Origin of the sequence: Halomonas pelophila (assembly GCF_040196315.1) — a bacterium.
In the GTDB taxonomy this organism is placed as follows: domain Bacteria; phylum Pseudomonadota; class Gammaproteobacteria; order Pseudomonadales; family Halomonadaceae; genus Halomonas; species Halomonas pelophila.
This window is the reverse complement of record NZ_JBEGCI010000003.1, coordinates 1-113,180: the sequence shown is the minus strand read 5'-3', so window position 1 is coordinate 113,180 and position 113,180 is coordinate 1. Positions and strand designations below refer to the sequence as shown.

At 65.3% G+C, this 113,180-nt stretch carries 104 protein-coding genes, 2 tRNA genes and 2 riboswitches (1 of these 108 running past the window's edge); of the genes, 42 read left to right on the top strand and 64 right to left on the bottom strand.

Annotation, left to right across the window (positions count from 1 at the left end):
* The 4 genes in view from ABE957_RS04005 to sdhC are tightly spaced (at most 12 nt apart) and all read right to left on the bottom strand, a layout consistent with a single transcriptional unit that may run on beyond the window.
* Positions 1–238 carry the start of a succinate dehydrogenase iron-sulfur subunit gene (locus ABE957_RS04005; protein ID WP_349757395.1) on the bottom strand. Its footprint begins 473 nt before the window's first position, so only the first 238 of its 711 coding nucleotides appear in the window; its start codon is at positions 236–238; its stop codon lies beyond the left edge, outside the window.
* Between the two features lie 12 nt (positions 239–250).
* On the bottom strand, positions 251–2,023 hold the full coding sequence (sdhA, locus tag ABE957_RS04000) for a succinate dehydrogenase flavoprotein subunit (protein ID WP_349757394.1): 1,773 nt from the start codon (positions 2,021–2,023) through the stop codon (positions 251–253).
* A 3-nt stretch (positions 2,024–2,026) separates the two neighbouring features.
* Positions 2,027–2,374 (bottom strand): succinate dehydrogenase, hydrophobic membrane anchor protein, encoded by a 348-nt coding sequence (gene sdhD / locus ABE957_RS03995; RefSeq protein WP_349757393.1) that lies wholly within the window; start codon positions 2,372–2,374, stop codon positions 2,027–2,029.
* Positions 2,368–2,745: a succinate dehydrogenase, cytochrome b556 subunit gene (gene sdhC, locus ABE957_RS03990; protein ID WP_211310892.1), complete on the bottom strand. Its 378-nt coding sequence runs from the start codon at positions 2,743–2,745 to the stop codon at positions 2,368–2,370. The genes sdhD and sdhC overlap by 7 nt, the downstream gene beginning before the upstream one ends.
* A 442-nt stretch (positions 2,746–3,187) precedes the next feature.
* Here sdhC and gltA point away from each other — a divergent pair, with 442 nt between their 5' ends.
* Positions 3,188–4,474: a citrate synthase gene (gltA, locus tag ABE957_RS03985; protein ID WP_349757392.1), complete on the top strand. Its 1,287-nt coding sequence runs from the start codon at positions 3,188–3,190 to the stop codon at positions 4,472–4,474.
* A gap of 778 nt (positions 4,475–5,252) precedes the next feature.
* On the opposite strand, the gene ABE957_RS03980 is transcribed toward gltA, so the two are convergent.
* The 3 genes from ABE957_RS03980 to gltX form a co-directional block, all read right to left on the bottom strand.
* Positions 5,253–5,328: transfer RNA gene (locus tag ABE957_RS03980), tRNA-Glu, on the bottom strand.
* A 38-nt stretch (positions 5,329–5,366) separates the two neighbouring features.
* Positions 5,367–5,442: transfer RNA gene (locus ABE957_RS03975), tRNA-Ala, on the bottom strand.
* Between the two features lie 57 nt (positions 5,443–5,499).
* Positions 5,500–6,981, bottom strand: a complete 1,482-nt coding sequence (gene gltX, locus ABE957_RS03970) for a glutamate--tRNA ligase (protein WP_349757391.1) — start codon at positions 6,979–6,981, stop codon at positions 5,500–5,502.
* A 158-nt stretch (positions 6,982–7,139) separates the two neighbouring features.
* Between gltX and ABE957_RS03965 the strand changes: the two genes are divergently transcribed.
* The gene (locus ABE957_RS03965; protein WP_349757390.1) at positions 7,140–7,880 is read left to right on the top strand and encodes an SDR family NAD(P)-dependent oxidoreductase; all 741 of its coding nucleotides are present in this window, start codon (positions 7,140–7,142) and stop codon (positions 7,878–7,880) included.
* Between the two features lie 103 nt (positions 7,881–7,983).
* Positions 7,984–8,571: a helix-turn-helix domain-containing protein gene (locus tag ABE957_RS03960; protein WP_349757389.1), complete on the top strand. Its 588-nt coding sequence runs from the start codon at positions 7,984–7,986 to the stop codon at positions 8,569–8,571.
* Between the two features lie 19 nt (positions 8,572–8,590).
* Here the strand turns inward: ABE957_RS03960 and ABE957_RS03955 are convergent, their stop codons facing one another.
* From ABE957_RS03955 to ABE957_RS03945, 3 genes are all read right to left on the bottom strand, one after another.
* A complete protein-coding gene (locus tag ABE957_RS03955; RefSeq protein WP_349757388.1) occupies positions 8,591–9,184 on the bottom strand; it encodes a hypothetical protein in 594 nt (197 codons plus the stop codon).
* Positions 9,185–9,245: 61 nt separating this feature from the next.
* Positions 9,246–9,569 carry a TraR/DksA family transcriptional regulator gene (locus tag ABE957_RS03950; protein ID WP_349757387.1) on the bottom strand — a complete coding sequence of 108 codons (324 nt, stop codon included), beginning with the start codon at positions 9,567–9,569 and terminating at the stop codon, positions 9,246–9,248.
* Between the two features lie 239 nt (positions 9,570–9,808).
* On the bottom strand, positions 9,809–10,048 hold the full coding sequence (locus ABE957_RS03945) for a hypothetical protein (protein WP_349757386.1): 240 nt from the start codon (positions 10,046–10,048) through the stop codon (positions 9,809–9,811).
* A gap of 298 nt (positions 10,049–10,346) precedes the next feature.
* Here ABE957_RS03945 and ABE957_RS03940 point away from each other — a divergent pair, with 298 nt between their 5' ends.
* Positions 10,347–10,550: a cold-shock protein gene (locus ABE957_RS03940; protein WP_089847775.1), complete on the top strand. Its 204-nt coding sequence runs from the start codon at positions 10,347–10,349 to the stop codon at positions 10,548–10,550.
* A gap of 435 nt (positions 10,551–10,985) precedes the next feature.
* Entirely contained in the window at positions 10,986–11,174 is a 189-nt protein-coding gene (locus ABE957_RS03935) for a hypothetical protein (RefSeq protein WP_349757385.1), read from the top strand.
* On the opposite strand, the gene ABE957_RS03930 is transcribed toward ABE957_RS03935, so the two are convergent.
* Positions 11,171–11,833, bottom strand: coding sequence for an SOS response-associated peptidase (locus tag ABE957_RS03930; protein ID WP_349757384.1), 663 nt, complete (start codon positions 11,831–11,833; stop codon positions 11,171–11,173). The genes ABE957_RS03935 and ABE957_RS03930 overlap by 4 nt on opposite strands.
* 186 nt (positions 11,834–12,019) lie before the next feature.
* Here ABE957_RS03930 and dusA point away from each other — a divergent pair, with 186 nt between their 5' ends.
* Complete coding sequence (gene dusA, locus ABE957_RS03925; RefSeq protein ID WP_349757572.1) at positions 12,020–13,015, top strand: tRNA dihydrouridine(20/20a) synthase DusA; 996 nt, start codon at positions 12,020–12,022, stop codon at positions 13,013–13,015.
* Between the two features lie 90 nt (positions 13,016–13,105).
* On the opposite strand, the gene ABE957_RS03920 is transcribed toward dusA, so the two are convergent.
* Positions 13,106–14,137, bottom strand: coding sequence for a succinylglutamate desuccinylase/aspartoacylase family protein (locus ABE957_RS03920; RefSeq protein WP_349757383.1), 1,032 nt, complete (start codon positions 14,135–14,137; stop codon positions 13,106–13,108).
* Positions 14,138–14,313: 176 nt separating this feature from the next.
* On the opposite strand from ABE957_RS03920, the gene ABE957_RS03915 reads away from it, so the two are divergent.
* Positions 14,314–14,931 carry a TetR family transcriptional regulator gene (locus tag ABE957_RS03915; RefSeq protein WP_349757382.1) on the top strand — a complete coding sequence of 206 codons (618 nt, stop codon included), beginning with the start codon at positions 14,314–14,316 and terminating at the stop codon, positions 14,929–14,931.
* 35 nt (positions 14,932–14,966) lie between these two features.
* Here ABE957_RS03915 and ABE957_RS03910 read toward each other — a convergent pair whose 3' ends face one another.
* From ABE957_RS03910 to ABE957_RS03895, 4 genes are all read right to left on the bottom strand, one after another.
* Positions 14,967–15,662: a hypothetical protein gene (locus ABE957_RS03910; RefSeq protein WP_349757381.1), complete on the bottom strand. Its 696-nt coding sequence runs from the start codon at positions 15,660–15,662 to the stop codon at positions 14,967–14,969.
* A 209-nt stretch (positions 15,663–15,871) separates the two neighbouring features.
* On the bottom strand, positions 15,872–19,063 hold the full coding sequence (locus tag ABE957_RS03905; RefSeq protein ID WP_349757380.1) for an efflux RND transporter permease subunit: 3,192 nt from the start codon (positions 19,061–19,063) through the stop codon (positions 15,872–15,874).
* A complete protein-coding gene (locus tag ABE957_RS03900; protein ID WP_349757379.1) occupies positions 19,060–20,328 on the bottom strand; it encodes an efflux RND transporter periplasmic adaptor subunit in 1,269 nt (422 codons plus the stop codon). The genes ABE957_RS03905 and ABE957_RS03900 overlap by 4 nt, the downstream gene beginning before the upstream one ends.
* Before the next feature lie 83 nt (positions 20,329–20,411).
* Positions 20,412–21,854, bottom strand: a complete 1,443-nt coding sequence (locus tag ABE957_RS03895) for a TolC family outer membrane protein (RefSeq protein ID WP_349757378.1) — start codon at positions 21,852–21,854, stop codon at positions 20,412–20,414.
* Between the two features lie 171 nt (positions 21,855–22,025).
* On the opposite strand from ABE957_RS03895, the gene ABE957_RS03890 reads away from it, so the two are divergent.
* The gene (locus tag ABE957_RS03890; protein WP_349757377.1) at positions 22,026–22,952 is read left to right on the top strand and encodes an alpha/beta fold hydrolase; all 927 of its coding nucleotides are present in this window, start codon (positions 22,026–22,028) and stop codon (positions 22,950–22,952) included.
* Positions 22,953–22,966: 14 nt separating this feature from the next.
* Here ABE957_RS03890 and ABE957_RS03885 read toward each other — a convergent pair whose 3' ends face one another.
* The gene (locus ABE957_RS03885) at positions 22,967–24,520 is read right to left on the bottom strand and encodes a phospholipase D family protein (RefSeq protein WP_349757376.1); all 1,554 of its coding nucleotides are present in this window, start codon (positions 24,518–24,520) and stop codon (positions 22,967–22,969) included.
* Positions 24,521–24,793: 273 nt separating this feature from the next.
* On the opposite strand from ABE957_RS03885, the gene ABE957_RS03880 reads away from it, so the two are divergent.
* The 4 genes from ABE957_RS03880 to ABE957_RS03865 all read left to right on the top strand — a co-directional run bounded on the left by ABE957_RS03880 (position 24,794) and on the right by ABE957_RS03865 (position 28,420).
* The gene (locus ABE957_RS03880) at positions 24,794–25,942 is read left to right on the top strand and encodes an ABC transporter permease (RefSeq protein WP_349757375.1); all 1,149 of its coding nucleotides are present in this window, start codon (positions 24,794–24,796) and stop codon (positions 25,940–25,942) included.
* A 104-nt stretch (positions 25,943–26,046) separates the two neighbouring features.
* Positions 26,047–26,808 carry an ABC transporter ATP-binding protein gene (locus ABE957_RS03875; RefSeq protein ID WP_432765393.1) on the top strand — a complete coding sequence of 254 codons (762 nt, stop codon included), beginning with the start codon at positions 26,047–26,049 and terminating at the stop codon, positions 26,806–26,808.
* 2 nt (positions 26,809–26,810) lie between these two features.
* Positions 26,811–27,749, top strand: coding sequence for an MlaD family protein (locus tag ABE957_RS03870; RefSeq protein ID WP_349757374.1), 939 nt, complete (start codon positions 26,811–26,813; stop codon positions 27,747–27,749).
* Positions 27,746–28,420, top strand: a complete 675-nt coding sequence (locus ABE957_RS03865) for an ABC-type transport auxiliary lipoprotein family protein (protein WP_349757373.1) — start codon at positions 27,746–27,748, stop codon at positions 28,418–28,420. The genes ABE957_RS03870 and ABE957_RS03865 overlap by 4 nt, the downstream gene beginning before the upstream one ends.
* A 273-nt stretch (positions 28,421–28,693) precedes the next feature.
* On the opposite strand, the gene ABE957_RS03860 is transcribed toward ABE957_RS03865, so the two are convergent.
* From ABE957_RS03860 to ABE957_RS03850, 3 genes are all read right to left on the bottom strand, one after another.
* Entirely contained in the window at positions 28,694–29,125 is a 432-nt protein-coding gene (locus tag ABE957_RS03860) for a hypothetical protein (RefSeq protein WP_349757372.1), read from the bottom strand.
* A gap of 69 nt (positions 29,126–29,194) precedes the next feature.
* Positions 29,195–30,037 carry a fructosamine kinase family protein gene (locus tag ABE957_RS03855; RefSeq protein WP_349757371.1) on the bottom strand — a complete coding sequence of 281 codons (843 nt, stop codon included), beginning with the start codon at positions 30,035–30,037 and terminating at the stop codon, positions 29,195–29,197.
* 191 nt (positions 30,038–30,228) lie between these two features.
* Positions 30,229–30,759, bottom strand: coding sequence for a fasciclin domain-containing protein (locus ABE957_RS03850; RefSeq protein ID WP_349757370.1), 531 nt, complete (start codon positions 30,757–30,759; stop codon positions 30,229–30,231).
* Between the two features lie 242 nt (positions 30,760–31,001).
* Here ABE957_RS03850 and ABE957_RS03845 point away from each other — a divergent pair, with 242 nt between their 5' ends.
* Both ABE957_RS03845 and ABE957_RS03840 read left to right on the top strand, forming a co-directional pair.
* Positions 31,002–31,313: a YqfO family protein gene (locus ABE957_RS03845; RefSeq protein WP_349757369.1), complete on the top strand. Its 312-nt coding sequence runs from the start codon at positions 31,002–31,004 to the stop codon at positions 31,311–31,313.
* Between the two features lie 103 nt (positions 31,314–31,416).
* On the top strand, positions 31,417–32,172 hold the full coding sequence (locus tag ABE957_RS03840) for an SDR family NAD(P)-dependent oxidoreductase (protein ID WP_349757368.1): 756 nt from the start codon (positions 31,417–31,419) through the stop codon (positions 32,170–32,172).
* Positions 32,173–32,276: 104 nt separating this feature from the next.
* Here ABE957_RS03840 and ABE957_RS03835 read toward each other — a convergent pair whose 3' ends face one another.
* On the bottom strand, positions 32,277–32,834 hold the full coding sequence (locus tag ABE957_RS03835) for an NUDIX hydrolase (protein ID WP_349757367.1): 558 nt from the start codon (positions 32,832–32,834) through the stop codon (positions 32,277–32,279).
* A gap of 103 nt (positions 32,835–32,937) precedes the next feature.
* On the opposite strand from ABE957_RS03835, the gene ABE957_RS03830 reads away from it, so the two are divergent.
* The 5 genes from ABE957_RS03830 (at position 32,938) to ABE957_RS03810 (ending at position 37,550) form a co-directional block, all read left to right on the top strand.
* Positions 32,938–33,558 (top strand): CoA pyrophosphatase, encoded by a 621-nt coding sequence (locus tag ABE957_RS03830; protein ID WP_349757366.1) that lies wholly within the window; start codon positions 32,938–32,940, stop codon positions 33,556–33,558.
* On the top strand, positions 33,555–34,223 hold the full coding sequence (locus tag ABE957_RS03825; protein ID WP_349757365.1) for a 2OG-Fe(II) oxygenase: 669 nt from the start codon (positions 33,555–33,557) through the stop codon (positions 34,221–34,223). The genes ABE957_RS03830 and ABE957_RS03825 overlap by 4 nt, the downstream gene beginning before the upstream one ends.
* Positions 34,223–35,854: a PAS domain-containing sensor histidine kinase gene (locus tag ABE957_RS03820; protein ID WP_349757364.1), complete on the top strand. Its 1,632-nt coding sequence runs from the start codon at positions 34,223–34,225 to the stop codon at positions 35,852–35,854. The genes ABE957_RS03825 and ABE957_RS03820 overlap by 1 nt, the downstream gene beginning before the upstream one ends.
* 51 nt (positions 35,855–35,905) lie before the next feature.
* A complete protein-coding gene (locus tag ABE957_RS03815; RefSeq protein ID WP_349757363.1) occupies positions 35,906–36,544 on the top strand; it encodes a response regulator transcription factor in 639 nt (212 codons plus the stop codon).
* A gap of 190 nt (positions 36,545–36,734) precedes the next feature.
* Entirely contained in the window at positions 36,735–37,550 is an 816-nt protein-coding gene (locus ABE957_RS03810) for a hypothetical protein (protein ID WP_349757362.1), read from the top strand.
* A 13-nt stretch (positions 37,551–37,563) separates the two neighbouring features.
* Here the strand turns inward: ABE957_RS03810 and ABE957_RS03805 are convergent, their stop codons facing one another.
* The 3 genes from ABE957_RS03805 to ABE957_RS03795 form a co-directional block, all read right to left on the bottom strand.
* Positions 37,564–38,538, bottom strand: a complete 975-nt coding sequence (locus tag ABE957_RS03805) for an alpha/beta hydrolase (protein WP_349757361.1) — start codon at positions 38,536–38,538, stop codon at positions 37,564–37,566.
* A 115-nt stretch (positions 38,539–38,653) separates the two neighbouring features.
* Positions 38,654–39,007: a DUF488 domain-containing protein gene (locus ABE957_RS03800; RefSeq protein WP_349757360.1), complete on the bottom strand. Its 354-nt coding sequence runs from the start codon at positions 39,005–39,007 to the stop codon at positions 38,654–38,656.
* Positions 39,008–39,055: 48 nt separating this feature from the next.
* Complete coding sequence (locus ABE957_RS03795) at positions 39,056–39,496, bottom strand: YtoQ family protein (protein ID WP_349757359.1); 441 nt, start codon at positions 39,494–39,496, stop codon at positions 39,056–39,058.
* 163 nt (positions 39,497–39,659) lie between these two features.
* On the opposite strand from ABE957_RS03795, the gene ABE957_RS03790 reads away from it, so the two are divergent.
* Both ABE957_RS03790 and ABE957_RS03785 read left to right on the top strand, forming a co-directional pair.
* The gene (locus ABE957_RS03790; protein WP_349757358.1) at positions 39,660–40,109 is read left to right on the top strand and encodes a YHS domain-containing (seleno)protein; all 450 of its coding nucleotides are present in this window, start codon (positions 39,660–39,662) and stop codon (positions 40,107–40,109) included.
* 120 nt (positions 40,110–40,229) lie between these two features.
* The gene (locus ABE957_RS03785; protein WP_349757357.1) at positions 40,230–40,568 is read left to right on the top strand and encodes a hypothetical protein; all 339 of its coding nucleotides are present in this window, start codon (positions 40,230–40,232) and stop codon (positions 40,566–40,568) included.
* 195 nt (positions 40,569–40,763) lie between these two features.
* Here ABE957_RS03785 and ABE957_RS03780 read toward each other — a convergent pair whose 3' ends face one another.
* The 8 genes from ABE957_RS03780 to ABE957_RS03745 form a co-directional block, all read right to left on the bottom strand.
* Positions 40,764–41,483, bottom strand: a complete 720-nt coding sequence (locus tag ABE957_RS03780) for an NYN domain-containing protein (protein ID WP_349757356.1) — start codon at positions 41,481–41,483, stop codon at positions 40,764–40,766.
* A 240-nt stretch (positions 41,484–41,723) separates the two neighbouring features.
* The gene (locus ABE957_RS03775; protein ID WP_349757355.1) at positions 41,724–42,716 is read right to left on the bottom strand and encodes a DUF2971 domain-containing protein; all 993 of its coding nucleotides are present in this window, start codon (positions 42,714–42,716) and stop codon (positions 41,724–41,726) included.
* A 245-nt stretch (positions 42,717–42,961) separates the two neighbouring features.
* Positions 42,962–43,576, bottom strand: coding sequence for a DUF8453 domain-containing protein (locus tag ABE957_RS03770; protein WP_490424188.1), 615 nt, complete (start codon positions 43,574–43,576; stop codon positions 42,962–42,964).
* A 264-nt stretch (positions 43,577–43,840) separates the two neighbouring features.
* Positions 43,841–44,200 (bottom strand): dehydroquinate synthase/iron-containing alcohol dehydrogenase family protein, encoded by a 360-nt coding sequence (locus tag ABE957_RS03765; RefSeq protein ID WP_349757353.1) that lies wholly within the window; start codon positions 44,198–44,200, stop codon positions 43,841–43,843.
* A gap of 452 nt (positions 44,201–44,652) precedes the next feature.
* A complete protein-coding gene (locus tag ABE957_RS03760; RefSeq protein ID WP_349757352.1) occupies positions 44,653–45,456 on the bottom strand; it encodes a methyltransferase domain-containing protein in 804 nt (267 codons plus the stop codon).
* Between the two features lie 159 nt (positions 45,457–45,615).
* The gene (locus ABE957_RS03755) at positions 45,616–46,461 is read right to left on the bottom strand and encodes an MOSC domain-containing protein (protein ID WP_349757351.1); all 846 of its coding nucleotides are present in this window, start codon (positions 46,459–46,461) and stop codon (positions 45,616–45,618) included.
* Between the two features lie 125 nt (positions 46,462–46,586).
* Positions 46,587–46,805: a GDCCVxC domain-containing (seleno)protein gene (locus tag ABE957_RS03750; protein ID WP_349757350.1), complete on the bottom strand. Its 219-nt coding sequence runs from the start codon at positions 46,803–46,805 to the stop codon at positions 46,587–46,589.
* A 105-nt stretch (positions 46,806–46,910) separates the two neighbouring features.
* Positions 46,911–47,249, bottom strand: coding sequence for a hypothetical protein (locus tag ABE957_RS03745; RefSeq protein WP_349757349.1), 339 nt, complete (start codon positions 47,247–47,249; stop codon positions 46,911–46,913).
* 234 nt (positions 47,250–47,483) lie between these two features.
* Between ABE957_RS03745 and ABE957_RS03740 the strand changes: the two genes are divergently transcribed.
* Both ABE957_RS03740 and ABE957_RS03735 read left to right on the top strand, forming a co-directional pair.
* Entirely contained in the window at positions 47,484–48,365 is an 882-nt protein-coding gene (locus tag ABE957_RS03740) for a DMT family transporter (protein ID WP_349757348.1), read from the top strand.
* A gap of 35 nt (positions 48,366–48,400) precedes the next feature.
* Positions 48,401–49,156 carry a Mut7-C RNAse domain-containing protein gene (locus ABE957_RS03735; RefSeq protein ID WP_349757347.1) on the top strand — a complete coding sequence of 252 codons (756 nt, stop codon included), beginning with the start codon at positions 48,401–48,403 and terminating at the stop codon, positions 49,154–49,156.
* Here ABE957_RS03735 and ABE957_RS03730 read toward each other — a convergent pair.
* From ABE957_RS03730 to ABE957_RS03670, 13 genes are all read right to left on the bottom strand, one after another.
* Complete coding sequence (locus ABE957_RS03730) at positions 49,137–50,180, bottom strand: LacI family DNA-binding transcriptional regulator (RefSeq protein WP_349757346.1); 1,044 nt, start codon at positions 50,178–50,180, stop codon at positions 49,137–49,139. The genes ABE957_RS03735 and ABE957_RS03730 overlap by 20 nt on opposite strands.
* Before the next feature lie 33 nt (positions 50,181–50,213).
* Positions 50,214–51,101, bottom strand: coding sequence for a ribose ABC transporter substrate-binding protein RbsB (gene rbsB, locus ABE957_RS03725; RefSeq protein ID WP_349757345.1), 888 nt, complete (start codon positions 51,099–51,101; stop codon positions 50,214–50,216).
* Positions 51,102–51,152: 51 nt separating this feature from the next.
* Positions 51,153–52,118, bottom strand: a complete 966-nt coding sequence (gene rbsC / locus ABE957_RS03720) for a ribose ABC transporter permease (protein ID WP_349757344.1) — start codon at positions 52,116–52,118, stop codon at positions 51,153–51,155.
* A gap of 6 nt (positions 52,119–52,124) precedes the next feature.
* On the bottom strand, positions 52,125–53,657 hold the full coding sequence (locus ABE957_RS03715; protein WP_349757343.1) for a sugar ABC transporter ATP-binding protein: 1,533 nt from the start codon (positions 53,655–53,657) through the stop codon (positions 52,125–52,127).
* The gene (gene rbsD / locus ABE957_RS03710) at positions 53,654–54,073 is read right to left on the bottom strand and encodes a D-ribose pyranase (protein ID WP_349757342.1); all 420 of its coding nucleotides are present in this window, start codon (positions 54,071–54,073) and stop codon (positions 53,654–53,656) included. The genes ABE957_RS03715 and rbsD overlap by 4 nt, the downstream gene beginning before the upstream one ends.
* A 513-nt stretch (positions 54,074–54,586) precedes the next feature.
* Positions 54,587–55,000 (bottom strand): helical membrane plugin domain-containing protein, encoded by a 414-nt coding sequence (locus ABE957_RS03705; RefSeq protein ID WP_349757341.1) that lies wholly within the window; start codon positions 54,998–55,000, stop codon positions 54,587–54,589.
* 17 nt (positions 55,001–55,017) lie between these two features.
* Positions 55,018–56,217, bottom strand: coding sequence for an NAD(P)/FAD-dependent oxidoreductase (locus tag ABE957_RS03700; RefSeq protein WP_349757340.1), 1,200 nt, complete (start codon positions 56,215–56,217; stop codon positions 55,018–55,020).
* Between the two features lie 542 nt (positions 56,218–56,759).
* The gene (locus tag ABE957_RS03695) at positions 56,760–57,533 is read right to left on the bottom strand and encodes an enoyl-CoA hydratase-related protein (protein WP_349757339.1); all 774 of its coding nucleotides are present in this window, start codon (positions 57,531–57,533) and stop codon (positions 56,760–56,762) included.
* Between the two features lie 321 nt (positions 57,534–57,854).
* A complete protein-coding gene (locus ABE957_RS03690) occupies positions 57,855–58,703 on the bottom strand; it encodes a 3-hydroxybutyryl-CoA dehydrogenase (RefSeq protein ID WP_349757338.1) in 849 nt (282 codons plus the stop codon).
* A 42-nt stretch (positions 58,704–58,745) separates the two neighbouring features.
* On the bottom strand, positions 58,746–60,377 hold the full coding sequence (locus ABE957_RS03685) for an acyl-CoA synthetase (protein ID WP_349757337.1): 1,632 nt from the start codon (positions 60,375–60,377) through the stop codon (positions 58,746–58,748).
* A gap of 66 nt (positions 60,378–60,443) precedes the next feature.
* Positions 60,444–62,255: an acyl-CoA dehydrogenase gene (locus ABE957_RS03680; protein WP_349757336.1), complete on the bottom strand. Its 1,812-nt coding sequence runs from the start codon at positions 62,253–62,255 to the stop codon at positions 60,444–60,446.
* Positions 62,256–62,424: 169 nt separating this feature from the next.
* Positions 62,425–63,834 carry an MFS transporter gene (locus ABE957_RS03675; RefSeq protein ID WP_349757335.1) on the bottom strand — a complete coding sequence of 470 codons (1,410 nt, stop codon included), beginning with the start codon at positions 63,832–63,834 and terminating at the stop codon, positions 62,425–62,427.
* A gap of 169 nt (positions 63,835–64,003) precedes the next feature.
* A complete protein-coding gene (locus ABE957_RS03670) occupies positions 64,004–64,642 on the bottom strand; it encodes a class I SAM-dependent methyltransferase (RefSeq protein WP_349757334.1) in 639 nt (212 codons plus the stop codon).
* 39 nt (positions 64,643–64,681) lie between these two features.
* On the opposite strand from ABE957_RS03670, the gene ABE957_RS03665 reads away from it, so the two are divergent.
* From ABE957_RS03665 to thiC, 6 genes are all read left to right on the top strand, one after another.
* Positions 64,682–65,083 carry a VOC family protein gene (locus ABE957_RS03665; protein ID WP_349757333.1) on the top strand — a complete coding sequence of 134 codons (402 nt, stop codon included), beginning with the start codon at positions 64,682–64,684 and terminating at the stop codon, positions 65,081–65,083.
* An 86-nt stretch (positions 65,084–65,169) separates the two neighbouring features.
* On the top strand, positions 65,170–65,553 hold the full coding sequence (locus tag ABE957_RS03660) for a DUF4870 family protein (RefSeq protein WP_349757332.1): 384 nt from the start codon (positions 65,170–65,172) through the stop codon (positions 65,551–65,553).
* Between the two features lie 3 nt (positions 65,554–65,556).
* Positions 65,557–66,486, top strand: a complete 930-nt coding sequence (locus ABE957_RS03655; protein WP_349757331.1) for a lysophospholipid acyltransferase family protein — start codon at positions 65,557–65,559, stop codon at positions 66,484–66,486.
* A gap of 61 nt (positions 66,487–66,547) precedes the next feature.
* On the top strand, positions 66,548–69,922 hold the full coding sequence (locus ABE957_RS03650; RefSeq protein WP_349757330.1) for a hypothetical protein: 3,375 nt from the start codon (positions 66,548–66,550) through the stop codon (positions 69,920–69,922).
* A gap of 160 nt (positions 69,923–70,082) precedes the next feature.
* A riboswitch (TPP riboswitch) is annotated at positions 70,083–70,204 on the top strand.
* Between the two features lie 68 nt (positions 70,205–70,272).
* Positions 70,273–70,941, top strand: a complete 669-nt coding sequence (tenA, locus tag ABE957_RS03645) for a thiaminase II (RefSeq protein WP_349757329.1) — start codon at positions 70,273–70,275, stop codon at positions 70,939–70,941.
* Positions 70,942–71,027: 86 nt separating this feature from the next.
* A riboswitch (TPP riboswitch) is annotated at positions 71,028–71,139 on the top strand.
* A gap of 80 nt (positions 71,140–71,219) precedes the next feature.
* Positions 71,220–73,109 carry a phosphomethylpyrimidine synthase ThiC gene (thiC, locus tag ABE957_RS03640; protein ID WP_349757328.1) on the top strand — a complete coding sequence of 630 codons (1,890 nt, stop codon included), beginning with the start codon at positions 71,220–71,222 and terminating at the stop codon, positions 73,107–73,109.
* Positions 73,110–73,229: 120 nt separating this feature from the next.
* Here the strand turns inward: thiC and ABE957_RS03635 are convergent, their stop codons facing one another.
* A complete protein-coding gene (locus ABE957_RS03635) occupies positions 73,230–73,733 on the bottom strand; it encodes a porin family protein (RefSeq protein WP_349757327.1) in 504 nt (167 codons plus the stop codon).
* Between the two features lie 243 nt (positions 73,734–73,976).
* On the opposite strand from ABE957_RS03635, the gene ABE957_RS03630 reads away from it, so the two are divergent.
* The gene (locus tag ABE957_RS03630; protein WP_349757326.1) at positions 73,977–75,182 is read left to right on the top strand and encodes an acetate/propionate family kinase; all 1,206 of its coding nucleotides are present in this window, start codon (positions 73,977–73,979) and stop codon (positions 75,180–75,182) included.
* Entirely contained in the window at positions 75,169–77,373 is a 2,205-nt protein-coding gene (gene pta / locus ABE957_RS03625; RefSeq protein ID WP_349757325.1) for a phosphate acetyltransferase, read from the top strand. The genes ABE957_RS03630 and pta overlap by 14 nt, the downstream gene beginning before the upstream one ends.
* Positions 77,374–77,631: 258 nt before the next feature.
* Here pta and ABE957_RS03620 read toward each other — a convergent pair whose 3' ends face one another.
* The 6 genes from ABE957_RS03620 to ABE957_RS03595 all read right to left on the bottom strand — a co-directional run bounded on the left by ABE957_RS03620 (position 77,632) and on the right by ABE957_RS03595 (position 84,096).
* Positions 77,632–78,360, bottom strand: coding sequence for an amino acid ABC transporter ATP-binding protein (locus ABE957_RS03620; RefSeq protein WP_349757324.1), 729 nt, complete (start codon positions 78,358–78,360; stop codon positions 77,632–77,634).
* The gene (locus tag ABE957_RS03615; RefSeq protein WP_349757323.1) at positions 78,357–79,013 is read right to left on the bottom strand and encodes an ABC transporter permease subunit; all 657 of its coding nucleotides are present in this window, start codon (positions 79,011–79,013) and stop codon (positions 78,357–78,359) included. The genes ABE957_RS03620 and ABE957_RS03615 overlap by 4 nt, the downstream gene beginning before the upstream one ends.
* A complete protein-coding gene (locus ABE957_RS03610; RefSeq protein WP_349757322.1) occupies positions 79,014–79,730 on the bottom strand; it encodes an amino acid ABC transporter permease in 717 nt (238 codons plus the stop codon).
* Positions 79,731–79,872: 142 nt separating this feature from the next.
* Complete coding sequence (locus ABE957_RS03605) at positions 79,873–80,757, bottom strand: amino acid ABC transporter substrate-binding protein (protein WP_349757321.1); 885 nt, start codon at positions 80,755–80,757, stop codon at positions 79,873–79,875.
* A gap of 397 nt (positions 80,758–81,154) precedes the next feature.
* The gene (locus ABE957_RS03600) at positions 81,155–82,225 is read right to left on the bottom strand and encodes a YeiH family protein (RefSeq protein ID WP_349757320.1); all 1,071 of its coding nucleotides are present in this window, start codon (positions 82,223–82,225) and stop codon (positions 81,155–81,157) included.
* 230 nt (positions 82,226–82,455) lie between these two features.
* On the bottom strand, positions 82,456–84,096 hold the full coding sequence (locus ABE957_RS03595; RefSeq protein ID WP_349757319.1) for a GMC family oxidoreductase: 1,641 nt from the start codon (positions 84,094–84,096) through the stop codon (positions 82,456–82,458).
* A 225-nt stretch (positions 84,097–84,321) separates the two neighbouring features.
* Between ABE957_RS03595 and ABE957_RS03590 the strand changes: the two genes are divergently transcribed.
* The 4 genes from ABE957_RS03590 to ABE957_RS03575 all read left to right on the top strand — a co-directional run bounded on the left by ABE957_RS03590 (position 84,322) and on the right by ABE957_RS03575 (position 88,258).
* On the top strand, positions 84,322–85,548 hold the full coding sequence (locus tag ABE957_RS03590; RefSeq protein WP_349757318.1) for a TRAP transporter substrate-binding protein: 1,227 nt from the start codon (positions 84,322–84,324) through the stop codon (positions 85,546–85,548).
* Between the two features lie 14 nt (positions 85,549–85,562).
* Entirely contained in the window at positions 85,563–86,123 is a 561-nt protein-coding gene (locus ABE957_RS03585) for a TRAP transporter small permease (protein ID WP_349757317.1), read from the top strand.
* An 11-nt stretch (positions 86,124–86,134) separates the two neighbouring features.
* Entirely contained in the window at positions 86,135–87,412 is a 1,278-nt protein-coding gene (locus ABE957_RS03580) for a TRAP transporter large permease (protein ID WP_349757316.1), read from the top strand.
* Between the two features lie 87 nt (positions 87,413–87,499).
* Positions 87,500–88,258, top strand: coding sequence for an IclR family transcriptional regulator (locus ABE957_RS03575; RefSeq protein ID WP_349757315.1), 759 nt, complete (start codon positions 87,500–87,502; stop codon positions 88,256–88,258).
* A gap of 205 nt (positions 88,259–88,463) precedes the next feature.
* On the opposite strand, the gene ABE957_RS03570 is transcribed toward ABE957_RS03575, so the two are convergent.
* From ABE957_RS03570 to ABE957_RS03550, 5 genes are all read right to left on the bottom strand, one after another.
* Complete coding sequence (locus ABE957_RS03570; RefSeq protein ID WP_349757314.1) at positions 88,464–89,906, bottom strand: APC family permease; 1,443 nt, start codon at positions 89,904–89,906, stop codon at positions 88,464–88,466.
* Positions 89,907–90,359: 453 nt separating this feature from the next.
* On the bottom strand, positions 90,360–90,848 hold the full coding sequence (locus ABE957_RS03565; protein WP_349757313.1) for a universal stress protein: 489 nt from the start codon (positions 90,846–90,848) through the stop codon (positions 90,360–90,362).
* A gap of 62 nt (positions 90,849–90,910) precedes the next feature.
* Positions 90,911–92,251, bottom strand: a complete 1,341-nt coding sequence (locus tag ABE957_RS03560; protein ID WP_349757312.1) for a TRAP transporter large permease — start codon at positions 92,249–92,251, stop codon at positions 90,911–90,913.
* A 2-nt stretch (positions 92,252–92,253) separates the two neighbouring features.
* Complete coding sequence (locus ABE957_RS03555) at positions 92,254–92,817, bottom strand: TRAP transporter small permease (protein WP_349757311.1); 564 nt, start codon at positions 92,815–92,817, stop codon at positions 92,254–92,256.
* A gap of 96 nt (positions 92,818–92,913) precedes the next feature.
* On the bottom strand, positions 92,914–93,900 hold the full coding sequence (locus ABE957_RS03550) for a TRAP transporter substrate-binding protein (protein WP_349757310.1): 987 nt from the start codon (positions 93,898–93,900) through the stop codon (positions 92,914–92,916).
* Positions 93,901–94,927: 1,027 nt separating this feature from the next.
* Between ABE957_RS03550 and ABE957_RS03545 the strand changes: the two genes are divergently transcribed.
* The 6 genes from ABE957_RS03545 (at position 94,928) to pdxR (ending at position 103,610) form a co-directional block, all read left to right on the top strand.
* A complete protein-coding gene (locus tag ABE957_RS03545; RefSeq protein ID WP_349757309.1) occupies positions 94,928–95,434 on the top strand; it encodes a TRAP transporter small permease subunit in 507 nt (168 codons plus the stop codon).
* Positions 95,435–95,501: 67 nt separating this feature from the next.
* On the top strand, positions 95,502–96,557 hold the full coding sequence (locus tag ABE957_RS03540; RefSeq protein ID WP_349757308.1) for a TRAP transporter substrate-binding protein: 1,056 nt from the start codon (positions 95,502–95,504) through the stop codon (positions 96,555–96,557).
* A gap of 263 nt (positions 96,558–96,820) precedes the next feature.
* Entirely contained in the window at positions 96,821–98,128 is a 1,308-nt protein-coding gene (locus tag ABE957_RS03535; RefSeq protein WP_349757307.1) for a TRAP transporter large permease, read from the top strand.
* 334 nt (positions 98,129–98,462) lie between these two features.
* Positions 98,463–99,083 carry a hypothetical protein gene (locus ABE957_RS03530; RefSeq protein WP_349757306.1) on the top strand — a complete coding sequence of 207 codons (621 nt, stop codon included), beginning with the start codon at positions 98,463–98,465 and terminating at the stop codon, positions 99,081–99,083.
* Positions 99,084–99,193: 110 nt separating this feature from the next.
* On the top strand, positions 99,194–102,001 hold the full coding sequence (locus ABE957_RS03525; RefSeq protein ID WP_349757305.1) for a molybdopterin-dependent oxidoreductase: 2,808 nt from the start codon (positions 99,194–99,196) through the stop codon (positions 101,999–102,001).
* 139 nt (positions 102,002–102,140) lie between these two features.
* Positions 102,141–103,610: a MocR-like pyridoxine biosynthesis transcription factor PdxR gene (gene pdxR / locus ABE957_RS03520; RefSeq protein WP_349757304.1), complete on the top strand. Its 1,470-nt coding sequence runs from the start codon at positions 102,141–102,143 to the stop codon at positions 103,608–103,610.
* 46 nt (positions 103,611–103,656) lie between these two features.
* Here the strand turns inward: pdxR and ABE957_RS03515 are convergent, their stop codons facing one another.
* From ABE957_RS03515 to ABE957_RS03500, 4 genes are read right to left on the bottom strand one after another with little or no spacing between them, the layout of a single operon-like run.
* Complete coding sequence (locus ABE957_RS03515) at positions 103,657–104,598, bottom strand: CobW family GTP-binding protein (protein ID WP_349757303.1); 942 nt, start codon at positions 104,596–104,598, stop codon at positions 103,657–103,659.
* Complete coding sequence (locus tag ABE957_RS03510) at positions 104,585–106,210, bottom strand: amidohydrolase (RefSeq protein WP_349757302.1); 1,626 nt, start codon at positions 106,208–106,210, stop codon at positions 104,585–104,587. Before ABE957_RS03510 ends, ABE957_RS03515 begins: the two co-directional genes overlap by 14 nt.
* Entirely contained in the window at positions 106,207–107,682 is a 1,476-nt protein-coding gene (locus ABE957_RS03505) for a sodium:solute symporter family protein (RefSeq protein WP_349757301.1), read from the bottom strand. The genes ABE957_RS03510 and ABE957_RS03505 overlap by 4 nt, the downstream gene beginning before the upstream one ends.
* A 54-nt stretch (positions 107,683–107,736) precedes the next feature.
* The gene (locus tag ABE957_RS03500) at positions 107,737–108,981 is read right to left on the bottom strand and encodes a Zn-dependent hydrolase (protein WP_349757300.1); all 1,245 of its coding nucleotides are present in this window, start codon (positions 108,979–108,981) and stop codon (positions 107,737–107,739) included.
* Between the two features lie 147 nt (positions 108,982–109,128).
* Here ABE957_RS03500 and ABE957_RS03495 point away from each other — a divergent pair, with 147 nt between their 5' ends.
* Entirely contained in the window at positions 109,129–110,040 is a 912-nt protein-coding gene (locus tag ABE957_RS03495) for a LysR family transcriptional regulator (RefSeq protein ID WP_349757299.1), read from the top strand.
* A gap of 24 nt (positions 110,041–110,064) precedes the next feature.
* Here the strand turns inward: ABE957_RS03495 and ABE957_RS03490 are convergent, their stop codons facing one another.
* The 3 genes from ABE957_RS03490 to ABE957_RS03480 form a co-directional block, all read right to left on the bottom strand.
* Entirely contained in the window at positions 110,065–111,507 is a 1,443-nt protein-coding gene (locus ABE957_RS03490; RefSeq protein ID WP_349757298.1) for an NAD(P)/FAD-dependent oxidoreductase, read from the bottom strand.
* 46 nt (positions 111,508–111,553) lie between these two features.
* On the bottom strand, positions 111,554–111,937 hold the full coding sequence (locus tag ABE957_RS03485; protein WP_349757297.1) for a nuclear transport factor 2 family protein: 384 nt from the start codon (positions 111,935–111,937) through the stop codon (positions 111,554–111,556).
* Between the two features lie 351 nt (positions 111,938–112,288).
* Positions 112,289–113,180, bottom strand: an 892-nt coding sequence (locus ABE957_RS03480) for a thiamine pyrophosphate-dependent enzyme (RefSeq protein WP_349757296.1), incomplete at its 5' end; no start/stop codon positions are given.

Genomic DNA, 113,180 nt, shown 5'->3' with positions numbered 1-113,180 from the left:
AGAGCGGGGTGATGCAGGCCAGGCCGTTCTTGCCGTTCATGTTCATGCCGTCGGACCCGCACACGCCCTCGCGGCAGCTGCGGCGAAAGGCCAGGCCGTTGTCCTGCTCCTTGGCCAGGTGCAGGACGTCGAGCACCATCAGATCGCGACCCTGGGTGTCGACCTGGAACTCCTGCATGAAGGGCGCGGAGTCGGTTTCCGGATTGTAGCGGTACAGGGATACCTGAAGCTTGGACATCGTGACTCCCCCTTAGTAGGTGCGGACTTTCGGCTCGAACATATCGACGGTCTTGGGCGCGAAGTTCACGTCGCGCTGACCCAGACGCTTGTCGGCCGGGAAATAGAGCGAGTGCTTCAGCCAGTTGACGTCGTCGCGGTCCGGGTAGTCGTAGCGGGAATGGGCGCCACGGCTCTCCTTGCGCTCCAGGGCCGCGATGGCGGTGGCTTCGGCCACTTCCATCAGGTTATCCAGCTCCAGCGCCTCGACGCGCGCGGTGTTGAAGGTGCTGGACTTGTCCGGCAGGTAGGCATTGTCGATGCGGCCGCGCAGCTCTTCCAGACGCTTGACGCCCTCCACCATGTTCTTCTCCTCGCGGAACACGCCGAAGGAGGTCTGCATGATGTCCTGCAGCTCGCGCTTGAGTTCGGGCACGGTCTCGCCGTCCTCGGACTCGTTCCAGCGAGTGATGCGCTTCATCGCCGACGCGACGTCGGACTCGGAGGCGTCGAGGTACTCGATACCCTCGTTGAGCGCCCCCTCGATGAACATGCCGGCCGCGCGGCCGAAGACCACCAGGTCGAGCAGCGAGTTGCCGCCCAGGCGATTGGCGCCGTGGACCGACACGCAGGCCGCCTCGCCGCAAGCGAACAGGCCGTTGACGATCTGGTCCTTGCCGTCGGCGTCCTGCATGATCGCCTGACCGTGCACGTTGGTCGGGATCCCGCCCATCATGTAGTGACAGGTCGGCACCACCGGTATCGGCTCCTTGGCCGGATCCACGTGGGCGAAGGTCTTGGACAGCTCGACGATGCCGGGCAGGCGCTTGCCGAGGACTTCCTCGCCCAGGTGATCCAGCTTGAGGAAGACGTGGTCGCCCTTCTCGCCGCAGCCGCGGCCCTCGAGGATCTCCATGACCATGGAGCGCGCGACCACGTCGCGGCCGGCCAGGTCCTTGGCGTTGGGCGCGTAGCGCTCCATGAAACGCTCGCCGTCCTTGTTGACCAGGTAGCCACCCTCACCGCGGCAGCCCTCGGTCACCAGGGTACCCGCGCCGTAGATGCCGGTCGGGTGGAACTGCCACATCTCCATGTCCTGCATCGGGAAGCCGGCACGCAGCGCCATGCCGATGCCGTCACCGGTGTTGATCAGGGCGTTGGTGGTGGAGGCGAAGATGCGCCCCGCCCCGCCGGTGGCCATGACGGTGGCCTTGGACTTCACGTGCACCACTTCGCCGGTCTCGATGTCCATGGCGATGCAGCCCACCACGTCGCCGTTGGCATTCTTGACCAGATCGACGGCGTACCACTCGTTGAGGAAGGTGGTGTTGTTCTTCAGGTTGTTCTGATAAAGCGTGTGCAGCAGGGCGTGGCCGGTACGGTCGGCCGCGGCGCAGGTGCGAGCCGCCTGGCCGCCCTTGCCGAAGTCCTTGGACTGGCCACCGAACGGACGCTGGTAGATGCGGCCGTTATCGAAGCGGGAAAACGGCAGGCCCATGTGCTCGAGCTCGAACACCGCCTTGGGGCCCTCGGAGCACATGTACTCGGAGGCGTCCTGGTCGGCGATGTAGTCGCCGCCCTTGACGGTGTCGTACATGTGCCAGCGCCAGTCGTCGTTCGGGTCGGCGGAGGCGATGGCGCAGGTGATACCGCCCTGGGCGGAGACGGTGTGCGAGCGGGTCGGGAAGACCTTGGACAGCACGGCGGTCTTCTTGCCGGACTTGGCCAGCTCCAGGGCGGCCCTCAGACCGGCACCGCCGCCACCGATGATGATGGCGTCGAAAGACAGGCTACGCATGTTGGACATGAATCAGGCTCCCCACAGAACGGTGATGCCCCAGACCAGGAACACGAAGATGGCCAGGATGATGATGAGCTGCGTACCGATGCGAATACCGGTCGGCTTGAGATAGTCGGTGGTCACGGTCCACAGCCCGACCCAGGCGTGGGCGGCCAGCGAAATAAAGGCCAGCAGCGAGAAGATGCGCATCCAGGTCTGGGCGAAGAGGCCGCTCCAGGCCGCGTAATCGAGGCCCGAGCTGAACAGCAGGAAACCGACGATGAAGAGAGAGTAGAGCGCCAGGATGACGGCAGAGACGCGCTGCAGCAGCCAGTCGGAGAGGCCGCTGCGCCCGAAGTTCGTGATGTTGGTTACCATACCCAGACTCCAGCCAGAATGATCAGGACCGCACTCACCACCACGGTGATCTGTGCCTTCTTGACGCCACCCTCGAGGGTCACGCCGATATCCATGTCCATCAGCAGGTGCTTGATGCCGGCCACGAAGTGAAAGGCCAGCGCGGAGAGCAAGCCCCAGGCGACCAGCTTGGCCAGGAAGTTATGGGCCAGGGCATCGCTCACGGCGGCGAAGCCGGCCGGCGAGGACAGTGACGCGTCCAGCGCCCAGAAGGCGAAGATCAGGCCGATGAAGAGGATGACGCCGGTGATGCGGTGAGCGATCGACGTCAGGGCGGGGAGGGGGAACTGTATCGTGGACAGATCCAGATTTACGGGTCGTTTGCTATTCACGGCTCTACACACTCTCTTGGCCCGCTCTTCTTCGTCCGACAAGGCCCGAGCGGGCGGTGGTTACGGGAAGGGACACGATCGTGGCCGAGTTGGACACGACCACCGACTCCTGCCAGTCGCGCGCTGAGATTATAGGGTCATCACCCCTTCATGACAAATGAACACGGGGCCCAGTCGACCATGGTGGAAGGCCGAGTTATCGGCCTTGGCGCGGTCTTGGACGGGACCCGGGGCGTTGACGAACCCCCTCGCGCCGCAAAATGGTGCACGGCACCATTTATTATACAAAACTACTCCACACTTGCTGTAAATGTACAGGCGCGCGCGCACAATAGTGGAATTGACAATCTCGAGGACGCTTCTATAGTGGGCGAACCTTTTCGCCGGCAATTTCAGCGAAAACCCCCGATATCGCCCCCATGAACTCGAGAGGAGGCCAGTTATGGCTGACAGGAAAGCGACACTGACGGTAGACGGCCTGGACGACCCGATTGACCTGCCGATCTACTCCGGCTCCCTGGGCCCCGACGTCATCGACGTCCGCGGCCTCGGCGCCCAAGGCCTCTTCACCTATGACCCCGGCTTCATGGCTACCTCTTCCTGCCAGTCGGCGATCACCTACATCGACGGCGGCAATGGCGTGCTGCTGCACCGCGGCTACCCGATCGACCAGCTGGCGAAGCACTCCGACTTCGTCGAGACCTGCTATCTATTGCTGTTCGGCGAACTGCCCGACGACGCGCAATACGAAGATTTCAAGTCGCGCGTGACCAACCACACCATGGTCCACGACCAGATCATTAACTTCTTCAAGGGCTTCCGCCGCGACGCCCACCCGATGTCGATCCTGTGCGGCGTGGTCGGTGGCCTGGCCGCCTTCTATCACGACCACCTGGACACCGCCAAGCAGGAAGATCGCGAGATCAGCGCCATCCGCCTGATCGCCAAGATGCCGACCATTGCGGCGATGTCCTACAAGTACAACATCGGCCAGCCGTTCAACTATCCCCGCAACGACCTGAGCTATGCAGAGAACTTCCTCTACATGATGTTCAGCAACCCGTGCGAGGAGTACCGGATCAACCCGGTCTACGCCAAGGCCATGGACCGCATCTTCATGCTCCATGCCGACCACGAGCAGAACGCCTCCACCTCCACGGTGCGCCTGGCCGGCTCCACCGGGGCGAACCCCTTCGCCTGCATCAGCGCCGGCATCGCCGCGCTCTGGGGCCCGGCCCACGGCGGCGCCAACGAGGCCGTGCTGAACATGCTCGACGAGATCGGCGACGACTCCGAAGAGAACATCCAGCGCTTCATCGACAAGGCCAAGGACAAGGATGACCCCTTCAAGCTGATGGGCTTTGGTCACCGGGTCTATCGCAACTTCGATCCGCGCGCCAAGGTCATGAAGGAGACCTGCGACGAGGTGCTGGCTGAGCTGGGCCTCGCCGACGACCCGCAGCTGAAGATCGCCAAGCGCCTGGAGCAGATCGCCCTGGAAGACGAGTACTTCATCGAGCGCAAGCTCTACCCGAACGTCGATTTCTACTCCGGCATCATCCTCAAGGCCATGGGCATCCCGAAGAACATGTTCACCGTGATCTTCGCCGTCTCCCGCACCATCGGCTGGATCTCCCACTGGAACGAGATGCTCAGCGACAGCTACAAGATCGGTCGCCCGCGCCAGCTCTACACGGGCCACGACAAGCGCGACTATCCGGCAAGCTGAGCCCGAGCGCCCTTCTCGCCGCCAGCATCCACAAAGGCCGCCCTCGGGCGGCCTTTTTCGTTGGCGGACCCTTTCACGCCCTGCCCTACCCCGCCCCCTCCTGGCGCGCTACCGGCCTGCCCGGCCCTCTCGATGGCTGGCGCCTCAGCCGGCCCAGCGGTCGCCTAACCCGCGATGCGCGCCCACACTTGCCGGCACCCATCGCGACGAGGGCACCATCGAGACCCCCTTACCTCGAGAGAACCGCTCAGGCGGTCCTCGCGACGCCAGGAGGCCACTGCTGGCCCCGCCGGGCAGTGGCGGCCCTCGCATCGCACGACGCGCCTCGAAGGCCGCGGCAGGACAGGGTATCGCCTTGATACCAGAGAACTAGAATTCTCATCACTTCAGGTTGACTTCCCCACCGACATGCGCCTCCGCGAGGGTGTCGCCCGTTTTCCACACATTCTGTGGATAACCCTGTTCACAACCTCTCGAAAAGGTCGCCGGAACGCCATGAACAGCGGCACCGCCTTAGATTGATCAATTTTTGACCTACTGTAAGTCGTTGAAATAAAAGACTTATATAAGAAAGCCAGCAACCAAGCGGGTTAGCGCCGCGCCTATGCACAGCCCCGACGCCCTAGGCGGGCCAAGTGGACAAGTCAAGGAAATTTCGCGTCGAAATCGGCACGATTCGCCGTCCGGAAGGAACCGGAAAGGCAGACACGACAAAAGGGGCCAGGCAGGCGTAAGGGCCGGCTGGTCATGAGAAAGTATTAGGGGGAATGAATCGAGGTGGCGTCCCATAGGGGGTTCGAACCCCTGTTACCGCCGTGAAAGGGCGGTGTCCTGGACCACTAGACGAATGGGACGCAATGTCTTGCTTAGAGATGGCTGCCATCTAAGAAGATGGTGGAGCCTAGCGGGATCGAACCGCTGACCTCGACACTGCCAGTGTCGCGCTCTCCCAGCTGAGCTAAGGCCCCGATCTCTCGAAGACGGGGCGTATGTTACTGATAAGCCCCGCCTTCGTCAACAGGAAATCACGCGAGGTCGCGAAATTCCTTCTCGAAGCGCTTGGCCTGCTTCTTGGAGACGCCGCCCAGCACCTCGATGGCGTGGCGCAGGCGCGCCCGGGTCACGTCGGACCCGAGAATCGCCATGGCATCCATCACCGAGGTGCTCGACGAGGAGCCGGTAACGGCGATGAACACCGGTGCCAGGAAGGCCTTCATCTTCAGCTCGAAGTGCTCCGCCAGCGCCTTGATCTCCGCGAGCAGCGCCTCCTTGTGCCAGGCCGGCACCAGCTCGAAGCGCCACACCAGGAACTGCAGCAGCTTCAGCAGCTCCTCGCGAGAGAGCTTCACCGCATCGAAATCGCCCTCCTCGATGGCCGGCAGGCCCGAGAAGAAGTGCCCGGCCAACGGCGCCACCTGGGCGAGCGTCTCCACCCGCGGACGCACCTGGGGCAGGATCTGGCCGACGTACTCCTCGTTGAAGGCCCACTCCATCAGCGCCTTGAGCAGCGCCGCATCGTCGAGATCCTCGCGGATGTAGACGCCGTTGAGCCAGGTCAGCTTGTCGAGGTCAAACACCGGCCCGCCCAGCGAGACCCGCTGAACGTCGAAGTGCGCCATCATCTCGTCGAGGCTGAACTTCTCTCGCTCATCGGGCATCGACCAGCCCATGCGCCCCAGGTAGTTGGTCACCGCCTGGGGCAGGAAGCCCATGCGCCGGTAGTAGTTGATGGAGGTCGGGTTCTTGCGCTTGGAGAGCTTCGACTTGTCCGGGTTGCGCAGCAACGGCATGTGGCAGAGCACCGGCATCTGCCAGCCGAAGTACTCATACAGCAGCTGATGCTTGGGCGCCGAGTTGATCCACTCCTCGCCCCGCAGCACGTGGGTGATGCCCATCAGGTGATCGTCGACCACGTTGGCCAGGTGATAGGTGGGCATGCCGTCCGACTTGAGCAGGATCTGGGCATCGACCTGGGCCCACTCGACCTCGATGACGCCGCGCAGCATGTCCTCGACCACGCAGGTGCCGGTGGCCGGCACGATCATGCGCACGACGAAGGGCCAGCCTTCCTGCTCGCGACGTGCCTGCTCCTCGGCGGGCAGCGCCAGGTCGGCGGGCTTCAAGGCCAGGTGCATGCCGGCCGCCTTGCGCGCCTCGCGCAGCTCGTCGAGCTCCTCGCTGGTGCGGTAGCACTTGAAGGCGTGGCCGGACTCGATCAGCTGACGAGCGTACTCGCCGTAGATATCGCCGCGCTCGCTCTGGCGGTAGGGGCCGTGGGGGCCGCCGACGTCGGGGCCTTCGTCCCACTCGAGCCCCAGCCAGCTGAGGGAGTCGAGGATCATCTGCTCGGACTCGGGCGTCGAGCGCGCCCGGTCGGTGTCCTCGATGCGCAGGATGAACTGGCCGCCGTGCTGACGAGCGAAGCAGAGGTTGAACAGGGCGATATAGGCGGTGCCCACGTGGGGATCGCCGGTGGGTGACGGCGCGATGCGAGTGCGTACGGTCATGTCGTCCTTGGTCCTGTCGATGGAGGAAGGCCGCCCTGACATGGCGGGCGAATGGCCGCATTATACGCACCTGGCCAGCGCCGGGCAGCCGTGGCCGGGAATCATTCCCCCGCGGCGCGGTCCACGCTGAACCCGAACTCCGGCGAACAAGGAATGCCATGCTCACGCGACTCCCCGACGACTTCACCGCCGTGGTCACCGGCGCCTCCGGCGGCATCGGCAGCGCCGTGGTGGAAGCCCTGCTCGCGAGCGACCGCCCCGGCCGGGTGATCGCCGTCAGCCGCGGCGGTCATCCGCACCCGGACCCTCGCGTCGAAACCCTCGCCTTGGACCTGGGCACCGAGGAAGGCGGCGAGGCCCTCGCCCAGGCACTGGACGACGCCCCCGTGCACCTGGTGTTCAACGCCATCGGCATGCTGCACGACGAGGATCTGGGCATCGGGCCGGAGAAGAAGCTCGACGAGCTGGACGCCGAGGCCATGGCCCGGCTCTACCACGTCAACGCCATCACCCCGGCGCTGCTGCTCAAGGCGCTGCAGCCGAGCCTCAAGGGGCGCCATCCGGCGCTGTTCGCCAGCCTCTCGGCGCGCGTAGGCTCCATCGGCGACAACCGAATGGGCGGCTGGTACGCCTACCGGGCCAGCAAGGCCGCCCATAACATGCTGATGAAGACCGCCGCCGTGGAGCTTCGCCGCCTCAACCCCCAGGCGGCGATCGCCTGCCTGCACCCCGGCACCACGGACACGCCGCTCTCGGCGCCCTTCCAGGCCCGGGTGCCCGAGGGCAAGCTGTTCACCCCGGCCTTCGTGGCCGAACGACTGCTGGATGTACTGGAGACCTGCACGCCCGACCAGAGCGGCATCTTCCTGGACTGGGCCGGCGAGCGGGTGGCATGGTGACGCGCCGGCGATTAGGGCAGAATTACCGTTGATACCCACCGTTGCCTGGTCAATACCGAGCCAGGAAGATTCATATGACGCTTTTTGACCATAGGATGACGTAATGGAAACACTCGGCCCTCGCATCAAGAAACTTCGGCTGGAGGCCAAGCTCAACAAGGCGGCCCTGGCACGCAGGGTCGGGGTGTCAGACGTCACGATCTCCTACTGGGAATCGGGTGCCATCAAGCAGATCGGCCATGAACGCCTCGTCGCCCTGGCCCAGGCGCTCAACTGTCCACTGTCGCGGCTGCTCGAAGACGAAGGGTCCCACGCCTCACCGCTCTACCTGCGCCGCCGGCTTCCGCTACCCTGGCAGGATGGCAAGCAGCGCGTCATCGAGCTGCCGATCGAGATGGTGCCCGGGCAGCGCTGGGATGGCGACTGCCACCTGGTGACGCCGGCGCCGGGCGAGCAGTTCGACTTCCTCATGGAAGGCGACCTGGTGGCTATCGCGACCAGCGACATCTTCCGCCAGCCGGGCCTCTACCTCATCGAGGACGACGACGAGCTGGCCATCCGGCGGGTCTCGCAGGGCCCCACCGGAGAGCTGATCTTCCAGCGCCAGGACAGCGACGAGCTCATCCCCTACGCGCCCAGCTGTCGGCTGATCGGCAAGCTGGTGGCTCACTGGCGCGCCCAACCCCTCTAAGGCACTACCCGAAGAGGCGCTACTCGATCTCTATCACCTCGACATGATCTTGGGTGCGGCGCGTCTCGTCGCCGACCAGGAAGCGCTTGGTGTAACGGGCCACCTGACCCAGGCCATGACGCGACTGCGCGACCAGCGGCCCCTGCAGGTGCTCGTTGTCCTTGCCCAGCCGGTCGCGCACCGCGGCCGGCTGGACACTACCCTCCTGCACCTCGACTATCACGAGATAGTCGCCGTCGGGCAGCCCGCTACCAGGGCCGAAAGGCCCGGCCACGAAGCCGCCGTCGGCCACCGACACCCGCTCCCGCCAGCGCACCCCGCTGAGCTCGCGCTCCACCAGCACCTGCAGGCGGGTGTCGGCGGGCAGATTGGTCTCGCCCTCGACCGTCAGGCGCCGATCGCTGCCCAGGCGCGACGAGACATCGATCGTGACCGGCTCCTCGAAGGGCTCCACCTCGGGGGTCGCTGGCGCGGGATCGGGCGTCTCCTCCGCCATCTCGGCCACCGGGGTCGGGTCGTCAGGCGCGTTGGCCGCCTCCTCCTCGCTGCCGCCGCAGCCCGCCAGCCACATCAGCATCACGCCTGCCCCGATCGCTCGAAACCACGCTTGCATGCACGCCTCCCGCCTTGTCGATGAGTGACCAGACTATCATTCCCGGTCTTAGCGGGTATGTTCATTGGCGCTCCGCACAGTCGAGGCAGCGCGTCGTGTAGGGCAACGCCTGCAGGCGACCGTCACCGATAGGCCCGCCGCAGCGCTCGCAGGCATCGCCCTCCCCCGCCTCGATGCGCTTCAGCGCATGCAACACCTGGCGGAGTTCGTCTTCCGCTTCCTGCTGCAGGGCCTCGATGACCTCGTCATTCGCAAGCTCGGTCGACTGGTCCTCCGTGTCCTTGTCCAAGGGACCGCCCTTCTGCTCCTTATGGGCCTGGTAGCGATCGAACCGCTCGATCAGCTCCTCGCGCAGCCCTTCCAGTTCCTGCTTGCGATCCGCCATAGCCGCTCTCCTTATCATCGCACCCTGGGCGCCCCGACCTTCTCGCTCGGCACCGCCCGGCTTCCGTCCTCGAGGTCCACCCTCGGCGCCCGGCGCCGCGGTAGTTCATCTTTGTCCGCCTTATTGATCATCCTTCTGGGCAGTCGTTCTCGATTGTCCTTCTTTATAGCAGACCCTTTCCGCCCAGCACGCTGACGAAGATCACGCCCCGGCGCGCCGCGCCTCGACCGGGTGATCCGCTAGGTCATGCCCAGGGCGCCGTAGCCCGCCTCGGTCAGCGAAAGCCGCTCGGGCGCCTCGTGTCCCCGGCTGCGCTCGACCGTGATCAGCCCTTCGGCCTCCAGGGCGTCGATGTCCTCCAGCAGCGCCGCCTCCAGGCTGTCGCCGCCGGGATGGCCGAAGGGCGCGGCTAGCACGCCGCCGTGCTGCAGCACGCGGGCCAGCAGCTCTCTCTGGTATTCGGTGAGATCGATGCTCATCAGCCTCTCCTTCTTTTCACCGGTCGGGTGCTCATATCGCCAGTATGGACTAGGGGCGCGTCGCGGGGCGGACACGCCCCTGGCGGCCGGTCCGATGCGCTGCGATTCACCACAGGAGTTGACGCCGGCCGCCAAGCATGACACCGTGTGTCCAGTTGGTTAGCAAGATGCATATTGTCAGTAGTAGTCGAATCCTTTCGGTTGTCTGGTTATATCCCCTTGTTTTACCCACTAGCATTCGGGGCTACACCCGGTAATTTCGTATCCGGCGCACTGCGCCAAAGAAAGGAGTCATGACATGGCTACTGGCACTGTTAAGTGGTTCAACGACGCAAAAGGCTTTGGCTTCATCACCCCGACCGACGGCGGCGATGATCTCTTTGCCCACTTCTCCGAAATCAAGGCTGAAGGCTTCAAGTCCCTCCAGGACGGCCAGCAGGTCTCTTTCGACGTAGTGCAGGGCAAGAAAGGCCTGCAGGCTTCTAACATCGAAGCCATCTGATCGCCGATCAGACAGACCTATCGAGCCGTAAGGCTACGAGTACCAAGGCCCGCTGATGCGGGCCTTGGTGTTTCTGCGTGTCCGGTTTCCTGACGCGTGACACGGGACCCAGCGCCCGACGTGCCGCTGCTCTCTGGTGCCTGCCGCCTGCACCCGCCTTCACCGGCACCTAACCGACTATCCGGCTCGCCCGATAGATAGCAGCCCCTGGTTCGCCCCTCCCCCTGCGTCGCCCCGCTTGCACAAGCACCTGGCTCGAGGGCCTGTTTCAAGAACCTCGCCGGCCCCCATCGAGCTTACCCGACGACACCTGACTGCCAGACCGCCTCCCTCGCCGAAGAGATCGTCGTTACAGCACAGCTCCCATCGTCAATCGCCTACATCCGCGGCCCTTTACTGAGCGTACCGTGGAGGGACAACAGGGAGAGCGAGACCATGTCGGAGATCACCATGATGCCGGCTCCGATGCGACGCTGGGTGATGATGTGCCCATGCGGGGCGGCCGAGATCCGCGCCGAGGAGGGCCCGCACTGGAGCATGTTCACGCTGGAGAAGCTCGAGGAGAGACGCTACCGCATACGCTGCCATGCCTGCGGCAACACCAATGAGCACCGGGTCGGTTAGGCGTCGACGGACTCGATCAGGCCCTCATCATCGTGAGTCGGCTTGTTCACCCGCGTGCTCACCGGCCAATGGGTAAACCGCCCCGCCGCCAGGTGATGCACCACAACGCGAATCGTCTCGCGGTCGGTCAGGTGCGGGTCGAGCCAGGGTTCCAGGCTCTTATCGTCCAGCACCAGCGGCATGCGATCATGGATCTCGCTCGCCACCCCACGGGCTGGCTCGGTGAGGATCGCGCAGCCGGGCTTGCCGTCCGGCCGCTCGCTCCAGATGCCCGCCAGCCAGAGCGGCTCGCGATCCTCGCGGCACAGGAAGTGCGGCTGCTTCCTGCCCTCCACCGGCAGCCACTCGTACCAGCCGTCCGCCGGTACCAGGCAGCGATGGTGGGCGAAGGCTCCGCGGAAGTAGTTCGAGGTGGCCACCTTCTCGACGGTGGCGTTGATCGGCTCGGGCGCCTTCTCCCTGGCCCAGTGCGGCCGATAGCCCCACCACGCCTCGTTCATCACCAGCGGCGCATCATCATTCGGATGACGCACCACCGTGATCCAGGTGCCCGGCGCCACGTTGTAGCGCGGCGTCAGTTCCCCGGCCTCCTCCAGTGGCAAGCGCAGGGCCTCGGAAAGCCTGGGGTAAGGGCTATAGAGCGCAAATCGTCCGCACATAAATCACCGGAAGCGAGTATTAACCATCACTGTAGACCCGGAGGCATCCACGAAAAACGGAGCATGCCATCGCTGCCCCCTTGACGCTAAAGGGAGCGCTTGCCTGTCGCCGCTTTCGGGGTTGGGCAGAAAGTGACCAGGGCTGGTAGACTATGCGGCCTCCCGACCGACACCCCTGTGATGCCGATGCAACCGCTCGACCGCACCTTTTCCGTGGCCCCCATGATGGACTGGACGACCCGCGACTACCGCGCGTTCGCCCGGACCCTGAGCCGCCGCGCCCTGCTCTACACCGAGATGGTGACCACCGGCGCCATCCTGCACGGCAGCCCGCGCTCGCGCTTTCTCGGCTTCGATGAGGTCGAGCACCCCCTCGCCCTGCAACTCGGCGGCAGCGATGCTGGGGAGCTCGCCGAGTGCGCGGCGATCGCCGAGGCGTGGGGCTATGACGAGGTGAACCTCAACGTCGGCTGCCCGAGCGACCGAGTGCAGAACAACCTGATCGGCGCCTGCCTGATGGGCCACCCGGAGAAGGTCGCCGCCGCCGTGCGCGCCATGCAGGCGGCGGTGTCGATCCCGGTCACGGTGAAGTGCCGCATCGGCATCGACGACCAGGACGAGGACGAGGACCTGTCGCGCTTCATCGCCACGGTGGCCGACGCCGGCTGCGATACCTTTATCGTGCACGCCCGCAAGGCGTGGCTCGAGGGGCTCTCCCCCAAGGAGAACCGCGACGTGCCGCCGCTCAACTACCCGCGGGTGCATCGCCTCAAGGCGAGCCGCCCCGAGCTTCACATCGGCATCAACGGCGGCATCAAGACCCTGGACGAGTGCCGCGAGCAGCTCGCCCACGTCGATAGCGTGATGATCGGCCGCGAGGCCTACCAGAACCCCTGGCTGCTGGCAGGCGTAGACGCCGCGCTCTACGGCGAGCCGGGCCCGGCCGAGAGCCGCCACGCGGCCGCCCGCGCGCTGCGCCCCTACATCGCCCGTCGCCTCGACGAGGGGGCGAAGCTCAACCACATCACCCGCCACCTGCTGGGCCTCTTCCAGGGTCAGCCGGGCGGGCGCAAGTTCCGCCGCCACCTCTCCGAGAATGCCCATCAAGAGGGCGCGAGCCTGCAGGTCTTCGACGACGCCCTGGGCCTGGTCGCGGAGCGCGAGACGGCCGAGGTGGCGTAGCTTCCACGCCGCCTGCGAGACCCTTGATACGCGAAACGGCGCCGAGTGATCGGCGCCGTTGTCGTGTTGGCTGCGTGTCGGGCGAGTGGATCAGTAGAGCGCATCGGGCGGCGGCTCGAGGCTGGAGTGGAAGTCCTCGATGGCGCTCTCGGCCTCCTCGATGGCGTCGAAGCGGGCGATGTGGAAGAGCGCCTCGCCCTCGTTGGCCAGCGGCAGCCGGCTCATGCCGATGACGATGCCGTCGGCCACCGCGCGCACCTCCCCCTCGGCGTTGCCGAAGGGGTCCGCTACCCGTCCCAGCAGCTCACCCTTGGCCACCCGGGCGCCGAGCCGCACCTTGGGCCTGAGGATGCCGTCGATGGGCGCCCGCGCCCAGCTCGAGCCGTTGGCGATCTCCGCCGACGGCACCGGTCGACGGCGATGCTCACCGGTCAGCATGCCGAGCCGGCGCATCACCCGCAGCACGCCGCGCACGCCCGGGGTGATCGCCCACTGGTCGAAGCGCAGCGCCTCCCCCGCTTCATAGGTGAGCACCGGGATACCGCGGTTCTGCGCGTAGTGGCGCAGGCTGCCCTCGCGCAGGTCGGCGTTGAGGATCACAGGCGCGCCGAAGGCGTTGGCCATGCGCTCGGTCTCGCCGCCGGGAGTGAGCTGGGCGCGAATCTGCGGCAGGTTGGTGCGGTGGATCGCCCCGGTGTGCAGGTCGATGATGTGGCTGGCCTGATCGACGATCTGCTCGCGGAACAGCGCCGCCACGCGGCCGCCCAGCGAGCCCGACTCGCTGCCCGGGAAGCAGCGGTTGAGGTCGCGCCGGTCCGGCAGGTAGCGGCTGTGCTGTACGAAGCCGAAGACGTTGACGATGGGCACACCGATCAGCGTGCCGCGCAGCCCCTGCAGCTGCTTGGAGCGCAGCAGGCGGCGCACGATCTCCACGCCGTTGATCTCATCGCCGTGGATGCCGCCGCAGACCAGCAGCACCGGGCCCGACTGTCGGCCGTGGACCACTTCCAGGGGAATGTAGAGCGGCGCATGGGTATAGAGGCGCGCCACGGGCACGTCGATCTGGGTGCGCGACCCCGGCGCCACGCGGGTGCCGGCGATCTCGAAGGGGGAACGGGCCATGCTGCGCTCCTTGCATCACGAAACGGTGTTTTCAGGCGTTTCTTATACGCTTCTGGCCCGTGGAAGACGAGCCCGATGGCCCTCGCCCGGCGCTTACATATCCATACATACATGAATGTAAAAAGCGGGCCACTCGGGTAGAATATGGAGAACTGTGACACTTTGAGAGCCCCGCCATGGCAAGACGCACCAAGGCCGAAGCCGAAGCCACCCGCGAGGCACTGCTCGACGCCGCCGAGGAGGTGTTCTTCGATAATGGCGTCGCTCGCACCTCGCTTGAGCAGATCGCCCGCCACGCCGGCCTGACCCGTGGGGCGGTCTACTGGCATTTCCACAACAAGGCCGACCTCTTTCGCGCCATGCTCGACCGGGTGCGCATGCCCTTCGAGGCCCTGGTGGCGGAGACCGGCGCAACGGATGCCTCGCCGCTGGAGACCGTTCGACTGGGCTACCAGCAGAGCTTCCTGCGCATGGAGCAGCCCCGCCACCGGCGCGTCCTGGCCATCCTGATCCACCGCTGCGAGTTCTTCGGCGACATCGACCCCTGCGCCATCCAGGCGGAGATGGCCGGCGAATGCCTGGATGCGCTGGGCAGCTACTTCGCCGACGCCCACCGTCTGGGGCTGCTCAAGGAAGGGGTTGCCCCCGAGGTCGCCACCCGCCTGATGCAGGCAATCCTCAGCGGCATCTTCCACGACTGGCTGCGCGATCCCGACGCCTACTCCATCCACGAGCGCGGCATGGTGCTGGTGGAGGCTCAGCTGGCCCTGCTGAGCCGCCACGAGGCGGCTTAGCCGCGAGAAGGCGCCAATCGCGAAAGACCCGGCCCTCAGGCCGACGAGCCGTTGTGCTCGCTCGGGCGGTGCAGCAGGTGCAGCCGCCGCAGCCGCGTGCGGGCATCCAGGTAGTCGCTTTCGAGCACGGCGCGATAGCGGCCGTCTCCCGGCAGGTACTTCACCAGCACCCGATGTTCCCCGGCCTCTGTCGCGTCACCCGACTTGGTGGCCAGCGCCACCTCATGGCTCGGGTCGCTCTCCAGCACCGCCGTGACCCTCCCCTCCTCGTCGGCCGTCGCGGCCGTGATGCGCACCCGCTCCCCGAGCAGGCAGCGCGGCAGGCGCTCCGGCGCTCCGGGCAAGCGCTGGTGGAGCCGCCGATGCAGCCGATGACAGAGCCAGGCCGCCAGCGGCGAGGCCAGCGCGAAGGCGCCCCAGATCACCAGGATCCCCAGCGGGATGCGGAAGAAGCCCAGCGGCAGCCAGCGCAGCACGGCGACCTCGACGGCCAGCGTCAGCCCCCCCGCCAGGGCGATCAGCAGGGTCAGCGACAGCGATACCGGCACGCCGATGAACCCCAGCGAGACCAGCGCACTGGCCAGGGTGTCGTTGCGCAGGCTGTCGTGCTCGAAGAGCTCGACCGGCGCCAGGCGCAGCGCCACCAGCAGCCAGTAGCAGGCGACCAGCGCCAGCAGCGCGCTGAAGATCACCACGGGGAAGCTCAGGGCGATCTCGATGATGGTATCCATGCGGCGTACCTCCCGATAACACTTAGCCAACGAATGAGTCTTTTTTTTCATCCTAGACCATCGGGTCGGCCCGGTCCTGATCCGAATCAAGGATGTATTCACACATCCTTATGAAACACCTGTCGCCATCGACATGAAAAAGGGGCGCCCGCATGCGGGCGCCCCTTGGCGTTCAGCAGGACCTCAGGTCCCGCCGGGTCAAGCCGGCATCAGCCGTTGCCGTGCGGCTCGGCGTCGGCCGTCTCGCCGGGCGACTCATCGCCATTTTGCGACTTGCGCTGCAGCCGGGCGGAGACCGCGGCGATCATGGCGTAGAAGGTCGGCACGAAGAGGCTGCCGAGTATCGCCACCGAGGCCATGCCGATCGCCACCGTGGTGCCGATATGGTGGCTGCTGGTATCGCTCGCGCCGGTGGCGAGCATCAGCGGCAGGGTGCCGAAGATGAACGCCAGGGAGGTCATGACGATCGGCCGGAAGCGCAGCTCCGCCGCCGTGATCGCCGCCTCGCGGATCGACTTGCCCATCTCGCGGCGCTGCAGCTCGGCAAACTCGACGATCAGGATGGCGTTCTTGGCCGCCAGGCCCACCACCACCAGGATGCCGATCTGCACGTAGACGCTGGTGTCCAGGCCGCGCAGGAAGATGCCGCCGATCCCGCCCAGCAGGGCGAAGGGCGTGGCGGTCAGCACCGCCAGCGGCAGCGACCAGCTCTCGTACTGGGCGGCGAGGATCAGGAACACCATCAGCAGGCCGAAGACGATGGCCAGCGTCGCGGCGCTGCCCGCCTGGCTCTCCTGATAGGCGGTACCGGTCCAGCCCATGCCCCAGCCGTCGCCGAGCTGCTCCGCGACGATCTCTTCCATGGCGGTGATCGCCTGCCCCGAGCTGTAGCCCGGCGCCGGACCGCCCTGGAACTGGGCGCCGGTATAGACGCCGAAGCGGGTGACCACCGCGGGCGCCGTCTGGCGCTCGAGGGTCACGAACTCGGAGAGCGGGATGCGCTCGCCGTTGCCGCCGCGAACGAAGACATTGGCGACGTCCGAGGGCGTCTTGCGAAACTCCTCCTGGTTCTGCAGGTAGACCTGGAAGTTGCGGTTCTGATAGCTGAAGAAGTTGACGAAGCCGTTGCCGAAGGTATTCGACAGCGTGGCGTTCAGGTCCGTCAGGCTGACCCCGTAGCTCAGCGCCTTCTGCTGATCGATCTCGGCACGGAAGGACGGCACGTTGACGTTGAAGGTGGTAAACACCTGCTTCAGCGCCGGATGCTCGCCGGCCGCCTGCATGACCTTCAGCGACGCCTGGAAGAGCTCCTGAGGCGAGGCGCCCTCGAAGGACTGCAGGTAGCCGGTGAAGCCGCCGGTGGTCGAGAGCCCCATGATCGGCGGCATGTTGAAGGCCATCGCCGAGCCGCCCTCGATCTGGGCGCCAAGCTGCATGATGCGCCCGATCAGCCCGCTGGCGGTCAGCTCGCGCTCGGCCCAGGGGTCCATGGTCACGAACATGATGCCGCGGGCCGTGTTCACCGAGCTCGACAGGATGTCATAGCCGGCCACCGCCGAGGAGAAGCGCACGCCCGGAATCTCCTCGATGGCCGCGCTGAGCTTGCCCATGTACTCCCGAGTCCGCGACAGCGAGGCGGAGTCCGGCAGCTGCACGGCGGTGAGGACGATGCCCTGATCGGTCTCCGGCACCAGGGTCGAGGGGGTCGCCTGGTAGAGCCACCAGGAGCCCCCCACCGTCAGGCCGGTGAGCAGCAGCGCCAGCCCCCAGAAGCGCACCAGCTTCTTGACGATCCACATGTAGACCGCGGTGATGCCCGCGAACAGGCGATCGAACAGGCGCAGCGGCGTGCGCAGCGCACGGCTGAGGGCCGTTTCCTTGCGGTGCAGGTCGTGCTTGATGAAGATCGCCGAGAGCGCCGGGGTGAAGGTCAGCGCCATCAGCGCCGAGAAGCCTACCGAGATGGCGATGGTCAGCGCGAACTGCTGGTAGATCTGTCCGGTGAAGCCGCCCAGGAAGGCCACCGGCACGAACACCGCCGCCATGATCAGCGAGGTGGCGATGACCGGCCCGCCGACCTCCTTCATGGCCTGGATCGTCGCCTGGCGGACGGTGATCTCCTCGTCCTCGCCGAGCACCCGCTCAACGTTCTCCACCACCAGGATGGCATCGTCCACAACGATGCCGATGGAGAGCACCAGGGCGAACAGCGTCAGCAGGTTGATGGTGAAGCCGAAGGCGAAGAAGCCGGCGAAGGTCGCCAGCACCGAGACCGGCACCACCGACATGGCGATCACCGTGAAGCGCCAGTTCTGCAGGAAGATGAACAGGATGACGCCGACGATCAGGAAGGCCTCGATGAAGGTGTGGAAGACCGTCTCCACGGAGGCATCGATGAACTGGGTGGTGTCATAGGGCACCACGTACTCGAGCCCCGGCGGGAAACGTCCCCCCAGCTCCTCCATGACGTCCTCGACCGCCTTGGCGGTCTCCAGGGCGTTGGCACCGGGCTGCTGATTGATGATGATCGGCGCCATGGTGCCGCCGTTGAGCCGCGCCTCGACGCCGTAGAAGGAGGCCCCCAGCTCGATGCGCGCCACGTCGGCCAGGCGCAGGGCCGAGCCATCCGGGTTGGTGCGCAGGAAGATCTCGCGGAAGTCGTCGGTGCTGGAGAGCCGGCCACCGGCGGTGATGGTGTAGGTGAAGGCCCGCGGGTCCGACTGGGGCGTGGCGGCCAGGTTACCCGCCGGCACCTCGGTGTTCTGCGCACGGATGGCCGCGGCGACCTCGCTGGGCGTCAGGTCGTATTGCGCCAGCCGGTCCGGGTCCATCCACACGCGCATGGCGAACTCGCCGCCGCCGAGCACCTCGGCATCGCCGACCCCCGGCACCTGGCGCAGCTCGTCCAGGACGTTGAGCGTGGCATAGTTCTGCAGGTAGATGCGGTCATAGTCCTCCTCGGGGGAGGTCAGCGCCACCAGCATCAGGATCGAGCTGGAACTCAGCTCCACGGTCACGCCCTGGGCCTGCACGGCCTCGGGCAGCTGCGACAGCGCGCCCTGCACGCGGTTATTGACGTTGATGGTGTTGATGTCGCCATCGGTGCCGATATTGAACGCCACCTGCAGCTGCATCGAGCCGTTGTCGGCGCTGGTCGAGGTCATGTAGAGCATGTCCTCGACGCCGTTGATGGCTTCGGCCAGGGGCGCGGCTACCGTCTGGGCCATGGTCTCGGCGTCGGCCCCCGGGAAGGTGGCGTTGACCGAGACCGTGGGCGGCACCACGCTCGGGTACTGTTCGATGGGCAGCACCCGCATGCTCATCAGCCCGATCAGCGTCAGGATGATCGCCAGCACCGTCGCGAAGATCGGCCGCTTGATGAAGAAGTTGGAGAAGTTCATGGCCCGGCGTCTCCCTCGGCCTCGGCCGTGGGTTCGCCGCTCGCTTCAGCGCCCTGCTTCTCTCCCTGGGCAGCGCCTTGCTGACCGGCATTCTCGGCGCCCTCTCCGGCGCCCTGCTCAATACCCGCGAAGGGCTGGGGCTCGATGGCCGTGCCGGGCTGCAGGCCGGCGGGATCCCCCACCACCACCCGCTCGCCGGGCTCGACGCCGCTGCGCAGGATCTGCCAGGGACCGGCAATCTCGCCGAGCTGCACGGTGCGCGCCCGCGCCTTGTCGTCCTCGTCGAGCACGAAGACCTGCGGGCCCATGAGGCCCTGGGTCATGGCGATCTCGGGCACCGCCAGCACGTCGAAACGCTTCATGCCCTCGAGATGCACGCGCACGAACTGGCCGGGCAGCACCTGGGCATCGGGATTGGCGAAGGTCGCGGTGGCCTGCACGGTGCTGGTGGCCTCGTCGACCCGCGAGCCGAGGAAGTCCAGGTGGCCTTCGAGGCGCTCGCCCGCACCCTCGACGCCAGCCGGCAGGTCGAGCCAGGCGGTGATCGCCTCGATGGGCTGGTCGCTCAGCTGGCGGCGCAGCGCGAAGGCATCCTCCTGGGGCAGCTGGAAGCGCACTTCCAGCGGGTCCAGCGGCGTGATGGTGGTCAGCGTGGTGCCCGGCTGCACCAGGTTACCCAGGTTGACCTCGCTGAGGCCGATCATGCCGGCCACCGGCGCGGTGACATCGGCGTAGCCGAGGTCGATGCGCGCATTGGCCAGCGCCGCCTCGGCCTGGGAGACCGAGGCGCGGGCCACGTTCAGCTCGGCCTGAGCCTGATCGACCTGTTGTCGGCTCACCGAGTTCTGGCTGAGCAGCTGCTGGAAGCGGTTGGCATCGCGCTGGGCGCGAGAAAGTTCGGCGCGGGCGCTCTCGAGGTCGGCTTCGCGCTGGGCCACCACGGACTGGTAGAGGTCCGGCTCGATGGAGTAGAGGCTCTCACCCTGTTCCACCATCTCGCCCGGCTCGAAGTGACGTTCCTCGAGAAAGCCGGTGACGCGGGCCACCATGGTGACCTCGTCGTCGCTGCGCAGCTTGGAGGGATAGGACTTGGCGAGCGGCAGATCCTGGCGGGCCATCTCCATGACCTGCTTGGGCGTCGGGGGCGCATCACCCTGGCCGGACGCCTGCTGCTCGGGAGTCTCTTGCTGACCGCAGGCGGCGAGCACGAGACCCAGGGCCAGCGGCACCAGGCCGCCCCGGCCTCGTTTGATGAAGGTTGTCATGGGTGCTTTCCATTAGGCGCGTCGGAGGAGGAACGAATTTTACATTCATTCATGAATGTTTGTAAATTTCCGGGTGCCGATCGCTACTCCTCGAGACGCGGGGGCGCCCCGATATCCATGACCGCATCGTTCGACTCAGCATTCTCGGGCAGCGTGAAGGAGACGCTGCCGCCATCCAGCCAGGCGTTCACCTCCTCGACCGCCGGGACGTCCAGGGTCCCCGACTGCTGGCGCAGGGTCAGCAGATTGATCACGTAGTCGTAGCGGGCGCTGGCGAACTCGGCAACGGCGTTGTAGAGGTTCTGCTCGGCGTTGAGCACGTCGACGATGTTGCGGGTGCCCACCTCGTAGCCGGCACGGGTGGCGTCCAGCGCGCTCTGGTTGGAGACGATCGCCTGGGCGCGCGCCTCCACGGTGGAGACGTCGTTGCTGACCTGGGTATAGAAGGAACGCACCTGCTGGACGGTGTCGCGCCGCTGGGACTCGAAGTCGTACTGGCTGGCCTCCAGCAGGTAGGTATTCTGGCGGATGCTGGCCGAGGTGCGCCCGCCGGTATAGAGCGGCATGCTGGCGCGCACGCCGACCCGACTACCCGAGTTGCTGCCCTCGACCGAGTCCCGATCATCATCGGCGTAGTTGTAGTCGGCGAAGGCGTTGAGCGTGGGCAGGCGATCCGCCCGGGCGATATCGACGCCGCTGCGCGAGACCTCGACCCCGGCCTGGCTGGCCAGCACCTGCGGATTGTTCTCCATGGCAAGCGCCACCCACTGGTCGCGATCGCTCGGCGTGGGCGGCACGATGGGAATCTCCTCGCCCAGCGAATCGATGCTGGAATAGCGCTGCCCGGTCAGGCGCTCCAGGGCCTCGAAATTGACCTGCAGGTTGCTCTGCGCCGTGATGCGCTCCGCCCGCGCCTGGTCGAAGGCCGCCTGCGCCTCCTCGACCTCGGTGATGGCGATCAGCCCCACCTCGAACTGCTCGCGGGCCTGCTCCAGCTGACGACCGATGGCACGCTCCTGGGCGCGCCGCGCCTCGAGCACCTCATAGGCGCGCAGGATCTCGAAATAGGCCGAGGAGACATCGATCAGCACCTGCTGCTCGGTGGCGGCCAGCCGATAGAGCTGCTGGTCGATCTCGCGCTCGGACTGCTCAACCTCCCGCGCATTGCGGGCATCGAAAAGCGCCTGGGTGGCCTCCAGGGTCAGGCTGGCGCCGTTGTAGCTGTCGTCCCCGCCGGTCTGGAACGCGCTCGTCTGGCTCTCGTACTGACGGTTATGGGTCACGTTGCCCGAGACGTCGACCTGGGGCAGCAGATCGCCCTGCTGGACGTCCCGCCCCGCCTCGACGCTGCGGGTCTGCGAGCGGGCCGCGGAGAGTTCGGCATTGCTCTGCATGGCATCGCGGGCGATGGTCAGGAGATCCGCCGCCTGCACCGGCGCAGCGACGGCCGCCGCGACCAGGGCCGGCAGCAACGCGCGGCGGGCGAACCGCGTGCCGGTGCAGCGAAGGGAACGGGAACGCATCATCGGTAGATCCTCGGTATCTTGACGGGTAACTTTACATACATTGTCGCATGTTTATCGTTCGAGTCCACTGCCGGCCGCCTACGACCAAGGAAGCTGGCGATGATCCGACCGCGTCCGCTATGCTGCCTTGCAGCATGCGCCATCGACGTCGCCCACTCAGGAAGAATGCTCATGGATGCCTTGGAACTCGTCAGGGTAAAGGAACTGGAGGTCGCAATACGGATCTGGCATCCCGAGGCGCCGCGTACGCTCATCGCCTGGCACGGGCTGGCCCGCCATGGTGGCGACTTCGAAGACTTCGCCCGGGAGCTTGGTCCCGAGTGGCGGATCCTGGCGCCCGACACCCCGGGCCGGGGCCTGTCCGGGTGGTCGCTGTCGCCATCCTGCCACTACATATATTCACATTACATGACCATAGCAGCTGCAGTGATGGATCACTTCGGCCTGGAACGCGTGCCCTGGGTAGGCACCTCCATGGGCGGCCTGCTGGGCATGCTGATGGCCGCCGAGCCGGCGAGCGCGGCACGCATCGAGCGGCTGGTGCTCAACGACGTGGGCCCGGAACTCGCTCCCGAGGGCCTGGCGGAACTGGCCGCCTACTTCGGGGCGCCCCATCGTTTCCTGCATTTCAGCGAGCTCGAGGCCGAGCTCCGGCGCCACTACGCCGGCTTCGGCATCGAGGGGGACGACGCCTGGCGTCGCCTGGCGCTGGGCAGCGCCCGCCGCCTGCCCGACGGCAGCTGGACCTACCACTTCGATCCGCGCATCGTCGAGCAATTCGTCCACGACACGCCCCGCGACACCTGGGCGGACTGGGCCGCGATCCGCTGCCCGCTGATGGTCGTCCGCGGCCGGCAGTCGCCGCTGCTCAAGGCCGAGAGCGTGACGCGCATGGCCGAGGCCCAGCCCGAGCTCGTCAGTCACGAGGTGCCGGGCTGCGGACACGCGCCCATGCTCGACCGCCACGACCAGGTCGCCCCGATCGCCGCCTTCCTGGCGAAATCGTCCGCCGGGAAGCCGGCGCCACGGTCCGGGGACACGCGATCGCCGTGGTGGCAGCGCCTACTCAAGCGCCTGGGGTACGCCGGACGCGGCTAGCGGCTGCCCGGGCATCACAGCAGCCAATCGACCGGAAGCACCGCGATGACCGAGACGACCATTCGCCGAAACAGGCCCGAATTGGGTTCGACATCATGGCGGATGACCTGGCCGTCACGACGCTCCAGCCAGTAGAGATCGCCCTCGGGATCCAGGCGTACCTCATAGGCCTTCAGCGGCACGGCCTCGTCGAAGGCGGTATCGATCCGCTGGGCCAGCGACGCATCCTCGATGATGAAACCGAGCTCGGTATTCAGGTTGGCCGAGCGGGGATCGAAGTTGAACGACCCCACGAAGACCCGCTCACCATCCACGGCGAAGGTCTTGGCATGCAGGCTGGCGCCGGAGCTGCCGAACGGCCCCGCACTCGGGTTGCGCCCCTGCTGGTTGGCGCCGCGTCGCAGCTCATAGAGCTCGACCCCCGCCTCTAGCAGGGCCTTGCGCCGCTTGGCATAGCCGGCATGCACGGCGGCCACGTCGGTGGCCTCCAGGGCATTGGTCAGCACCTGGACCTCGACCCCGTCTCGCTCCAGGCGCCGGAAGTACTCGGTGCCCGCCTTGGCCGGCACGAAATAGGGCGAGACCAGTGCCACCTCGCGCTCGGCATCGGCGAAGATCAGCTCCAGGTCGTGACTCATCAGCGCCTGTCCGCGGGCCTCGCCGAGCCCCTTGGACGGATCGTCGCTGAGCATCCGCACCGGCGCCCAGACCAGGCCGAGGTCGTTGGCCAGCAGTTTCTGCACGATCTCCGTCTCGCTCACGGCTTTCAGGTAGGTGCCCGCCTCGGGATCTCGCGCGACCTCGGCGAACGCCTGCTCGAGCCGCACCAGCCCCTCGGGCCCGACGTCCGGCAGAATCAGCGGCACTGGATAGGAAGAGCCGCTGCTCCAGTAGCGGTCGAAGTCGGTCGAGACGTCGTCGACCACCTCGCCGACACCCAGCACGTCCAGATCCGAGAAGGTCACGTCGCCCGTGGCACCGAAGTACTCGTCGCCGATGTTGCGCCCGCCGATGACCGAGACCTGATTGTCCGCGGTGAAGGACTTGTTGTGCATCCGCCGGTTGGCTCGGGAGAAGTCGGTCAAGAAGCCGACCCACTTGGGGGAGCGCACGACGAAGGGATTGAACAGCCGCACCTGGATATTGGGATGACTGGCGAGCGCGGCGAGCTCCGCATCGATGCCCCCGGTCCCGCTGTCATCGAGCAGCACGCGCACCCGTACCCCGCGTTCGGCGGCCTCGTAGAGGGCCTCGAACAGCAGCATGCCGGTGATATCCGGATGCCAGATGTAGTACTGAACGTCCAGGGTGCGCTCGGCGGCATGCGCCATCACTATCCGGGCGGCGAAGGCATCGGTGGGCTTGCCCAGCGGGTAGATGCCGCTGAGGCCGGGGTGAGCGTCAACCGCGGGCGCCAGGGCCTCGCCGAGCGAGGTGTCACGACTCTGCGCCTCGTCCAGCGCCGACGATTCGAGCCGCCCCTCGAGAGACGGCAGGGAACAGCCGCCGAGCAGCGCCAGCAGGGCCAGCCACAGGAGGACTCGGGCCAAGGAGAGAGGTGTAGTCATCGTGTCCATCCTGTCAGCCAGTGGAAATCATGAGAGAGACCATAATGGTAGTTGATCGACGCCTCATGGACCCGGCCCCTTCGCCGCCATCATCGGGAAAGTCGCCGGCTCCTCGTGCGCCCCGCGCGGACCGGCCCTTTCGTGACCGGCGTCGTGACCGGCGTCGTGACGGGCGTCGTGACGGGCGGCCAGGCGAAACGCAGGATACGCTAATATAACGACCCACGGACTGATACCATCGGACACCATGACTCGCCCGAACGATCCGATCCCATGCCCGAGCCCATGACCGCATCCACGCCAGAGCCCGGCCATATCGACCCCCAAGGCGAGCGCCTGGCCATCCGCGGTGACTGGACGCTTGAGCACCACGCGAGCCTGAAGCGCGAGGTCGAACGCCTGGCCAAGGGCCGCGAGCCCTCTGCCCAGAGGATCGACCTGACGCCGCTGGCCGCCCTGGACACCGCCGGCGCCGTGCTGCTGATGGAGCTGACCGGCGCCGAGCGGCTCGCCGCGATCGACGACTGGGCGCCGGAGCTGCCGGCGACGCGCCGCGCCCTGCTGCGCACCCTGGGCGAGGCCATGGTCGACCGCCCGGCCCCGGCCGCGCGATCCCGCCGGCCGCTGAGGGATGGCCTGGCGCAAACCGGCCAGCTCGTCGAGGGGCTCTGGCACCAGCAGGTTCAGCTGCTCGGCTTCATCGGCCAGGTGCTCGCCACCCTGGCCGGCACCGCCTGGCGGCCGAGCCGCTGGCGCCTCACTTCGGTGGTGGCCCAGCTGCATCAGACCGGCCTCAACGCCCTGCCCATCGTCGCCCTGCTGACCTTCCTGGTGGGCGCCGTGGTGGCCTTCCTCGGCGCCACGGTGCTGCGCGACTTCGGCGCCACCATCTATACGGTCAACCTGGTCGCCTTCGCCTTCCTGCGCGAGTTCGGCGTGCTGCTGGCCGCCATCCTGCTTGCCGGTCGCACCGCCAGCGCCTTCACGGCGCAGCTCGGCGCCATGAAGGCCAACGAGGAGCTCGACGCCGTGCGCACCCTCGGCCTCGATCCGATCGAGCTGCTGGTGCTGCCGCGGGTGCTGGCGATGATGCTGACGCTGCCGATCCTCACCTTCGTCGGCATGCTCAGCGGCATCCTCGGCGGGGCCCTGATCTGCGGACTGGCGCTGGATATCTCGCTCATCCAGTTCGTCTCCATCCTGCAGCGCGACATCCCCCTCAACCACTTCCTGGTGGGCCTGGCCAAGGCGCCGATATTTGCCTTCCTGGTCGCGGTGATCGGCTGCCTGGAGGGCTTCAAGGTCAGCGGCAGCGCCCAGTCGGTGGGCGAGCACACCACCTCCAGCGTGGTGCAGTCGATCTTCATGGTCATCCTGCTCGACGCGGTGGCGGCGCTGTTCTTCATGGAGATGGGCTGGTGAGCGAACCGATGCGGACATCACAGCGCCAGGAACCCCGGAGCCAGGCGCCTCAGAGCCAGGAGCCCCAGAGTCAGGAACCACCGAGCCGGGAGCCGCTGATTCGGGTGCGCGGACTGTCCAACCGCTTCGGTCGCCACGTCGTCCACGAGGCTCTCGACCTCGACCTCTACTCCGGGGAGATCCTCGGCGTGGTGGGCGGCTCGGGCACCGGCAAGTCGGTGCTGCTGCGCAGCATCGTCGGCCTACTGAGGCCCAGCGAAGGGCGCATCGAGGTGTTCGGCGAAGACCTGCAGCGGCTTTCCTCATCGGCCCGTTCGCGGCTGGAGCGCCGCTTCGGGGTGCTCTTCCAGCGCGGTGCACTGTTCACCTCGCTGACCCTCGAGGAGAACGTCGCCCTGCCGCTGATCGAGCATGCTGGCCTCCGTCGCGCCGATGCCGAGGCCCTGGCACGGGTCAAGCTGGCCCTCGCCGGGCTGCCCGCGGAGGCTGCGATCCAGTATCCCGCCTCGCTCTCGGGTGGCATGATCAAGCGGGCCGCGCTGGCCCGGGCCCTGGCGCTGGACCCGGAGGTATTGTTCCTCGACGAGCCGACGGCGGGCCTCGATCCGATCGGCGCGGCGGCCTTCGATCGCCTGATCCTGACGCTGCGTGACGCCCTGGGCCTGAGCGTCTTCCTGGTCACCCACGACCTGGACACCCTCTATACCGCCTGCGACCGGGTGGCCGTACTGGCAGAGAAGCGGGTCCGCGTCGCCGATCGCCTCTCGGTGGTCGAGGCCACCGACGACGCCTGGATCCACGACTATTTCCACGGCCCGCGTGGCCGCGCCGCCCGACGGGCGGCTCACCCGGCAGAGGACGCCTGACCATGGAACCCCGCGCCCACCATGTATTGATCGGGCTGTTCACGGTGATCACCCTGGGCAGCGCCCTGCTGTTCGCCCTGTGGCTCGGCAAGTCGAGCGTCGATCGCGACTATGCCTGGTACGAGATCGGCTTCAATCGCGCCGTCAGCGGGCTCTCCGAGGGCAGTGCGGTGCTCTACAGCGGCATCGAGGTCGGCGACGTGGTGCGGCTGCGCCTGGACCCCGCGGATCCGCGCCGGGTAAGGGCGCTGATTCGCGTCGACAGCGAGGTGCCGATCAGGCAGGACACCCGCGCCAGCCTGGCGCTGGCCAACATCACCGGCACCAAGAATCTCCAGCTCTCCGGCGGCAGCCCGCAGAGCCCCCGCCTAGAGGGAAGCCGCAACGATCCCCCGCTGATCCAGGCCGAGCCCTCACCGCTGAGCTCGCTGCTCTCCGGCAGCGAGGCGCTGTTCGCCAAGGTGGACCGGCTGCTGACCAACGCCAATCGGCTGCTCTCCGAACAGAACGCCGCGAGCCTGACGCGTACCCTGGGCCACCTGGAGACGCTGTCGGGCAGCCTGGTCGATCAGCGCGACGCCATCGGCGAGGCCATGACCGGGATCGGGCGCGCCAGCGAGCAGCTGACGACGACCCTGCAGCGCTTCGAGGGCCTGGGCGAGCGAGCCAACCGGCTGCTCGACGACCAGGGAACCGCCGCGCTGCAGGATGCCCAAGGCGCGATGCAGTCGCTTTCCGCCACCGCCGCGCGGCTGGATCGCCTGACCGCACGCCACGAGGGTTCGCTGGATCGCGGCCTGCGGGGCGTCGGCGAACTCGAGCCGGCGATGCGCGAGCTGCACGCCACGCTGCGTACCCTGAACCGGTTGGTACAGCGCCTCGAGGAGAACCCCGCCGAGACCCTGCTGGGCCGCGATGAGATCCAGGAGTTTCGCCCATGAGCCTGTTCCGCCCTATATCTGGCGCCGCCCCCCGCCGTTTACCCGGCGCCGCCCCCCGCCGTTCACGCGGCGTCCGGCTGCTGGCTCTGATGCTGGCCGGGCTGCTCGCCGGCTGCAGCGTCATCCCGAAGAGCGAGCCGGTGCGACTCTTCACGCTGCCCGCGCCGACGCTGCCGGCCTCCACCGAGGCTACCCGCGACCTGACCCTGCGGGTCGACACGCCCGGTGCCAGCGCGCCGCTGGATGGTCGACGCCTGCTGGTCATGCCCTCCCCCGGGGAGTTCCAGGCCTACGGCGGGGCGCGCTGGCGCGACGACGCCCCGCGGCTGCTGCGCGACCACCTGATCGAGGCCCTGCGCCGCGACGGCCGCCTGGCCGCTGTGATCGACGAGACCAGCCGGGCACAGAGCGACGCGGCGCTGACCAGCCACCTGGGGGCCTTTCACGTCCGCTATCGCGAGGGCAGCGCCGAGGTGGTGGTGCGTCTCGATGTCCAGCTGCTCGACGAAGTCAGCCGCGAGATACGGGCGAGCCGACGCGTCGAGACGGTGGTAGCGAGCGAGGACGACGGCCTCGAAGCCGTGGTCGCGGCCTTCGGGCGAGCCTCCGACCGGCTTGCCGTCGAGGTGGTCGACTGGACGCTCGCGCAGCTGGCCAGCCCCTCCTCCTGAACGGCCCTCGACGGGGGCATCGCGTCTCGTGTGCAGCGCGCGCAGGCCGAAGGCGATGCACCCGCATGTCGCACTGCCCCCTGAAAATGCGTCTATGTCGCGCATTTTTCTGGAAATATCGGCGCTTTTGAGCAAAAACGAGCGAACGACCGAGTATCTCAATCCGCTGTTCTCTTATCGCTTATTGAGCAAGGCAAGGGGAATGGCACGCCGCTCGCAGGATCTCCCAGGCAAGGCGCCGATCCGTTCGGTAGAGGCCGACGGCCGGCAGTGTCACCCACCACACAAGGGGTACACGCGATGGGACACCACGTCCGCAAGCGCATCGAGCACGTCATCCATCCGGCACCGGCGGTGCCGGGCATCGAACCTCCGAACAGGCCGGACGCAGAGCGACGACGATTCGGCAAGCTGGCCGCCGGCCTGGCCCTGATGGCCGCCCTGCCGGCATGGCTGCCCGTGCGTCGTGTCGGTGCCGAGGCCTTGCCTTCTCTTGACGATCTCCGGGGCGATCTCAAGAGCAATCTCCAGGGCGATAGCCGCGTCGAGGCAAGAGACAGGCCCTTTGCGGGTCGGGCGCGACGGTACGACCGCCGGGGTGGCGGTCTCAATGGAAACGCGTGGGGCGATTCGCCCTTCATCGAACCGGCCAATCCGCAGCGCGTTGGTGGCCGACGAGCGCGTTCCCCCAGAACCGTCGCCCATTCCGGCATCTCGGTTGCCACGCCCGACAGTCTTCGCCGAGGCCTCGACAGGAGTCATTAGCCCTCCGCCTCAGGCGGCCTCCAGCCTCGTCACCGCCCGCTCGACCCCGGAGCGATAGCCACCGCCGAACAGCAGCAGGTGGTTGAGCAGCGGATAGAGCTGGAACAGCGCCTCGCGCCTCGGCCAATCGGCCGGGGCGCGGCCGTTCCAGTAGGCCTCGAAGAAGGCCTCCCCCGGCGCGCCGAACAGCGTGAGCATGGCCAGGTCCACCTCCGGATAGTGGCGATAGACCGCCGGGTCGATGATCGCCGGCCCCTTTGGTGTGAAGAGCACATTGCCCGACCAGAGATCGCCATGCACCAGGCTCGCCGGGGCGTCCGGCAGCCAGGCCTCGAGCCCATGGGCGACGGCCTCCAGGCGACGGCGCAGCCTGGCGTCCATGAGGCCGCGCTGATGGCAGGCCTCGGCGAGCGGCAGCAGCCGCCGCTCGCGCTGGAAGGCACGACCGTCGGCGAGTGGCGCATTGGGCTGGGGCGTGCGGCCACAGGCGTTGTCGTGGGGCCAGCCATGGGCGTCGCCGACATCGGCGTGCAGCGCCCGCAGGCCCTCTCCCAGGCGCGACGCGTCGCGGCCGGAGCGGCCGCCACCGCTCTCCAGCGCCTCCATCACCAGCCAGCCGTCACCCTCGGCCAGCACCTCGGGCACGATCAGTGGCGTGCCGGCCTGGCGCAGGGCGCGCAGGCCATCGGCCTCACCGGCCAGCCGCGCGGGATCATCGCGCTTGATCACCACCGCCCCCTGATCGGTCGCGAGGCGCCGGACCTCGGCGATATCGCCACCGCCGAGGGAAACGGGCTCGCCGCGGGGCACCAGGGCCACCGAGGCCAGCAGCCGCTCCAGTGTTCGCTCCATGGGGATCGTGCCTCCCTTGCCGTGTCGATTGCTCCGAGGGTCGCCAGCCCAGCCGACGTTGTCAAAGCACCCGGCGCTGTCAAAGCGATGGATCTGCCGGACGAGACAAGGCGATGAACAAAAAAGACCGCCCCGTGGGGCGGCCAAATAACGCGATCGCTGCGTTAAAGCATCAGATGATCGGTGAAGCGTCACTCCGGCATCAGCACGCCGTCGATGACGTGGATGACCCCGTTGCTCGCCTCGACATCCGCCTGGATGACGGTGGCATCATCGATCATCACACTGCCGTCCATGGTGGTGATGGTGATGTCCTGGCCCTGCACGGTGGTGGCGCTATCGGCGGCCATGGCGTCCTCGGCCATGATCTTGCCGGGCACCACGTGATAGGTGAGCACGGCCTGCAGGGTCTCCTGATTCTCGGGCTTGAGCAGATCCTCGACGGTACCCTCCGGCAGCGCGGCGAAAGCCTCATCGGTGGGGGCGAAGACGGTGAAGGGCCCTTCGCCCTTGAGGGTGTCGACCAGCTCGGCCGCCTTGACCGCGGCGACCAGCGTCTCGAACTGACCCGCGCCCACGGCGGTGTCGACGATATCCTTCTTCATCCCGTGGCTATCGGCCTGGACACCGCTGGCGAGCATCAGGCCCAGCATGCCGGCTCCGATGGCGCGGGTCAGGGGGGTGGTGAAGGGGGCAGCGATGGAAGTGGTCAGGGTCTTCATGGGTCACTTACCTCTTGTCATCTAGAACCGTGTCATTGGGAGCCGTGGACGTCTCTCGTTCGGAGGCGCTGACGGTGGGTGGAGGGTGCTTCGCCTCAACCTGTACAGAACTTAGACCCTGTATAGCTATTGGACAAGTATTATTTTCTCGCCGCCTCTTTTTCTCCGCCACATCATGGCTGACGCCGCCATCGCGATATGGCACAACGAGGGGGACATTTCCGCAGAGAGGAGACACGACCATGTACAAGCTGGCCTTCTTCGTGCCGATGGCGGATGCCGAGGCGGTCAAGGAAGCCGTCTTCGCCACCGGCGCGGGGCGCATCGGCGACTACGAGGCGTGCTGCTTCCAGACGCCTGGCACCGGGCAGTTTCGCCCGCTGCCGGGCGCCGACCCGCACATCGGCCAGGTCGGCGATCTGGAACGCGTCGAGGAGTTGAAGGTGGAGCTGGTCTGCGAGGACGCGCGGATTCGTGAGGCGGTAGCCGCCCTCAGGGCGGCCCACCCCTATGAGGAGCCGGCCTTCGATGTCTGGCGGCTGGAGACCTGGTGAGCGTTGCGGGCCCGCGAGGATGCGGACGGCCGCTGGAGACGGGCCGCGGCTCGGCCTATGATGCGAGGCCGCATGACCCGTTCACGATCAGGAGGATTCCCCCATGCCCATCGCCATGATCACCGGCGCCACGTCCGGCTTCGGCCGCGCCGCCGCCCGGCGCTTCGCCGACGCCGGCTGGTCGCTGATTCTCACCGGTCGCCGCCAGGAGCGGCTGGACGCCCTGAAGCAGGAGCTCGCCGAGCGCGTCGAGGTGCTGACCCTGACGCTGGACGTGCGCGATGCCGAGGCGGTGAAGCAGGCCGTCGAGACGCTGCCCGAGGCGTTTCGCGGGGTCACCTGCCTGGTCAACAACGCCGGCCTGGCGCTGGCGCCCCAGCCGTCGCAGCGGGTTGACCTGGCCGACTGGCACACCATGATTGATACCAACGTCACCGGCCTGGTCAACGTCACCCACGCCATGCTGCCGCTGCTGATCGCCACCGGCGCGGGGGCGAGCATCATCAACATCGGCTCGGCGGCGGCCAAGTGGCCCTACGCCGGCGGCCACGTCTACGGCGCCACCAAGGCGTTCGTCGAGCAGTTCAGCTACAACCTGCGCTGCGACCTCACGGGCACCGGCGTGAGGGTCACCGACATCGCGCCGGGCCTGGCCGAGACCGAGTTCACCCTGGTGCGCACCAAGGGCGACGAGGCCGCCTCCGAGGCGCTCTACCAAGACACCACGCCGCTGCAGGCCGAGGACGTCGCCGAGCAGATCGTCCACGTGGCGACGCTGCCCGCGCACATCAACATCAACTTCCTGGAGATCATGCCGACTCGGCAGAGCTGGTCGCCGACCCACGTCGAGCGCGACTGAGGCCGTCGAGCAGTACGATAGAATCGAGCAGCGCCCCGGGGCGGGGGCTACCGAACCTAGGCGCTGTCGAATCCAGGCGCTTGCGAGCCTGGATGCTTCCGAACCTAGGCGCTGCCGAAATAGCGTTCGCGATCCTCGGCGGTAATATCGCTGACGTGCAGGGGAAAGGCGGCCTCCCGCCGGTCGGCGTAGAAGTGGCGCAGGGTGCGCTCGATGGTCGGGAAAGCGAGCTCGTCCCAGGGAATCTCGTGCTCCTCGAACAGCGCCACCTCCAGGCTCTCGGGGCCGGCGTCGAAGCTGCCGGCGAGATCGGCCCGGAAGATCATGTAGACCTGATCGATGTGCGGCAGGTTGATCAGCGTGTAGAGGCCGTGGATCTCGACCTCGGCACAGGCCTCCTCCCGCGTCTCGCGGGCCGCCGCCTCGACGGTGGTCTCGGCGTTCTCCATGTAGCCCGCCGGCAGGGTCCAGAAGCCCTTGCGCGGGGAGATGGCGCGGCGACACAGCAGCACCCGGCTGCCGCTCACCGGCAGGGTGCCGGCGACGATGCGCGGATTCTGGTAGTGGATGGTGCCGCACTCGTCGCAGCAGTGGCGAGGACGATCGTCCCCGTCCGGAATCGCGAAGCGCACGGTATGGCCACAGTGACTGCAGAAGTTCATGGCGCTCCCTGGCAGGCCGGAGGGCGGCATGACGGCCGCCCGGTCAGGGCTTGACGCCGCTCATGGCGGCCGAGTAGAAGGAATCAAACCCGATGGAAGCCCCATGTTAGAGAACCTTCGTGAACGCCTGCAAGCACACCGCCCGCGCCGGATCAGGCTGCGCCTGCCCGAGGCGGCGGTGCTGCTGCCCATTGTCGACCGCCCCGAGCCGACCCTGCTGTTCACTCGACGCGCCGGCCACCTCGCCACCCACAGTGGCCAGGTGGCCTTTCCCGGCGGCAAGCGCGAGCCGGGCGACGCCGACCTGCTGGCCACGGCGCTGCGCGAATCGCGGGAGGAGATCGCCCTGCCAGCGGAGCGCGTGGAGCTGCTCGGGCGGCTATCGGATGTGCTCTCGCTGCACGGCCTGCGCGTCACGCCCTGGGTGGGGCTGATCCCGCCCGACCTGCCGCTGATCGCCGATCCCGGCGAGCTCGATGCCATCTTCGAGGTGCCGCTGACGCACTTCCTCGAGGACCAGCGCACCCACACCGACGTGATCCGCGTGGACGGTCGGGACTACTACGTGCCCAGCTACACCAACGACGGTCACGTGATCTGGGGGCTCTCGGCGATGATGCTGGTGGAGCTGCTCGCCGAGGGCTTCGCCATGCCGATCAGCCTCTTCGAGCGCCCGCCGGGCGAATTGATCCACCTTCCCGAACGCCGAGTCTCCCGCCCATGATGCCGACACGCGACGCCTTCGCCACCGCCCTGCCCCGCGCCCGCCTGGCCGAGCTGGTCGATGCCCTGGTGGCACAGGGCTGGTACGTCGGCGAGGACTTCATTCCCGCCGAGCTGTGCGCGGCGCTGCACCACGAGCTCGGCGCCATGGCCGACCACGAGGCGCTGGAGGCCGCCGGCATCGGCCGCGGCCAGGAGCACGCCCTGCGCCGGGACATCCGCGGCGACGCCATTCGCTGGCTGGACCGCGAGAGCCAGGCCCGGCGCCGCTACCTCGACGCCATGGCCGAGCTGCAGCAGGAGCTCAACCGGGCGCTGTTCCTGGGGCTCTTCGAGTACGAGGCGCACTTCGCCCACTACCCGCCCGGCGCCTTCTATCGCCGCCACCTCGACAGCTTCCGCGGCCGCGCCAATCGCGTGGTCTCCACCGTGGGCTACCTGAACCCCGACTGGCCCGAGGACGGCGGCGGCGAGATGGTGATCTTCGCCGCCGACGACCCCGAGCGCGAGGTGGCCCGGGTACGCCCCGAGGCCGGCACCTTCGCCTGCTTCCTCTCCGACAGCGTGCCCCACGAGGTGCTGCCGACCCGCCTGCCGCGCTCGAGCATCGCCGGCTGGTTCCGGCGCAACGCCTCGCTGGGCGGCCTGGTGGACCCGGCGCGCTGATGGCAAGCGAGGCCGACCAAGGGGAGCACGAGCGGCTCAGGGCGCGTTGCTTGGCGCTGGAAGCGGAAAAAGCCGAGCTGGAAGCGGACAACGCAGCGCTGGAGTCAAAGAGCGCGGCACTGGAGGAGGAGAAGCGCCACTACCGCTGGCTGGCCGACAGCACCACCGACCTGATCTCCCGCCACGCCCGGGACGGCACCTTCCTCTACGCCTCGGCGGCGGCCCGGGAACTGCTCGGCTACGCGCCCGATGAGCTGGTCGGCGTCTCGGCCTACGACCTCTTCCATCCCGCGGACCTCGCCGACCTGATCAACAAGTCGCCGCGCATCTACTACCACGACGGCTTCTACCAGCAGACCTATCGCTTCCGGGCCAAGGACGGCCACTACGTCTGGTTCGAGACCACCAGCCGCACCCGCCGCGACCCCGCCACCGGGGAGCTCCTCGACGTGCTCTGCGTCTCCCGGGACGTCAGCCGGCGCCTGCAGGCCGAGGCGCACCGCGAGCGCCTCGCCCGGGTGGTGGAGTCGACCACCGACTACGTGCTGTTCCTCGACGGCGACGAGCGCATCTTCACCGCCAACGAGGCCGCTCGCCGCCTGCTGGCCCGCCCGGGGCGCGATCGCCCGGGCCGAGACCGCCGGGAGGGTGACGCCCTGCACCTCGAGCAGGCCTATACATCCGAATCGCTTTGCGTGCTGCGCGAAGTCGTGCTGCCCGCCGTGGCCCGCTACGGCTCCTGGAGCGGCGAGCTCGCGATGCGTGGCCCGCGCGGCCCCGTGCCGGTGCTCAGCGTGGTGATGGCCCACCACGGCCCCGCCGCCGAGCCCGACCATCTTTCGCTGATCAACCGCGACATCGGCCTGCACAAGGCCGCCGAGGCCCAGGAGCGCCGCCACCAGGAGCAGATCGCCCACGCCAACCGCCTGGCCACCACCGGCGAGCTCGCCTCCAACATCGCTCACGAGCTCAATCAGCCGCTGGGCGCCATCGCCAACTACGCGAGCGGCGCCCTGCTGCGCCTTAAGGCCGACCCGACGAGCCCGGCCGGCGAGCTGGCCGTGCCGCTCGAGCGGATCAGCGAACAGGTCCAGCGCCTCGCCGAACGGCTGCGCCACATCCGCACCTTCGTGCGCAAGGGCCAGACCCGACCGCGGCCTGTGGCGCTGGGCGAGGTCGTCGAGGCCGCCTGCCGACTCTGCGAATGGCAGTTCCAGCAGGCCGGCATCGCGCTGGATCACGCGCTTCCCGAGGCCCTGCCGCGGGTGCAGGCCGATCCGGTGGCGCTTGAACAGGTGCTGGTCAACCTGCTGCTCAACGCCCTGGAGGCGAGTCGCCCCCACCCCGGCGCCGACCGGGTGACGCTCACCGCCCGGCAGAGCGGCCCGCGGGAGGTGCGCTTCACGGTCGCCGATCGCGGCCCCGGCGTGCCCGAGGCCGAGCGCGAGCGGATCTTCGCCCCCTTCCACTCGGGGCGCCCCGAGGGCCTCGGCATGGGGCTTGCCATCAGCCATTCGCTGATGGAGGCCATGGGCGGCCGGCTCGCCCTGGCGCCGGCCGGCGGTTCCGGCGGCGCCACCTTTGCCGGTACACTGCTCGCCGAACCCGGGCCGCTGCCGCCGGCCCGCTGAGCGCCTTCGTTCACCCCACTTCCTGTTCGCTCACCCCACCTGGAGGGGCACGTGCCCGACAAGCCCTGTATCGCCGTGGTCGACGACGACCAGGCCCTGCGCGACTCCCTCACCTGGCTGCTCGACTCGGTGGGTCTTTCGACCCTGGCCTACGGCGATGGCGAGGCGCTGCTCGACGCCGAACCCGAGCGCCACGACGTCATCCTGCTCGACGTGCGCATGCCCGGCCTCTCCGGCCTGCAGGTGCAGCAGCGGCTGGGCGAGCGCGGCGACGACACCCCAGTGATCTTCATGACCGGCCACGGCGACGTGCCCATGGCCGTGCAGGCGCTCAAGGCGGGCGCCTGCGACTTCATCGAGAAGCCCTTCAACCATCAGCAGCTGATCGATACCGTGCAGCAGGCCCTCGCCCAGCACCGCCGCCACCGCCGGGCCCAGGCGCGCCTCGAGGCGCTGCGCGAGCGCTACGCCGGCCTGCGGCCCAAGGAGCGCCAGATCCTGGTGCACGTGGCCGAGGGGCTGACCAGCCGCGAGATCGCCGCCGAGCTAGGCATCAGCGCGAAGACGGTGGAGGTCTACCGCCTGCGCGCCATGAAGGCGCTGGGTGCCGCCAACCTGGCCGAGCTGGTGCGCCTGTGCGTGGCGCTGGAGCTGGTCGCGCCGCTGCCGGAGGCGCGCTCTCCCTCCTGACCCCTTCGCCCTCCTGACCCCCCCCCTTTTCTGCTGAGCCCCTTTCCTGCTGAGCCCCTTTCCTGCTGAGCCCCGCGCGGCGCCCTCTCCACCGGTGGCCTGGCGGCACCCTCCCGAGCCTCTAGACTGCAAGAAACGCCGCCGCCCGGGTGGCGGCAGCCGACGATGCTTGCGTCGGGGGGAGGTCGAGATGAACAGGACAGACGTCAGGACCCTTCAGCGGTTTCTCGCCACGAGCGGCAGCTACCGGGGCAAGATCGACGGCCTGCGTGGCCCGAAGACCCTCGCCGCGATGAAGGACGCCTTCCACGCCCATGCCGACCTGGTGCCGGCCGGAGCCGAGGCCTGGAGCGATAGGCGGCGCGCCGTCACCTGCCTGCAGATCGCCTGTCGCCTGAAGAAGATCGAGGTCGGCCCGATCGACGGCCTGTGGGGCCCGCAGACCGAGCATGCGGCCGAGGTGCTGGCCACGATCCAGGAGACCGGCCAACCGCCCGCTCCCTGGCGGGATCAAGAGCCGCTGGAGGCCAATCCCAACGGCTGGCACCGCGAGGCGGAGCTCAAGACGGCGCTGGGCTCACCGACCCGCAAGCCGCCGATGGTGGTGGTGCCTTGCCCCTGGCAGCTCTGCCTCGCCTGGGACCTGGGCACCCACCCGAGTGGGATCGGCTGTCACGAGATGGTGGCGGAGAGCCTGACGCGTATCCTTTCGCGAGTGAACGATCACTACGGCCCCGAGCGGCTCAGGGAGCTGGGGCTGCACCGCTACGGCGGCTGCTACAACAAGCGGCGCAAGCGCGGCGGCACCGCCTGGTCGACCCACGCCTGGGGCATCGCCATCGACTGGGATCCCGCCCACAACAAGCTCAAGTGGGGGCGCGACCGCGCCCGCCTGGCGCGGCCGGAATATGACACCTGGTGGCGGCTGTGGGAGGAAGAGGGCTGGGTCAGCCTCGGCCGCACGCGCAACTTCGACTGGATGCACGTGCAGGCGGCCAAGCTCTGAGCCGAGGTGCGGTTCAGTCGCGCAGGATGGTCATGCGGCGGGTCTCGTCCTCGGGGAACACGCGCCCGGTCTTGATGGCGGCAAACAGGTGCAGGAACACCACGCCGGGCTCGCCGAAGACATCCCCCGAGCGGAAGTAGGAGTGTCCCTTGGGGTAGTCATAGCGGGTGTTGACCTCGTCGCAGTCCACGGCGAAGACGTTGCGCCCCACCTTGTCCATGTCCTCCGGGCCGGAGTGGCCGAGGCGCCGCGAGGCGATGCGGTTGCGCAGGTTCGAGGCCTTGCTGGCGCGCAGCGCCAGATCGTCGGAGGCGAAGTAGACGGTGACGTTGCGCGAGGCGTGGGGGATCGCCTCGCCGGCGCGTCCCTCCTCCAGGGATTCGTTGACGATATCGGCGGCGACCAGGAAGGTGTTGCGAAACAGCAGCGGCACGCCACCCGGCAGGTAGTACTTGCGCCACAGCCGCAGGGTCTCTCGCAGCACCCGGTTGCCCATGGAGTGAGCCAGCACGCTGATGCGCTTGAGGCAGGGGGTGGGGTCCAACTCGAACTGGTCGACCTCGCGCCAGTCGAGGAAACGCTGCAATACCCGGGCGAAGGAGAAGGCGCTCATGTCGGCCGACTCCTGATCGTCCCAGTAGTCCTTGACGATGCCCAGGTCATTGTCGCAGGGCCAGATCAGCGGCACCACCAGCACCTCGCCGGGGTCGCTGGCATCGCAGAGGTCCTGGAACTCGCGGACCGCGGCGAAGACGTCCTCTGGCAGGTTGGAGAAGCCGTGGAGATAGATCAGCACCTGCCGCGCGTTGGACTCCTTCAAGCGGCGCAGGAACGCCTTGCTGCCGACTTCCTGGTACTGCCCCGCGCCGAACTCCTCGCAATAGAAGACGGAGTTGCTGGCCGCGTTGTTGTTGAGGTCGAAACTGAAGTTGCGGTTGACCCGGGTACGGATGCTCTGGGTGGGAAAGCGATTGGTGATGAAGAGCATGAAGGACCACCTCGCGGTGAGCGGCAGGTGGCCCTGCCCGATTCCTTCAAGCTAGCACAGCGTCCGACCCCGGCCAGCTCACGGCCGCTTCAGCGCCCGGGTGGCGCTCGAGTGGCTATTTCCGCAACATCTCCAGGTATTGGCGCAGCACCACGGCATTGTTGTGGCGAACATCCTTGGCCGCGAACACCAGGGTGACGGTCTCGCGGCGGGCGCACTCGGCCAGCGGCCGCAGCCTCTCGCGATGCGTCTTGAGCTCGGCCAGGTAGCGGCGGCGAAAGGCCCCCCAGCCGAGCTCACCGGCGTGATACGCCTTGCGCAGCGCGTCGCTGGGGGCCGTCTCCCTGGGCCAGTCGTCGATGCGTGCGTCGGCCTTGGCCACGCCGCGCGGCCAGAGGCGGTCGACCAGTACGCGATGGCCGTCGTCACGCTCCGGCGCCTCGAAGACGCGCTTCAGCCGAATGCCCATGGGCGAGCTCCTGCTAAGGATTCGCCCCCAGTGTAGCCAAGTGCGGCCTCAGGCCTTGAGCACGTAGCGCAGGATCTCGACCACCTGCTCGGTGGTGGTGGCCCAGGCCATGGCCGAGGCGTCGACCTCCTTCAGCGGGTGGATGATCGACTCGCCGTGGAGGGTGACGTAGGGCTTGCCCAGCGCCGCGCAGTAGCCGGCATCGAAGGCCGCGTTCCACTGCTTGTACTGGTCGCCGAAGCGCACCACCACCAGGTCGCTCTGCTCGATCAGCGTCTTGGTGCGGATGGCATTCACCTTGGACGACTTGTGGTCGCGCCAGAAGCCCTCGCTCTGCGGGCCCAGGTGGTCGCCGGCGGCATCGCTGGCATCGTGATCGGTGACCGCCGAGGTGAAGACGACATCGAGGCCGGCGGCCTCGGCGCCGCGCTGGATCTCGTCGCGCCAGTCGGTGTGGATCTCGCCGGAGAGATAGACGTAAAAGCTCATGCGGGCTCCAGAACAGGGAATCGAACCGCTATGGTAGCCCAGCCGCCTCCTTAGTGGAAATGCATTCCATATAGCAGACGTGCGCTCTCGGGCCGGGTCGTGTAAGGCCGATGGCCGCGGCGCGACTGACCCTCATGAGCGCAGGCTCGAGAGGAGACAGATCATGACGCACACACGCTGGTGGATGGCCCTCGCCCTGGCGATCGGCCTGGCCTGGTCGCTGGGCGCGGCCGCCGACGGACGCATCTTCACCCGCGATGGCCTGGCCATCGGCGGCACCGACCCGGTGGCCTACTTCACCGAGGGCGAGCCGGTAGCGGGCTCACCCGACTTCCAGTGGCAGTGGCACGAGGCCACCTGGCAGTTCGCCTCGGCCGAGCATCGCGACCTCTTCCAGGCCGACCCCGAGGCCTATGCCCCGCAGTATGGCGGCTGGTGCGCCTGGGCGGCGGCCAACGGCGAGGCCGCCTCGACCGTGCCCGAGGCGTGGAAGATCGTCGACGACAGGCTCTACCTGAACTACAGCAAGTGGATTCAGTGGCGCTGGGAGCGCGACATACCCGGCAAGATCGAAGCGGCCGACGCGCACTGGCCGGATATCTTCGGGGGGTGAGGTGACGGGGCGCGCACGGCGTGCATTTTTCAGTTGAGCGCCTCGCCATGGCTCAGGCAGGATGAAGGCTCAGGAGAACACGCCAGGGACGGATCCATGGCCTACCCCCGGAGGAGCCAAATGCAACCGCTGAGCTATTACTACTACAACGTGCTGGAAGGTCTCGAGAAGCCGAGCGACGTGCCGTCGACTCTCCTGCAGGAGGGCTACGACATCCTCTACCGCCTCGGTGGACGCGTCGAGATGGACCTCATCGCCAAGGCCGAGGAAGGCAACGCGCAAGGCGAGCCCTTCCACTGGTACGAAGACCTCGATGCCGAACAGCGGGCAAAATTGCACAAGGCGCTGGAGGACAACAACCCGGCGAAGATTCTCAAGGTCATGCAGCGCAACGGCTACGCCGGCGTGCTCTACCACCACGCCAGGGCGCACTTCCAGAAGGCTGCCGACGTCGCCTAGGACGTTCCGGCAGCGCAACGAAAAGGGCCCGCGATATCGCGGGCCCTTTTGTGTGTAGGTGGGTCGTTGTGGCGCGCCTGAAGACTAGGCAGCGTTTGGCTACATCGATTCTAGATAGCAATGCTCCATAAGAGGAAATTCAGTTACTCCCTAGCACAACACCGCAACAAGTAGCTTTACCGACACAAAAAATCATTATGAGACCTTCTCCCTAATGAAAATATGAGAATTAAACAACTTTTCATCAAAAGACCTTTCATCTATTTCCAGATAACTTAGAGACCTAACCAACTTCCCCAGTTTGTTATATCCATAATTTCGTGGGTCAAATGATGGGATATTCTTATTTATATAGCTTCCAACCGCCGCCAAAGGTGCCCAACCATCATCCTTAGACACAGCATCAATCGCCGATATCATAACACCCTTTAGTTCAGAATTATCAGACTCATCCGACTTATCAGAATCTTTAAGCTCACGTAAAATTTCAGTAAATACAAACTTATCACATGCGGACACAAATGCATCTGGTGTTTTCTTTTCCCCGAAGCCATACACCACTAAACCGCTCTCACGCAACCTGTTTGCCAGCCGCGTGAAGTCACTATCTGAAGAAACCAGGCAGAAGCCATTAAGCCTGTCTTCATGAAGCAAATCCATTGCGTCAATAATCAACGATGAATCTGTCGCGTTTTTTCCTTGAGTGTAACTAAACTGTTGGACAGGTTGGATAGCATGCTTATGCAAGTGTGCTTTCCACCCTTTTAAGTTCGTTGTGGTCCAATCCCCATAGGCTCTCTTTACACTAGCAACACCAAGCTTGGATATCTCCGCCAACAGTTCTGCACAAACAGATGCCTGCGCATTATCCGCATCAATTAGCACCGCCAGTTTACTGTTTCCATTTTCGGCCATTCATCCCTCCACCATCCGTGTAAAAGACACTCTCCCACAGAAACTTTCATATCACCTGGCCAACCTAATTAGATTACACTTATGCACCCAGTCTGACGAAGCGGCAGGAAACGGCCAATAGCTGTCATTTAAAAAAGCCTGATATAAAGGCGATGCTCAGAGCCTTCAGAAAACATAGCGAGGAAACAAAATGAAACTGATGGCTTCATGTGCCTCTGCATCGCTCAATTAGGTGTACTTCTACAAGGGGAAATATTCATTAGTATACTTTGAGCACGGTGATAGCTCCATACTGTGCTCAACCTCGTATTGCACAAATGCCTGAGAGGGGTCTACCGTTGAAAGCTCAGCCAGGATTAACTCTTTGAAGTGCGGATCACTGCTCACTATTCCTTGGGCTATTCTAATGGCTTTCTCTTTGTATTCCTGATCCACTTTCTCAAAGCAGCTACTCCAGTCAATGGTGGGAAGAGTTATGACAGGACTGTTTCCCGAAAATTCTTCCAGCAGCGTTTTCTCAAAACGATATGCCCCATGAACCTGAGTGATTTCAAAGAATTTAGGCACCCATTTCTTGGTCATCTCGTAGATTTTCTCTCTAACTTCCCCGCTTACGTTTAGGCCAAAGGTAATACTTCTTACAGCTCGAAAGTCGTGAGGAAGTTTTCCATTAATATTATCCAGAAGAACGCGAAACTCCTCCTCATTACACCAACGTGGCGACTTGTTCCCAAGCATCGCTCTTACAACTTCATCAGCATTTTGTATTAGACACCCCAGATCTAAGGTTGGTGGATATTCCTTGTAGCAGACATCGAAGCAGTGTATGTGACCTTTAGGTGCGAACCGCTTGAGAAGATCAAGGTCATATTCAATTACAATACCGCAATGACTATTGCCGTAGTGAGACCACATAAGTTCATCAACGGGATTCTTCGATAGGGAAAAAACACCACTATTGTCTGCAGACTGCACAATTTGCCGAGCTGCATCATATAGAGATCCTGATAACTCTGCACGTTCTCCGAATGCTGTCACGCTTTGAAGAAAGGTGTTAATACCAGCCTGAAGCTGATTATTGAAAACTCCTTCATTAGGATCATTGAGCAGCGTTCTTGCCGGAAGGTAGAAGTAACTTTCCACAATTGGCTCAATTACATGCTGGATAGATCTTTCGTCTAACCACCCAGCCGCATCCAAACTCAGAGGCTTGTATTTGAAGTAACTCGACACCAGAAACCTCGCATAGCTGAATGAGATTAAGCTATTCTAAGGCGCGTTTACTTAAACGCAAAACACCTTAAGAAAATCATACTTTTACCGCTTGACAGGAAAATTTGCATGCACCCAACCACCCCCTAAAACTCCTTAAGGATAGCCATTTCCGGCCAAAATCGGACCTTAAAAAAATCGATATATTCCGATGATTGCGACTACTTTGTAGCGCAACGAAAAACCAGTCTAGCAATATTCGCCTGTTAGTCTCCAACATCGCCATTTTGCTTCTCTCGTTGCTTGACCATTAATTGAAGCTGCCTATTAATGGCTCTAAGCTCGTTGCGTATCTGCTGGACTGTTGTAGTATTCGGGCCCTTGAGAGCATCAACAACTGCTTGATCAGCACTTACACGCGTAGGCATGCCCTTGAGGTGTTTTATACCAAGCACATAAGATTCGCTGCTCTTTCTAAGAAAGCCAATAGGGCTTCTAAACTTGTATTTTATTATTACGGAAAGCCCGTTACCCAGGTTACTTTCAAGACCAGCATACTGGCCACCATTGAAAATGTAGCGCTGCCCGGGAGATACCGATGGAAAACCAGTTTTTGGTACCAGTTCTCCATCTCCATCCGACTTCTCGATGCCAAAGCAATTAATAGGCAGTGGTTTTGAAAATGTCACGTCGAAAGCACTACCGCCACCGATGTTTTCTACGACGAGGTCAATCATTGTAGGCACATCGGGATTTGGTTGATAGTAGGCGAGCAGTTGAGGCTGAGATCCCCTCAAAACAGCCAAATAGGCTACCCACACAGCGAGTAGAGTTGCGAGCGGGCTGACGACGTACGCGATAATTTGGGCTAGCAAAGACACAGCACCCTCTCTAACATTTGTGAATTACCAATATTATACTGCATTTTCGATGTTTTACTTAAACGGGCATGATCCTTTTTCGCCATGCCCGCTCAGGGTCGTCGACTGCCATAGAATTTTATCAGTATTATCTAAAGCTAAAGTTCCGTCCAGGAGCGGTATCAGCTCTGACTCAATGCCGACAGCACGCGCGTTTACACCATGGAGATGATGAAAAAGCAAGACAGTTTCCATCGCCGTGACTGGCAATGTTAGTAGAAAATATTAATCATCAATATCTTCACCTCTATATAATTTGTCTTCTTGTATTTCTTCAAGATCTTCTTCAGTTAGCTGCCTTTCGGAGAGGGGTATAATTATATTCGCCTGATCTATAACAGCCTCTATTAAAGACTCAAATTCTGATTTTTCAATATCGCTCAAAGGCGACCTGAGAAAATCATCAGGTAGCTCGCTCTTTAATCCCAAATGGTCGTCGTGGCGTGCAAAGACTTTATCGGCATTTCCAAGCTCAACTAGAGCATCGACAAGCTCTTCCACTGTCTCGTATTCGGTATCTGGGCTGAAGGGGCCGCCATCTCCCAATGCCTGTGCAACATCTTCTAATTCTTCAAATTTTTTCATGGATTGACACCTCTGTTAGGTTCTTTGAAGCCCCACGCGGCTCGTGATATCGCCAAAAGGTATTAGACTGCCATTTCTATGTTTGTATGAACGTGCATGCTGAATTTTCCAGAATGTCCCCTTTGGGTCGATAGCGGCCCCTGAAGGAGTAGTGCCCCGACTCCAAAAGTTTGGCAAGAACCATTGCCCATCAATGCAAATGCCCCTGCCAAAAATTCACATTTCAGAGGCAAGCACGCTACCGCTGAGACAGGCCCATGAGGTGCCGCCTTCCTGGCCACTGCGGGAAAAGAAGCGTCGCCATCCGGCGACGTCGCACATCCACGCGGAAACATCTGGTAACACCGAGGCTACCAAAGATTCCTTTGGGGTGCGTGAACGGATGCTAATGCATAGGTCGTAGAGGGGGATTTTTTAGCGTGCGGTGGTGGCCGTCGTGGAGGGTGGCGGCCCTAGCCGCGGCGCCCGCTGAGCAGGTGCGCGGAGACCTCGAACACCGCGCGGCCACTTGGCTCGATGACGTCGCCCAGCTCGACCTGGGCCTCGGTGAGCACCCGCTGGATGGTCGCCTCGTCGAGGTTCACGCCCATCACCGGCAGCCAGCCGCGCAGGTCCGCCTCGAGCAGGGAGGTGATGCTGGGGAAGTCGGCGATGCCCTGGCGGGTGCTCACCGCCACGTCCTCGAAGCCGGCCTCGCATGCCATGGCCGCCAGGGCGGCCGCGTCGCCGAGCACGAAGGGGGCGCGCAGCGCCTCTGCGGCGGCGGGGCCCGCGATGCGCTCCAGCAGCGCCACCTCGCGGGCGTAGGTGGGGTTGTGCTCGAGGCCGTCGAACACGGCCACGGCCAATCGCCCCGCGGGCACCAGCACGCGATGCATCTCGCTCAGCGCCGCCGGCTGGTCGGCAAAGAACATCAGCCCGAACTGGCACAGCACGGCGTCGAACGCCTCGGCCTCGAAGGGCAGCTGCTGGGCGTCGCCCTGGCGCCAGGTGATCTCCGGCGAGAGCTCGCGGGCCACCTCGAGCATGCCCCCCATGGCATCCAGGCCGACCACCAGACCGGCGGGGGCGACGCGCGGCTGCGCCTCGCGGGCGAGCACGCCCGTGCCGCAGGCCACGTCCAGCACGCGATCGCCGGTCGCCACCCGCGCCAGGTCGAGCAGCGGCGTGGCCCACTGCCGAAACAGCGAGGGCACGAAGAGCGCCTCGTAGCCGCGGGCGGCTTCGATTTCCTGAGTCGTCTGAGTGTCGTTCATCACGCGCCCTCCCTATCTCCACCCCCCTCCCCCGATGGGAGCAGAGGCAGGCGGGCTGAGGGCGTCGATGGGAACCAGCGGACGTCACGTTGCCCGCCCGTATTCGGAGTATAGCCCGGCCCCGAAAACGGCATCGGGGCCGGGCGGCTTACTGCCGACTTACCCTGGGCTCGGCGCCAGGGCATCGCCGACGGCGAGCGTGCGCCCCTCGCCGGCCAGCAGGATGGCGTTCTGGCCGAAATAGCCGCCCGGGGCGAGGCGGGTGTTCATCTCCACCAGGGTGCGCAGCGGCTCGCCGGGCACGGCGATCTCGCCGCTCACCTGGTCGACGGTGGTGATCTTGCAGCGCTGGCAGGGCTTGCGCAGGCCGAGGCGCACCGCCCCCTCATGGAGGGTCAGCTCGTCCCAGCCGTCCTCGGCGAAGGGCTCGGCAGCATCCACCACGATGCTGGGCCGGAAGCGCGCCATGGGCACCGGGGCGAGGCCCTTGGCCTGCAGGCGGCGGTTGACCTCGGCGAGCGAGCCCTCGGAGGCCACCAGGAAGGGGTAGCCGTCGGCGAAGGCGGTGTGGGCCCGCTCGCCGGAGGCCAGGAAGTGCGGCTCCACGTCGCGACGCTGGTCCGGGGCGAAGCGCACCAGGCGCAGGCCGCTGCCCTTGAAGTCGCCTAGCACGTCGCCGAGCCAGGCGGCGGCGTGGGCGCCCTCGTCCAGCGCCTGGCACAGGTCGTCCCAGACGTAGACCGGCAGGCGCGGCTGGTCCGAACGCTCGAGGGGGATGACCAGCGGCGCGGCGGCCGGGTGCTCGAGCACCAGCGCCTCGTCGGTCAGGCGCACGCCGATACAGGCCATGCCGGGGAGCTGGCGCTGGGTGACGAAACGGCCGATGTCGTCGACCACCATCCATTGCCGGTCATGGGCCAGGCCGCGCTCGGTCAGCTCGGCGCGCTCGAGGGGAATGCCGCGCAGCGACTTCACGGGGTAGATGGTGAGCTGGGTGATCTTCACGGGTCGTTCCTCGCGACGATGGGCCCCTATCGTGCCGTGTCGTCGCCCCCGGGCATAGCACCGACCGGCGGGGGATCGTCACGCCTTGCCTGGGGCACACGCGAACTCAGGCGCTCATTCAATGGCTACTCGCCGCCGCAGCAGCCCGACTCCTGCTGGACCGGCGGACAGGGCACGTCGCCGTAGGAGCAGAAGACGCAGCAGTCGCCCGCCGCGGGCATCAGCAGGCGATGGCACTGCTCGCACTCGTAGAAATACTGGCAGGCGTCGGTGGGCATCGTCTCGGTCTTGCGATGGCCGCACTCCGGGCAGGTCAGGGTCGATGTCTTGACGATCTCCGTCATCGCCGGACTCCTCGCAGGGATAGAAGGCTGGAGTCCTCAGCATAGCAACCATGAGGCCGGCATCTATCTGCTATCGGGAGCCGCCGAGCGTATCGCGGGATGGCCTCAGAGGCGCTGGGTCTCGATCACGTAGCCGATGATCGGATAGCCCGCCTTCTTGGCGGCCTTCTCGGCCTCGAGCTGGGCCTCGATCTTCGAGATGCTGGTGGAGGCATGCTCGAACACGGTATCCATCTCCAGCGGCTTGGTGCGCACCGCCAGCTTGACCAGGTGGCCGGTCTTAGGCGCGCCGGCGGCCTTGCTGCGGGGCGCCTTGGGAACCGGGTCGGCCATGGGCGAGGCAGCCGTCGTGCCACTGCGTTTCTTGTCGCCCTGCTTGGGGCTCATGAAGTCATCGATATGGCGACGCATCACCTGTTCGAATTCGCTAAGTTCTGTTTCCATCGTCTCTCCGTAAGCCACACACATGCGGCCAGTTTACCAATAAGGGGGGGCAGGTCCATCCAGCAGGGATCGGGCCGACCGGCCAGGAAGCGAAATCGGCTATGTTACGCCCTGGAGGGGATGCTGGACACTCTTGGACAGGGCCGCTTTCGCTTTGCTCGCCATCACCGTAACCTGCTGTTCAATGGACTTAGCTTTCTCAGCATCGCCTTTCCGCTACCTCAAGGACGTCGAATGTCAGCGGCCGATACCCTGCGCCTGATCCTGCTCTCCACGCTGTGGGGCATGTCGTTCATCTTCATGCGCGTGGCGGTGCCCGAGTTCGGCCCCGTGCCGCTGATCCTGCTGCGCATGGGCGTCGGGGCGCTGCTGCTGGTGCCGCTGCTGCTCAGCGTTCACTACCTGCGCCTGGTGCGGGAACACTGGGGCAGGCTCTTCCTACTGGGCCTGATCAACCACGTGCTGCCCTTCTCGCTGCTGGCGCTCGCCACCACTCGGCTGGAGGCGGGCTTCACCTCGCTGATCAATGCCACCACGCCGATCTTCACCGCGCTGCTCGGGGCGCTGTTCTTCGCCACCCCGATACAGCGTCAGCAGTACCTGGGGCTCGCCATGGCGCTGTTCGGCGTCTATGTGCTCTCGGCCGACCGGCTCGACTTCGCGCTGGGCGGCGATGGCTGGTTCATCCTCGCCGTGCTGGGCGCGACCTTCTGCTACGGCGTGGCCGGCAACTACGCCAGGAGCCACCTCGCCCATCTGCCGGTGCGGGTGCTGGCGGCCGGCAGCACCAGCGCCTCGGCGTTGATCCTGCTGGTGCCCGGGCTGCTGCTGTGGCCGGCGGAGCCGATCAGCGGCCTGGCCTGGGGCAATGGCCTGGCGCTCGCGGTGCTCAGCACCGCGCTGGCCTTCCTGCTCAACTTCGGCCTGATCGCGAGCGCCGGGGCCACCGCGACCTCCACCGTCACCTTCCTGGTGCCGGTCAGCGCCCTGCTGTGGGGCTACCTGCTGCTCGACGAGGGGCTCAGCCTGCAGGTCCTCGCCGGCATGGCGATCACCCTGGCGGGAACCGCCATCGCCACGCGGATGATCCAGCTTGGGCGTCGGGCGCTGGCCTAGACTGAGCGAGCACCCACCCGCCGGCGAGAGACGCCATGGCCGCCGCCGAGATCCGTTTCCATGACCGGCTGAACGACTTCCTGCCGCCCGCCCGCCGCGGCCGGACGCTGACGCTTGCCGCCACGCGGCGGGCGGCGATCAAGGACCTGATCGAGTCGCTGGGCGTGCCCCATACCGAGGTCGACGTCATCCTGGTCGATGGCGCCTCGGTGGGCTTCGAGCACTGCCTGGCCGGCGGCGAGCGGGTCGAAGTCTACCCCTGGCCCAGCGCCCCGCGAGCGGCGCGCCACCTGCGCCCTGCTCCCCCGGCGTGCCCGCGCTTCGTGCTGGATGCCCACCTCGGCCGACTGGCCCGCTACCTGCGCCTGCTCGGCTTCGACTGCCACTACCGCCCCGACATCGGCGACGCCGAACTGGCCGCCATCGCCGAGCAGGAGGCCCGCGTGGTGCTGACCCGCGACCGGTCCCTGCTCAAGCGCAAGCGCATCCGTCTCGCCCACTGGGTGCGGCACACCGATCCCTGGCGTCAGGTCGAGGAAGTATGCGACGAATTCGACCTCGCCCCGGCCTTCGCCCCCTTCACCCGCTGCACGCGCTGCAACGGCCGGCTGGCGAGCGTCGACAAGGCCTCGGTGATCGACCGGTTGGAGCCGCTGACGCGACGCTACGCGGAGACGTTTCTCGAGTGCGAGGCGTGCGGCCATCTCTACTGGCACGGCAGCCACGTCTCGCGGATGCAAGCACTGGTGGAGCGCCTCAGGCGGCGTCACCTCAGGGAGAATGAGCCCTGATCGAATCGCGCACCGACTCTCGCTCCGACTCTCTCACCGACTCTCTCACGACCAGGCGCGGATCGAGCTGCAGCACCGGCTGCAGGGGCCGGCCGCGCTCCAGGCGCTCGATCAGCTGGGCGCTGGCCATCGCCCCCAGCTCGTAGACCGGCTGGTGCACGGTGGTCAGCGCCGGGGTGAGATAGCGCCCCAGCTCGATGTCGTCGTAGCCGACCACCGACAGCTCGTCGGGCAGCCGGAGCCCGTGCTCGCGGGCCGCGCGCATGGCGCCGATCGCCACCAGGTCGTTGAAGGCGAACAGCGCCTGGGGAGGCGACGCCTCTGAGAGCAGCCGCTGCATGGCCTCATGGCCGCCGTCGGCCATCAGGTTGGTGGCGACGATGCGCGATGCGGGCGGGTGAAGCCCCGCCTCCTCCAGCGTTTCCAGGGCACCGGCCAGGCGCTCGCGGGAACGCGGATGCGACTCGGGCCCGGTCAGCAGGGCGATGTCGGTCAGGCCCCGCGCCAGCAGATGCTCGATGGCGAGCCGCGCGCCCAGGCGAGAATCGTCGTTGACCACGGCGATGTCCTCGCCGCTGGTCGGGTCGGCATCCATCAGCACGGTGGGCAGCGGCTGGCGCGCCAGCGCCGCCAGGAATTCGGGCCCGCTATGGGCGGTCATCACGATCAGGCCGTCGACGCGCTTGTCGCGCAGGGCCTGCAGGTAGGAGAGCTGCCGCGTATCGGCATCGCCGGTGTTGCACAGCATCAGGCTGTAGCCGTGGGCGAAGCAGTGATCCTCGACGCCGCGGATGATCTCGGCGAAGAAGGGGTTGTTGGCGGCCGTCACGATCATGCCGATGGTGCGGCTGCGGTTCGACTTCAAGGCCCGGGCGATGCTGTCGGGGCGATAGCCGAGCTCGGCGATGGCGCGCTGCACCCGCACCTGGGTGGCGGGGGCAACGCGCCGCGTGCCGTTGACCACGTGGGACACCGTGGTCACCGACACGCCCGACTGCCGGGCGACGTCCTTGAGACGAATCATGGCTTGGCCGCCATTACGCCTGGGTCACCGGCGTTATTCCTGGGTCACCAGCTGCAGCGGCACCGGCACGTTGGCCTCCACGCTCTCGCTCTTGAGCAGGCGGTCGGCGGCGGTCACGCCGAACTCGCCGATACGCGCCGGCTGCTGGGCGATGGTGGCGCTCATCTTGCCGTCGTTGACGGCCTGGATGCCGTCGTCGGTGCCGTCGAAGCCGACCAGCACGACGTCGTCGAGCCCGCTCGCCTGCAGCGCGCGCTGGGCGCCGAGGGCCATCTCGTCGTTCTGGGCGAACACCGCGTCGATGCCCTGGTGCGCCTGGAGCAGGTTCTCCATGACGTTGAGGCCTTCGCTGCGGTTGAAGTTGGCCGGCTGGGTGGCCACCAGCTCGATGCTGTCCATCATCTCGATGGCGTTCATGAAGCCCTCGCCGCGGTTGCGCGTCGCCGAGGCGCCGGGCACGCCCTCGAGCTGCACGACCTGCCCTTCGCCGCCGAGCTGCTCGATGATGAACTCACCGGCCATCTCGCCGCCCGCCACGTTGTCGGAGGCGATGTGCGAGACCACGTTGCCGCCGTTGGCGCTACGATCCAGGGTGATGACCGGCACGTTGCGGGCATTGGCGGTGCGCACCCCGGAGACCACGGCGTCGGAGTCGGTGGGGTTGATCAGCAGCACGTCGATGTCGCGCGACAGGGCGTCCTCGACGTTGGAGAGCTCGCGCGCGGCGTCGTTGCTCGAATCGAGCACGATCAGCTCATGGCCGAGCGCCTCCGCCTGGGCCTGGGCGCCCTCCTGCAGGGTCACGAAGAAGGGGTTGTTGAGCGTCGAGATCACCAGGGCGATACGGTCGGCCATGGCGTTCTGGGCGGTTCCGAGGCCCATTGTGGCGGCCACGGCGGTGGCCAGGATCAGCTTTTTCATGTGGCAAGGCTCCTGAGGTCTTGTTGTCGAGTGTCCGGGCTCAGCGCGAGCTCAGGACGAGGACTGCGAGCGGCTGTCGATCAATACCGCCAGCAGGATGACCGCGCCCTTGGCGATCATCTGGAAGTAGGACGAGACGCCGAGGATGTTCAGGGCGTTGTTGAGCACCCCGATCACCAGCGCCCCGACCAGGGTGCCGAAGATGCGCCCGCGTCCGCCCATCAGGCTGGTGCCGCCGATCACCACCGCGGCGATGGCGTCGAGCTCGTAGGTCATGCCGGCGGTGGGCTGGGCCGAGCCCAGGCGCGCGGTCAGCACCACACCGGCCAGGGCGGCACAGCCCCCGGCGATGGCGTAGACGCTGACCTTGATGCGGTTGACGTTGATGCCCGACAGCCGCGCGACCTGCTCGTTGCCGCCAACGGCATAGACGTGGCGGCCGAAGCGGGTGTGGTGCAGCACGGCCCAGCAGAGCACGAAGACGAAGAACATCAGGTAGATGGGAATCGGGATGCCCATCCAGTAGCCGCCGCCGAGCTGCCAGAAGGCATCGGCGACGTCGCCGCCACCGATCGAGATCGGCCGGCCGTCGGTGTAGACCAGGGTCGCCCCGCGCACCACGGTCATGGCGACCAGGGTGACCACGAAGGCCTGGATGCGGCCGAAGGCCACGAACAGCCCCGACACCATGCCCATCGCCGCGCCGGCGGCAATGGAGCCGGGCACGCTGATCCAGGGGGCGAGCCCCGAGGCGGTCATCGAGGCGGCGAAGGCGCCGCTCAAGGCCAGCACGGCGCCCACCGAGAGGTCGATGCCGGCGGTCAGGATCACGAAGGTCACGCCCATCGCGATGATGGCGTTGATGCTGGTCTGTCTCAGGACGTTGAGCAGGTTGTCCCCGGTCAGGAAGTTGTCGCTCATGGCGGCACTGACCACGACCAGCAGCACGAGGGCCAGAAAGGCCTTGTTATCGATCAGCAGGCGCACCGCCGATCGCTTCATGGGGATAGCAGTCATGGTCTCTCAAGTCTCCATCGGCGTGGCGACATGTGCCGCCGCGGTCATGATCTTTTCCTGGGTGGCCTCATCGCGGTCGAATTCGCCGCTGATATGCCCGTTGGCCAGCACGAGGATGCGATCGGACAGGCCGATCAGTTCCGGCATCTCCGAGGAGATCAGCAGGACGCACTTGCCCTCGCGCTTGAGCCGGTTGATCAACAGATAGATCTCACGCTTGGCGCCGACGTCGACCCCGCGCGTGGGCTCATCGAGGATCACGATCTCGGGCTCGGGCATCAGCGCCTTGGCCAGCGAAACCTTCTGCTGGTTGCCGCCGGAGAGGGTCTTCACGGGCTGGCGAGGGTCGCTCAGCTTGATGCGGAAGGCCTCGATGTAGTGGTCGATGGCGACGGTCTCGCGACCGTGGCGGATGACGCCCAGCGGGCCGCAGAAGGCCGGCAGCGCGGTCAGCGACATGTTGTCGGCCACCGAGTGCTCGAGCACCAGGCCCGACTGCTTGCGATCCTCGGGCACGTAGACCAGTCCGGCCTTCAGGCCCTGCTGGGGGGAGCTGAAGCGCACCTCGCGCCCCTTGACCTTGACCCGGCCGGCGCGGCGCGCCACGTCGCCGCACAGGGCGCGGCACATCTCGGTGCGCCCGGCGCCCATCAGGCCGCCGAAGCCCAGCACCTCGCCGGCGCGGGCGGTGAACGAGACATCATCGACGCCCGGCGCCACCAGGTGCTCGACCTCGAGCACCACGTCGCCGGCCTCGGGCGGCTCGTAGGGATAGCGGTCGGCGAGCTCCCGGCCGACCATCTGCTGGATCAGCCGATCCTCGTTGGACTCCGCCGTCGGCCCCTGATGCACCAGGCGGCCGTCGCGCAGCACGGCCACGTCGTCGCACATGCGAAAGATCTCGGCCAAGCGGTGGGTGATCAGCACCAGCGACTTGCCGGCGGCGCGCAGGGTGGCGACGACCCGCTCGAGCACCGCCGTCTCGACGTCGGTCAGCGCATCGGTGGGCTCGTCCATGACGATGATCTCGGCATCCAGCGAGAGCGCTCGGGCGATCTCGACCATCTGCTGCTGGCCGATGCTCAGCTGCGAGACCGGCGCGCGGGGGTCGATGGGCTGCTCGAGCTCCTCGAGCAGCGCGGCCGCCTCGCGGAAGAGGCGCCGCCAGTCGACGCTGCCCCAGGCGGTGAGCGGCTCACGACCCAGGAAGATGTTCTCGCCGGCGGAGAGGGTCGGCACCAGGTTGAGCTCCTGGTGGATGATGGCGATGCCGGCATCCATGGCCTGGCGCGGGGTGGTGAAGCGCACCTCTTTCCCATGCAGGCGGATCGCCCCGGCGTCGGCCTGGTGGACGCCGCTCAGCACCTTCATCAGGGTCGACTTGCCGGCCCCGTTCTCGCCGGCCAGCGCCAGCACGTGACCGGCATAGAGATCGAGATCGACGTCCTGCAGCACGGTGACCGCGCCGAACGACTTGCCGATGCCCTGCAGCGCCATGCGCGGCAGCGCGGCCTCGATCGGGTTCTCCGTGGAAGTCAAAACGGCACCCCGCTGCGCAGCACGACGTTAGCGTAGGGCGTGCACTCGCCGGTGCGCACCACGAAGCGCGCCGCGGGCAGCAGGCCCTTGAAGGCCTCGTGGGAAACCCGCTGGCGCTCCAGAGGGCCCTTGTCCCGGCCGTCCAGGGCATCGAGGCGCGCCATGAGCTTGCCATGCAGGTCGGGGCTCACCTCGCGAAGCTCGCTGGCCAGGGTCACCCCCTCCAGGCAGAGCTCGTCGGTCAGCGCATCGAACACCTCAAGGAAACCGGGCAGGCCCGGGCGCAGCGCCAGATCGACCCGGGGCACGCCCGGCGGAATCGGCAGCCCGGCATCGGCGATCACGAAGGTGTCGGTATGACCAAGCTCGGCGATGAGCGTGGCGAGGGGGGCATTGAGAAGGCCGTGGCGTTTCATGACACATCCAGGCGAGGTATCGCGATAATGAGCTTCAGCGTAGGACGCAAACGTTTGCGGTCGCGATTATCCATAAGTCTATGCCCAACGCAAGACGGCCGTGGCGATTGCGCCACGGCCGGACCCGGCGACACCTCTTCACCCTCTCCTCAGGGGCGCGATCCCCCTGAGCTCCCATGCCAAGGATTGAAGTTACATCGTATTCGCTGAATATAGAACGACTGGAGTCAGCGTGACTGACAACAGGAGGAGGTTTCTCATGTCGGCAGATCCCTGTCCCACTCGCCTACACACTCGCCTGCCCACTCGCCTGAACGCATACCGCGCGCCGCAGTAACGCTCGGTTCGTCGCGCCAAGGACTGCGCTACATGACCAGCTTGCCGCTCAAGGCCGCGCAGTCGCCTTGCGCTGCACGGCCATGGTGGCTCTGGGGGCATCTTGGGATCCCAGGCCGACCTCGAGCACCCCATCGCGCTGACGCGAGCGTCCAGGCGGCCTGGGGCACGAGAGGCTCAATCGTGTTTCATCTGCCTGCCGATGATGCGCATCGTCCCGATAAGAAAATGCAAGGAACGGCGCACATCCGGATCCTTCAGGGAACTCATCAATTGGAACAGACCCGGCGGCTTGTCCAGGGCTTGGGTCTGGGCATTCGCCATGCGCATGGCATTGCCAGTTGTCCAGCCCAGGGCCAGGACCTCCTCACCCACCTTGGTGGTCTTTTCCAATGCCGCTTCGTCCAGAAACTCGATGTTGTCCGAGATGACCGATAACAGATCAATGATATTGTTCAACCGGCCAGCCTGAACTAATGGTGCTGCCTTATCAATCAAGGCCTTGAGGCCGTCGATAGTGGCATCGTCATTAAGGGCCGTCTCGGATGTGAGTTTCTCCAAGCCCATGGCCAACTGCTCTTGATCAGACATGAAAGTCTCCTGGTTAATCAAACCATGCCACGTGCAACGGCCCAATAAATTCCGCGATTAAACGTTTTTCGCATCAAGCCCCCCAGCTTGGTAGGTGGCGCGACCTGAACATCGCTCTTGTAGTCGTACCAGAGCGGCATGCCGGCCTCCAATCCCATCTGAGCGATTGCCTGAACCTTCCCGTCATAGATAGCAGAGGTATACCCACGACGGATTTCCGAGGCGATATTTTCCACGATGATGGGCGACTGGTTATGACATGAGCCGCCTGCCTTACTCACAGGCAAGTCAACGGTATCTCCCATGACATAGACGTTATCGGTACCGTACATCTTCAACGTCTCGAAGTCGGTGGGCAGCCAGCCTTCATTATTCTGTGCTTGTGATTTACCTGAATTAAGTACGGCATCAACCGCCCGGATAGGCGGCGTCGCCATCAGGATATCAAACTCCTGAGAAGCCCCCTCCTCCGAATAGGCTATCTTGGACTCGGGATCGACCTTGTCCAGGGTGAAGCCACGTTGATACTTGATGTTCTTGCTATCAAAAATGCCGGGCAATATCTCGCAGGTCGGCTTCTGCAGGAAAAGGCAGTTGCGCAACAGCTGAGAAACTGTCGGGTAGCTATATATGATCTCCACGCGATCGCGCACACCGCGCTTACGCAGATATTCATCAAGCATCAAGGTGGTTTCGATCGGCGCGATGCCACATTGGTGGGGGACATTGGGCGTCTTCGGGAAATTCACGGTGATAAAGATACGCCCCTCGTTAATGCTGCTTAACTTCTTGGCGAGTTGCTGGGCCGGCCTCGTCTGATAAAAATGATCTCCGGCCTCCTTCAAACCTTCGATACGTTCTGGCGCCGGGATACAGCCAGTTGAAATGACGAGATACTCATAATCGTAGCGCTTGCCGCTCTCACAGGAGACGCGGCTTTTATCGAATTCGAAACTTTCGACTCCATCCACATGAAAGACAATCTCGGGCCGCAACAGCGAGCGCTGCTTGCGAACCAGTTCATGCGGATGATAGCTGTTGAAGGCCACGTACATGTTGGCCGGCTTGTAAACATGGTCGGGCGAATTCGAGAGCATCATGATCTCGATTTCATCCTTGAGAATTTCAGGATAAAACTTTGCGACCAGATGATTCGCGGTCATGGTCCCACCGATCCCACCGCCAACAACGAGAATACGTTTTTTTGGAGCAGACATGATCATTCCTTCAATAAGCCATTAACACCATCACGCATAAACCTACTGCTTCCTGCTCGCTAAATTATCTAGCCAGCATTTCAGCCATGCCCTCAAAAAAACATTCATGTGCGAGCAGCGAGATTTAACCGAAAGAATAGGAACGCCGCAGGTTGGCTGTAAAGAGAGGTTTACTAAGCAACTTGCTTAGGATGCCTAACTCGATACCGGTCCGGCGGCTCCCGAAACGGCGAAAGCCGACAATCAGGCTGCGTAAAATCGGCAAAGGGGGCTAAAAAATGGCAAGGTTGGGGAAAGACGCTCTGAGCTCGCACTCGAATTTATGGGGTGTCATCGAGCCCCTGGATCGGACTCGAAGAAGCAGTGCAAAAATCGACGATACCTCGAGGGCAACCTCGAGCACGCCATCCGGCTGGTGGGAGAGGAGGTCGTAGGCGAGGATGATCATCTACCGCGGGTAGCGGTGGGAGATGCGCTCGACAAACAACGCGGCCGTGGCAGGAAGGCCACGGCCGCGCGGTTTCAGGACAGAGGCAGCGGGATCAGAAGTTCGGCTTGCGCTTCTCGACGAAGGCGCTCATGCCCTCGCGCTGCTCCTCGCCGGCGAAGCACAGCGCGAACAGGCTGGTCTCGAGCGCGAGCGCGCTGTCCAGGTCCTGGTCCAGGCCGTCGTGCACCGCCTGCTTGGCGCCGCGAACGGCCTCGGGGCCGTTGCCGCCGAGCTGCTTGGTGAGCTCCTCGGCGTAGGCCTCGAGCTCGGCCTGGGGCATCACGCGGTTGACCAGGCCGATACGCAGCGCCTCATTGGCATCGATCTTGCGCCCGGTGGTCACCAGGTCGATGGCCATGGCCGGGCCGACGCGGCGCGGCAGGCGCTGGGTGCCGCCGAAGCCGGGGATCACGCCGAGCAGCACCTCGGGCTGGCCGAAGATGGCGTTGTCGCTCGCCACCGCCCAGTCGCAGGCCAGGGCCAGCTCGCAGCCGCCGCCCAGGCAGAAGCCGTTGACCAGCGCGACCACTGGCACCGGCAGGGTCTCCAGGCGCTTGATGGTCTTCAGCGCCTGGCCGGCGAAGGCGCGCGCCTGCTCCGGGGTCTTGTCGCGCATCTCGGCGATGTCGGCGCCGGCGACGAAGGACTTCTCGCCAGCCCCGGTGATCAGCACGGCGCGCAGGTCGTCGCGCTGCTCCAGGTCGTCCAGCACGCCGGCCAGCTCGCTTAGCACGGCGCTGTTCAGGGCGTTCAGCGCCTTGGGGCGGCTGATGGTCAGGCGTACGACGCCGGCGTTATCGGCGACCTCGATCAGGGTCTCGCTCATGGAAAGGCTCCTGGGATTGTTGTTGAGGGGGAAGGCGTTATTGACAGCAGACCGCCCAACCCTAGCGAACGCTTGGTTGGGCGGCAATCCCCTCTTTTGTCGGGGCTGGTCATCCGTGACGAAAGGGGCGCCGGGGACAGGCTGAAGAGCAGGTCCTACGCCATGGGTGAGGAGGATTCCTCCGAACGGGCTGGCCAGGGATGGCCAGCACCGGTCCTGCAAGCGAAGCGGGACGCGAGAGCGCCGCAGGGCGTCGGTAGCGTACAGGGAGGTATTCACAGCGCCTGCTCGATAGCCTGTCGCCGGCAAAGCCCCAGAGGGTCACTCGTAGATATGGAAGCCGCGACCACTCTTGCGCCCCAGGTAGCCGGCATCGACCATGCGCCGAAGCAGCGGGCAGGGGCGGTACTTGGGATCGCCGAAGCCCTCCTGCAGCACCTCCATGATCGACAGGCAGACGTCCAGGCCGATCAGGTCGGCGAGCGCCAGCGGCCCCATGGGATGGGCGGCGCCGAGCTTCATCGCCTGGTCGATGGCCTCGGGAGTGGCCGCGCCCTCCTGCACCAGGAACGCCGCCTCGTTGATCATCGGCACCAGCAGGCGATTCACCGCGAAGCCCGGGGAGTCGCCCACCGGCACGGCGGTCTTGCCCAGCGCCTCGGTCAGCGCCTCGATGCGCGCCACGGTGGCGTCACTGGTCTGCTCGGCGCGAATCACCTCGACGAGCTTCAGCACCGGCACCGGGTTGAAGAAGTGCATGCCGACCACCCGCTCGGGGCGCTCGCAGACGCCCGCCAGGCGCGTCAGCGACAGCGAGGAGGTGTTGGAGGCCAGAATCGCATCGTGAGTGAGGCGACTCAGGTCGCGAAACAGCTTCTCCTTGAGCGCCGGCTGCTCGGGGGCGGCCTCGATGATCACCTCGCACTCGCGCAGCGCGTCGAGCGCGGTGGTGGTATCCAGGCGCGCCATGGCGGCCGACTTGTCGGCATCACTGAGCTTCTCCTTGGCCACCAGCTTGCCAAGCCCCTTGTCGATGGCCGCCGTGGCGCGGCCGAGCTGCTCGTCGGCCACGTCATAGAGCTTGACCTCGAACCCGCTCGCCGCCAGCACCTGGGCGATGCCCTGGCCCATGGTACCGGCGCCGACCACGCCGATGGGTTGTTCACTCATTGTTCTCTCCTTGATTCCGTTGATCCGGTTGGTTCTGACAACCTATTGATTCCTGGCTTCTTCGCGCAGCACGAACTTCTGGATCTTGCCGGTGGAGGTCTTGGGCAGTTCGGTGAAGATCACGGTCTTGGGCACCTTGAAGCGGGCCAGGTGCTTGCGGCAGTGCTCGATGATCTCCTGCTCGGTGACCTCGCCGTAACCCACCTTGAGCTTGACGAAGGCGCAGGGCGTCTCGCCCCACTTCTCGTCGGGCTTGGCCACCACCGCGGCCTCCTCCACCGCCGGATGCGAATAGACGGCATCCTCCACCTCGATGGTGGAGATGTTCTCGCCGCCGGAGATGATGATGTCCTTCGAGCGGTCCTTGATCTCCAGGTAACCGTCCGGATGCCAGACCGCCAGGTCGCCGGTATGGTACCAGCCGCCCTCCAGCGCCTGCTCGGTGGCCGCCTCGTTCTTCAAATAACCCTTCATGACGTTGTTGCCGCGCATCAGGATCTCGCCGATGGTCTCGCCGTCCTTGGGCACCGGCTCCATGGTGGTCGGGTCGGCCACGCAGAGCGCCTCGAGCATGTGGTAGCGCACGCCCTGGCGGGACTTGATCCGGGCGCGCTGCTCCAGGGGCAGCTCGTCCCAGGCCTCGCGCCAGGCGCACACGGTCACCGGGCCGTAGACCTCGGTCAGACCGTAGACATGGGTCACCTCGATGCCGAGCTGCTCGACCCCGGCGATCACCGAGGCGGGCGGCGCGGCGCCGGCGGTGGTGACCTTCACCGGGTGGTCGAAGTCGCGCTTCTGCTCCTCGGGCAGGTTGACCAGGCCGTTGAGCACGATGGGCGCGCCGCTGAAGTGGGTCACTCCCTCGTCGGCGAGCAGGTCCATGATCCGCTGCGGGTCGACCCGGCGCAGGCAGACGCTGACGCCGGCCCGGGCGGCGATGGTCCAGGGGAAGCACCAGCCGTTGCAGTGGAACATCGGCAGCGTCCACAGGTAGACGGGGTGGTGCGGCATGGCCCACTCGAGGATATTGCTCACCGCGTTCAGGTAGGCGCCGCGGTGGTGGTAGACCACGCCCTTGGGCTTGCCGGTGGTGCCGGAGGTGTAGTTGAGCGAGATCGCCTGCCACTCGTCCTGGGGCAGCGTGTAGGTGTAGTCCGGATCGCCGCTCGCCAGCAGCGCCTCGTACTCCACCTCGCCGATGCGGCGCGCCTCGCCCTCGAAGAGCGCATCGTCGACGTCGATCAGCAGCGGCTTGTGCGCAAGCCCGGCCACCGCGGCCTCGATCACGTCCGCGAATTCGGGATCGACCAGCACGGCCCTGGCCTCGCCATGCTCGAGCATGTAGGCGATGGCCTCGGCGTCCAGGCGGATGTTCAGGGTGTTGAGCACGCAGCCCGCCAGGGGCACGCCGAAGTGCGCCTCGAACATCGCCGGCACGTTGGGCAGCATGGCCGCCACGGTCTGGCCGGGCTGGATGCCGTGCTTCTCCAGCGCCGAGGCGAGGCGCCGGCAGCGCTCCCAGGTCTCGGCCCAGCTGCGGCGGATCTCGCCGTGCACCACCGCCGGGTAGTCCGGATAGACGCTGGCGCTGCGCTCGATGAAGGTCAGCGGCGAGAGCGCCACGTGGTTGGCCGGCGTCTGGGGCAGGCCCTGCTCGAAGATGCTCTGGGTCATGATGGTCTCCACGGATATCCGGAGGGCCGTCGCCAGCGTGGCGCCGGCGACGGAGAGGCTCACTACTCAGACTTGATGGGCGCCGGGCTCGAAGGCGACGAGGCTCTCCATGCCGGCCTCGATCACCGCGCGCTGGGCGCGCCCCTCGGGCAGCCACTGGCGAAGGACGAAGTCGGCGCTCTGCAGCTTGGTGGCATAGAAGGGGTCCTGGCTGCCGGCCTGGCGGGCAGCGGTGGCCGCCAGCGCCGAGCGCCCCATCTGCCAGGCGCAGAGCACGTGGCCGGCGAGGCTCAGGAAGGGCGTGGCGTAGGCCTGGATGGCGTCGGGCCCGCGCTCATGATCGCTGCCCTGCTCCAGCAGCACGGCCAGCGCCGCGGTGAGATCGGCGGCGCCGGCGGCCAGCGCCTCGCCGAGCGGCGCCAGCCTGGGCGCGGCACAGAGCGCCCGGGCGGTGCCTTCCACTTCGTCGATCAGCCCGCCCAGCGCCCGGCCGCCGTCGCGCTGCAGCTTGCGCCCGGCCAGATCCAGCGCCTGAATGCCGTTGGTGCCCTCGTAGATCGGCGCGATGCGCGCGTCGCGCAGCAGCTGGGCGGCGCCGGTCTCCTCGATGAAGCCCATGCCGCCGTGCACCTGTACGCCGAGCGAGGCGATCTCCACGGCCTGATCGGTGGAGAAGGCCTTGACCACCGGGATCAGCACCTCGGCCCGCGCCTGGGCGGCCTCGCGCTCGCCCTCCTCGGCGGCATGGCGCGCCACATCGAGCTGGGCGGCGCAGTAGAGCGCCAGCGCGCGCAGCGCATCGGTGCGCGCGCGCATGGAGAGCAGCATGCGCCGCACGTCCAGGTGATCACTAATGGCGCACTCACCCCCGCCGCGGTGCGGCGGGCGCCTGCCCTGCACCCGGTCCAGGGCGTAGGCGAAGGCGTGCTGGCAGGCCCGCTCGGCCACGCCGATGCCCTGCACGCCCACCTTGTGGCGCGCCTCGTTCATCATGGTGAACATGTGGTTGAGGCCACGCCCCTGCTCGCCCACCAGGTAGCCGATGGCGCCGGCGTTCTCGCCGAAACTCAGGGTGCAGGTCGGCGAGCCGTGGATGCCGAGCTTGTGCTCGATGGAGGCGCAGGTGACGTCGTTGCGCTCACCGAGCGACCCGTCGTCGTCGACCAGGTACTTGGGCACCAGGAAAAGCGAGATACCCTTGTTGCCTTCGGGGGCGTCCGGCGTGCGCGCCAGCACCAGGTGCAGGATGTTCTCGGCGGCGTCGTGCTCGCCCCAGGTGATATAGATCTTCTGCCCGCTGAGCCGGTAGTAGTCGCCCTCGCCCTTGGGGCATGGCACCGCGCGAGTACGTACCTTGGAGAGATCGGAGCCGGCCTGGGGCTCGGTGAGGTTCATGGTGCCGGTCCAGGTGCCCTCGACCAGCTTCGGCAGGTAGGTGGCCTTCTGCTCCTCGCTGCCGTGGTGGGCCAGCGCCTCGATGGCGCCTGCGGTGAGCATCGGGCAGAGCCCGAGGGACATGTTGGCGCCGTGCAGCATCTCCTGCACCGAGCTGGCGACCACCTCGGGCAGCCCCTGCCCGCCCAGCGCCTCGGACACGCCGATGCCGTTCCAGCCGCCCTCGACATAGGCCTGGTAGGCCTCGATGAAGCCATCGGGCACGCTCACCGAGCCGTCCTGCCCGCGGGTGCAGCCCTGGCGGTCGCCGCTGGCATTGAGCGGGGCCCAGACGTCGCCGGCGAGTTTCGCCGCCTCCTCGAGCACCGCCTCGACCAGGTCGGGGCTGGCCTCCTCGAAACCGGGCAGGGTCAGCGAGCCGTGCTCGAGCAGTTCCTCCAGCACGAAGCGGAAGTCACGGACGGGGGCAGCATAGGGGGTCATGGAGCACCTCTGGGAAAAATGATAGCAACGATAGTAGATTCCCTACTTTTCGTTGGCCATTAGCCCAAGGTCGATCCCATGAGCGATCGCTCTCTCACCGTTCGCGTCCGCGACAACGCGCGAGCCCGCGGCATGGCTGCGGGCTCGGCGGTTCATCGAAGGCCAGGCGTCAGGAGCGCACAGGGGCCGGCGGCGGCTCATCGGCGGCCGGCGCCTCCTCTGGTTCCGCCTCATCGTCGTAGTAGACGATGTGCGGCTCGTCCTGCGGCGGCGGGCCCATCAGGGCTTCTGCCACCTCGACCTCGGCCACGGCCCCGGAGAGATCCTCCACGTGCTCGTGCTCCCGGGCACCCTGCACCCACTCCTCGGTCACGGCCAGCTCGGCACCCGCCGAGGACATCGGCGTGGAGGCGGAGAACGGCGCCACCGGCACCGGCGCCGGACGCACGCTGCGCCGCCAGCCGAAGAAGGCCACCAGGAAGACGCCGACGGCGCCGAAGGCCCAGAACAGGCCGGCATCGCCCAGCAGACCCATCACCGGGGAGATCAGCGGCGGGCTCACCGCCGAGCCGATGGCATTGATCAGCAGCAGGCCCTGGCTCATGCGCACCAGGGCGCCGGCCGGCGCCCGGTCGGCCGCATGGCCCACCGCCACCGGATAGAGCGAGAAGACGCCGCCGCCGAGAAGGAACAGCAGGCCGGCCAGGATCCCCTGGTGGATCGGCAGCCACAGGATGGCCGCCGAGATCAGGGTGCAGAAGGCACCGATCAGGATCAGCACCAGCTGACGGTCGTGGCGATCCGACCAGCGGCCCACCGGGTACTGCAGCAGCATGGCGCCGAGCACCACCACCGCCATCATCTGGCCGACCCGGTCGACCGAGAGGCCGGTGCGCTGCAGGTAGAGCGGCAGCAGGGAGTAGACCGCCGCCACCATCAGCCCCGAGCCGAAGCTGCCCATCACCCCGGTGGGGGTCAGGGTGATCAGGCGCAGCGGGGAGAGCGGCTCGGCCTTCTCGATCAGCGGCGAGACGCGCGGGATCATCGCCATGGGCAACACCGAGAGCGAGGCCAGCAGGCCGATCACCATGAACGACGCCGGTCCGCCCATGGCCTCGGTGACGCCCAGCAGCAGCTGACCGAGCACGCCGGCGGCGTAGAGCGCGATCATGTAGAGCGCCAGCAGGCGGCCACGTACCCGGGCATCGCCGGAGGCCAGCAGCCAGCTCTCGATGACCAGATACACCCCCACCGTGGCCCAGCCACCGATCAGGCGCAGCGCGAACCAGGCCCAGGGCTCGGACACCAGGCCCTGCAGCAGCACGGTGACCGCCACCAGCGAGGCGAAACTGCCGTAGGCGCGGATATGGCCGATGCGCAGCAGCAGCCGGTCGTTGAGCATGGCGCCCAGCGCCAGGCCGATAAAGTAGGCGGAGGAGACCCAGCCGATCACCACCGGCGACTCGCCGGCAGCGTCCAGGCGCAGGGTGATCACGGTGGCCAGGAAACCGTTGCCGATCCCTAGAATGAAGAGCCCCAGCAAGGGTGCCAGGGCCATGAGCAGCAGCTGCCGGGACATGGGCAAGGATCTCGAAACGAACGGTGTGGGAAAGGCGCCGCCGCGGCCGCGCAGCAAGCACTTGCAAGAACGAATATACGCTCGGCGCCGAGCGCCGCCAATCCCCTTATCGAGGCCGATTCAAGGCTTTTTTCCTTATGATAACGACACGTTATCGAAAGAAGCCCGGTTACCCCCGCTGCAGCAATACCACGTCGCTGGCGGGAAAATGCAGCTCAAGATCGTGGCGCCGTGCGAACCAGGTAAAGGTCGCCTCGCTGAAGAAGCAGACGTGGGTGGGATCGAGGATGTAGTGCCAGCCGGCGAAGGCCTCGGGACTCGTGACGCGCTTGGTCATCAGCCCCAGCCAGCCGCCGGGTTCGAGCCGCTCGACCAGCCGCTCGAGCTCCTCGCCGGGGGAAAAGAGATGCTCCACCACCTCGGTGGCGGTGATGAAGTCGTAGCGACCCTCGAGCACCGAGGCATCCGGCGCGTAGAAGGGATCATAGATGGCCATCGGATGGCCGGCCTCCTCGAACATCACCGAGAGGGTCGGTCCCGGTCCCGCGCCGAAGTCGAGCCCCCGCGCGCCCGGGGCGAGCCTCTCGCGCAGCGGGTCGTACATCCGCGTGAGAAAGCGCCGATAGCCCGGGTCGTCGGGGGAGTTCTCGTGCTGGTCGTAGACCGCTCGTTCCGCCGCGGCATCGAGGCGCTGCGCCGGCGGCACGAAGACCAGCGCACAGCGCCCGCAGCGCTGGTAGTCACGCCGTGCATCGCGGTGAAAGGGCGCGGTATCGACCGACGCGCATAGCGGACAGATCAGCATCATCGTATTCTCTTGCCAGGCCATCATTCCGAGGAGACATGCATGCTGTCAGGTCTGGACCACCTGGTCATCACCGTGACCGACATTTCCCGCGCCGTGGACTTCTACTCCCGCGTCCTCGGGCTCGAGGTCCGCTACCGCGACCGTGAACGCGTCGACCTGATGCTGGGCGACATGGCCCTGCGCCTGCACTGGACCGCCACCGACATCACGCCCCGGGCCGCCACGCCGACGCCCGGCAGCCTGGATCTCTGCGTGCGCAGCCTGCTGCCGCTGGACGAGGTGCAGCGCCATCTGGAGGCGCTGGACGTGGAGGTGGAGCTCGGCCCGGTACCGCGCCAGGGCGCCGTCGGCGAGCTCGCCTCGCTCTACCTGCGCGACCCCGATGGCAACCTCATCGAGATCAGCCGCCCCGTGAAGCCCCAGCCTGCCGAGGGGCACTGACACCCCGCTGACAGGGTCGGCCTGGTGGCATTGTTGACCTCGAGCGGTATCATTGGCGCCAGCCAAGCGACCATCAGGGACGAGCCATGAACGACAACCTGCATCGAGATGACGACCGGGCCGTCGCCGAACAGGACGGCGCCCCCGACACGACCATTCCCATCGTGGTCTACGTGCTGCACCTGGCGGGCATGGTCACCGGCGGGCTGACCTCGCTGGTGGGCGTGGTGATCGCCTACGTCTACCGCGGCAACGGGCCCGGGTGGCTCGACGAGCACTACCGCTATCAGATCCGTACCTTCTGGCTGGCCCTGCTCTACTTCGGCATCTCCGGCCTGCTCACCCTGGTACTGATCGGCTTCCTGACCTGGCTGGCCGCCGTCGTGTGGCTGGTGATCCGCTGCGTGAAGGGGCTCAAGGCGCTGAACGAGCGGCGCGCGCCGGACAACGTCGACACCTGGTGGGTGTGAGCCATGAGTGACGGTGACTCTCGCCTGCCGGCCGGCCAGGCACGCGCCATCGCCACCCTGTGGCGCGGCCTCGCGAATCGCCGCCTGACGACCCTATGGCGGCTGGCCCGGGGGATCGGCCCGCTGGTCGGGTGTTTCAGCTCCCGCGAGCGCCGGGTCACCCGCGTCAATCTGGCCGAGGCCTACCCCTCCCGCAGCGACGCCGAGCGCCGGCGACTGGCCCGACAGAGCCTGACCCACTCCACCGCCACCATGCTGGAGCTCGGCTTCGCCTGGATGGGCGACCCCGAGCGGGTCGAGGCGTCGATCGTCGAGGTCCACGGCCGGGAGCTGCTCGACGGCGCCCGGGCCGAGGGCCGCGGCGTCATCGTGCTGGCCCCCCACTTCGGCAACTGGGAGGTGCTGAACTTCTGGCTCTCCGGCCACTTTCCCTTCACCGCCATGTACGAACCCCCCAAGCTCGCCCCGCTGGACCCGATCATCCGCCAGGGCCGGGAACGGCGTGGCGCCAGCCTGGTGCCGACCAACCCTCGGGGCGTGGCCGCCCTGCTCAAGGCGCTCAAGCGCTGCGAGGCCGTGGGCATCCTGCCCGACCAGGAGCCCAGCTGGGGCAGCGGCGTCTTCGCGCCCTTCTTCGGCCGACCCGCCTACACCGCCACTCTGCTGCCCAAGCTGGTCGCCCGCACCGAGGCGCGGGTGGTCACCGGTGTGGCCCTGCGCCTGCCCGGCCGGGGCTATGCCCTGCACTTCCTGGCCGCCGACGAGCGGGTCTACGATCCCGACGAGGTCGTCTCGGCCACCGGGGTCAACGCCTGCGTGGAGTCGACCATCGCCCTGGATCCAGCCCAGTACCAGTGGGAGTACAAGCGCTATCGCAAGACCCCCGAGGAGGCCGAGGGCAGGCCCGACTGGAAGCGCTTCCGGCTCTACTGATTCCGGCCGTTGCCATTCGACGCGAAGGTGATCCCATGCATCAAGCACGCCAGCGCCTTCCATGATTCGCTCCACGCCGCTCAGGACACTGGCCTGGCTCGCCCTCTTCCTGGCGGCGCTCTATCTTCTCTATTTCGTCACCGCCAACACCCTGCTCAACAGCGACTGGGGGCGCCGCCAGCTCGACCGCACGGCGAACATCACGCTGAGCTGGGAGCAGGCCTGGACGGCCTTTCCCGGCCACCTGCGGGTGACGCAGCTCCAGCTTGCCGGCACGGCCGCCGAGCACCATGTCGAGTTGGAGGCGGAGACCGCCACGCTGGAGGTCTCCCTGGCCCCGCTGCTCGGGCGCGAGTTCCGTCTTCGCCGCCTCGATGCCGAGGGCATCCGCCACGTCATCCTGGATGGGTACCGCCTGCGGGGGAGCGGCAGCCTGCATCTGGCGGGCCTTCACTGGAACGCCGGCATGCTGGCCGCGAGGGAGGTACGGCTGACCCTGAAAGACGGCGCCGTGCTGCAAGACGACACACCACTGGTGGAAGGCGTCACCCTGGAGGCCGACCTGACCCTCGCCCCGCTGACGTTGGCCGAAGCCACCGGCGCCGAGGCGGGACGCGCCGTCTCGGGCACCGTCGCCCTGGCCGGGCGCAGCGATGCCTACACCGTCTTCAACCCCTACCTCGCCTCGCTGGGCTGGCTGGAGATCGGTGGCCGCGGCGACCTGCGCGGCGAGGTCATGATCGAGGATGGCGAGATACGGCCAGGCAGCCGCCTGCGCCTCGACTCCCCGCAGCTCAGCGTGCGTCTCGACGAGAGCCATTGGCTGGAGAAGGGGGCGCGCTACCGCATCGAGGGCGCCGGGTCGGTGGTGGCCGAGATGCAGGAGCGCACCCACCTCGCTGTCGACCTCGAGGGCATCGAGATGGTCGATGTCGACGCTCCCCACTCGCCTTTGCCCCTGCTGCGCGGCGACGGCTTCCGGCTCGACCTCACCGCGCCCGCCCTGCGCCTTCAGGTGCCATCCGACCAGGGTCTCGAGGCGCGTCATGTCCGGGCCCGGCTGCGCTGGCACGACACCGAGGTGGGCGACATTGCCGCCCTCGACCGCTACCTCCCGGCCGGGGTGCCATTGACCCTGGAAGGCGGCGTGGCACGACTGCAGGGCGAGCTTAACTACGACGGCGAGCACCTGAGCGGAGGGTTCGACCTGTCCGGCGAGGCCCTGGCCCTGCGCCTCGGCGAGCAGGCGGTGAGGGGACGACTCGGCCTGCACCTGCCGATTGCCGAGCTCGACGTCGAGCGCGGCAGGGTGGATATCTCCGGCACGCGACTCGACCTCGACGCCGCCGCCCCGGGCGAGGCGCAGCCGCTGACCACCGAGCTGCGACTGCCCACGGCCCGGTTCCAGTCACCGCTGGCCTGGCGAGCGCTGGATGACGCCCCCCTGCTCGGCGGCGCCACCCCCTGGTCGGCGGAGGTGGAACTGCATGGTCGGGTGGCCCGTCTCGGCATGCTCACCCCCTTCCTCGCCGAGCGATTCGGCGGCGGACTGGCCCTGGAAGGCGGCGGCCGGCTCGCCGGGACCCTGCGCATCCGTGATGGGCAGCCGCTGGAGGGCAGCCAGCTGGAGGTGCGCTCCGAGGCGCTCGGGGCGCGCTTCCTCGGTGTCCAGGCGCGCGGCGAGGGTCGGGCGCACCTCGCCCTGCGCCCCGATGATCCCCAGCCACAGGCCGACGTCACGCTCGTCTTCAATGAGGTGGACCTCACCCGCCTCGCCGATGGCCGTCGGCTCTTCCAGGCCGAGCGGCTCTCCCTCACCGGCACGGCGAGTGCAGGACCGGACCTCCCGGGCTCCCGCTCCCTGACGGTGGAGTGGGACGGCGCACGCCTTCCCGATGTAGCGGTGCTCAACGCCTACCTGCCGGAGGCCGCGCCGCTGAGGCTGGCGGCCGGATGGGCCGACAGCCGCGGGCGCATCGTGCTGGAAGGCAACCGAGGCCGAGGCCGCATCACCCTGGCAGGCGAGGCGATCAGCGGCCGCCTGCTGGAGCATGAGTTCCAGGGCGAACTGGACGTGACCCTGGAGCTTCGCGAGATCCTCCCCGACCGCCAGCGGATCGACCTGTCTGGCAGCCGGCTGGAACTGACCGCCTCGTCGCGAAGCGGGGAACCGCTTCATACCCTGCTGGTGCTGCCCAGGGCGAGCCTCGAGGGCGGCTTCGACTGGCCCGGCCGGGAGGCGCCACGCCGCCCTCTGGCCGGCACCCTGCGGTTGGATGGCCAGCTCGACCGGCTCGGCTTCCTCAATGCCTTCCTGCCTGACGAGCATGGCCTGGCCGTCCAGGGGGGCGGACGCCTGTCCCTCGACCTCGGCCTGGAAAGCGGCGAGGTGATGCTCGAGAGCCAGCTTCGCGTTAACTCCGACCGACTTGCCGTGCGCTTCCTGCACTACGAGGCCTTCGGCGACGGCTCGCTGGTGCTGGAGGCCAGCGACCCCGGCGCGCAGCTGCACCTCTCCCTGCCCCGCTTCGGCCTGCGCCGCCAGGAGGGAGGCGACGCGCTGATCGACGGCCGCCTGCTGGAGATCCAGAGCCGGGCGCGGAGCTTCGACCCGAGCGAGGGCCTGGAGGCACTCAGCACGCGCATCGACATGCCCGATGTGGCGGTACCGGACCTCGCCGCCTTCAATGACTACCTGCCCAAGGATGCCGGCATCGCCTTCCTGTCGGGCCAGGCGACGATGGCCACCCAGCTGCGACTCGAGGGCCTGTCGGCCGAGGGCAGCCTCTCGCTCACCGCCTCCGACGCCCGCCTCGCCTTCGATGAGCAGGTCCTGGAGGGCACCCTGGCGCTGGAGGCTCGCCTCTCCGAGGGCGACCTGGAGACGCTGCGCTTCGACGTCGCAGGCTCCACGCTGAGCCTGAGCGACATGCGCCTGGAGAACGCCGCCGGCGCCCTGACCCGCGGCTGGTGGGCGCGCCTCGAGGTCCCCGAGGGAGAGATGCGCTGGGTGGCACCGCTGGCGCTCGACGCCCGGCTCGACCTGGCCATGCGCGACAGCGGCCTGCTGGTCAACCTGTTCGTCGACTCGGCCCGGGAGAGAGGCTGGCTGCGCGACCGGCTGACCCTTGGCGAGGTGCGCGGCGAGGTGCGCGTGATGTTCGACGACGACACCCTGCGCCTGGAGGACCTCGCCGTGCGGGGTGGCAGTCGCCTGGAGCTGCTGGCCAACATCGCCCTGCGCGACGCCCAGCTGGCGGGCCGCGCCCTCGCCCGCTACGGGCCCTTTCGGCTGGGCATCGAGCTGGACGGCGAACGCCGTCGATGGCAGCTGCGCAACGTCCGCGACTGGTATGCCAGCGGCCGGCCCGCCAGCGAGCTGACCCTTCCCGAGCGCACGGAGTGGTTCGAGCTGCTGGACGCCGAGCCGGAATGACGCGCCGCGGCGCTACCCGGCAAGATGCCGGTGCAGTGATTCACGGCACCACGCCGTCCGGCCCTGTCGCCGGAGAACCGGTGCCGAAAGCCCCGGTAGTGGACGACACCGGAATCCCCGCAGAGGGTGGCAAGACGACGACAGGATGCTAGAGTAAGCGCTTCGCTTGACGGGGTGCCGGTAGAGCCGGCTGAGATGGCGCGGGGTGTGAAGACACCGAGCGCTGGTCCCGTGGAACCTGATCCGGCTAGTACCGGCGTAGGAATCAAGCGGTGACCCCTGCCTCGCGGCACCTTCTCCGGTCACCCTCTCCCGCCCCGCTTCCGGATCGCCCCCTGACCGGAGACACGATGGGCTACCGATTCGACGACCTTACCGCGGCCTGCCAGGACGACTGGGGCGCCTATATCGAGCACGACTTCGTGCGCCGGCTCGGCGATGCCACTCTCGAGGAAGGCGCCTTTCGCCACTACCTCCAGCAGGACTACCTGTTCCTGATCCACTTCGCCCGGGCCTACGCCCTGGCCGCCTACAAGAGCCGCGACCTCAGCGAGCTGCGCCACGCCTTCGAGGGCCTCAAGACCATCCTCGACGTGGAGCTGGGGCTGCACGTGGACTACTGCCGCGGCTGGGGCATCTCCGAGCAGGACCTGGCGCGCCTGCCGGAGGCCCGCGCTACGCTTGCCTACACGCGCTACGTGCTGGACACCGGCCATCGCGGCGACCTGCTCGACCTGCACGTGGCCCTCGCCCCCTGCCTGGTCGGCTACGGCGAGATCGCCCAGTGGCTCAATGGCCGCGCCACCACGGTGCGCGGCGAGGCGAACCCCTATGACGCCTGGATCGCCATGTACGAGAGCGAGGCCTTCCAGCAGGCCATGGCGGACGAGCGCGCCTGGCTCGACGCCCGGCTGGCGGAGGTGACGCCGGCGCGCTTCGCCGAGCTCACCGCGGTGTTCCGCGACGCCACCCGGCTCGAGATCGACTTCTGGCAGATGGGGCTAGATCAGCGCCTCTGAGCTGGCCCTACCTGACGTCCCGGGCTGGTTCTGGTCAGGCCGCCCACCCACGGGATAGAAGGGGAATCGCGAGATTGCCCGACCACCAACGCTTGACGGGGCGCCGTTGATGACGGCTGAGACCATGCGCTTGCCAGCATGGATCCCGTTGAACCTGAACTGGCTAGGACCAGCGTAGGGATCAAGCGACAGGCCGCGTGCCCCCTGACGCCCGGCCCCTGTCCTTCCCGCCTGTGTCCTCCCTGAACAAGACCCCGACAATCCAAGGGAGAACACCAATGAGCAAGACCGCCCATTTCCTCGCCGAGAGCGCCCGCGTCGACGAGGCCGCCATCCAGCCGCTACCCGGCTCGCGCAAGATCTACGTCGAGGGCTCGCGCCCCGACATTCGGGTCCCGTTCCGCGAGATCAGTCTCTCGCCGACCAGGACCTCCGGGGAGGACGAGGCCAACCCGCCGTTGCTGGTCTATGACACCTCCGGCCCCTACACCGACCCCGAGGCCGAGATCGACCTGCGCCAGGGCCTTCCCGAGCTGCGCCGCGCCTGGATCGAGGAGCGCGGCGACACCGAGCGCCTCGACGGCCCGACCTCCGAGTACGGCCGGCGCCGGGCCAACGACCCGATGCTCGCCAACCTGCGCTTCGACCTGACCCGCACGCCCCGTCGCGCCAAGGAAGGGAAGAACGTCACCCAGCTCCACTACGCCCGCCAGGGCATCATCACCCCGGAGATGGAGTTCATCGCCATTCGCGAGAACCAGCGCCGCCAGGCGCTCGGCAGCGAGGAGGTCGAGCGCATCCTCGGCCACCAGCACGCCGGCCAGGGCTTCGGCGCCCGCCTTCCCGAGGAGATCACCCCGGAGTTCGTACGCGACGAGGTGGCCGCCGGCCGGGCGATCATCCCCTGCAACATCAATCACCCGGAGTCCGAGCCGATGATCATCGGCCGCAACTTCCTGGTGAAGATCAACGGCAACCTCGGCAACTCGGCGGTCACCTCCTCCATCGAGGACGAGGTCGACAAGATGACCTGGGGCATCCGCTGGGGCTCGGATACCATCATGGACCTCTCCACCGGGCAGAACATCCACGAGACCCGCGAGTGGATCATCCGTAACGCCCCGGTGCCGATCGGTACCGTGCCGATCTACCAGGCACTGGAGAAGGTCAACGGTGTGGCCGAGGACCTCACCTGGGAGGTGTTCCGCGACACCCTGATCGAGCAGGCCGAGCAGGGCGTGGACTACTTCACCATCCACGCCGGGGTGCTCTTGCGCTACGTGCCGCTGACCGCCAAGCGGGTCACCGGCATCGTCTCCCGGGGCGGGTCGATCATGGCCAAGTGGTGCCTCTTCCATCACCGGGAGAGCTTCCTCTACACCCACTTCGAGGAGATCTGCGAGATCTGCAAGCGCTACGACGTGGCCTTCTCGCTGGGCGACGGCCTGCGCCCGGGCTCGGTGGCCGACGCCAACGACGAGGCGCAGTTCGCCGAGCTCGAGACCCTGGGCGAGCTGACCCGCATCGCCTGGCAGCACGACGTCCAGGTGATGATCGAGGGGCCGGGCCACGTGCCCATGCACCTGATCAAGGAGAACATGGACAAGCAGCTCGAGGAGTGCGACGAGGCGCCCTTCTACACTTTGGGGCCGCTGACCACCGACATCGCTCCGGGCTATGACCACATCACCTCCGGCATCGGCGCGGCGATGATCGGCTGGTACGGCTGCGCCATGCTCTGCTATGTGACGCCCAAGGAGCACCTGGGCCTGCCCAACAAGGATGACGTCAAGACCGGCATCATCACCTACAAGATCGCCGCCCACGCCGCCGATCTGGCCAAGGGGCACCCGGCCGCCCAGCGCCGCGACAATGCGCTCTCCAAGGCGCGCTTCGAGTTCCGCTGGGAGGACCAGTTCAACCTGGGCCTCGACCCGGACACCGCCCGGGAATACCACGACGAGACCCTGCCCAAGGACTCCGCCAAGGTGGCGCACTTCTGCTCCATGTGCGGGCCCAAGTTCTGCTCGATGAAGATCAGCCAGGAGGTCCGCGACTACGCCAAGGAGAAGGGACTCGACGGCGACCAGGCGGCGGTGATGAAGGGCATGGAGGAGCAGGCCGAGAAGTTCCGCCAGGAGGGCGCCGAGCTCTACAAGGAGGTCTGAGGCGACGCCGCGGCCGTCGCTGTCCCTGACGGCCGCGGGCTCCCTTCACTTAATCAAACGCCCCCGCCGGTTGTCCGGCGGGGGCGTTTTTTCATGGCGCGGCGAACGCGCGCCGGGCGTTTAGAAGCGGTACGTCATCCCCACGCTCGCGGCATCGAAGGTGTAGTTCGATTCGTCCAGGTAGCGGACGTAGTCGGCGCCGAGGGCGAGGTTCGGTGCCACGTCGAACGCGGCGCCGCCGCCCCAGGAGAAGCCGGTCTCCTCGTCGAGGTCGAAGTCCACCTCGGTAAAGCCGGCCAGGCCGTAGAGGCGGAAGTCCGGGGTGATGGGCAGGATACCCTTGGCATAGGCGCCGGCCAGGTAGTCCAGCTCGACGGGGCCGTCGGAGCCGCCGCCGCCGAGGTGACCCTCCAGGGCGAAGTAGTCGTTGAAGGCCACGCCGCCGCGCAGGCGCAGGCCGGTGCTGTCGGCTTTGGGGCCGCGGTCCGGATCCAGCTCCCAGAACAGGACGTCGCCGCCGAGGTAGGGGCTCGGGTCGTAGTTCATCGGGCTGCCCTGAGCCAAGGCGCTAGTGCCGGCCAACAGCAGGGCGGCGGATACGGCAGAGATCGTGAAGGTCTTCATGGCAGCTCTCCAGTTAGAAAACACTGTTTTCATACACGCCTTCATTCTGGTACACCTTCGACCAAGGTGCAATGCTCGGGACGGCGAGCAGCAGGAAAGCACAAGGCGCCCGGGTCGCCATCCCTCGATCCATGTCACGGTTTCTCGCCTCGTAACGTGTTAATTTCGCGAGAATCAGGCGCCGTGCCCGTCCGCTCATAGGCGATCGCACGCCCCGCGCCCCTCGACACAGAAGGATGTGCCATGAACGACCCGGTACTGGTCATCAACTGCGGCTCTTCGTCGATCAAGTATGCCCTGGTGCCCGCCTCGCCCGGCGAGCCCCGCCTCTCCGGCCTGGCCGAGCGCCTGGGCAGCGAAGACGCGCGCCTCAAGGGCGTGGACAGCGAAGGACGCGCCTTCTCGCGGCCGCTGCACGGGGCCGGCCATGCCGAGGCCATGGCGGCGATCCTCGAGGGCCTCGAGGGGCAACATCCCGTGGCGGTGGGCCATCGCGTCGTCCACGGCGGCGAGCGCTTCACCCGCGCCGCCCGTCTCGATGCCGCCGTGAAGCGCGCCATCGAGGCCACCGTGGCCATGGCGCCGCTGCACAACCCGGCCAACCTCGAGGGGCTCAAAGCCACCCAGGCGCTGTTCCCCGACCTGCCCCAGGTGGCTGTCTTCGATACCGCCTTCCATCAGACCCTGCCCCCGCGGGCCTACCGCTACGCCCTGCCGGACACGCTCTACCGCCGTCATGGCATTCGACGCTACGGCTTCCATGGCAGCAGCCATGCCTACGTGAGCGCGCGGGTCGCTGCCCTGAGCGAGCGCCGCCACGGCGGCTGGCTCATCGCCCACCTGGGCAACGGCTGCTCCACCTGTGCGGTGTGGCAGGGGGCGAGCGTCGACACCAGCATGGGCCTGACGCCGCTGGAGGGCATGGTGATGGGCACCCGCAGCGGCGACGTGGACCCCGGCCTGCACACTCACCTGGCCCACCAGCTGGGCTGGTCGCTCGAGCGCATCGACACCCTGCTCAACAAGGAGAGCGGGCTGCTGGGCCTCTCCGGGCTCTCCAACGACATGCGCCGCCTGCACCAGGCCGCCGCCGAGCACCACGCGGGCGCCGAGCTTGCCATCGAGGTATTCTGCTATCGCCTGGCCAAGTCGCTGGCGGGACTCACCTGCGCCCTGCCGCGCCTTGATGGCATCGTCTTCACCGGCGGCATCGGCGAGAACGACAGCGAGGTGCGCGCCCGGGTGGTCGAGCAGCTGCGCCACTTCGGCCTGCGCCTGGACGCCGTGGCCAATGCCGATACCCTGGGCGGTCGAGAGGGCCGCATCGATCTCGCCGAGGACGACCGCACGCCCCAGCTGTGGGTCATCCCCACCGACGAGGAGGGGCGCATCGCCGAGGAAACCCGCCAGCTGCTCCAGGAAGAGTCCACCCTCCATGACACAAACTGACCGCCCGAATGACCGGCCTAGTGAACGCCGTTCCGATCCCCGCAACCTGCTGCTGGTGCCCACCGACAGCGGCGTCGGCCTGACCTCCGCCTGCCTGGGCCTGCTCCGCGCCCTGGACACCCTCGGGCTCAAGGCCGGCTTCATGAAGCCGTTCCGCCAGGATGAGATCAACGGCCAGGGGCCCGATCGCTCCTGCGCCCTGGCTGCCAGCACCCTGGGCCTCGACCCGCCCGCGCCGCTGCCCCAGGCGCGGCTCGAGCGCCTGCTGCGCGAGGAGCGCGCCGACGAGCTGATGGAAGAAGCCGTGGAGCGACATGCTCGGGTCGCCCTGCCGGAGGCGGGCGACGCCCCGGAGCTCGTGGTGATCGAGGGGCTCGCCCCCAGCCCGCACAGCAGCTATGCGAGCCGGCTCAACGAGGCGCTGGCCCACGCGCTCAATGCGCGGGTCATCCTGGTGGCCGACGGCGACCTGAGCGACCCGCGCGACCTGGCCGAGCGCCTGGACCTGCACGCCCAGCCCTTCGAGGGCGTCGACTCCCCGCGCACCCTCGGCTGCATCCTGATGCGCCTGCGCCCGCTGCCCGACGACGACGAGGCCACCGCGCCGCTGGCGGCGCCCGCACTCACCACCGGGCTCGACGACCCGCAGCTCGCCAGCCTGCGCCGCCACCTGCCGGCGCTGGACGACGACCGTTTCCACCTGATCGGCGCGGTCCCCTGGCACGCCAGCCTCTCCGCCCCCCGGGTGCTGGACGTCGCCCGGGCCCTGGAGGCGCGTATCCTGCATCAGGGCGAGGCCGACCGTCGCCGCGTGCTGGGCACCAGCCTGTGCGCCCGCAGCGCCTCCCATGCCCTGCACGTGTTCCGCGCCGGGCGGCTGCTGGTCACCCCGGGGGATCGCGACGACATCCTGCTCGCCGCGTCGCTGGCGGCCATGAACGGGGTGCCGCTAGCGGGCCTGCTGCTGACTCACGGCGAACTGCCGGACGAGGCGATGATCGAGTTCTGCCGCCCGGCGCTGGCGAGCGGCCTGCCGGTGCTGGCCGTGGACTCCGACAGCTTCGCGACGGCCCAGCAGCTCGATCGCATGGCCAACGACATCCCCATCGACGACCCCGAGCGCGCCGAGCAGGTGACCCGCTTCGTGGCCGATCACCTCGACCTTCGCTGGCTCAAGGAGAACCTCAGCCTCGGCTACCCGAGCCGGCTCTCCCCCGCGGCCTTCCGCCATCGGCTGGTCCGGCTGGCCCAGCAGGCGAGCCGGCGCATCGTGCTGCCCGAGGGCAGCGAGCCGCGCACCGTGGAGGCCGCGGTGATCTGCCAGCGGCGCGGCATCGCCCGCTGCGTGCTGCTGGCCCGGCGCGAGGAGGTCGAGGCGGTGGCCCGGAGCCGCGGCCTCGAGCTGCCCGAGGAGCTCGAGATCCTCGACCCGGCCTCGCTGCGACTCTCCTACGTCAAGCCGATGGTCAGGCGCCGCCCCGGCAAGCTCAACGCCCTGACCGCCGCGGACCAGCTCCAGGACAGCGTGGTGCTCGGCACCATGATGCTCGCCGAAGGCAAGGTGGACGGCTTGGTCTCGGGGGCGATCCACACCACCGCCAACACCGTGCGCCCCGCCTTCCAGCTGATCAAGACGGCCCCCGGCTATCGCCAGGTGTCGTCGATCTTCTTCATGCTGCTGCCCGAGCAGGTGGTGGTCTACGGCGACTGCGCAGTGATCCCCGACCCGGACGCCGAGACCCTGGCCGAGATCGCCATCCAGAGCGCCCGCTCCGCCGAGGCCTTCGGCATCGAGCCGCGGGTGGCGATGATCAGCTACTCCACCGGGGCCTCCGGCAGCGGGGCCGACGTCGAGAAGGTGCGTGAGGCCACGCGCATCGCCCGGGAGCGCGAGCCGTCGCTCTGCATCGACGGGCCGCTGCAGTACGACGCCGCGGCCATCGAGAGCGTGGGCCGCCAGAAGGCGCCCGACTCGCCGGTGGCGGGGCGGGCCACGGTCTTCGTGTTCCCCGACCTCAACACCGGCAACACCACCTACAAGGCCGTGCAGAGAAGCGCCGGGGTGGTCAGCGTCGGCCCCATGCTGCAGGGGCTCAATAAGCCGGTGAACGACCTCTCTCGAGGAGCGCTGGTCGACGATATCGTCTATACCATCGCCCTGACCGCCATCCAGGCCGCCGGGGAATCCTGACGCCGCAGCGCTCTTGTCCGCCGCCCTGACCGTTGATTCACCCCCCTCAATGCTGCGGGCGCCCCGCTCGATCGCTCGAGGGGGGCGCCCGCAGCTGGCTTTATCGTCCGAGGTATCGGCGCCTGAGGACTCAAGGGACCCAGGCCAGTGGGATCCCGTAACACGCTCTCCCAGGGTGAATCCGATTGACCTCGAGGCGGATCACCTCGGCAGCCGAGGCATAGGCGACACGGGTCAATGCGATATCCCGCACACCGCCTAGTGCGCCAGGATCTTCGACAGGAACTCCTTGGCACGATCGGTTTCGGGATTATTGAAGAAGGTTTCGGTCGTAGCGACCTCCTTCACCTCCCCCTGGTCCATGAAGACCACCCGGCGCGCCACCTTGCGGGCAAAGCCCATTTCGTGGGTGACCACCATCATCGTCATGCCTTCCCTGGCCAGCTCGACCATGACGTCCAGCACCTCGCTGATCATCTCGGGATCGAGCGCCGAGGTCGGCTCGTCAAAACACATGGCGATGGGGTCCATGGCCAGGGCCCTGGCGATCGCCACCCGCTGCTGCTGTCCGCCGGACAAGGCAGAGGGATACTTGTCCGCCTGATCGGACAGACCGACGCGCTCCAGCAGGCTCTCCGCCTTTTTTCGCGCCTCATCGCGCGAGCGGTTCAGCACCTTGATCTGGCCCATCATCAGGTTCTCGATCACCGTCTTGTGCGGGAACAGCTCGAAATGCTGGAACACCATGCCGATACGCGCTCGCACCAAGGGCAGCTTGGTGCCCTTGGCGGTCACGTCGGTCTCTTCGACCACGATGTGTCCGCTGTCGACCGGCTCGAGCGCGTTGACGCACTTGATAAGAGTGCTCTTCCCCGAGCCGGACGGACCGCAGATGACGATCACCTCGCCACGTTCGACCTCGAGCGAACAGCTCTTCAGGACGTGGAAGTCATCGTACCACTTGTCGATGTTGTCGATTTTTATCATGCGACCTTCTTTTTCTGCAGGTGCTTGACCAGCATGGAGCCGGAGAAGCAGATGACGAAATACACCAGCGCCGCGAAGAGGTACATCTCTGCCAGACGCCCCTCCACTTTGGCCACCGTGCTGGCCGAGGTCATGAAATCGCTCAGGGCCACGACGTAGACCAGGGAGGTGTCCTGGAAGAGGATGATCGCCTGGGTCAGCAGGACCGGGATCATGTTTCGGAACGCCTGGGGGAGGATCACGTACTGGAGGTTCTGGCGCGGCGACAGCCCGATGGCCAGGCCGGCATAGACCTGTCCACGCGAGACCGAATTGAGCCCGGCACGCATGATCTCGGCATAATATGCCGCCTCGAACAGCGAGAAAGCGATCAGCGCGCTGGTAAAGTTGCCCACCGGGCGGCCTATCAGCAGGGGCACCAGGAAATAGAACCAGAAGATGACCAGGATAAGCGGGATCGACCGGAAGACGTTGACGTAGATGGCGCTGAACCAGCGTAGTGGCGCCGGTCCCCAGATTCGCATCACCGCCAGGATAGTACCCCAGGCGAGTCCTGCCAGCAGGGCCAGCAAGGTCAGCTGGAAGCTGATGAGCAGGCCGTCAAACAGGAACGGAAGCGATTCAATAATGACCTGGAAATCAAAATCACCCATCTAGTTTGCCCCCACCGAGCCCGGGATACGCGTCTTCTGATCAATCAGACGCATCAGCAGCACCACCAGAAGTGTGATGACCAGGTAAAGCACCGTGGCGGCAGTGAACGCCTCGAAGCCCTGGAAGGTATAGTTCTCGATCTGCCGCGCCTGGGCGGTCAATTCCAGCACGCCAATGGTCAGCGCCAGCGATGAATTCTTGAAGATGGTCAGGAATTCGGAGGTCAGGGGCGGCACGATGATCCGGTAGGAGATGGGCAGCCGGATGTACAGATAGGTCTGAAGGGGGGTGAGCCCGATGGCGAGCCCTGCGTTCACCAGGTCCTTTCGGATGGTCTGGATGCCGGAGCGGACCTGCTCGGCCACGCGTGCCGCGGTATAGGTGCCCAGTGCCACAACGGCCGTCACGTATTCGGGATTGGGCATATCGCGCTTGACCCAGAGGCCCAGGTCTTCGGGCAGCAGCTCGGGCACGACGAAGTACCAGATGAACAGCTGCACCAGCAGCGGGATATTGCGGAACAGCTCGACGTAGGCCGCCGCCAGGGTCCGCACCAGGCGGTTGGGCACCGTACGCAGGATGCCGATCGCTGACCCCAACACGAAGGCAATGACCCAGGCCGCGATCGCGACCAGCAGGGTCCACTGCAAGCCGGAGAACAGCCAGCCTAGGTAGGGTTCCTGGAACAGGACCGACCAATTCCAGTTGTAGTTCATTAGTATTCCTTATTTGCGCTTCGTCAGCGGCCGGGGTCACGACAGCGACCCCGACAACATGACGTCAAACGCTTAGTTCCACCTTTAAAGCCGTTCACATATCCGGCACAAACCACTCAAAAGGCAGTGTTCAAAGGATTTGTTACTTCGGCAGGGCGTGGATCTTGAAGTTGGCACGCAGGAGGTCGGACATGGGCACGCCCATGGGCCCGAACCACTTGCTGTAGATCTTCTCTATCTCGCCGGTGCGGAACAGCTCGGCCAGCCTGCGGTTGACCACCAGGCGGAACTTGCTGTCGTTCTGCGGGAGCATGATGGCGTAGGGATCGTAGGACAGGAAATCGCCCACCACTTCATAGTCCTCGGGATTCCTTGCCTTCGCGATCAAGCCGTAGAGCAGGATGTCATCGGTCGAATAGGCGTCCACGCGGTCGGTCTGCAAGGCCAGGAAGCCTTCAGCATGATCCCTCACGGAGACGATATTCACGTCCTCGATGCCGCGCTCCTCGATGGCTTCTTTGACCACCCGCTCGTTGGTAGTACCCTGGGCCAGCGCGATGGGCTTGCCTGCCAGGTCTTCCACCGTGGCGATGCCGCTACCCTTCTTGGTCAGAAGCTGGGTGCCGGTGATAAAGGTGATAGCGGCGTAATCCACCTGCTGCTGGCGGGTCAGGTTGTTGGTCGTCGAGCCGCACTCCAGGTTGAGCGTGCCGTTGGCCATCAGCGGGATGCGGGTCTGGGGCGTCACTGGTACCCACTTGATGTTCAGCTCGTCGACACCGATCTCACTCTTGATCTCGTCCACGATCTGCATGCAGATGTCTATCGTATAGCCGACCAGTTGCTGGTCCTCGCCAATATAGGAGAACGGAACCGAGGTCTCGCGGTGGCCGATCGTGATGACTCCGCTCTCCTTGATCTTACCGAGCGTGGGCCCCAATTCCTGGGCGCTGGCGGTGCCGATGGTCGAAAGGCCTATTGCCGCGGCGGTCAGCAATGTTCCGAGACGTTTCATCTTCATTTCCATCCCCTTGCTCGGTTGAGCATGCAGTCGTTTGTTATTGGGTTTTCTGCCATTTCTGTCCGAGGGCCCGGTCGACTACGAGCAATCTCCCGTCATTGGCGGTCTTCTCCACCCTAGTTCAAGATGCCCGAATGCGACTCATGCCAAGATGTTCAAGTCTGATCAATAAATAACATAGACGATAAAAATCTCTTCGTTTCAACGAAAGCGGAGAATTATCGTTGGCAGCATGTCCATACATGAGTTTATGCAACGACGACGAAACCTAAAATGCTTTGCCGACGAGGAAACAACAATTTGACAGCATGCCGTGGCGCCGAGCCTATCCCCACATGCAGCGGGCGCCCCGCTCGATCGCTCGAGGGGGGCGCCCGCTGAGGCTTGTCGCGTTCGGGCGTCGTCAGATGCTCGCTACGCCGAAGTAGATGAAGGCCAGCACCAGCAGCAGCAGGAAGACGGTCTCCGCCACCATCAGCACCACCGGCCTCCAGCCAACCACGGCGAGCTTCTGGAAGGAGGTCTTGATGCCCAGCGCGGCGATGGCCGTGACCAGGCACCAGCGCGACAGGTCGGTGAAGCCCTCGGTGACCACCGGCGGAATCCAGCCCAGGCTGTTGATCAGCACCAGCGCCACGAAGGCGACCAGGAAGGTCGGCAGCATCGGTACCTTGCTGGTGCCCTCCTCCTGGCGCCGCTCGCGGCGGAACAGGAACATGAAGACCATCACCGCCGGCACCAGCATCGCCACCCGCAGCAGCTTGACGAAGGTGGAGACGTCGCCGGTGCCCTCGGAGATCATGTAGCCGGCGCCGACCACCTGGGCCACGTCGTGGATGGTACCGCCGAGGAAGATGCCCGCCTCGGTGTCGCCAAGCCCCAGCACCCCGACGATCAGCGGATAGATCACCATCGCCATGGTGGAGAGCGTGGTCACCCCCACCACCGTCATGATGGTGTTGCGCTCGTGGGTCTCATGACGCGGCATCACCGCCGACAGGGCCAGCGCCGCCGAGGCGCCGCAGATCGCTACCGAGCCGCCCGTCAGCAGGCCCATGTCCTTGTCCAGCCCCAGCAGGCGCGCCAGCACGGCGCCGAGCGCGATGGTCAGCATCACCCCGCAGACCACGGTCAGCACCGGCCCGATGCCGAGCTCGGCGACCTGCTCGATGGTGATGCGCACACCGAGCAGCGCCACGCCGATCCGCAGCACCTTCTTGGCGGCGAACTCGACGCCGGCCAGGCACTTCCCCTCCTCGGAAAGGAAATGCAGGGTCATGCCGAACAGCAGGGCGTAGAGCAGCGTGGGGCCGCCGTAATGGTCGGCGATGAAGGTCGTCGCCAGGGCGATGGTGACGCAGATCATCAGCCCGGGAAGCACGCGTTGGAGGGGTTCCAGGCGACGGGGCAGGACCCGCTTCTCAGCCTGGAGGGTCGACGGATCGGTTGCCGCGTCGGCGTCTCGACGAGTCATATCGCCACCTCAATAAGCTACGGAACGATCGTCGCATCCTGCGACGGAAATCGGCCCTTCGTTGTTGGAATGTTTTTGCCACAGGCACTCGGCAGGGGTGCCGATGACGTCCTCACGGGACGCCGATTCCGGCAGCGGCAACCCCTCGCCGGCCGGAATATGGCCATCATGGTGACGGGATGGGGCAAGCGAGGTTAGGACCAGTTGTCGGCCGCCCTTGAGGCCAACGCTTACGCCACTGTCGAGGTTCGCGTCTGCTCGGCCCGCGCCGCCTTGATCATGTCGGCCGCCTTCTCGGCGATCATGATGGTCGGGGCATTGGTATTGCCGGAGACGATCACCGGCATGATCGAAGCATCCACCACGCGCAGGCCCTCCAGGCCATGCACGCGCAGCTGGTCATCCACCACCGCCATGGGGTCGTGTCCCATCTTGCAGGTACCGGCCGGGTGGTAGATCGTCTGGCTATATTGGCGAGCCGCTTCGAGGAGCTCCTCGTCGCTCTGATACTGCGTACCCGGTACATACTCCTCGGTGATGACCGAGGCCAGCGGCGCCTGTTCGGCGATCCGCCGCGCGACCTTGATGGCATTCACCGCGACCCGGCAATCCTCATCGGTGCTCAAGTAGTTGGGCTGGATCGAGGGATATACGCCGGGATCGGGGCTGGTAATGCGGATCGATCCGCGACTCGTCGGTCGCAGCTGACAGACCGATGACGTAAAGGCAGAGAAGGGATGCACCCCCTCGGCAGGCTTGTCGGCGGAGAGTGGCTGCATATGGAACTGGATATCCGGACGATCGAGGCCTTCTCGCGACTGAGTGAACACGCACACCTGACTGGCGGCGAGCGTCAGCGGTCCGGTTCGCGTCAGCACATACTGGGTGCCGACCGCGAGCTTCTTCAGGGGATGGCGCACCTCGTCGTTGAGCGTTCGGCAGCGGGTCTTGAAGACCAGACGGACCTGCAGATGATCCTGCAGGTTCTCCCCTACCCCCGGAAGCGCGTGACGACACTCGACGCCCACCTCCTTGAGATGCTCGGGATCCCCGATGCCGGAACACTGAAGGATCTGCGGGGATCCGATGGCCCCGCTTGAGAGCAGCACCTCGAGACGGGCCCTGACCTGTTGCCGCTGCTCCCCGCGACGATACTCGACCCCCACGACTCGCTTGCCCTCGAGCAGCAGACGCTGGCAGTGCGCTCGTTTGATGACGGTGAGATTGGGTCGCTTCTGCGCCGGCCGGAGAAACGCCTTGGCGGTCGAGCAGCGAAAGCCCTTGTAGGAGGTCTGCTGGAAGTAGCCCACGCCTTCCTGGGTGGCGCCGTTGACGTCGCGATTCTCGGGAATGCCCGCCGCCTTGGCCGCCTCGATGAAACGCTGGGCGATTTCGCGTCGCAGCCGCAGGTCCGATACCTTCAGCGGCCCGTCCACGCCGTGATAGGCGTCCTCTCCGCGCTCCTGGCACTCGGACTTCTTGAAGTACGGCAGGACTGTCTCGTAGTCCCAGCCCGCGTTGCCGGCCGCGGCCCAGTCGTCGTAGTCCTCGCGCTGGCCGCGAATATAGAGCAGGCCATTGAGCGAGCTCGAGCCCCCCAGCACCTTCCCCCGCGGCCACTGCAGGCGGCGCCCGTTGATGCCCGCGTCCGCATCGGTGAGGTAGCACCAATCCGTCGACGGGTTGTGCATGGTCTTGAAGTAGCCGACGGGCACGTGGATCCAGGGGTTCCAATCGGCTCCCCCCGCTTCGAGCAAGAGGACCGTCACCGAGGGGTCCTCGCTGAGCCGGTTGGCGAGCACGCAGCCCGCCGAGCCTGCCCCTACCACCACGTAATCAAAGGCGTCTTGCTGATTAGTTGTTGATTTCATAGCAGATTCACCATAATGATACTTTTTGTCTCATTAATTCTGGTTGCACCTACCAAAACTGTCAATAACGATATTTCTGGTATCAAAAACCTTGAAAGATTCTGAGGGCTGACCTAGGTTGAACCTGCGCTCCTCAATGGGCCCAGAAAGAGAGCCCGCGAGGAGAGCGGCAAACGCCACTCAGCACCCCATCACAAGTCCAAACACAATGCGGGAGCCCTGATCATGAAATCACCGATCAACAACGTGTCTCGGCGGGATTTTCTGAACATCTCGGGCCGGTTCGGCCTGACCTCTACCTTGATCGCCGCCTCCGGGCTGGGAGCGGGCCTCACCGCCAGCAGCCTGGCCCGTGCCGCGGAACACGAACAGAAGAGTCGCTACCAGACCGAACCGAAATTCCAGCTTCGCTTCGGTGCTTCTGGCTTCAACGAGCGCAACCTGGATATCCAGAAGTCGGGGCAGCTGTTCTTCGCGCGCGACCTCGAGGAGCGCACCAACGGCGCAATTCGTGTCGAGTTCATGGGCAGCAACGAGGTCTGCAACCAGCTCGACTGCGTCAGCAAGGCCCAACAGGGCATCGTCGATATCTTCTCGGCCTCGACCCAGAACTCCGCGGGGGGCGCACCCTACCTCAACATCCTCGACTTCGCTTACATGTTCCCGAGCGTCGCCTCGATGTTCCACTTCTTCTATGACAAGCGTAGTGAAACGCTGCTGCGCGAGCCGCTTCGCCAGCGTCACAACCTACAGTTCCTGTTCACGCACTGTGATCTGCGGGGGATCATGCTGGGCCTGAAGTGGCAGGACGCCCCGCTGGTCACCAGCCTGGAAGAACTTCAGGGCACCAAGAACCGCGTGACCGGCACACAGCTCGGCCGCATCGCCATGGAGCAACTGGGACTCAACCCGGTCCCCGTGGCCTGGGAAGAGACGCTGGATGGCCTGCGCCAAGGGCTCCTGGATGGCGCCGAGACCTGGATGAGTGCGGTGGCGTACGCGGGCATGGCGCCGGTAGTGTCCCAGGCGGTCGATCTGAGGTTCTTTGCCGGCACGGAGCATACGGCCATGAACCTCTCCAAGTTCGAGAGCCTCGGCAGCGAGCTTCAGGAGCAGGTCATGGAGTCGGCCTATTGCGCGCAGATCTTCACGCAGGGCATGAACGAAGCCGGTCGCTACCAGATCGTGGGAGCCACCGAACACATGGCCGAGAATACGGTATTCGCCCAGAACAACGTCCGGGTCGCTCCCCTGTCGGACGCGGAACGCGACAAGGCCGAGCAGATGTGCTCACCGGAATTCAACCCGAAGCCCTGGGAGCAATGGCGTGAGCGCCTCAATGGCTGGGCAGGTGGCGTGGACATCTACAAGGAAATTCACGGTATCGCCCGCGAGATACCGCGCGACATCGCCGCGGTCAATGTGAAGCCTCAGCGCTGGTGGAAAGGCTGAACCGGAGGCTCATGATGACAAACTACAACGACAAAGACGCACAACCAGCCACGAAGTGGCTGGTTCCTTTTCGCTGGCTGGATGAAAACCTCGAGAAGTGCATCATCCTTCTGGCATATAGCGGGATGTCCGGCATCATCTTCGTGGAGGTCATTCGCCGCTTCTTCTTCAACCTTCAGGCCCCCTGGAGTACCAGCATCCCCGTGCTGCTGTTTCTCTGGCTGACCTGGTTCGGCGCCTCGCTCAATGTGAAGAAGCGTACGCATCTTTCGCTCAACGAGATCCGCATGCGCCTCCCCTACACCGGACAGTTCCTGTGCCTCGTTCTCGATGCCGTGTTGTGGATTGGCTTCGGGGTCATGGTGATCTATTTCACCATCGATCAGGTACAGCTCGCCTATAACAACTTCGCGATCGTGCCGGGTACGGACAACGTCATGCAATGGTGGTTCTACCTGGCCACGCCGATCGCCTGGGTACTGATCATCTATCGCGTGCTGCAGAACCTCTTCGCTGACTGGCAACGCTTCCGCCTGCGTGAGCCTTTCAACCTCCAACCCTCGATAATGGATTAGGAGGACGAATCATGACAGACGGTCTTCTTATTGGCCTGATCACTACAGGCGTAACGCTCTTCTTCCTGCTCGGCGTCCCGATCTTCCTGGTCATCGGGTTATGGGTGGTCGGGACAAGCCTGGTCATCGACTTCACGCTGGCCAATATCGGCGTGACGCTCTTCCAGGGCCTGAGTTTCTTCGGCCTGTTGGCCCTGCCCCTGTTCATCCTGACGGGTGACCTGATCAACGCGGCGGGTATCGCCAAGCGGCTATCCGACTTTGCCTACTCGGTGCTCGGCTGGCTGCGAGGCGGCATGGGCATGTCGACGCTGGGTGCCTGCGGCCTCTTCGCGGCGATCTCGGGCTCCAACGCCGGCACCACGGCGACCATCGGCTCCATCATGCACCCTGAGATGAAGAAGAATGGCTACGATGAACGATTCTCGGCGGCCACTGCGGCATGCGGGGGCACCGTCGGTATCATCATTCCGCCCAGCATCATCTTCATCGTCTACGGCTTCATGATGAACCTGTCGATCAGCGACCTGTTCATTGCCGGCATGATTCCCGGTGCCATGATGGTGCTGGGCATGATGGTGGCCTGCCACCTGGTGGCACGGCGTCACGGCTGGGGCACCCTGATTCCCTTCAAGGTCAAGGAAAGTGCCGTCTTCGCGCGCAAGGCCTATCTGGGCTTCGCCACCATCGCCGTGGTGCTCTACGGCATCTATTCCGGCAAGTTCTCGCCGACCGAGGCCGCCGCCATCACTGTCGGTTTCACGCTGATCGCGGGGCTCCTGATCACCAGGGAAATCAGCATCTTCAAGCTACCTGCCATCATGCTCCGCTCGGGACAGATCGCCGGCATGCTGGCGCCACTGATCGCCATCTCGGTGGTCATGCAGCAGCTGCTGTCCGTGCTCGGTGCCGGCCAGATCCTGGAAGGGCTCTTGAATAACCTTGGCAACTACTACGCCATCCTGGGCGCCTGCATGGTGATGATCCTGCTGGCCGGCATGATCCTGGAGAGCCTGCCGGTGACCATCATCCTGGCACCGATCCTGGCGCCGATCGCCCAGAGTGCTGGCGTGGATCCCATCCACTTCTCGGTGATCTTCCTGGTGGGGGCCGCCATCGGCTTCGTCACGCCGCCGTTCGGCCTCAACCTGTACGTGGCCAGCAGCATCACCGGCATTCCCTATCTCCGGCTGGTACGCTACGTGATCCCGTACTTCATTGCGCTCATCGTCGCCTGGCTCGCGATCGCCCTGATCCCCCCCCTGTCCATGTTCCTGGTCAATCTGTGACCCAACCGATGCGCAGCAGGTCCTCGCGGACCTGCTGCGTTATCATCGGGGCGGCTACCGCCAGAATGCTCGCCGCAAGGAATGTCCATGTCCAAAGACCCCTCCACCAACACCACCCTCCTTCGTGCGATCAGCCTGCTCGAGGAGATCGCCACCGCGGAGCATGGCATCAGTGCCGCGGATCTCGACAGGCGACTCGACATCCCCAAGCCGACGATCCATCGCCTCCTGAAACAGCTCGAGGAGCAGCAGCTGGTCACACGGGAGCTCGACGGCCGCCACCTGTTGCCCGGACCGCGCCTGCATCGCATGGCCATGGGCACCTTGGCCAATGAGAGCCTGAAGGCGCCGCGCCGTCAGCTGCTGGAACGCCTGGCCGGGGAGGTCGGCGAAACCTGCAACCTGTCGCTGCTCGATGGGCATCAACTGCTCTACTACGACCGGGTGGAAACCAACTGGCCGGTGCGCATCCAGCTGACGCCGGGATCGCGCCTGCCCCTGCACTGCACGGCCAGTGGCAAGCTGTTTCTTGCCCTGATGCCGCCCCACCGCCGCCGCGCCCTGCTCTCGACCCTGACGCTGGATGCCCACACGCCCTATACCATCACGTCGCTCTCGACCCTGGAGGAGCACCTCGTCCAGATCGCCCGGGATAACCTGAGCACCGATAACGAGGAGTTCATCCAGGGCATGGTCGCGATAGCGGTCCCGATCTTCGATCAGGTGGGTCACATGCAGGCCACGCTCGCCGTCCATGCGCCGCGGCTTCGCCACTCCATCGCGTCGCTGCTGGAATGGGCTCCCCTGATGCGCCAGATCGCCTCGGAGCTGGAAGAGACCCTTTAGAGGAATATGGCACCAGGTTGCTCGCGCCCTCGCTTGCCCCTTGATTCCACAGGTCTTTCTCTCTCACTCGACCGTACACCCCGGCACGGCGCTCAATCGAGACAAAGCCTGTAAAACCAACTGGTTGTGCGATCATCACGTCACCTGGTGCAGTATCGGAGCTGCCGCCTCGGTACCCACAGCAGCGGTGGGTACGCTTGCTGCCTTACCCCTCGCCGACGGCCAGGATCAAGCGGTCGAGCTGGTGCTTGGGCATGCCATGGATATGGAAGCGGCGGGCGGCATAGAGCACGACACCCAGGCATCCCCAGCCGATCAGGGCGATCCAGGAAGGCAGGCCAAGCGCACCCGGTGAGCCGGGAATCAGCAGCAGGGCCAGGAAGAACAGGCTGCTCATCACCCCCAGCAGCGACAGCACCTTCTTGAAGGGCGAGACACAGCCCTCGTAATGCTCGCCCGCACCAGCCGGCGACCACTTGAAGCACTTGTAGGCCACGGCACAGCAATAGAAGTAGGCGATTGCCACGCCGGTAGCGGCCATGTCGACGATCCACAGCAGCACCTCACGACCGAACCAGGGCGCCAGCAAGCAGACGCCACAGGTGAACAGGATGCCCACGGACGGCGTGCCGTGGACGGGATGCAGGCGGGCGAACACCTCGGGCAGGAAGGTCGCGCGTCCCTGGGCGAACAGCAGCCGGCTGGTGGAGATGTAGAAGCCGTTGAGACCGGTCGCGATTCCCATCAGCAACGCCACCGCCAGTAACGCCAGCCCGAGGTTACCGAGCACCCCCTGGACCACCTCACCGGTGCCCCACACCGGCGAGCCGGCCACGAGTTCGGTCCAGGGCATGGCAATCGAGGTGGCGACGATCAGGACCGAGTAGTGCACGGCCGCCATGACCAGTGCCAGGACGATTAACGTGAAGGCCTTGGCCGGTGAAAAGTCGAACTCCTCCGCCGCCTGGGGCACGCTATCGAAGCCCACATAGGCCCAGGGGGCGATGGCCACGATGGCGAAGACCGCCGACCAGGTCGCCTTATCTGGCTGGAACATCGGCACCATATTGTCGAAGGAAGTGGACGGCGACACCAGCATCCCGGTTACCACCAGCAGTGCGCCGGCGACCAGCAGCATGCAGAAGACGAACTGGCTCTTGCCGGAGAAGCTGCCGCCGCGGATATTGATCCAGGCGAAGAGCATCAGCGCCAGGCTGGCGATGGCCACCTCGCCGAAGTACACCTCCCAACCGGCGATGGTGTACATCTCACCGAAGGTCGCGATCTCCGGCACCAGGAACTTCGCCAATAGCGCCAGCGCCGAAGCGTTCAATGCCACGATGGAGATGTATCCCAGGGTCAAAAACCAGCCGCAGAAGAAGGCATGTCGGCGCCCGAAACCCAGGTAGGCATAGGAGAAGCCTCCCCCCGTCACCGGAAATATCTTGATCAGAAATCCGTAGCTGACGCCGATCACGATCATCAGCAGCGCACCGATGGCCAGACCAATAATGGCGCCCATCGGTCCCGCCGTGGCGATCCAGTCCGCCGGCAAGACGAAGCTACCCCAGCCGATAGCGGAGCCGAAGGCGATTGCCCATACCCAGTGTGGCTTGAGGCATTTTTTGAGCTGATTAGATTGTTCCATTCCGTTTCTCCGTCGTCCCAGGGATGCGATGCTGTCAGCAGTAATCTGCTTTCTTGTCCGGCATCTCGTGGAAATCTCTCCATTACGTTTATTCTTGTCTTTCCCGATCACCATGCGCAAATCGCACAGCGAGTCGGCGGAATATACCTACCTCAAGGTACGCCTCTCTTGGCGTCCACCCTTCCATAACGAATTCCAACACGCGACATTAGAGCGCCGACTGAGGCCTGAATAGGACCAGTTTCCTCTTTCAGCTTGGGCCATGAGACCATAGGATAATTGATTAATGGAAAATTTTTCCAGCAATAATCAAAATGCCGTCACCAGGAAATTCCAATGAAAAGAAAGGCGCCGCTCCCGTTCAGGAGCGGCGCCGTTCCTCATGCCAGCGTTTACCGTGGCAGACGAGCAACAGCGATAATCTTACGGCTTGACGTCAGAAGCAGACCCGCTTCAGCTACCCGGTGGCACGACAACGACCGGCACCTTGGCCCGCTTGATCACGCCCTTGGTGACCTTGCCGGCATAGGTGGCCGTGAAACTGCGCTTGTTGGCCGCCATGACGATCATGTCGCTGCCGGTTCGCGTGGCGTAGTGGGTGATCACCGAGGAGGGATAGCCCTCGAGCACGCTGCGCGTCACCTCGCGCTCGCCGAAGGCCGCGCGCCGTTCGGGATGGCGGGCCCAGAAGGCCGCGAGGCGCTCATCGAGCTCCTGGCGTGCCTGGTCGAGGCGCTGCGCCATCAGGGTCTCGAGCGTCTGGCGATCCTGGATGTTGATCTTGAGGGTGTTGAGCACGTCATCGGACAGCGACTTGACCGCGTGCAGCACGTGCAGCTCGGCGCCGGTGGCCTGGGCGAGGCTCACCGCCTGGGCCAGCACCGGGTCGCAGTCGCCCCTGAGGCCCACGCAGCAGAGGATGCGGCGAATGCCATGCGTCATGATGATTCCTCCTGCGGCGCGGCCCCCGAAGTGACCGCGCCGGTATCAGCGGCTAATAGTGGCTAGTAGCCCAACAAGCTGGGCAGCCAGAGCGATATCTGCGGAAAGTAGGCGATGATGAACAGTGCCACGATGGAGCCCGCGGCGAAGGGCAGCGCCTTCAGCGAGATCTCCTCGATCGAGGCGCCGCCTATCCCCGAGGCCACGAAGAGGTTCTCCCCGAGCGGTGGCGTCTGGAAGCCGATGGCCAGGGCGCAGACCACCACGATGCCCACGTGCACCGGGTCCATGCCCAGCATGTACATGATCGGCAGCAGCACCGGGGTGAGGATCATGATCGCCGCCAGGGTCTCCATGAACATCCCTACGAACAGCAGGAAGAAGATGATCATCGCCCAGATGAGGTAGGTGTTGTCGGTGAACCCCAGCATCGCCTCGGCAATGATGCCGGGGACCCGTTGCTCGACGAGCAGGCGACCGAACACCGTGGCGGTGAACAGGATCAGCAGCACCCGCCCGGTGATCCAGGTGGTGGTCTGCAGCGTGCGCAGGGCCGGCTTCCAGGCCAGTTCCCGATGCAGGAAGACCCCCACGATCAGCGTGTAGAAGATCGCCACGATGGCCGACTCGGTGGGGGTGAACAGCCCGCTGTAGATGCCGCCGAGGATGATGATCGGTGCCAGCATCGACCAGATCCCCTTGCGCAGGGTGCCGCGAATCTGCGGCCAGGACCAATGATCGGTCAGGCCACGATAGCCGCGCTTCTTCGAGATGAAGTAGTTGATGGTCAGCAGGCAGCCGGCGATGACCACCCCCGGCATGATGCCGGCGATGAACAGCTTGGGAATCGACAGCGTCTGGAAGGCGCCGTGCTCGGCGATGGCCTCGGGCGGCGGCTGCAGGCCCATGCCGGAGATGCCGAAGATGACCATCGGGATCGAGGGCGGAATCACCACCCCGAGCCCGCCCGAGGAGGCGGTGATGGCCGAGCCGTAGCCGCGGTCGTAGCCGCGGTTGGCCATGGCCGGGATCATCAGCATGCCCACCGCCGCCGTCGTCGCCGGCCCGGAGCCGGAGATCGCGCCGAAGAACATGCAGGCGAACACCGTCGCCGCGGCGAGGCCGCCGGTCACGGGCCCGGCGAAGGCCTCGGCGATATCGACCAGGCGCTTGGAGATACCGGCGGCCTCCATCAACGCCCCGGCCAGGATGAATGCCGGCAGCGCCATCAACGGGAAGGAGCCCACCGAGGTAAAGGCGATCTGCACGAACGCCATGGGGTTCTCGCCCAGGCTGATGAAGGTCGTCAGTGCCGCCACGCCCAGCGACACCGTGATGGGTGCCCCGAGGATCAGCAGCAGGAAGAAGGCACCGAACAATACGTAAATAATCGTGGTATCCATACTCAGTGCTCCCGCGGCGCCGGGCCGTCACCCGCCGCGTCATCGTTATGCTTGAGTTTCTCGACCTCCTGGGACTCGGGGTCCACGAGGTCCACCTTCTTGACGAACTTCAGGTAGTTGTTCTGAAGGATTCGCAGCGTCATGGCGACGAAGGCGATAGGCAGGATCAGATAGAAATACTTCATCGGAATGCCCAGGGTCTGGGACTTCCAGAAGAGGTTCATCTTGTTGAAGACGAAGTCGTAGCTCAGGTAGATGAAGACGGCGTTGAAGCCGATCCAGATCAGATCGGTGAGCAGGGTGCAGAACGTCTCGACCCAGCGCGGGAAGAACTTGAACTGGAAGGTGACGCGGTTGTGTGCCGACATCTTGGTGGCATAGACCGCCCCCAGATAGGCGAACCACACGAAGGCGTAGGTCGCCAGTTCATCGCCCCAGGGCAGCGAATAGCTGAAGAGATTCCTGAGCACGATCTGGGCGAACAACAGTAAGACGAAGGACACCAGGAGGAGCTGACAGAGGACGCTCTCCAGGTTGTCGATGATCTTGAAGAGAAGCGATTTCATGAGACTGGCCCCTTGCGATCAGACTCCCGATGGGCAGTTCCCCGCACCGGCCGGGAGCCGGTGCGGGGGGGACACTGCATGCCGCGATGGTGAAGATTACGGCTGCGGTGCGGGATCGCGACCCAGGGCGGAGAGCACCTCGTCGAGCTTCTCCTTGCCGCCGATGCTGTCGTAGAAATCGGGCCAGATGCCGGTCGCCTGCTCGATCCACTGCTGCTCGTCGTTGGCGGGCTGAGTGATCTGCATGCCGTGCTCTTCCACCAGACGCTTCTTGATGGAGGCTTCGGTATTGATCAGGTATTCGTAGCTATGATCGGTGGCTTCTTCGCCGGCTTGAAGCACAAGCTCCTGCATCTCGGGGCTGAGGCTCTGGAACTTGCCCTCGCTGATGATCAGCGGCTCCATCGAGAACACGTAGCAGCTCTCGGTGACGTGATCCTGCACCTCGTAGAACTTCATCGCGTCGATGGTGATGTAGGGGTTGTCCTGACCGTCGACCACGCCCTGCTGCAGCGCGGTGAAGGTCTCGGACCAGGCCAGCGGGTTGGGGTTGATGCCCCAGGACTGGTAGGCGGAGATCATGATCTCGTTCTTGGGCACCCGAATCACCAGGCCGTCGAGATCCTCGGGCGAGGCCACGGGACGCACGGAGTTGGTCAGGCGACGGCAGCCGGAATAGGCCCAGCCCAGGATGCGCACGCCGGCATCGCGGATGGTGTTCTGGGTGAGTTCCTCGCCGACCTCTCCCTGGGTCAGCGTCTTGGCGTCCTCGGGGCTCTGGATCACGTAGGGCAGAGTCATCACGCCCACGGTGGGCGAGAACGGCGTGATGTTGTTGATGGCCAGCACCGAGAGGTCGAGAATCCCCATGCTGGCATTGTTGACGGTGTCCTGCTCACTGCCGAGCTGGCCGTTGGGGAACAGGTCAATGGTGACCTCACCCTCGGTCTTTTCCTCGACGAGATCGGCAAAGGTCGTGCCCAGTTCGTACTGGGTGCCACCGGCGGCGTCGCCCAGGGCCATCTTCCAGGTCTCGGCCATGGCCTGGCCGCTCACGGCCAGGGTCGCGGCGGATACTGCCATGGGGAGGAGTAGTTTCTGGATACGCATTGTGATCTCCACAGCTTGTTATTGTCGGAAGGACAGGAGGCCAGCGTGAGGCGGGACGCTCCTGGATGACGGCGAGCCAGGGTGTCCATCGAGGGCGGCCCAAGGCGGCGATTCGAGGTGATTTATTGTGATTCTCACCGCGCCTGCCTCGACTCCGCGATCTCGCCCATCGCCGATCATCGGGATACATGCTGTACGCCATATCCTGACTACCACGTTCTACGCACTCCCCCCGGAGGCCACTAGAACCAGTCTCTCGACATCGATTGGTCCAGCCCACCGAATCGTACAAAGATTGATCTTGCCTCAAAGTAGAAGACACCTCATCAGAAAGCGCTCTGAGACTAGATTAATGGTGGCAAGACAAGCCAGGGCCCGGCAGCCTCATAGCACGAACAAACCGTGCCCCTTGGGGCATCAGGTTAAGGTGCCAACTGGCCAAGAAATCGGAATGACGTGGACTCGCCAAAAAACCGCGATGCTCTTGGATGGAAGCCAGACGTGAAGTGCAGCGTCATCCATCGACACCATCAGGCATTCGCCATCCTGTGTAGAGGCTCGATCGGCCAATCGGCTCGGTGGCCACCACGGCTGAGCAAGATCAGATTGTCCTCGTCGGCCCGCCGATGACGCTCACATCGCCATCGAGGCGCTCTCCAAGGGCCTCGTGCCGTGGTCGGCACCAGGCCCCTGGCGTCGCACCGTCGACGGCTGGACCTGTCCGTGGCCGACGAGCGACGTTCTGACATGTCAATTTCAGGCCCGTCGGTCATCACCCTTTCCAGTTGGCAATCCCGAGGGCTGGACCCATTGCCCACCCTCAACTGGCACTATTCCTGTCAAAAATGTAACCTCTAGGCTAAGGTTATGCCTTATAGCGAAGTGAGCCATGATTATCAATAAGCTAGAAGCTATAACGAACTGATCTACAGCAAACCTTAGAAAAGCAATAAGACCGGACAACGGCTCAACCAAGTATAATAACTAAGGGGCTAACGAAGTGATAAGCAAAGCATTCGACAAGATCATCAATGTCATCGCCGAAACCATGGGACTGATTGGCTCCCTCTTAATCCTATACTGCATGATTTTCGGCGTCACCGATGTCTTCCTTAGATATGTCCTCAACTCTGCATCCCAATGGATCGGCGCCACCATACAGGCCGCCATGGTGCTTATTGCCTGCATGGGGGGAGCCTATGCACTGAAACACGGCTCCTTTATAAAGCTCGACCTATTCTATGAGAAGTTTTCCGCTAGAAAAAAGGCGATTTGCGACATCATCACCTCCTCACTAACATTCGCTTTTCTTGGTGTGCTGATCTGGAAGGGAACCGATGCCGCACTGATGTCAATCAAGTTCAACCAGACAACCCCCACGGCCATTCCCATCCCGATATATCCTGTAAAAACAGTCATACCACTTGCCGCATGTGTCGTACTGCTGATAGTGATCCAGCAATTCGTGCAGGATGTTAAAACCGTAATCAAAGGTTCGAAAGAATAAATAACAAAAAATTCGACGGCGACAATAGCCGCGATACCCGCAGAAAGGTAGAAAAAGGAGAAAACATATGACAACTATAAAACATACCATTTTCGCCAAAACCATGATCTGTGCAGGGGTAATGGCCTTTACGCATTCTGTTGCTCAGGCGCAAGAGAATGGTCCGCCGGACGAAGTAACCACGTGGACCTTCCAGCCCGCCTTCGACTCGTCGGACGCCGGATGGGATAACGGCCTGATTCCGTGGATCGAGGCAGTGGAGGAGGCTACTGAGGGTACGGTGCAAATCAAGCTGATGCCGGCAGGCTCACTGACCAGCGGCTCCGAAGCCTTCATGGCAGCCGCTGCCGGCATGACCGACGGTTACGCCGGTTGGGCGTCGGTCTATGGTGGCGACCTGCCAGAAGGCATGCTGGCGTTCGGTTTGGCGATGGGTGCCAACAGCCCTGAAGAAGCCTGGGAGGTCATGTGGGGAGAGGATTACCGAGTCGGTGATCTCGTGCAGGAGGCTGCCCATGAGCGGAATCTTCACTGGATTGGCTGGACCGACCAGGGAACGAACGCCATGTTCACCAAATTTCCCGTAGAGAAGTTCGAGGACCTGGCGGGCAAGAAAATGCGTGCCGGTGGCCCTCAGGCGCTGTTCCATGAAGCACTTGGCGGAACAGCGGTCTCCATGGGGGCCGGCGACATCTATACGGCCATTCGCCTCGGAACGATTGAGGGCACCTATTGGGACACCGGTGGTATCGACGACATGTCGTTCGATGAAGTCGTTGACTATGCAATCCAACCGGGCTGGAACCCTGCCCAGCATCAGGAAACCTTTGTCAACCTCGACGCCTGGAATGCTTTGACCGACTGGCAGCGTGAACAGATCGAAGGCGTTTTCAAGGACACCTACTTCGAGACGAGCCAACTGCATGCCGATCAGGTCGATATCGCGCTTCAGTCCCTGAAGGACGAAGGCGGCGAAGTCATTACCTTCTCGGAGGAAGAGGTGGAGAGAATGCGTGAGTTCTCCATCAACGAAGTCTGGCCCAAGGTAGCAGAAACTTCTGAACGCAATGCCAAAGGCGTGGAGATCTTCAAGCAATTCATGAAGGACAAGGGATACTACTGAGCCATTAAAAGACTCAGCCGACCTTCCACAGGGCTAATTAAACTCCCGATCTTTTTGCTGTTTCTTAAAGATCGGGAGTTTACTGACAGCGTCTCGCGGCGAGCCCAAGACATTGAAATCTTGCAATGAGGACACCGTCCACCCCTCTCGGCCACCTCAAGGAAACCAGTGGCTTGACGTCTAAACAATCCACATCGAAGGCCTACTCGCGGGACATTTTTTTGACAAGGCAGCCCGACAATCTCCAAGAATAAGGTTACCTCATGAGCCTTGAACTCATAACGCTTCTATACTTCGTGTGCCTCTTTGGAGCTTTGTTCCTGGGGTTACCCGTTGCTTTTGCACTAGGCGGCACTGCTGTTGTGTTCGCTGCCATGATCGAACCCAGCGCCTTACTGGCAATTCCTAGTGCCTTCTACTCCACCCCCTGGAACTCAGTATTGGTAACGGTGCCTCTCTTTCTGTTCATGGGGAGCCTGATACGCTATTCGGGAATTGCGGACGCTGCCTATGAAGCCGTCTATAAACTGATCGGCCATATCCCTGGCGGCCTCGCCATTGGCACTGTACAGGTCAGCACAATCTTTGCCGCGGTCACCGGCATCACCCCACCAGCGACTATCACCATGGGGCAGATCGCCTATCCATCGATGATGAAGTACGGATACAATCGCAGAATCGCGATTGGCGCCATTGGTGCAGGCGGCGCACTGGGAGCTCTCATTCCGCCCAGCGTTCCCTTCATCTTCTATGGCCTGCTGGCAAATGCTTCCATCGGGGACCTGTTCCTGGCCGGCCTCCTTCCGGGACTGATGCTGGCCCTCTTCTATACCATCTACATCTGGCTACGCTGCAAATATCAACCGTCAATGGGGCCGGCACTGCCTGCAGATCAGAAGTTTTCCCGCCGTGAAAAAATGCGATCCCTGGTGGGTATCTGGCCCTTCATCCTGCTGATATTTATAGTTCTGGGTACCATCTGGGGGGGGATCGCCACGCCGTCGGAAGCCGCGGCCTTTGGTGCCACCAGCGCTTTGTTGATCAACATGGCTAACGGTCGCCTGACCATAAAAGTGTTCAAGGACTCGTTGAGCACCACGGTCAAACTGACAGGCATGGGGCTCTGGATTCTGATCGGCGCCAGCATCTTCCTGAATGTCTTCAACACATTAGGAAGCCAGAACTTGATCACGGACATGGTGCTCGCCATGCCTGGGGGCACCACTGGCATCCTATTGTTGATGATGCTGATTATCCTCATGCTCGGGATGGTCATGGATGACTGGGCCATAATCATGCTTTGCACCCCCCTTTTCCTGCCGATAATCGAAGCCTTGGACGTCGATAAAATCTGGTTTGGGGTCCTCTTCATTGTAAACATTCAGATTGCCTACCTGACGCCACCTTTCGGCTTCGTGCTGTTCTGGATCAAGAGCATATTGCCTAAAGATGTAGGCTGGAGTGATGTCTACGGCTCCGTTGGCCCCTTCGTGATGCTACAGTTGCTCGGCCTTAGCCTCGTCTTCCTGTTCCCCGAGATTGCTACCTGGTTACCGGAACTCTTCGACTAACACCGTCTCAGAATGGTGCCATCGGCCTAGGGCTCAACGAGCAATGAACGCATTGCCGAGCCCTATGGCCGACACGGTCGCCCCCCGGCCCTCCTCCCCCTGACATCACGTCAGAAACGCCGAGATAAGCTTCAAGACCATGTCCTTACCCATACAACGCGAAAGACGGCTTGCCACGCCGCCCAGGATCGGACATCAGCGACTACTCCACGGACTCGTCGGCATCAGTATCGTCCTTGTCCTCACACTAATCCTGCAATTTTCCGGGGCCCTGGGAGGTCGACCCGGCACGCCCTGGCTTCAACTGTCGGCCGTGGCCGGTGGGCTGCTGCTCATGACGCCCCTGCTCTTCAGCCTTGCCAAACGCAGCCCGTTGTCGGTCAGCCCTCCCCGCTGGTTTGCCGCTCACGTCCTGGCCAGCATGGCCGGCTTCGTCTTAATCAGCCTGCATGTCGCCGCAGGTGGTATTTTCAGCACGCCTGGCATCCTCTATCTGCTCCTGGTGTTTCTGATCGTTCAGGGCATCGTGGCTCGGGTCTTCCTGTCCCGGCAGTTTTCCCGGCAGTTCGGCTCGAGGGAATCCAGCTTCACCGTCACGGATGCGGCGCGACGTGAACTCGCCGAGGTGATCGCGGCCAAGGCCCGTCTATTGGCGCGTCTCGACCCCCAGGCCAGCGAGGCCTTGTTCTCTCCCAACCTGCGACATGCCGTGAGCCATCCACTGCTGACGCTTCGCTATGCGCGCCTGGTGGCTCAGGAGTCTCGCCTGGTAGGGGCGCGTCGTCGCGCCGGTCGTACCCTGTCGATGTGGCGCCGCCTGCATATCCTCGCTGCCTTTCTGTTCCTGTCCGGCATTGTCATTCACGTGGTGACCGTGACCTTCTTCGCCGGCTACGTGGCCGGCGACGACTCTATCTACTGGTGGCACCTGGCCACATGGGGAAAAGAGACATGAGCCAGATATGCCTGAGCATCGACCTGGAACGCTGTACCGGCTGCAAGAGCTGCGAGGCAGCCTGCAAGCAGGTCAACGGCCTCGGTCCCGATGAGTATCGCAACAAGGTGATGTGGCTGGGCGATCCGTCACTGCCCGAGCTGGACTTCCTGACCGTGACCTGCCAGCAGTGTGAACGCCCGGCCTGCCTGAGAGCCTGTCCGGTGGTTCCCAAGGCCCTGCGCAAGGATCCGAACACCGGAGTGGTGAGTGTCGACGAGTCGCTGTGCACCGGCTGCGGTGAATGCGTGCTGGCCTGCCCCTACGGCGCCATGGGCTATGACCCGGTGGACAATCACGCGGTAAAATGCGACCTCTGCGCGCCGCGGCGTGCCCGTGGCGAGATGCCGGCCTGTGCCAGTGTCTGCCCGACCCGCGCCATCACCTTCGGCAAGCGCGAGGACCTGCTGAACCTGGCCCATGAGGCCGACAAGCCCGTTCGCGACCATGACCACTTTCTGCAGGGCCCGGCCACTCTCTATCTGGATCGCTCCCTGGATGCTGGACGCACGACACCCAGGGACCCCCTGGCCGACAAGCACCCACCGGCCGTGCAGGGGGCGCCTCTCTCTGGGACGGCGCCCACCTCGAAGTGGGTGCAGATTCCGTATCGCAAGGTCGACGACCTGCAGCCCGACGAGGTCAAGCCGGGGGGCTGCAATATCTGCTTCAACGGCTGCACCCTGAAATTCGGCATGAAAGATGGCGAGGTGGTACAAATCCTCGGCAACGACGAGGACCCCGTTTTCCAGGGTCGCATCTGCGCGAAGTCGCAGATGACGCTGCAACTCTACCGAAATCCGAGCCGCCTGACCCACCCCCTCAAACGCCGCGGCCCCCCCGGCAGCGAGACGTTCGAACGTGTCAGCTGGGATGAGGCCCTGGATGACATCGCCGACCGGCTCAAGGCCATCCGCGAACGCGACGGCAGCGAGGCCCTGGCTATCCACATGGGCACACGGACCGGGGTGCTCAATATCATGGGCTTCGTTCCCATGTTCACCCAGATGTGGGGGACCCCGAACTTCCTGACCACCGAGCCGTTCTGCGATGCGAGCAAGGTCGTCGCCCTGGAGCTGACCCTGGGCTCCACCTGCCAGCCCAATATCTACACGCCAGAGGATATCGGCAGCGCCGAGCTGCATGTGTATTTCGGCGACAACCAGGCCGAGACCCGACCGGTCAACTTTGGCATGGTCAATGACTGGCGCTTACGCCGCGGCGCCGGGATGGTGGTCATCGACCCTCGACTGACCGCCACCGCCAGCAAGGCCGATCGCTGGCTGGCCATCCGTCCCGGCACCGACATGGCCCTGGCGCTGGGGCTGATTCATGAGATCTTTTGCCAAGGCTGGCATGATCTCTCGTTCTGCGAGCAATGGGTACAGGGCTGGGAAGTCTGGCGAGATTTCATTCAGGAGCAGGGCTACACCATCGACTGGGCCAGTGATCTCACCGGTCTCGACGCCGCGCTCATTCGCCAGCTTGCACGGGACATCGCCCTTGCCGATGGCTGCATGATCTTTGCCAGCCGCGGCATCAACCAGCACAGCAACGGGACGCAGGCCAACCGGACGCTGATGTTCCTGGCGGCCATCACCGGCAACTGGGGACGCCGTGGGGGCGGCTACTTCAACGTGGCCTCCGAACCCGATTGGGGACGCGTCCAGATCCCGGAGGAGCACCGGTCCCCGGTCGATCGCCCGGCGCTGGGCAATAGCCCACGCCAATGGATGCAAGGCATGCTGGAGGGGGCCCCCTATGCCGTTCGTGGCCTGATCACCGGCAATAACCCGGCCGCACACTGGCCGGACCGACAGCGAGTCCAGGAGGCCTTCCGCTCCCTGGACCTGCTGGTGCACATGGATCTCTTCTTCAACGAGACTTCGGCACTGGCGGATTATGTCCTGCCCGCCGCTACCGGTATCGAGAAAGGTGGCATCAGCCGTCTGGCGGAAGACCGGCGTATCGTCTGGAACGACCGTCTCATGGACCCGCCCGGGGAGGCCCACTCGGACCACTGGTTCTGGATCGAGCTGGGCAAGCGCCTGGGCTACCAGTCAGTGCTACAGGACCGCTACAAGGACCCAGCGGTGTTCTGGGACGAGGTGATGCGTCAGGCCACGCCTTCGCTGAAGGGCGTGACCATGAAGCGCCTGACCTCGACACCCTATCGCTGGGTGCGCATCCCCGTTGCCGACGAGGCTGCCCCAGAGCCGGATACGCTCTATATGGAAGGCACCACTGCCTTCGGCTGCGAGTCTGGAAAGCGTTTCCCCACTCCCAGCGGACGGCTGGAATTCTGGACCCCCACCATCGAGGCCAAGTTTCGTTCGCTGGGCCTGTCTTCGCTGCCGCATTTCTACACGGAGGCGGAAGCAAATTCAGGGCATCCCCGGGTCGTTCCCGATGATCGCCCGGCCGAGGTCTCGCCGTTCTTTCATTCCCCCACCCTCGCCGACACTGTCTCGCTGCAAGCCTCAACCGGGGATGATGGGACGGAGTGGGATACTCAGCTGGTGACCGGTCGCCCCACCGCATCGCACTTCCACTCCTGGACGCACTACTTCTGGCAAGCCCAGGAAATGTGGCCGGATCTCTATTGCCAGATCCACCCGGACAAGGCAGGTCCTCGGGGCATCCGAGACGGTGAGCCGCTGGTCGTCGAGTCGCCCCGTGGGCGCCTCGAGGCCAGGGCCTGGGTGACCTCGGGCATCCACCCGGACGTCATCTTCATTCCTATCGGCTGGGACACGCTTCAGCCCTTCCAGCCCTGGGGATCGGTCAATGAACTCACCGACGGGACTCTGGATCCGGTGTCCCACCAGACCAATCTGAAGCTGCATCGCTGCCGAGTCATGGCTGCCAGAAATTCGTGAACTCCGCCCTCGGCCACGCGCCCGAGGGCGGGATAATCCACTGGTAATCGCGGCACGTCCTTGGCATGATCATCCGGCTATTACATTCCATTCCCGCGGCGCTTGATGGCGACCAGCGGCGTATCGGCCTGAGCCCTAGATGATCGAGCTACTCTTCCACCTAGACCCGGACCTTCCGGAAAGTCTGCAGAAACAGCTCCGCGAACAGATCGCCCGCGCGATCCTAGACGGCCACCTGCCCCTGAACGAGCCGCTGCCCTCGAGTCGCAAGCTGGCCAAGGAGCTGCATGTCGCCCGCAACACGGTGATGCTGGCCTACGAGCATCTGCTCGATGACGGCTACCTGATCGCCAGGAAGCGCAGCGGCTACTTCGTCAATCCCGAGATCCTCGAGGGCCGAGCCGAGAAACCGGTGCGCCTGAACGATATCGATGCCGAGCGCCTGCCTTGGGAAGAGCTGCTGACCATGCACCCCTCCCGGCAGCAGACCATCAACAAGCCCAGCGACTGGCACCGCTACGACTACCCCTTCCTGTATGGCCAGATCGATCCCGAGCTCTTTCCGACCCAGCACTGGCGTGAGTGCAGCCGCGATTCCATGAGCGTGCCGGCGATCCGCAGCTGGTCGGTGGACCACCTGAACGACGACGATCCACTGCTGATCGAGCAGATCCACAAGCGGATGCTGCCGCGCCGCGGCGTCTGGGCCAAGCCCGAGGAGATCCTGGTCACGGTCGGCGCCCAGCAGGCGCTGTGGATCACCTGCATGCTGCTGCTCAAGGCCGGCCGTCGTTTCGGAATGGAGAATCCCGGCTACGTGGACGTGTACAACATCGCCCGCACCTTTACCGACGATATCCAGCTGCTGCCGGTCGACGAACAGGGCATGCGCCTCGACCCGACGATTGCCGATTGCCAGCTGCTCTACGTGACGCCGAGCCACCAGGCGCCGACCACGGTCACCATGCCGCTGGAGCGACGCCGCGAGCTGCTCGACATGGCGGAGATCGACAACTTCCTGATCATCGAGGACGACTACGAGAGCGAGACCAACTACCTGGACAATCCCACGCCGGCGCTGAAGAGCCTGGATCGCCACAATCGGGTGATCTACGTGGGCAGCCTCTCCAAGACCCTGGCGCCGGGCCTGCGCCTGGGCTACATGGTCGGCCCGCCGGCGCTGATCCGCGAGGCCCGGGCGCTGCGCCGCCTGATGCTGCGCCACCCGCCGACCAACAACCAGCGCGCCGTGGCGCTGTTCCTGGATCGCGGCTATCACGATGCCCTGCTGCGCCAGATCCACCAGACGTACCATCACCGCTGGCAGCGCATGAACGAGGCGCTGGCCCGGCACATGCCCCATGCCTTCGTTCCCTCGACCTACGGAGGCTCGTGCTTCTGGGTCAAGGGCCCCGAGGGGCTCGACTGCCATGAGCTGCGCCGCCTCGCGGCCGAGCAGAGCATCCTGATCGAGTGCGGCGACATCCACTTCTTCGACGGCCCCCACCTCGAGTACTTCCGGCTAGGCTTCTCGGCCATTCCCGAGGCACGCATCGAGGCCGGCATCGAGCGCCTGGCGGCGCTGATTCCTCAGGCGATCTCACGGTGACGGCCGCCAAGCCTGCCGCTTCTCATCCGTCATGGCGGCCGCCCGACTAAGCGACACCGGCCGCCTCCGCCTGCCCCAGCCGCGAAAGGGTCGCGATCAGTTCCTCGAAGCGTCCCCCTGCCCGGCCGATGCAGACCAGCTGGCACCGCCCGGAGCGCGCGGGTGCTGGCTGCGAGTTCAGGCGTCTCCCGCTGAACTGCAGCAGCTGACGCTGCTGGCGGTCCCGGCAGTACAGGAAGCCCTTGGCGCGCAGCAGCACATCACCGTAATCGAGCAGTAGGTCTCGAAGCCGATCGATATCCACGGCGCCCGGCATCGTGAGGCTGGCCGACTGCCAACCACTTTGCGAAGCGGTATCGTGATAGAGGGCTCTGGCCGTGATGGCAGGCGATTCGATCGATCGCTGGTCAGCCGCCGCGCCTGCCGGTCCCCCCATGTCGTGTATGGCGGCCGTCGCATTCAACTGCCTCAGCTCGCTCAAACGCGCGTCGACGTCATTGGTAGTGGAGAGCCGATTGACCAGGATCCGCGTCGCGGCCTGGATCTGGGCTCGCCATGTCTCACCGGTCAGGGGGTCGTGCCGATTCGCTTCGATCTGTTCGCCATCCACCAGGCACACCACCTCCTTGAGTGTCAGGCGCTGCGAAAGCCGGGCGATATCGGCAATACGTGCAGGATCGGCGACCCCGCTGGTCTCGATGAACACGGCCCGTGGCGCCTCCTTCAGGCGCATGGCCTTCGCCAACTGCTCGGCCAGGGTGCCGCCCAAGGTGCAGCAGATACAGCCGTTGGTCAGCTGGATCAGCTGCTCGTCCCGGTAATCGATGAGCTCGGCATCGATATTGATATCGCCAAAATCGTTGATCACGATCAGGGAGTGCTCGGGTATCCCTTCGCGAATCAGGTCATTGAGATAGGTCGTCTTACCGGCCCCGAGGAAGCCCCCGATCACCGTCAGGGGGGCCCGCGCCGCATCACTCGGCTTCATGCACTCGCCCTCCCAGCACCGTGGCCACGACGCGGATCTCCTTGAGGTCTTCCGGGGCAGACGCCAACGGGTCACGATCGAGCGCGACCATATCGGCAAACTTGCCGATCTCGAGACTGCCCACCAGGTGATCCAGGCGCAGCGTGTAGGCCGCCCCGAGAGTAATCATCTCCAGGGCCTCGTGCACCGAGAGCCGCTCTCGTTCGCCGAGGACCTGCCCCGTGGCCGTCTGACGCATGACAGCACACCAGGCGGTGAACAGCGGGCCCAGCGGCGTGACCGGCGCATCGCTATGGATGGCGGTGGGGATGCCCAACCGTCGGGCGCTGGCCAGTGGCTCCAGCCGCTGGCACCGCTCATGACCCAGGGTTCGCTGGCGATGGATGTCGCCCCAGTAGTAGAGGTGGTTGGCGAACATGTTCAGGCACAGGCCCTGCGACGAGGCCCGGCGCAACTGGGCATGATCGATCACCTGACAGTGCTGAAGGGTATGGCGATGATCGCACTTCGGCCAGAAGGTCAGCGCGCCTTCCAACGCCTCCAGCATCAGCTCGACGGCCTCGTCGCCATTGGTATGGATATGCAGCTGGAGGCCGGCCTGGTGATAGGCCTCGACGATCTCCCTGAGGGTCTCCGGCGGCGCGTTCCAGATGCCGTTGGCATGCCCGTCGTGATAGTGGGGCCACTTGAGACGGGCGGTATAGCCCTGGATGGAACCGTCGGTCATCAGCTTGACCGGGCCGAAGTGAAGCTTGTCGTTGCCTCGCTCCAGACACCCCTGAAGGCGCTGGATGCCCTCGTCTACCGACCAGGCCAGCGCCGCCATGGCGGGCACCAGTCGCACGGGGTAAGCATCATCGGCCGTGACCGCCTGAAGCGCTTCGATACCCTCGTCGGTCAGCGGGTTGTAGAGGTCGGTGATGGTGGTCACCCCGGCATTGCGGGCGACCCGGCCATACCGCCACAGCGTTTTCGGTGATCCGACCGTCTCGAAGAGGTTCATGTCCAAGGTCTCGAAGATGGCGTGCATGGCGGCCATCTCCTGGAGTTCGCCGTTGGGTCGACCATCCTCACCTATCATGATGCCTTCGATATCGGCATGCCGGTGAAGCCCCGCCAGCTCCAGCATCGCGGAGTTGACGGTCATCACATGCAGGCTGGCATGCAGGATCACCAGCGGCTGATGGTCGACCGCCTCATCCAGCAGTCGGCGATCGAGCCTGGCGCCCTCGAAGTAGACCGGGTCGAAGCCCCAGGCAATCAGCGGCCGGCCTGGCGGCAGTCGCTCGGCCTGCTCGCGGAGCAGCGCCTGGACCGCCTCGATGCTCTGGGCGCCGGCCCAATGCTGCCCTTCCGGGTCGCGCCGGGGGAAATACCCCAGATAGGGGTATTCCCACATGGTGCCTTCCAGGGCGTGACTATGTCCCTCGACGAAGCCCGGCATCAGGCAGCGATCGGCGAAGCGCGCATCGAGCGTGAATTCCCCGAACTCCTGCATCGCCGCCAGGTCGCCCACCGCCAGGATGCGGCCCTCCTTGACCGCGATATGCGTGGCCCGCGGCTGAGAGGGGTTCATGGTGATGATGCTCTTGGCCTGGTAGACCGTGATCATTGGAACTGCTCCTTGGCGGTGACGGGCGGGACAGACGCCGATGCCGCATGACGTGAGGACGCACAGGGCAGGTCGTCCCAGAAGACGGCGGCGACATTCTCCTCGCGGGAGTGGGTCGTGAGCAGGCTGCCGCCCACGGTGACCACCAGCGAGACGAAGAAGCCGGCAAACACCTGGTCCACGCCGGTCTCGAACAGCGGCCAGATCAGGGTGGTGGCGCAGGCCAGGAGCATGCCCACCAGCACCGCTTTTCCAGTGGCGCGGCGCCAGAACATGATCGCCAGGAAGGGGATCACCAGGGTCGTCGCCGACAGCCGCAGCGCCCACTGATAGAGCGAGATGATGTCGGTCATCAGATAGGCCACGCCCAGGGCGGCCAGCGAGATCAGCACGACGCTCAGCCGGGCGACCCGCATCTTCTGGTCGTTGTCGGCTGACGGGTTGATCATCCGCGCGTAGATGTCCTGCGAGATGTTGGAGGCTCCCTGGAGGATGAAGGAGTCGGCACCGGTCATCAGCGCGGAGAGCAGGCCGACGATCACGATGCCGCCCACCGCCGGATGCAGCAGCTCGACGGTCACGTAGGAGAAGATCAGGTTGGGATCCATGTCGAGCGGCACGAACTGCCGGGCCACCACGCCGATCCCGAAGGGCAGCAGCGTCAGCACCAGCAGCGAGGCGTAGGCCGTCACCCCGGCCCGCACCGCGACCCGCTCATCCTTCGAGGCGAAGATGCGCTGCCAGGTCGACTGCCAGACCAGGTAGAACGGCGCTACCGTCAAGGCAAAGGTCAGCACCTCGGTGAGCCCACCGGCGCCCGTCGGGCTGATATAGGTCGCCGGGGTACTGGCGATGATCGAGGCAACGCCGCCGCCGAAGTTGACCACCACGATGGCCAGGATCACGATGCCCAGCACCACTACCACGCTCTGCAGCGCATCGGTGACGATGGTCGCCACCAGTCCGCCGAGAATCGTGAAACCGAGGATCAGTGCAAAGGAGATAAAGACGCCGGCCCTGACGTCCATGCCGAAGACGATGTGGAAGATGGTGCTCATGCCCACGATCTGTAGGGCCGTGGTCGGCACCGAGTAGACGAAGGCGGAGAATACCGAGGGCATCAGCCCGACCCGGGCGCCGAAACGCTCGCTGAACAGGTCCGCCAGGGTATACAGGCGCTGTCGCCTGAGGGGCGCGCTGAACAGGATGATCAGCAGCATGCTGGTCAACAAGGCCGGTGCGGCGAACTTGAAGTAGCCCGACATGCCGACGGTGAAGCCCATGCCGATCCAGCCGATGAACACCGCCGCGCCGCAGTTGGTGCTGATGTGGGTTCCGACGATCTTCCAGAACCCCATGTTCCAGCCCGCGATCAGATAGTCATCCGAGTTCTTGACCTTCAGGAAGTAGTAGAACCCGATGGCGAACATGCTCACGAAGTAGGCCACGATATAGCCGTAATACCATTGCATTGATCATTCCTCACGACTTGTTGTTATTGCTCGTATTTTCAGGAATTCGTGATGTCAGGAAGCGCCCACCGGCTCGGCAAGCCGCAGCAGGGCGTGCAGCAGCACATCGGCTCCGGCGGCCAGGTCCTCGGGCTCGGCGCTCTCCGCCTCGTTGTGGCTCAGCCCCCCGGCGCAAGGCACGAAGAGCATCGCGGTGGGCGCCACCCGGGCGATATGGCAGGCATCGTGGCCGGCACCGGAGACCATCCGCCGATGCGCATGGCCCAGGGCGCGGGCGCCCTCCTCGATGGCCTCGACACAGCCGTCATCGAAGCCGACGGGCGCGGTATCCATGATCCGCGAAAACTCGTAGTCGATCGCCTCCTCCGCGGAAGTCCTCTCCACCGCCTGGCGCAGCGCCGCCTCCATGGTCTCCAGGCCCTCGGCGCGGGGGTGGCGCATGTCGATCGTCAGCGTCACCCTGCCGGGAATGGTGTTGTGCGAATTCGGGGTGTTCTCGAGGTGGCCGACCGTCGCCACGGCCTCGGGGGCGTGCTCTTCCGCAATTCCCCGGACGGCCAAGATCAGCCGGGCGGCCGCGACCAGCGCGTCTCGCCTGCCCGGCATGGGCGTCGACCCGGTGTGCGCATCCTGCCCCAGCAGCGTCAGCCGATACCAGCGCGACCCCTGCACGCCGGTGACCACGCCGATGGTCTGGCGATGCCGCTCGAGGATCGGACCCTGCTCGATGTGGGCTTCCAGGAAGGCCCCCAGTCGATGGCTCCCGCAGGCCTGCTCCCCGGCGTACCCGATCTCCTCCAGCGCCTCACCCAGGGTGATGCCGGCCTCGTCCTGGCGGGCCAGGGCGTACTCCAGCGGATAGACGCCGGCATGCACGCCGGAGGCCAGCATCGGCGGCGTGAAGCGCGCGCCCTCCTCGTTGGTCCAGACGCAGACCTCCAGCGGGCTGCGGGTCCGGATGCCGTTGTCGTTGAGGGTCTCGATCACCTCCAGCCCCGCCAGAACGCCGTAGACGCCGTCGAACCGGCCGCCTCGCGGCTGGGTATCCAGGTGGCTGCCGCAGGCAACGGGCAGGCGCTGGGGATCGGTGCCCGGCCGGCGGACGAAGAGATTGCCCAGGCGATCGATACGCACCTCGCAACCGGCCTCGCGACACCACTCGAGGAACAGGTCCCGACCTTGGCGGTCCTCGTCGGTCAGGGCGACACGACAGCATCCCCCCGCGGGAGTCTCGCCGATCTCGGCCATGGTCATGATGCGCTGCCAGAGCCGGCGCGCATTGGTGCAGAGTCTCGTCACGATTACCTTCCTTATTGATTGTTATCAGGTAAATCGAGGGAGGGGAGGCGCCGCGGCGCCGTGGCTCCCTCTCCTTCAGAAGGTAGCGAGGCGAGGTGGTCGCGTATAATATCAATATGTTAACAATTGATACTTTCAGGGCATCAAATGAACCGCTTTCTGGCGCTCCAGATCCACTACTTCATGGCGGTCGCCGAAGAGCTGCACTTCCGCCGCGCCTCCGAACGACTGCACGTGGCACAGCCGGCGGTCAGTCGCGCGATACGTCAGCTGGAGACGCAGCTCGGCGTGAAGCTGCTGGAGCGCGACAATCGCAATGTGTCGCTAACGGCCGGGGGGAAGGCATTCTATCGAGAGTGCAGGAAGGCGGCGGACATCATGGAAGGCGCCGAGGCCCAAGCTATCAGGGCCGCCAGCGGGGAGGCAGGGCATCTCATCATCGGGTACATCGACTTCGCCATCAACGGGCCGCTACCCGGTCGGCTGTCTCGATTCTATGAAGACTTTCCCGACGTCGGTATCGAGCTGGTCCGGCGCAACTCCCACGAGCAGCTTGAGGACCTCACTAGCGGACGGCTCGACCTTGGTTTGCTGATCGGCCCCGTGACCTCGGACAAGATCGCCCATCACACCTTCCACCAGGCGCCCTACGTGGCGGTACTGCCGCGCGATCATCCGCTGGCGGCGCGCCGGACGATTCCCCTCGAGGCCCTGGCTAACGAGCCCTTCATCCTCGGCAATCAGGACGCCTGGCGCCACTTCATTCCCCAGTTGCAGTCCTACTGTCTCGAGGCCGGATTCATTCCGAGGGTCGTTCGGGAAGCACCGAGCAGCGACAGCATCTTCGGCCTAGTCGCCGCCCGGATGGGTGTGACGCTCTATCCCGATGGCGACTTGAACCATAGCCGCGAAGATCTCGCCATTAGACCGCTGGAAAACAGCAATGCCAGGCTGAGTATCGAACTCGCCTGGCATGTCGACAACGCTAATCCGGCCCTGACGGCATTCATCGAACATGCGAAGTTGCCACATGTCATGAACCCGGCGCCGAGAACCTGAGTTCGCGGCGCCGGAGGACATCAATCAGAGCACCTCGTCCTTCAGGTGGTACCAGCGGTAAAGGAAGCGCTGGCCGAAGCGCCGGAAGGGCGCGAAGGCCTCGGACTCGACCTTCTCGCGCAGGTTGGGGAACGGCAACTTCGAGGTGAAGATCGGCAGATCCAACTCCTGGCCGTGTCCGGCGATCCACTGCGCCAGGCGTCGACCGGCCTGAGCCGAGTACATCACGCCGTTGCCGCCGTAGCCCAGGGCGTAATAGACCGTCTCCTTGGCATCGGGCTGATGGATGCGCGGCATCATGTCGTGGCTGACATCCACCCAGCCCCACCAGGAGTAGTCGAGCTCGATGCCCTGGAGGGCCGGGAACTTGCGGTGCATGTCGCCGACCAGCGCCGACTCGTACTTCTTCTGCGGCGCATCGCGGCCGGTGATGGCGCTGCGGCTGCCAATCTGCAGGCGATTGTCCGGCAGCAGGCGATAATAGTGACGCAGGATCCGGGTATCGGTGATGATCTGGCGCGTGCGCAGGCCGCAGGCTTCGATCTCGTCATCGGTCAGCTGTCGCGTGACGATGGAGTTCGAGAGGATCGGCAGCAGCCGGTTCTTGAGCTCGCGATGCAGGCTCTGCGAGGTATAGCCGCCGGTGGCGATGCCCACGGCCCGCGCCTTGACCACGCCGCCAGGCGTCTGCAGGTAGTGTACGCCGCCGCGGGTCTCGAAGCCCTGCACCGGGCTTGCCGGATGGATCTTCACCCCCAGCGCCCGCGCCTTGCGGTGATAGCCGAAGGCCAACTTGCCCGCGTGGATGCCGATGCCCTCGGGCTCGTGCATGGCGCCGGCCGCCTCCTGGTCGCCGAGCCACTCGCGCTTCACCGTATCGGCGTCGAGAATCTGGGCGTCGTAGTCGAAGGTCTCGCGCAGCAGCTTCGCCTCTTTCTCGAGGGTCGGCATGACCTTGTCGCGGTGGGCCACGTAGAGATGGCCGCCCGGCTGGGGCTCACAGTCGATGTCCTTGATCAGCTCCTTGAAGGTCGCCATGCCGTCGAGGCATTCGCGATGCAGCTTCAGGGCGGTATCCAGGCCGTAGCGCTGGATCCACTGCGAGCGCTTGAGGCGACCCGAGGCACACTGGGCTTGGCCGCCATTGCGGGTCGAGCATCCCCAGCTGGTGCGATTGGCCTCGAGCACCGTAGCCTTGATGCCGTACTCCTGGGCCAGGAAGATCGCCGCGGTGAGTCCCGTGAAGCCGGAGCCGATGATGACCACATCGGCATCCGTGTCCTGGGTGATGGGTCCGTCATCGGCCGGCGGCTCGCCGGCGGTGCCGATCCAGTAGGTCGGCGCATAGTCGCGTCCCGCCCCCGGGGTGGCGCTCTTCAGGGGGTCATAGGCCGGATCATACGGCTGGGAGGGTGAGGTCTTGGTTGCCTCGGTCTCCACCCCGCCTTTTGGCATTGTTGTCTCCATGATCGGACTCCTAGCAGTCTGGATGGCGTGAACGAACCCGAGGCAATCAGGCGTTGACGGGGGGACGATTCTTGCGGAAGGCGTTCTTCACGGCGATCTTGCCATCGCGGAAGGTGAAGGCGTCGATCATGCGCGCCTCGGAGCGTACGCCGTCGGTGGTGGTGCCCTGGTAGGTGGACTCGGTGAAGCCCTTGTCGCCGATCACGTGGTGCTCGGCGTCGGTCCAGCTGGCATCGGGGGCGGTCTTCCAGGCGTTCTCGAGGCCCTGGCGCACCTCGGCCTGGCCGACGAAGCTCTTGCCCTGCAGCTCCGGGCCGGCGATCGCATGGAAGACGCAGTCGTCGGTCATCATGCTCATGACGGCATCGATGTCGTGACGGTTCAGGGCATCGCTGAAGGCTTCGAGAAGTTGGGTGGTCGGTTGGCTCATGGCAGGCTCCTGACGGTTGTCGTTATTTGGTGTGTGGTTACTGAACGGGTGACACATCGAGGCGGCGCATCGGCCGCGAACGGATCCAGCCTACTGACAAAGCTTAGGGGGCATTAGCGCCAGATACACGCCGGCTGTTGGACCAGCGTGCTCGCCATGCTCGGCGATGCTCGCCGCGCCGTTCGAGATGCCACTCGGCACTCGACCCAGCACGCAAGAAGCCCCGCTCCAACGACGACGAACGTCGTTGGAGCGGGGCTTGCGTTGCGCACATGTCAGTCGATCGTCAGGCAAAAAAACCCCCGGCGATGCCGGGGGAATACGTTGCAGCACGTTCGGTGGTACGTCCGATCAGACGTAATCCTGATACTTCTCGAGCAGGCGCACCGGCTTCTTCAGCGCGTCGCGGCGGAAGGGGTCGCCCAGCTCGCGGGTGCACATGATCTCGATGATGCAGGTCTTGCCCTCGTTCATCTGCATGTCCACCGCCTTCTTCAGCGCCGGGCCCACGTCCTCGAGGCGATCCACGGTGATGCCCTCGGCACCCATCGACCGGCCGATCTCGGCGAAGCTCTGGTTGTCCAGCTCGCCGGCCACGAAGCGACGGTTGTAGAACTCCACCTGGTTCTTCTTCTCGGCGCCCCACTGGCGGTTGTGGAACACCACCGCGGTCACCGGGATGTTGTGACGCACCGCGGTCATGGTCTCCATCAGGCTCATGCCCCAGGCGCCGTCGCCGGCGTAGGCGATCCCCGGGCGCTCCGGCGCGGCCACCTTGGCCCCGATCATGGTCGGAAAGGCGTAGCCGCAGTTGCCGAAGCTCATCGGCGCGAAGAAGCTGCGCGGCTTCTCGAAGCGCAGGTAGCTGTGCGCCACGGCGTTGATGTTGCCAATGTCGGTGGAGACCATCGCGTCCTCGGGCATGGCCTTCTCGAGCTCACGCAGCACCTGGCGCGGGTGCAGGTACTCGCCGCCGGAGAACGGGGTCTCGCCCTGGGCTTCGTCGATGGCGTCGAGGCTGAACGGGTCCTTCTCGTGGGTCCACTCGTCGAGCTCGCGCTCCCAGGCGTCCTTCTCGCTGGCGATCTGCTCGGCACGCTGGGCCTTGGTGGCGTCGCACTTGAGCTCACGGCTGGCCAGCCGCTCGGTGATCGCCTCGGCGGCGTCCTTGGCGTCGCCGCAGATGCCCACCGCGATCTTCTTCACCAGGCCGAGCATCTTGTGGTCGGCGTCGATCTGGATG

Bases quoted from the DNA above. Each gene is read 5' to 3' on its own strand.
- sdhA (WP_349757394.1), bottom strand. From the start codon at position 2,023: ATGTCCAACATGCGTAGCCTGTCTTTCGACGCCATCATCATCGGTGGC.
- sdhD (WP_349757393.1), bottom strand. From the start codon at position 2,374: ATGGTAACCAACATCACGAACTTCGGGCGCAGCGGCCTCTCCGACTGG.
- gltA (WP_349757392.1), top strand. From the start codon at position 3,188: ATGGCTGACAGGAAAGCGACACTGACGGTAGACGGCCTGGACGACCCG.
- gltX (WP_349757391.1), bottom strand. From the start codon at position 6,981: ATGACCGTACGCACTCGCATCGCGCCGTCACCCACCGGCGATCCCCAC.
- ABE957_RS03965 (WP_349757390.1), top strand. From the start codon at position 7,140: ATGCTCACGCGACTCCCCGACGACTTCACCGCCGTGGTCACCGGCGCC.
- ABE957_RS03960 (WP_349757389.1), top strand. From the start codon at position 7,984: ATGGAAACACTCGGCCCTCGCATCAAGAAACTTCGGCTGGAGGCCAAG.
- ABE957_RS03955 (WP_349757388.1), bottom strand. From the start codon at position 9,184: ATGCAAGCGTGGTTTCGAGCGATCGGGGCAGGCGTGATGCTGATGTGG.
- ABE957_RS03950 (WP_349757387.1), bottom strand. From the start codon at position 9,569: ATGGCGGATCGCAAGCAGGAACTGGAAGGGCTGCGCGAGGAGCTGATC.
- ABE957_RS03945 (WP_349757386.1), bottom strand. From the start codon at position 10,048: ATGAGCATCGATCTCACCGAATACCAGAGAGAGCTGCTGGCCCGCGTG.
- ABE957_RS03940 (WP_089847775.1), top strand. From the start codon at position 10,347: ATGGCTACTGGCACTGTTAAGTGGTTCAACGACGCAAAAGGCTTTGGC.
- ABE957_RS03935 (WP_349757385.1), top strand. From the start codon at position 10,986: ATGTCGGAGATCACCATGATGCCGGCTCCGATGCGACGCTGGGTGATG.
- ABE957_RS03930 (WP_349757384.1), bottom strand. From the start codon at position 11,833: ATGTGCGGACGATTTGCGCTCTATAGCCCTTACCCCAGGCTTTCCGAG.
- dusA (WP_349757572.1), top strand. From the start codon at position 12,020: ATGCAACCGCTCGACCGCACCTTTTCCGTGGCCCCCATGATGGACTGG.
- ABE957_RS03920 (WP_349757383.1), bottom strand. From the start codon at position 14,137: ATGGCCCGTTCCCCCTTCGAGATCGCCGGCACCCGCGTGGCGCCGGGG.
- ABE957_RS03915 (WP_349757382.1), top strand. From the start codon at position 14,314: ATGGCAAGACGCACCAAGGCCGAAGCCGAAGCCACCCGCGAGGCACTG.
- ABE957_RS03910 (WP_349757381.1), bottom strand. From the start codon at position 15,662: ATGGATACCATCATCGAGATCGCCCTGAGCTTCCCCGTGGTGATCTTC.
- ABE957_RS03905 (WP_349757380.1), bottom strand. From the start codon at position 19,063: ATGAACTTCTCCAACTTCTTCATCAAGCGGCCGATCTTCGCGACGGTG.
- ABE957_RS03900 (WP_349757379.1), bottom strand. From the start codon at position 20,328: ATGACAACCTTCATCAAACGAGGCCGGGGCGGCCTGGTGCCGCTGGCC.
- ABE957_RS03895 (WP_349757378.1), bottom strand. From the start codon at position 21,854: ATGATGCGTTCCCGTTCCCTTCGCTGCACCGGCACGCGGTTCGCCCGC.
- ABE957_RS03890 (WP_349757377.1), top strand. From the start codon at position 22,026: ATGGATGCCTTGGAACTCGTCAGGGTAAAGGAACTGGAGGTCGCAATA.
- ABE957_RS03885 (WP_349757376.1), bottom strand. From the start codon at position 24,520: ATGACTACACCTCTCTCCTTGGCCCGAGTCCTCCTGTGGCTGGCCCTG.
- ABE957_RS03880 (WP_349757375.1), top strand. From the start codon at position 24,794: ATGCCCGAGCCCATGACCGCATCCACGCCAGAGCCCGGCCATATCGAC.
- ABE957_RS03870 (WP_349757374.1), top strand. From the start codon at position 26,811: ATGGAACCCCGCGCCCACCATGTATTGATCGGGCTGTTCACGGTGATC.
- ABE957_RS03865 (WP_349757373.1), top strand. From the start codon at position 27,746: ATGAGCCTGTTCCGCCCTATATCTGGCGCCGCCCCCCGCCGTTTACCC.
- ABE957_RS03860 (WP_349757372.1), bottom strand. From the start codon at position 29,125: ATGGGCGACGGTTCTGGGGGAACGCGCTCGTCGGCCACCAACGCGCTG.
- ABE957_RS03855 (WP_349757371.1), bottom strand. From the start codon at position 30,037: ATGGAGCGAACACTGGAGCGGCTGCTGGCCTCGGTGGCCCTGGTGCCC.
- ABE957_RS03850 (WP_349757370.1), bottom strand. From the start codon at position 30,759: ATGAAGACCCTGACCACTTCCATCGCTGCCCCCTTCACCACCCCCCTG.
- ABE957_RS03845 (WP_349757369.1), top strand. From the start codon at position 31,002: ATGTACAAGCTGGCCTTCTTCGTGCCGATGGCGGATGCCGAGGCGGTC.
- ABE957_RS03840 (WP_349757368.1), top strand. From the start codon at position 31,417: ATGCCCATCGCCATGATCACCGGCGCCACGTCCGGCTTCGGCCGCGCC.
- ABE957_RS03835 (WP_349757367.1), bottom strand. From the start codon at position 32,834: ATGAACTTCTGCAGTCACTGTGGCCATACCGTGCGCTTCGCGATTCCG.
- ABE957_RS03830 (WP_349757366.1), top strand. From the start codon at position 32,938: ATGTTAGAGAACCTTCGTGAACGCCTGCAAGCACACCGCCCGCGCCGG.
- ABE957_RS03825 (WP_349757365.1), top strand. From the start codon at position 33,555: ATGATGCCGACACGCGACGCCTTCGCCACCGCCCTGCCCCGCGCCCGC.
- ABE957_RS03820 (WP_349757364.1), top strand. From the start codon at position 34,223: ATGGCAAGCGAGGCCGACCAAGGGGAGCACGAGCGGCTCAGGGCGCGT.
- ABE957_RS03810 (WP_349757362.1), top strand. From the start codon at position 36,735: ATGAACAGGACAGACGTCAGGACCCTTCAGCGGTTTCTCGCCACGAGC.
- ABE957_RS03805 (WP_349757361.1), bottom strand. From the start codon at position 38,538: ATGCTCTTCATCACCAATCGCTTTCCCACCCAGAGCATCCGTACCCGG.
- ABE957_RS03800 (WP_349757360.1), bottom strand. From the start codon at position 39,007: ATGGGCATTCGGCTGAAGCGCGTCTTCGAGGCGCCGGAGCGTGACGAC.
- ABE957_RS03795 (WP_349757359.1), bottom strand. From the start codon at position 39,496: ATGAGCTTTTACGTCTATCTCTCCGGCGAGATCCACACCGACTGGCGC.
- ABE957_RS03790 (WP_349757358.1), top strand. From the start codon at position 39,660: ATGACGCACACACGCTGGTGGATGGCCCTCGCCCTGGCGATCGGCCTG.
- ABE957_RS03785 (WP_349757357.1), top strand. From the start codon at position 40,230: ATGCAACCGCTGAGCTATTACTACTACAACGTGCTGGAAGGTCTCGAG.
- ABE957_RS03780 (WP_349757356.1), bottom strand. From the start codon at position 41,483: ATGGCCGAAAATGGAAACAGTAAACTGGCGGTGCTAATTGATGCGGAT.
- ABE957_RS03765 (WP_349757353.1), bottom strand. From the start codon at position 44,200: ATGAAAAAATTTGAAGAATTAGAAGATGTTGCACAGGCATTGGGAGAT.
- ABE957_RS03760 (WP_349757352.1), bottom strand. From the start codon at position 45,456: ATGAACGACACTCAGACGACTCAGGAAATCGAAGCCGCCCGCGGCTAC.
- ABE957_RS03750 (WP_349757350.1), bottom strand. From the start codon at position 46,805: ATGACGGAGATCGTCAAGACATCGACCCTGACCTGCCCGGAGTGCGGC.
- ABE957_RS03745 (WP_349757349.1), bottom strand. From the start codon at position 47,249: ATGGAAACAGAACTTAGCGAATTCGAACAGGTGATGCGTCGCCATATC.
- ABE957_RS03740 (WP_349757348.1), top strand. From the start codon at position 47,484: ATGTCAGCGGCCGATACCCTGCGCCTGATCCTGCTCTCCACGCTGTGG.
- ABE957_RS03735 (WP_349757347.1), top strand. From the start codon at position 48,401: ATGGCCGCCGCCGAGATCCGTTTCCATGACCGGCTGAACGACTTCCTG.
- ABE957_RS03730 (WP_349757346.1), bottom strand. From the start codon at position 50,180: ATGATTCGTCTCAAGGACGTCGCCCGGCAGTCGGGCGTGTCGGTGACC.
- rbsB (WP_349757345.1), bottom strand. From the start codon at position 51,101: ATGAAAAAGCTGATCCTGGCCACCGCCGTGGCCGCCACAATGGGCCTC.
- rbsC (WP_349757344.1), bottom strand. From the start codon at position 52,118: ATGACTGCTATCCCCATGAAGCGATCGGCGGTGCGCCTGCTGATCGAT.
- rbsD (WP_349757342.1), bottom strand. From the start codon at position 54,073: ATGAAACGCCACGGCCTTCTCAATGCCCCCCTCGCCACGCTCATCGCC.
- ABE957_RS03705 (WP_349757341.1), bottom strand. From the start codon at position 55,000: ATGTCTGATCAAGAGCAGTTGGCCATGGGCTTGGAGAAACTCACATCC.
- ABE957_RS03700 (WP_349757340.1), bottom strand. From the start codon at position 56,217: ATGTCTGCTCCAAAAAAACGTATTCTCGTTGTTGGCGGTGGGATCGGT.
- ABE957_RS03695 (WP_349757339.1), bottom strand. From the start codon at position 57,533: ATGAGCGAGACCCTGATCGAGGTCGCCGATAACGCCGGCGTCGTACGC.
- ABE957_RS03690 (WP_349757338.1), bottom strand. From the start codon at position 58,703: ATGAGTGAACAACCCATCGGCGTGGTCGGCGCCGGTACCATGGGCCAG.
- ABE957_RS03685 (WP_349757337.1), bottom strand. From the start codon at position 60,377: ATGACCCAGAGCATCTTCGAGCAGGGCCTGCCCCAGACGCCGGCCAAC.
- ABE957_RS03680 (WP_349757336.1), bottom strand. From the start codon at position 62,255: ATGACCCCCTATGCTGCCCCCGTCCGTGACTTCCGCTTCGTGCTGGAG.
- ABE957_RS03675 (WP_349757335.1), bottom strand. From the start codon at position 63,834: ATGTCCCGGCAGCTGCTGCTCATGGCCCTGGCACCCTTGCTGGGGCTC.
- ABE957_RS03670 (WP_349757334.1), bottom strand. From the start codon at position 64,642: ATGATGCTGATCTGTCCGCTATGCGCGTCGGTCGATACCGCGCCCTTT.
- ABE957_RS03665 (WP_349757333.1), top strand. From the start codon at position 64,682: ATGCTGTCAGGTCTGGACCACCTGGTCATCACCGTGACCGACATTTCC.
- ABE957_RS03660 (WP_349757332.1), top strand. From the start codon at position 65,170: ATGAACGACAACCTGCATCGAGATGACGACCGGGCCGTCGCCGAACAG.
- ABE957_RS03655 (WP_349757331.1), top strand. From the start codon at position 65,557: ATGAGTGACGGTGACTCTCGCCTGCCGGCCGGCCAGGCACGCGCCATC.
- ABE957_RS03650 (WP_349757330.1), top strand. From the start codon at position 66,548: ATGATTCGCTCCACGCCGCTCAGGACACTGGCCTGGCTCGCCCTCTTC.
- tenA (WP_349757329.1), top strand. From the start codon at position 70,273: ATGGGCTACCGATTCGACGACCTTACCGCGGCCTGCCAGGACGACTGG.
- thiC (WP_349757328.1), top strand. From the start codon at position 71,220: ATGAGCAAGACCGCCCATTTCCTCGCCGAGAGCGCCCGCGTCGACGAG.
- ABE957_RS03635 (WP_349757327.1), bottom strand. From the start codon at position 73,733: ATGAAGACCTTCACGATCTCTGCCGTATCCGCCGCCCTGCTGTTGGCC.
- ABE957_RS03630 (WP_349757326.1), top strand. From the start codon at position 73,977: ATGAACGACCCGGTACTGGTCATCAACTGCGGCTCTTCGTCGATCAAG.
- pta (WP_349757325.1), top strand. From the start codon at position 75,169: ATGACACAAACTGACCGCCCGAATGACCGGCCTAGTGAACGCCGTTCC.
- ABE957_RS03620 (WP_349757324.1), bottom strand. From the start codon at position 78,360: ATGATAAAAATCGACAACATCGACAAGTGGTACGATGACTTCCACGTC.
- ABE957_RS03615 (WP_349757323.1), bottom strand. From the start codon at position 79,013: ATGGGTGATTTTGATTTCCAGGTCATTATTGAATCGCTTCCGTTCCTG.
- ABE957_RS03610 (WP_349757322.1), bottom strand. From the start codon at position 79,730: ATGAACTACAACTGGAATTGGTCGGTCCTGTTCCAGGAACCCTACCTA.
- ABE957_RS03605 (WP_349757321.1), bottom strand. From the start codon at position 80,757: ATGGAAATGAAGATGAAACGTCTCGGAACATTGCTGACCGCCGCGGCA.
- ABE957_RS03600 (WP_349757320.1), bottom strand. From the start codon at position 82,225: ATGACTCGTCGAGACGCCGACGCGGCAACCGATCCGTCGACCCTCCAG.
- ABE957_RS03595 (WP_349757319.1), bottom strand. From the start codon at position 84,096: ATGAAATCAACAACTAATCAGCAAGACGCCTTTGATTACGTGGTGGTA.
- ABE957_RS03590 (WP_349757318.1), top strand. From the start codon at position 84,322: ATGAAATCACCGATCAACAACGTGTCTCGGCGGGATTTTCTGAACATC.
- ABE957_RS03585 (WP_349757317.1), top strand. From the start codon at position 85,563: ATGACAAACTACAACGACAAAGACGCACAACCAGCCACGAAGTGGCTG.
- ABE957_RS03580 (WP_349757316.1), top strand. From the start codon at position 86,135: ATGACAGACGGTCTTCTTATTGGCCTGATCACTACAGGCGTAACGCTC.
- ABE957_RS03575 (WP_349757315.1), top strand. From the start codon at position 87,500: ATGTCCAAAGACCCCTCCACCAACACCACCCTCCTTCGTGCGATCAGC.
- ABE957_RS03570 (WP_349757314.1), bottom strand. From the start codon at position 89,906: ATGGAACAATCTAATCAGCTCAAAAAATGCCTCAAGCCACACTGGGTA.
- ABE957_RS03565 (WP_349757313.1), bottom strand. From the start codon at position 90,848: ATGACGCATGGCATTCGCCGCATCCTCTGCTGCGTGGGCCTCAGGGGC.
- ABE957_RS03560 (WP_349757312.1), bottom strand. From the start codon at position 92,251: ATGGATACCACGATTATTTACGTATTGTTCGGTGCCTTCTTCCTGCTG.
- ABE957_RS03555 (WP_349757311.1), bottom strand. From the start codon at position 92,817: ATGAAATCGCTTCTCTTCAAGATCATCGACAACCTGGAGAGCGTCCTC.
- ABE957_RS03550 (WP_349757310.1), bottom strand. From the start codon at position 93,900: ATGGCAGTATCCGCCGCGACCCTGGCCGTGAGCGGCCAGGCCATGGCC.
- ABE957_RS03540 (WP_349757308.1), top strand. From the start codon at position 95,502: ATGACAACTATAAAACATACCATTTTCGCCAAAACCATGATCTGTGCA.
- ABE957_RS03535 (WP_349757307.1), top strand. From the start codon at position 96,821: ATGAGCCTTGAACTCATAACGCTTCTATACTTCGTGTGCCTCTTTGGA.
- ABE957_RS03530 (WP_349757306.1), top strand. From the start codon at position 98,463: ATGACGCCCCTGCTCTTCAGCCTTGCCAAACGCAGCCCGTTGTCGGTC.
- ABE957_RS03525 (WP_349757305.1), top strand. From the start codon at position 99,194: ATGTGGCTGGGCGATCCGTCACTGCCCGAGCTGGACTTCCTGACCGTG.
- pdxR (WP_349757304.1), top strand. From the start codon at position 102,141: ATGATCGAGCTACTCTTCCACCTAGACCCGGACCTTCCGGAAAGTCTG.
- ABE957_RS03515 (WP_349757303.1), bottom strand. From the start codon at position 104,598: ATGAAGCCGAGTGATGCGGCGCGGGCCCCCCTGACGGTGATCGGGGGC.
- ABE957_RS03510 (WP_349757302.1), bottom strand. From the start codon at position 106,210: ATGATCACGGTCTACCAGGCCAAGAGCATCATCACCATGAACCCCTCT.
- ABE957_RS03505 (WP_349757301.1), bottom strand. From the start codon at position 107,682: ATGCAATGGTATTACGGCTATATCGTGGCCTACTTCGTGAGCATGTTC.
- ABE957_RS03495 (WP_349757299.1), top strand. From the start codon at position 109,129: ATGAACCGCTTTCTGGCGCTCCAGATCCACTACTTCATGGCGGTCGCC.
- ABE957_RS03490 (WP_349757298.1), bottom strand. From the start codon at position 111,507: ATGGAGACAACAATGCCAAAAGGCGGGGTGGAGACCGAGGCAACCAAG.
- ABE957_RS03485 (WP_349757297.1), bottom strand. From the start codon at position 111,937: ATGAGCCAACCGACCACCCAACTTCTCGAAGCCTTCAGCGATGCCCTG.